The following is a 112,431-nucleotide window of genomic DNA, read 5'->3' as shown; positions in this document are numbered from 1 at the left end:
CGCGCAGCGAGATGATCCGCTCTTTGGCGCGTGCCTTGTCCTCGTCGCGCCGAGCCCCGCCGAAGACGGCATCGTGGCGTCCGGCCGCGATCGCGTCGAGCAGCGGCAGCGTCTGCAGGGGGTTGCGGGTGCCGTCGGCACGCTCGGCGAGGCGTCCGTCATCGATGTAGTCCTGCACGCGAGCCACTTCGAGGCGGATGCCGAGGCGCTCGACGGTCTCGTCGCGGAACGCGATGACCTCGGGGAAGTTGTGGCCGGTGTCGACGTGCAGCACCGGGAACGGCACGCGGCCCGGCCAGAACGCCTTCGCGGCGAGGTGGAGCACGACGACCGAGTCCTTGCCGCCGGAGAACAGCAGCACGGGCCGCTCGAACTCGGCGACGACCTCGCGGATGATGTGGATGGCCTCGGCCTCGAGGATGTCGAGGGTCGACAGGCGCGCTGAGCTGGTCGCTGAGCCTGTCGAAGCGCCGGACCCTTCGACAAGCTCAGGGACCGGCGTTGTCGCAGGGACCGGGCTGGTCGCGGTGATGTCGATGCTCATAGGTGCAGCCCGCATTCCGTCTTGGACAGGCCCGCCCAGCGGCCCGACCGGGGGTCGTCGCCTGGCGCGACCCGTGCCGTGCACGGCTCGCAGCCGATCGAGGGGTAGCCGTTCGAAACCAGGAGGTTCACCGGCACCTGGTGGGAGCCGGCGTAGTCGAGCAGATCATCGAAGCTCCATGCCGCCACCGGGTTGACCTTCACCAGGCCGTTGCGCTCGTCCCAGACCACGAGCGGCGTGTTTGCGCGGGTGGGCGCCTCGTCGCGGCGCACCCCGGTGAACCACACCTCGTAGCCGCCGAGCGCGTCCTGGAGGGGCGCCACCTTGCGACGGGCGCAGCAGAGGCCGGGATCGCGGTCGTGCAGCTTCGCGCCGAACTCGGCGTCCTGCTCGGCGACGGTCTGCTGCGGCAGCACGTCGACCACCCGGACGTCGAGCGAGGCGGCGACCTCGTCGCGGGTGACCCGGGTCTCGAAGAAGTGGTAGCCGGTGTCGAGGAAGAGCACGTCGACCCCGGGCAGGCGCTGCGCCACCAGGTGGGGCAGCGCGGCGTCGGCCATCGAGCAGGCGACGGCCGCGGCATCCGCCCCGAAGTTCTCGGCGACCCACGCGACGACGTCGGCGGGGGATGCCTCGTGGTCGGTGAGGCTGCCGAGTTCGAGGTTGCCCTGCGCGGCGAGGGCTTCGAGCTCCTCGGCGGAGCGCTTCGTCGCGAGACGGGGGGCGAGTGAGACGGTCACTGGAGGGCCTCCTCTTCGGCGCGGTGCGCCCACTGCGCGAAGGTCTCGTCGGACGCGGCATCCCGATCCGCGAGGAACCGCGTGACGATGCGCTCGGTGTAGTCGGCGATGCCATCGGCGGCGACCTTGAGGCCGCGGACAGTGCGACCGAGGCCGGCCTCGTCCCGGTCGGCGTTGACGAGCCCGCCGCCCAGGTGCACCTGGTAGCCCGGCACCTGCTCGCCGTCGATCGTGACGAGCTGGCCCTTGAGCCCGATGTCGGCGGTCTGGATGCGCGCACACGAGTTGGGGCAGCCGTTGACGTGGAGCGAGATCGGGTGCGGCAGGTCGAACTGCTCGAGGCGCTCCTCGAGGTCCAGCACGGCCGCGGTCGCGTAGGCCTTCGTCTCCACGATGGCGAGCTTGCAGAACTCGATGCCCGTGCACGCGATCGTGCCGCGGCGGATGAGGCTCGGCCGGGCCGACAGGCCGAGCTCGTCGAGGCCCGCGATGAGGGACTCCACGCGGTCTTCAGGGATGTCGAGGATGACGACCTTCTGGTACGGCGTCGTGCGCAGCCGCGTCGAGCCGTGCGCCTCGATGAGGTCGGCGAGCTTGCCGAGGTTCGGGCCCGAGACGCGACCGACGATCGGCGTGGCGCCGACGTACGAGCGGCCGTCCTTCTGCTTGTGCACGCCGACGTGATCGCCGTGCGCGAGCGGCTTCGGTGCGGCCGGTCCGTCGGGCAGCGCGTAGCCGAGGTATTCGTCCTGCAGCACCTGGCGGAACTTCTCGGTGCCCCACTCGGCGAGCAGGAACTTCAGCCGCGCCTTGTTGCGCAGCCTCCGGTAGCCGTAATCGCGGAAGATCTGGGCGACGCCGTGCCAGGCATCCGCCACCCGCTCCGGAGCGACGAACGTGCCGAGCCGCTCCGCGAGGCGGGGGGTGGTGGAGAGGCCGCCGCCGACCCACAGGTCGTAGCCGATGCCGAGTTCGGGGTGCTCGACGGCGACGAAGGCGACGTCGTTGATCTCGTGCACGACGTCCTGGCTGGGGTGACCGGTGATCGCGGTCTTGAACTTGCGGGGCAGGTTCGCGAGCGAGGGATCGCCGATGAAACGGGACGTGATCTCGTCGATCTGCGGGGTCGGGTCGATCAACTCATCGACCGAGATGCCGGCGACCGGCGATCCGAGCACGACGCGTGGCACGTCGCCGCACGCCTCGGTCGTGCCGAGTCCGACGGCCTCGAGGCGGCGCCAGATCTCCGGGACGTCCTCGACGCGGATCCAGTGCAGCTGGATGTTCTGCCGGTCGGTCAGGTCGGCGGTGCCGCGGCCGAACTCGGTCGAGATGCCCGCGATGACCCGCAGCTGCTCGGTCGTGAGCTGCCCGCCGTCGATGCGGACGCGCAGCATGAAGTACTCGTCTTCGAGTTCGTGCGGCTCGAGGGTCGCCGTGCGGCCGCCGTCGATGCCCGGCTTGCGCTGGGTGTACAGGCCCCAGACGCGGAAGCGCCCGTGCAGATCGGTCGGGTCGATCGACGCGAAACCGCCCTGGGCGTAGATGTTCTCGATGCGCTCGCGCACGGCGAGGCCGTTGTCGACCTGCTTCCACTCCTCGTTGCCGTTGAGCGGGGTCGTGCCGTCGATCTTCCACTGCCCGTTCGGGCGGGACGAGGGGCGCGGCGGACGCGCCGCAGGCAGCGTCTCAGCGTTGCCCGCATGCGGCGGGCGGGCCGCTGCCTGCTCGGTCTCACTGATGGTCACTGTCGCCTCCACGTCGTCCGGAGAATCCGGGCGCGGACACATAGCACCCGCGTTCACCCGAGGCTAGAAGCGGACCCTTTCTGGACCCAGTCCAGCGTCAGACTCTGCAACGTGAGGTCACACGGCGTCACATGCTGGACTTTGCGGCGGCGGCTGTGCGGTAGCGCTCCACGACGAGGTCGACGAGCGAGTCGGCGGGCGCATCCGCGTCGAGCAGCGGACGGGCGACCGTGGCGCTATCGGAGAGGCGCACCGCGAGGTCGTGGAAATACCCGGGCGCCAGCAGATAGTTCGCGACGATGACCCGCGGACGGATGCCGTCGCCCCGCGCTTCCCGCGCCCCGGCGACCGCGACACCGAGGCGAGGCTCGGCGGCCGCGAGGAATCCGACGGTCACGCCACGGGCGAGTCGCTCGGCGAGCATCGCACCGATGACCCGGCAGTCGTCGTTGGCGCGTTCGTCGCTCGAGCCGGCGACGGCGAGCACGACGGCGTCGGCATCCTCGAGTCCAGCGGCTTCGAGGCGCGCGACCAGCACGTCGACGAGGCGGGGGTCGGGGCCGAGCGCGGGGGCGATCGTGACGGCGCTGCGACCGGCCGACTGCTTCCGCAGGTCGACCCGCACGTGGTAGCCCGCCGAGAGCAGCAGAGGGACGATCACCACCGGGTCCGCAGCGGGAATGGAGGCGAGGGATGCCGCGACATCCGGCTGCTGCACGTCGACGTGCCCGAGTCGCACCGTGACGTCGGGCAGCCGCGCGGCGACCGCGTCGACGAGGTGGCGGATCGCGGCCTGGCCCTCCACGGAGGCGGTGCCATGCGAGATCGCGAGGAGCGCGGGGGTCGTCATCCCCCCATCTTCTCGCCCCGCCCGCACGCCGAAACCACCCCTTCTGCGCGAGACCACCTGTTGGAACAGGTGGTCTCGGCGAAAAGAGGTGGTCTCGGTGGTGGGGTCAGGCGTGCTGGCCCCGGCGGAACCCGGCGTCGAAGCCGCGCTCGTAGGCGTGCTCGGTGTGGCTGCCGCCCTGGTGTGACCGACCGCGGCCCCGACCGTGGTGCTCGTGGTGGCAGGACTCGTCGGCGTGGGTGCGACCATGGCCGTACCCGTGGCCGTGCGCGAACTCGGGGCCGTGGCCGTGGCCGAACTCGGGGCCGTGGCCGTGGCCGTGGCCGTGGTCGGAGTCGGCCGGGTGGCCTTCGCCGTGCCCGTGCCCGTGCCCGTAGCCATGGTGGTGCTCGTGGCCGGCCCGGAAGCCGGGCCCGAACTCGCGGCCGAACCCGGGCCGGAAGCCGGGTCCGAACCCGCGACCGAAGTCACGGCCGAAGCCCCGCCCATACCCGCGGCCGAAGCCGCCGCGCGTCGGTGCGGAGCTCTCGTCCCAGCCGAGCTCGCGGGCGATCGACTCGAGCGACGCCAGGGTGGTGGCGAAGTCCTCGGGGGCGACCGTGTCGGCGATGCGGCGGCGGATGCCGTCGACCACTCCGCCGAGGCGCTCGAGGGCGGCGCGGCCTTCGTCGGTGAGCACCCAGGTGCCGTCGCCGGTCTCGTCCGCCCAGCCGCGCTTCTCGAGGCCGCGCAGGTGCTTGCCCTTGCGGGCGAGCCACTGGCCGGACTCGGGAGCGTCGACCGTGCGGGCGAGTGCGTTCAGCAGCATCCAGTCGCGTCGGGTGACTCCCTCGTCGGCGAACGCGGTGTCGAATTCGCGCGAGATGAGGGCATCGACGGCACGCAGCCAGAACCCGAGCGGGCGCCGGTCGGTGGGGAGGCGCTCTTCGGCGCTGTCCGGGCTGCCGTCGGGCTCGGGGCTGATTTCAGGGTTGATGTCGTTCATGGGTAATCCTTTCGGGAGCCGGCTCAGGAGGCCGACCGATCAATACATGTCAGAGTGCATGTACATGCAGTGTGACATGCAATGTCAATCCATGTCAAGTCGCATGTAAATTTGGGGGATGACCGCCACTCCCGACCCTGCCGAAGCCATCGCCGCCGCCCTGGCGCGTCTGCGCGGACGAGGGATGCCTCGCCCGCCGTGGGACGGTCAGGGCCACCGCCACGGCTTCGAGCCCGGCGAAGGCTGGGGTCGAGGAGGTCCGCACGCCGGCCCCCACGGGGGTCCGCACGGCGCGGCTCATCACGGGGGAATGCACGGTCAGCCGCCGTGGATGGCGGGCGGCCGCTTCGGCGGCCCCGCACGCCTCCGGATGCTCGAGGCGCTGGCCGCGGCATCCGTCCCGCTCACGGTCAGCGAACTGGGCGACGCGGTCGGCGTCGATCAGCCGCGCGCGTCCCGGCTCGTGCAGCAGGGGGTCGAGCTCGGGCTCGTGCAGCGCGAGGCCGACCCCGACGACGCCCGGCGCACGCGCATCGCGCTGACCGATCAGGGACGCGCGATCGTCCGGGGGTTCCGCGGCGAGCGGCGCGAGGCGGTCGACTCCGCGCTCGCCGCCTTCACCGACGACGAGCGCGCCGAACTCGCCCGCCTGCTCGTCAAGCTCGCGGACGCCTGGCCCCGCTGACCTGCCGCTGCCTGCCGAGCCGGATCAGAAGCTCGTGACGAGGTCTCCGAGCACGGCGGTGAGCTTGGTCGGGTCGGTGGCGTCGTAGTAGTGCGCGCCGGTCGCACTCGAGATCGACTGCAGCGTGGCGACGTCGGCATCCGCTCCGTAGGCGAGGGTGAAGATGAGCACCGGGGTGTCGTGATGCATCGCCTGGAGATCAGCGAGCATCTGCTCGGCGCCGATCGTCGGACCGTTGGGCGTGTCGTTCTTGCCGTCGCTGAGCAGCACGATCGCGGTGATGCGGTCGGACGACCACGACCCCGCCTGCTGCGCCGCGAAGGTGTCGACGGCCTGGTAAAGCGGGGTGTCGCCCATCGACTGCAGGCCGCCGAGCGCCCCGAGGAGCGCGTCGTGGTTCGTCACGATCTCGGCCATCGGCGAGACGTTGCCCGGCACCATGGCGCCATCAGGGCTCTGCGCGAACGCGGCGAGTCCGACGCTGTCCCCGGCCGTGAAGTGGTCGAGCGCCTTCGCGATGGCGGACTTGGCCGCGGACAGCTTGGTGTCGCTGGCCGAGATCGGCTCGTCCATCGAGCCCGAGACGTCCATGAGGAAGAGCACCTGAGCGCGCTTGCGAACGTCGGGGAACGCGGTGTTGACCGCGGCCACGACATCCTGCTCCGGCAGCGGCAGGACGCCATGGGGATCTGCGGGGAGCTGGGCGACGTCTGCCACGCCGGCATCCGGCGTGCGGTTGAGGTCGCGATAACCGGACGCGCGGACGATCTCCTGGCCCTGCACGGTGCCCGCGTAGCGGATGAAGTCCGCTGCGGCGTCGGCTTCGTTCTCGTCGACCCAGTCACCGGTCAGCACGACGGCGGGGTTGTCGGCGCCGTAGAAGCCATCCGTGGGATAGATCGGAACGAGCTTCTCCTCCGGCGGCGCGCCCTCGACGCGGGTCACGCCGTCGCGGCTGGTGATCCCGCGGTTGTAGTCCCAGACGGACTTCTCGTCGACGATGACGGCCGAGAGGAAGTCCGCGACCGAGCCCTTGTCGTCGGCCTGACGTGCATGCCAGAGGAAGTGCTCAGGCGTGGCCATGTAGTGGCTGGTGGCGAGCTCGTGCTCGCGCACGGTGTCCTGCACCTTGGGGTCTTCGACAGCCTTGACGGTGAGGCCGGCGAGATCGCCCGAGGCCGTTCCGAAGGACGCGAACATCGCCGCTTCGCCGGATGTCGCGACCACCGGGCTCGTCTTGCCGAGCTTGAAGGCGCCCCACTCGGGATGGCCGAGGTCGCCCCACAGGTCTTTGTCCGCGGCGGCGTCGAACACGTCGCCCCACGTCGGGGGCTTGGCATCCCAGCCGATCGACTCGACGAGGGGAGCCGGCATCGCTAGCACGATGTTGGACGAGCCGACGCTGGTTCCCACCTCGAGCACGGCGGTCGCGCCGTCGGCTCGCGCCAGGGCCAGCCACGTGTAGGAGTCGGGCAGCCAGACGATCGGGCGCGCCTCGGGGGCGACATTCGGGAAGCCGGCGGCGGCGGCCTCGGCCGCGACGCCCGACTTGTCGCGCACGGCGGAGACGACCACGCACCGACCATCGATGTCGCGGGGCTGCGCGTTGTAGCCGGCGGCCAGGTTCCCGACCATCTCGGCGTTCTCGAACGACGACATCACGGTGACGGTGGTGCACGGCTCGGCGCCGTTCGCTGCGGCCGGCACATCGTCGGGGAACTCGATGAACGCAGGGGCGGGCTCGGAGCCCAGTGGCGTCCGGGCGGGCTCGTCGGCGCTCGCGAACGACGTGACGATGGCCGTGCCGACGGTGCCGATCGCGGCGACCAGGATCACGATGCTCGCGCCGCTCACCCAGATCACGAAGCGTCGCTGCTTCGCCTGGCGCAGGCGTCGGCGCTCTTCGATCGCGGACGGCTGCGGTTCGGTGATGCCGCGCTGCGGGCCGCTCATCGGCGTCGACCGATCAGGGCGGAGCGCTCGGCCGCGTGAAGCGGAACGGCGCGAATGTCGAGGGCGAGCTCAGGCATGTCAATAGTCCTCAGGGCGGGGGGCAACCTGAAGCGGGTCGGGTGGGCCCGCAAGCATACACGGGCTCGGGCGCCCGTCCGCCCCCAGACTAGACCGCGATCCTGAGTGCGCGCCAAGGGGGTTTTCGGTCAGGTGGCGGTGTTGAGCATCCCGATGATGACGGCCGTCCACCATGCCGCCTGCGACACGAGGGCGCTCCACACGCACCACAGCTGCACCCGCCGGGGGATGCGCCGGAACGGGATCGCACCGGGCAGGCGCGTGAGATCGGCCGTGAGCCGTGTCATCGCGACCCCGTTCATCGCCACCACGAGCACCGCGGTCATCTTCACCGCGGTGAGCGGCACGGCGAGGTCCGGCTCGAGGAACGCGCCGCTGAAGAACAGGCCCAGGATGCCGAACCAGGCCAGCGCCGAGACCGACTGCTCGGTGTGCCGCAGGTCGGCGAGCGAGCGCCGCCCGATCATCCAGAGCAGCCCGTTGAACTCGAGGAACACGGCGGCGCCGAGGCCCACGATGATCGACGCGAGGTGCACGAAGAGCATCGAGAAGTGCAGCCAGTCCGCGGGGACCACGGCCGCCCCCGCCCAGAGCGACAGGGAGAGCGACAGCATGACTCCCCAGTACGCCAGGGCGCGCCGGTGCCGGGCCGCCCGGCGGCGCTCGGTCAGGGGCATCGACACAGGGCGGACTCGGGCCTTTCACTCGCAGCGGCCGCGATCGGCCCTCGTGCGAGGGTAGTCGAATCCCTCGCGGGTCGCCGCCGCCCGCGGCCTGCCCGCCGTCACCGATCCGAAGTTCGGACAGCGTCGCGAAAATCGGGCCGGATGAGCCGAAGCATCCGATTTCGGCGCGCTTCTCCGAAGATCGGATGCCGCGACCGCAGCCGCGCGGAGGCGCGGGCTAGACGATCCTGGTGTGCTTCGGCAGCTTCACGAACAGCAGCAGGACGAGACCGACGACCAGCACGATCGTGATGCCGATGATGCCCCAGTAGGTGGCGCCGAACCACAGGATGAACAGCGACCACAGCAGCGGCGAGAGGAAGCTCATCACGCGGCCGGTCGTCGCGTAGAGCCCGAAGATCTCGCCCTGCATGCCCAGGGGAGTCACCCGGGCCAGCAGCGACCGGCTCGACGCCTGAGCGGGCCCGACAGCCGCGGAGAGGATGATTCCGCCGATCCAGAAGATCGTCTTGCCTTGCTCGCGGAAGAAGAAGACGAAGAGGCAGCTCACGATCAGGATCGTCAGGGCGGTCACGATCACCGCGCGGGCGCCGAAGCGGTCGTCCAGCCGCCCCGCGACGATCGTGGACACGCCCGCGACCAGGTTGAGGGCGATGCCGAAGGTGATCACCTCGGTGGGGCTGAAGCCGAAGGCGACCGCGGCGAGCACGCCGCCGAACGCGAAGACGCCGGCGAGGCCGTCGCGGTACACGGCGCTCGCGATCAGGAACCAGAAGGTCGGACGGTGGTTGCGGAACAGCGCCGCGATGTCGCGGACGAGCCTGCCGTAGCTCGCGAAGAAGCCGACCTTCGCGCGGTCCGTGCGGGCCGGTGCCTCGGGGACGTTCAGCACGAACGGGATCGCGAACACCACGGTCCACACCGCGCATCCCACGGCGATCAGGCGGTAGGCGAGCCCGTCGGACACATCGAGTCCGAACCAATCGAACTGGTTGAGCACGACGACCAGCACGAGCGCGAGGATGCCGCCGATGTAGCCGAGTCCCCAGCCGAGGCCGCTGACCCGGCCGACGGTGCGGGGAGTCGACACCTCCACGAGCATCGCGTTGTAGTTCACGCCGGCGATCTCGCTCGTCACCGCGCCGAGCGCCATGGCCACCGCGCCGAACCAGAAGAACATCGGATCGGAGGAGACGAAGAACAGCGAGAACTGGATGAGCGCCAGGACCGCCGTCGCCCCGACGACCCAGCGCTTCTTGTTGCCCGCGACATCGGCCCGCTGCCCGAGCACCGGCGCCAGCACCAGGATGAGGATGCCCGCGAGGAACGTCGCCCAGCCGTACCACTCCGACAGATCCGCCAGGCCGCCGCAGTACGCCGTTGCGGCATCGGCGCCGCCGGAGCAGACCAGCGAGTCGTCGGCGTTCTGCGCCGCGACATCCGCCGGCAGGAAGTTCGCCGACACGAGATAGAGCGGCACGAACACGAAGGTGAGCAGCACCGAGTTGAACGGCTGCGTCGCCCAGTCCCACATCGCCCACGACACGACCTGCTTGCGCGGGATGACGCGGTCGGGGTCGGGATCGGGGTTCACCGCCATCGCGGCGGTGGACAGATTGGGGGATGCCACGCGCGGGGCGGCGGGGTCGGGCTCGCTCATGTCGGTCACGCTAGGGCCCTTCCGTGAACGGCGAGTGGCGCCGCGCCCGTGCCGCGACTCAGCGGMGCGCTCAGGCTATGCGAGCCGGCCCGCTCCACGCCACAACGGCTCGGATGACCCGCGCCGCTCGAGGTGCATGATGGTCGCATGCCAGTCCACGTCGAACGTGTCGTGCTTCCGGGAATCGGCGTTCGCCACGACATCCTCACCGTCGACGGCCGCCGCCTCTCGGTCGTCAGCTTCCGCGATGGGGGGCGCGAACTCGCCCTGAGCGACGAAGACGACCCGGATCGCGCGGACGAGACCATCACGTTGACGGATGACGAGGCCACGGCGCTCTCGGAAGTGCTTGGCGGCACCCTCCTGCTGACTCAGCTCGCCGGGCTGCGCGGTCAGATCGCGGGACTGCACATGGAGCAGATTCCGGTGCGGGCGGACTCGCCGTACGTGGGTCGCACCCTCGGGGACACCAAGGCGCGCACCCTCACCCGCTGCTCCGTCGTCGCGATCATCCGGGATACCGGTGTGCTGCCTGCGCCGGTGCCGTCCGACCGGCTCGCCAGCGGCGACAGTCTCGTCGCTCTGGGCACCCGCGAAGGGCTCGACAAGCTCGTCCGCATCATCGCGGGCGGCTGAGCAGCCCGATGACCCACGACGCGCTCGTCCTCATCGAGATCGGCGCGCTCCTGTTGGGCATCGGCCTTCTTGGGCGACTCGCCGCGCGCATCGGCATCTCTCCCATCCCGCTCATCCTGCTGGGCGGTCTCGCCTTCGGTGAGGGCGGGTTCTTCCCGATCGCCGCGAGCGACGAGTTCATCGAGATCGGCGCTGAGATCGGCGTCATCCTGCTGATGGTGATGCTGGGTCTCGAGTACAGCGCCGTGGAGCTCGTGGGCACGCTCAAGACCTCGCGATTCGCGGGCGCCGTCGACATGGTGCTCAACGCGGCGCCGGGAGCGATCGTCGGCTTCCTGCTGGGCTGGGGCCCAATCGGAGCGGTCGCGCTCGCGGGTGTCACCTGGGTCTCATCGTCCGGTGTGATCGCGAAGGTGCTGCAGGAGCTCGGGCGTCTGACCAACCGCGAGACTCCCGTCGTGCTGTCGGTCCTCGTCATCGAAGACCTCGCGATGGCGTTCTACCTGCCGGTGCTCACCGCGCTGCTGATCGGCGCCGATCTGGGTGCCGGCATCGTCAGCGTGGCGCTCGCGCTCGCGTCGGTCCTCGTCATCCTCTACATCGCGCTGCGCCACGGCGCGATCGTCTCGAAGCTCGTGTGGTCCCGGAACGCCGAGGTGCTCCTCCTGTCGGTGCTCGGGCTGACGCTCCTCGTCGCCGGCCTCGCGGCGCAGGTGCAGGTTTCGGCCGCGGTCGGTGCGTTCCTCGTCGGCATCGCGATCTCGGGGCCGGCCGCCGAGCACTCGACACGCGTGCTGACACCGCTGCGCGACCTGTTCGCGTCCGTGTTCTTCCTGTTCTTCGGCCTCTCCACCGACCCGGGCGATCTCGTCCCGATGCTCGTCCCGGCGATCGTCCTCGCCGTCGTCACGATGGCGACGAAGGTGCTGACGGGCTACGTCGCGGCACGACGTGCCGGCATCGGCGAAGCCGGCCGATGGCGCGCCGGCTTCGTGCTGACGCCGCGCGGCGAGTTCTCGATCGTGATCGCCGGCCTCGCCGTCGGGTCGGGGGTCGACCGCTCGCTCGCGGCGCTCGCTACGGCATACGTCCTGATCACGATCGTGGTCGGTCCGATCCTCGCCCGCGTCCCCGAGACGCGCAGGTTCACGCGCTGGACCAAGCGCCGCCAGGCCGACCGCCGCGCCCGCCAGGCTGCCGCGAGCGGTCAGGTCTGACGGCAGGGCGACGGCTCAGGCGAGCAGGTCGGACTGCCGCCACTCGCGCTCGAGGATCGCGTAGACGCCGGTGTCGCTCCACTCGCCCTTGAGCCACATGTGCTCGAGGTGACGGGCCTCGTAGCGCATGCCCAGCCGCGTGCAGACGGCGACGGATGCCGCGTTCCGCGGGTCGAGCTCGGCGAAGACGCGATGCAGGCCGAGTTCGTCGAAGGCGAGGTCGAGCAGCAGCTCCGCGCTCTCCCGCGCGTAGCCCCTGCCCTGGAAGCGCGGTGCGACCAGCCACCCGATCTCTGCGGTGCGATCGTCGACCGAGGTGATGTTGAGGTACATCGTCCCGATCAGCGAGCCGGAGCCGTCCCGGGCCCGGATCGCCGGCTGGATGTAGTCGTCGACGTTCTCCAGCCGGTTCTTGGGCGCGTCGCGGGCGAGCACCTCGGCGACCTTCTCGGCGCTCCGCGGCTCGTAGAGGAGGTAGCGGGTCACCTCGGGGTCGGACTGGATCTCGTAGAGCGCGTCGAAGTCGTCGTCGCGCAGCAGGTCGAGGCGGACGTGGGATCCGTCGAGGGGGTGGAACTCCCAGGGGAGCGGCATGCCTCCATCATCCCGCGTCGGCGGGCGGATCGCTCGGCGAAAATCACTGCGGTCGCGCGGGTGCGCCGTCGGGAACCCGGCCGAGGGCTTCACGCGAGGGCCGGGTCGCCTCCTCGAGCAGCTCGAGGATGTGCCGGTACTCGCTGCCGGTCGCTCGGGTCATGCCGAGCTCGCAGGTGCGGTTGCACGAAGCATGCGCATCGGCCCCGAGCGCCCGAACCTCCGCGGCCTCCGCCGCCGTAGCCGACGCGGTGAGCTCGGGGTGCAGCATCCCGCGGTCGCCAGCGAAGCCGCAGCATCCCCACGCGTCCGGCACCGAGACCGTGCCCGCGACGGCGTCCGCGACGGTCTGCAGAGCGGGGTTGAGGCCCATCTGAGTCGAGGAGCAGGTGGGGTGCAGCACGAGCGAGCCGACCAGCGGCTCGATCGGGCCCAGCGCCGGCAGCACCTCGCGGGCGACGAAGGCGACGGCATCCTCCGTCCGCCATTCCAGTCCGCTGTCCTCGAAGATGTGCGCGAAGCCCTCGGTGCAGCTCGCTGCGTCACTCACGATCGGCAGCGCTCCCTCGCGCGACGCCTCGCGCACGGCCTTCACGACCCGTGCGGCCATCACGTCGCGGCCTCCCGTGAAACCCTTCGACGTCCAAGGCGTGCTGCAGCACATCGCCTCGATGCCCTCGGGCACGATGACGCGCACCCCGCCGCGCTCGAGGAGCCGCGTGAAAGCCTCGGTCGCGCCGACGCCGTCGCCTGCGGCGCCGAACATGCTGTTGACGCACGCCGGCAGGTAGACCGCGACGGGGTCGGCGGCGCCCGAGCCGAGACTTCCCGTTCGAGACCTGCGCGCCGCGCCCCCGCCCGGGAGATCGGCGGAGTAGTCGGGCACCGTGTCGTCGCCGAGCACTGCGCGTCCTACCGTCGTGGCGGCCTTCACGAGGCCGACGGGCACGCGGTCGGCGGCCGAGAGGGCGACCGACCCGGCGCGCGTGACCGGGCCCCACACCTTCGCCGCAGCTTTCCACCCGGTGGCGAGCAGCGGGTTCGCGTCCTCGCGGCGCAGCCGCTTGACGAGCTGTCCCGTGTTGATCAGCACCGGGCAGGCCGTCACGCACATGCCGTCGACCGCGCACGTGTCGACACCGGAGTAGTCGTAGTCGCTCTCGAGCTCCTTCGCGAGTGCGTGATCGCCGGATGCCTCGGCCCGCGCCATCGCGCGGCGCACGACGATGCGCTGCCGGGGCGTGAGGGTGAGGTCCTTCGAGGGACACACCGGCTCGCAGTAGCCGCATTCGACGCAGCGATCGGCCTCGATCTCGATGGGCTCGGCGTGCTTGAAGTCGCGCAGGTAAGCGGTGGGGTCGTCCTCGATGATGACCCCGGGGTTGAGGATGCCGGCCGGATCGCACAGCCGCTTGAGCTCGCGCATCACTTCGTACAGTTCGTCACCGTATTGGCGCCGCACGAAGGGCGCCATGACCCGACCCGTCCCGTGCTCCGCTTTGAGGTTGCCGCCCGCCGCCAGCACGAGGTCGACCAGCTGCTCGGTGAAGCCGGTGAACCGGCCCATCGACGCGTCGCCCTCGAAGCGGTCGGTGAGCATGAAGTGGATGTTGCCGTCCTTCGCATGCCCGAAGATGACGCTGTCGCGGTACGCGTACCGCTCGAAGAGTCCCTGCAGCGCCTCGCACGTCGGCGCGAGGGCGGGCAGCGGCACGACGATGTCCTCGAGCAGGGCGGTCGTGCCGGAGGGCCTGGCGCCCGCGACCGAGGTGTAGAGGCCCTTGCGCAGCTTCCACGCGAGCGCGCGCTCCTTCGCGTCGGTCGACAGGGCGGCTGGGCTCCGCAGCGGCAGCCCCGCGAGCGTCCGCGCGCCAAGGGCGGCCAGGTCCTCCAGCTCCTCGGGGCCGGCGGCCTGGTATTCGATCAGCAGGGCCGCTTGGCTCGTGACGTCGAAGCCGAGGATCTGCGGCGGGGCGTCGGCGAACGACTGGCCGACGCGCAGGCTGGTCGCGTCCATGAGCTCGAGGGTCGCAGCCCCGGTCGACACCAGCTCGGGCAGGGCGCGGGTCGCGGCGTCGAGCGTCGGGAACACGGCGAGCGCGGTGGTGACCTCGCGCATGATCGGAACCGTGCGGTAGGTCGCCTCGGCGACGAAGGCGAGCGTGCCCTCGCTGCCGATGATGAGGTGCACGAGCAGCTGCACGGGCGACTCGAAATCGAGGAACGCGTTGACGCCGTAGCCCATCGTGTTCTTCATCGCGAACTGCCGCTCGATGATCGCGACCGAGTCAGGGTTCTCTCGGACGCGCCGCGCGAGGCGCAGGAGTCCGTCGAACAGCTCAGGCTCGCGCTCTTTGAGGCGGGCGTCGGCGGTGGGATCGGCGCTGTCGACGATGGTTCCCGACGGCAGAACGAACACCATCGATTCGAGCGTGCGGTAGGTGTTCTCGATGATGCCGCACGCCATGCCGCTCGAGTTGTTCGCCACGACGCCGCCGATCGTGCAGGCCGCCTCGCTCGCAGGATCGGGGCCGAGACGGAAGCCGTGCCGCAGCAGGCGCAGATTGACCTGCCGCACCGTCGCCCCTGGCTGCACCCGCACGCGAGCGCCGCCGTCGAGCACCTCGATGCGCCGGAACGCCTGACGGGTGTCGACGAGGAGGTCGTCTCCCGACGACTGGCCGGACAGGCTCGTGCCGCCCGAGCGGAACGTGACGCGCGACCCGCTCGCCGAGGCGGCGCCCAGGATGGCGGCGACCTCCGCGGCGCTTTCGGCGACGATGACGGCGTTCGGCGTGCGCAGGAAGTGCGACGCGTCGCTCGCGTAGGCCACCCGATCGATCGCGCGCGTCTTGATGCGGGATGCCTCGGCCACCGCCGCGGCCACCGCGGCGGGCACGTGCCCTGGCCCGATCGTGCCGTCGTGCGAGTGCTCGCCCATGGTCGTGCCCGCCTTCGCGTTCACGGGGCGACCGGGACCATCCACCCGAGCACCGGCGTCGACTGCAGGTAGATGAGGCCGGTGAAGACGACGAGCAGTCCGAGGCTCCACCAGATGAGCTTGCGGAACAGGTCGCCCTCCTTGCCGGCCGAGAGGGATGCCGCTGCTGCCGCCACAGCGAGGTTCTGCGGTGACAGCATCTTGCCGAGCACGCCCGCCGATGAGTTCGCCGCCGCGGCGAGGATCGGGCTGATGCCCACCTGCTCGGCGGTCGTCGCCTGCAGCAGGCCGAACAGTGCGTTCGACGAGGTGTCGGAGCCCGTGATCGCGACTCCGAGCCAGCCGATCGCCGGCGAGAGGATGATGAAGAATGCGCCGGTGGCGGCGAGCGCCGCGCCGAGGCTCTGGGTCTGCCCGGACAGGTTCATGACGTAGGCGAGCGCGAGGACACCGGTCACCGTGACGATCGTGAACCGCAGCTGGTGGAGTGTCGCCGCGTAGGCGGCGAAAGCGCGGCTGAACCCGACGCGGTAGGCGATCGCCACGATGATCCCGGAGATGAGCAGCAGCGTGCCTCCGGTGCCGAGCAGGTTGAGCTTGTACTCGGTGCCGACCGGGTTGCCCGCGGCATCCGTGATCGACAGCTCCGGCCACGGGAAGTGGATCGTCGTCGTCTCGGCGATCCACTGCTTGACGACGGGGATCTGTGAGATCGAGAAGACGATGATGATGACGACGTACGGCATCACGGCGTTCCACGTGAGCCGCGCCTTCGTGTACAGCAGCTGGTCGATCTTGACGGCCTCGGCGACCTGGACGAGTGTCGTCGGCGATCCCGCGCCCGTCGGGGCGCTCGAGACGTGCGGCTCACCCTCATCCACACGGTCGAATGCGACAGTGTGGACGGGCTTCCAAACACGGAGCATGAGCAGCACCGCGATGACCGTGACGACCGAGGCGACGACATCCGTGATCTCCACGGCGATGAAGTTCGACGTGACGAACTGCGCGATTGCGAACGAGAGCCCTGCGACGACCGCGACGGGCCAGGTCTGACGGATGCCGCGCCGCCCGTCGACGATGAACACGAGGATGAGCGGCACGAACGCCGCGAGGAACGGCGTCTGGCGTCCGGCCATCTGGGAGAGCAGGTGGATGTCGATGCCCGTGACGCCGGAGAGGGCGATGATGGGCGCCGCCATCGCGCCGAACGCGACGGGGGCTGTGTTGGCCAGCAGCGAGACGACAGCCGCCTTGACCGGCTTCATGCCGGCGGCGATGAGCATCGCGATCGAGATCGCGACGGGAGCCCCGAAGCCGGCGAGCGACTCGAGAAGTGCGCCGAAGCAGAATGCGATGAGGATCGCGAGGATCCGCTGGTCGTCGCTGATCGCGCGAATCCGCTCGCCGAGCACCTCGAACCATCCGGTGATGACCGTGAGCCGGTAGACCCACAGCGCGTTCACGAGGATCCACAGGATCGGGATGATGCCGTACAGCGCGCCCTCGAGCGCCGCACTCGTGGTCTGCAGCGGAGGCATCTGCCACACGGCGATCGCGAGCAGAATCGACAGCGCGAGCCCGACCAGCGAAGCCTTCCACGCCTTGACGCGGAAGACCCCCAGGAGGATGAACAGCGTCACGAGGGGTATCACCGCTACCAGCGCGGACAGGAGCAGTGACCCGAACACCGGGTCGAGGATCTGCTGGAACATGGGACTCTCCTTCGAGTCGTACCTGTTATGGGCGTCGTTGTCGCATGGTGGTACCTGGCTTCTACATTGTTAGACAAGTAGACATGTATGTCAAGTGCTCGCGGCAGACAGGCGCAGTAGGATCGGGGGCGATCACAGGAGGACCCCATGCCCAAGGTCGCCGCCGTCTCGATCATCGACGCCGTCAGCGAGGACCTGCGCCGCCGCGTGCTCTCCGGCGAGCTCGAGCCTGAGACTCCGCTGGCCGAGATCGAGGTGGCCGACTCGTACCAGGTGGCTCGGCCGACCGCGAAGGCCGCCATCGAGAACCTCGTGCGCGAGCGGCTCCTCGAGCGCAGCGCGCACAAGACGGCGCGGGTCGTGCGCCTGACGCCCGAGGATGCGCGGGACATCTATCGCACCCGGGCGATCATCGAATCGGAGGTGCTTCGCCGCCTCGCCGCCGATCGACGGGTGCCGGATGCCGCCCGCGTCGCGAACGCCGAGATCGCCGCGCTCGCCGATGCATCGCCGCGGGGGATCGTCGAGCCCGACATGCGCTTCCACCGGAGCCTGGTGGATGCCCTCGCCAGCGTCCGGACGAGCATGGTGTACGACTCGCTCGCTTCGGAAGTCGTCTTCTGCATGTCTCAGGTGCAGGGGGCCTCGCTGCTGCCGACGAGCACCATCGTGGCCGAGCATGAACGCCTGCTCGAGCTCATCGCACAGGGTGAGGGCGATGCCGCCGCTACCCTCCTCGCCGTGCATCTCGGTCGTGCGCGGGAGCGCCTCGTCGAGCGACTCGGCGGGCGGCCCGGCCCCGAGGCCTCCGCCCCGATCGAGCTCTGAAGCGACGGCGGCACCGCGCGGTCGCCCGTGTCGACGGTGCTTTCGCCATCGACCTGACAGTGCGCCGTGAAGTTGAGTCGTCTCGGCTCAAGGTATTTGACGCCGCGCAGGCCCCTCGCTAAGGTTGAGTCATCGCGGCTCAACCCGCCCTACATACTCATCGGAACCCCCCGGGTCGAGGCATCCGCCCCTTCCCGTACTAAGGAGAGAACACATGGCCCGTGCTGTTGGAATCGACCTCGGTACGACGAACTCCGTCGTCAGCGTCCTCGAGGGCGGCGAGCCCAAGGTGATCGCGAACGCCGAAGGCTTCCGCACCACCCCCTCTGTCGTCGCGTTCACGAAGGATGGCGAGGTGCTCGTCGGCGAGACCGCGAAGCGCCAGGCCGTCACGAACGTCGACCGCACCGTCGCGAGCGTCAAGCGCCACATGGGCACCACGTGGTCCTTCGACGTCGACGGCAAGAAGTACACCCCGCAGGAGATCTCCGCCCGCATCCTCGGCAAGCTCAAGAACGACGCCGAGCAGTACCTGGGCGACACGGTGACGGATGCCGTCATCACGGTCCCCGCGTACTTCAACGACGCCGAGCGTCAGGCCACCAAGGAGGCCGGCGAGGTCGCGGGCCTGAACGTCCTGCGCATCATCAACGAGCCGACCGCCGCCGCCCTCGCGTACGGCCTCGACCGCGGCAAGGAGGACGAGCTCATCCTCGTCTTCGACCTCGGTGGCGGCACGTTCGACGTGTCCCTGCTCGAGGTGGGCAAGGACGACGACTTCTCGACCATCCAGGTGCGCTCGACCGCGGGCGACAACCGCCTCGGCGGCGACGACTGGGACCAGCGGGTCGTGGAGTACCTGATCAAGCAGTTCAAGGACACCACCGGCGTCGACGTCTCCAAGGACAAGATCGCGCTGCAGCGCCTCAAGGAGGCGTCCGAGCAGGCGAAGAAGGAGCTCTCGAGCTCCATGTCGGCGAGCATCAACCTGCCGTACCTCTCGCTCACCGAGAGCGGCCCCGTTTCGCTGTCTGAGACGCTGACGCGCGCGAAGTTCGAGGACCTCACCAAGGACCTCCTCGACCGCACCAAGAAGCCGTTCGAGGATGTCATCCGCGAGGCCGGCATCAAGGTCGCCGACATCGACCACGTCGTGCTGGTCGGCGGCTCGACCCGCATGCCCGCCGTGAGCGAGCTCGTCAAGAAGGAGACCGGCAAGGAGCCCAACAAGGGCGTCAACCCGGATGAGGTCGTCGCCGTCGGCGCCGCGCTCCAGGCCGGCGTCCTCAAGGGCGAGCGCAAGGACGTGCTGCTGATCGACGTCACCCCCCTGAGCCTCGGCATCGAGACCAAGGGCGGCATCATGACGAAGCTCATCGAGCGCAACACCGCGATCCCGACCAAGCGCAGCGAGACCTTCACGACCGCCGACGACAACCAGCCGTCGGTCGCGATCCAGGTCTTCCAGGGCGAGCGCGAGTTCACGCGTGACAACAAGCCCCTCGGCACGTTCGAGCTGACCGGCATCGCGCCGGCTCCGCGCGGCATCCCGCAGGTCGAGGTCACCTTCGACATCGACGCGAACGGCATCGTGCACGTGTCCGCCAAGGACAAGGGCACCGGCAAGGAGCAGTCGATGACGATCACCGGCGGCTCGTCGCTGCCGAAGGACGACATCGAGCGCATGGTGCGCGAGGCCGAGGAGCACGCCGCCGAAGACAAGAAGCGCCGTGAGTCCGCCGAGACCCGCAACCAGGCCGAGACGCTCTCCTACTCGATCGACAAGCTCCTCAAGGAGAACGACGACAAGCTGCCCGCCGAGGTCAAGACCGAGGTGCAGGGCGATGTCGACGCGCTCAAGTCGGCGCTCGCCGGCGAGGACGACGACGCGGTGAAGGCGGCCTTCGAGAAGCTCAACGCGAGCCAGGGCAAGATCGGCGAGGCCATCTACGCGTCCGCGCAGGCTTCGCAGGCTCAGCAGGAGCAGTCGGATGCCTCGGCCGAGGCGCCCGAGGGCGACGCCGGTGCGGCCTCCTCTGACGAGGACGTCGTCGACGCCGAGGTCGTGGACGACGAAGACGAGAAGAAGTAGGCGATGAGCAAGAAGGACTTCGAAGGGCCCGAGGAGCCGCCCGTCGGCGACGAGAGTCCCGCGGACGAGTCCGCTGAGCAGGGCGAGGAGGTGCCGGCGTCCGCCGGCGCCTCCGGCCCCGCCGCCGGGGATGACGCCGCCGCCGAGGACGAACTGACGATCGAGGACATCCTCGGCGCAGCGCAGTCGCCCGACGCTGCGGCTGCCGCCGCGGCGGAGGCCGCGGAGGCGGTAGCCTCCCCGCACGAGCTCTCCCTGGTGCACGATCTCAAGCGACTGCAGGCGGAGTATGCCAACTACCGCCGGCGCACCGAGGAGCAGCGGGAGATCGAGATCGAACGCGCCCAGGGTGCGGCCGCCAAGGGGCTCCTGCCCGTGCTCGATGACCTCGACCGCGCCGAGAAGCATGGCGACCTCGAAGAGGGCACTCCGTTCACCGCCATCGCCGAGAAAGTGCGCGGCCTGGCCGAGAAGATGGGCCTGTCGACCCATGGCGTGGCCGGCGAGGCCTTCGACCCGCAGCAGCACGAGGCGATCTACCAGGCTCCGACCCCCGGCGTGACCGTGCCCACGGTGCTCGAGGTCGTCGAGGTCGGCTACCGTCTCGGTGCGGTCGAACTGCGTCCGGCGAAGGTCGTCGTCGCGGTGCCCGCCGAGTGACGCTCGGGAGGAGCATCCATGGCCAGTCAGGACTGGTTCGATAAGGACTTCTACAGCGTGCTCGGCGTCTCCAAGGACGTCACCGAAGCTGATCTGAAGAAGACGTACCGCAAGCTCGCGCGTCAGTACCACCCGGATTCCACTCAGGGTGATGCCAAGGCCGAGGCGAAGTTCAAGGAGATCAGCGAGGCGTACTCGGTCCTCTCCGATGCCGGGCAGCGCAAGGAGTACGACCAGATCCGGGCCATGGGCTCCGGCGCCCGCTTCACCTCGGGCGGCGCGGGCACCGGCGGCTTCGAGGATGTCTTCAGCATGTTCGGCCAGGGACGCGGCGGGAGCCGCAACCCGAACCCTGAGGACTTCGAGGACATCTTCCGGATGTTCAACGAGCAGCAGGCCAATCGCGGGTTCGGCTCGGGCCGGTTCGGCCAGCCCAGCGGCGGCTTCCGCGGTGCGGGTGGGCCGACCAGAGGTGCGGACGTGACCGCTCGCACGACGATGGACTTCGTCACGGCGACCAAGGGCGAGACGATCACGCTGCAGGGCGACGATGGCAAGCCGTTCAAGGTAAAGATCCCGGCCGGCGTCGCCGATGGGCAGAAGATCCGCCTGCGCGGCCGCGGCCGCGCATCGATCGACGGCGGCGAGCACGGCGATGTCGTGGTCTCCGTCACCGTGCGTCCGCACCCGGTCTTCACCCGGGAGGGGCTGAATCTGCGTCTCACCGTGCCGATCACCTACACCGAGGCGGTCTTCGGCGCGACGATCGAGGTGCCCACGCTCGGCGGCGAGCCGGTGAAGCTCCGCGTCGCACCCGGCACGCCCTCCGGGCGCGTACTGCGGGTCAAGGGCCGCGGGGTGGAGAGCCCCAAAGGCACCGGAGACCTCCTCGCCGAGGTGCAGATCGCGGTGCCGTCGCACCTCGACGACGCCGCGCGGGAGGCGCTGGAGAGGTTCCGCGAGGTGGAGCCGAAGGAGAACCCCCGCGCCGATATCGTGGCCAAGGCGAAGGGCTGAGCGCTCCGGCCGAGTGCGACCGATGACAGGGAGGTGATGGCGGATGGGCATCGAAGACATCGACGAGGATTCCCCGATCCTCGCGATCGCCGTCGCCGCTGAACTCTCCGGCATGCACCCGCAGACGCTGCGGCAGTACGACCGGCTGGGACTCGTCGTGCCCGCCCGCACCCAGGGCGGGTCGCGGCGGTACTCGCTGCGCCACGTGCAGCAGCTCCGCGAGGTGGCCCAGATGTCCTCGGACGGCATGGGGCTGCCCGCCATCGCCCGGATCCTCGAGCTCGAAGACCGGGTGCGCGAGCTTCACCTCCGGGTGCGCGACCTCGAAGACCGGGTGCGCACCGAGCTCGATCGCCGGCCCGGCGCGCGCGTGTTCGCCGCCGGGGCCACCGGCTCGGTCGTCACGCTCCGCAACGGCATGCGGGTGCGCCGCGCGACCGAACTCGTGCTCTGGCGTCCGCGGGCACCGCTCGAGGCGGGCGAGTCCGAGGCTGCGGCACCCGGTGCCGAAGCAGGCGAGACGGACGACGGCGCCTGAGCGCGAAGGATGCCTCGGGCCGAGGCATCCCGTCAGCTCAGGACTTCGGCGGATTCGCCGCCACGAACGCGTCGTAGTCGGTGCGCGAGAGCGCCGCGTAGGCATATGCCCATTCCAGAATGGATTCGCCGACGACCCGGCCGTTGCCGATGTAGCCGGCGACCTCGGCGGCCGCAGGCGACTGCGCGTGCGCCCGCGCGAGCACCGCCGCGCATGATTCGGCGTAGCGCTGGAAGGCCGAGTCGTCGAGCGTCTCGATCTCGACGCCGCCCTTCATGTCGTGGAACTGCCGCACATAGAAGTCGCCGGCGTAGGCGCGCAGGTGCCCGAGGAACGGGTCGGACACGGCCTGCAGAATCCGCTGCATGCCGACCACCCGGCCGCCCTGCCCGTTCTCGGCGATGTAGTCGGCGACCGTGGGCGGCTGCTCGATCCCGCCGTACTGCTCCAGCACGCTGCGCTCGGCCTGCTTGCCCTGCAGCAGCAGGGCGTTGCCGATGCTGTCCTGCAGCACGATGAGCGTGCACAGCGTCCCAACGCTGCCGACACCGACGACGCGTCGGGCGATATCCGAGACGGTGTACTGGGTCAGGACGACCCTGATGTCGACGCTGGCGGATGCCGCGTACCGCCGGAAGTTCTCCGCGAGACGCGACTCGACCTCTGCATCGGTGTGGGTCAGGGTGGGGGGCTGCTCGACGAAGGTGAGCCGGCCGTCCGGGCCGGCCGTGGTGAGCTTGCGGGCGGCGCGATCACCGGTGCGCTTCTCCGCGTCCTTGATCGCCGCGCGCATCGTTCCCTTGGAGGCCTTGTCCATGGAGGCGATGCCGGCTTCGGCGTCGAAGTGCTCGAAGTAGCGCGACACCGGGCTGCGCTCCGCGTTCACGGCCATCGAGCGGGCGTACGTGTGGATCGCGGACAGTGCGGCGTCCTGCACGACGACGTGCGCGCGGTCGGTGGCCTGTCCGCCGATCACGACGCTGGCGATCAGGCGCTTGAGGTCCCACTCCCACGGCGCCCAGGCGGACTCGTCGAAGTCGTTCAGGTCGAACATCAGCGTCCTCTGCGGCGAGGCGTAGAAGCCGAAGTTGGACACGTGCGCATCCCCGCACGAGGCGACGAGGATCCCGCTGTGCGGCTCGCGCGCGAGGTCGGCCGCCTGGATCGCTGCAGTGCCCCGATAGAACGCGAACGGGCTCGCCGACATCCGCTCGATCCGCAGCGGGACCAGGTCGGGCTGGCGCAGGGCATTCTGCGCGTCGAGGATGCCGAGCGGATCACGGTCACCGGGCGTGAGCCGGGAGAGCGTGCTGCGCGCGACCCCCCGTCGCGCGTCTCGGCCTTTCGCCATGAGCTCCGGGATGGTGGCGGGGCGGGTCCAGGTCTCTGCGAGCGTTGCGTCCGACATGGTGCTCATCCTGCCACCGGCGGTTGCCGGCCGGGAGGGCTGTGTCCTCCCGCCATCCGGGCGAGCGGCGGCGATGCTCATCCCGCCGATGTGCCACCGGCTCTAGAGTTCAGCCATGGCGCGCGCACGCATGACGATCGGGCATTGGGAGGAGCTGACCCACTGGCCGCTGATCATCGCGTCGCTGCTGTGGCTCATCGCCTACTCCTGGAAGGTCATCACGGACGCGCACGGCACCGGGGCGGTCGCGCTGTGGGCCGTCATGGGCGTGACCTGGGCGATGTTCGTGATCGACTATCTCGTGCGGCTCCTCCTCGCCCGACCGCGTGCGAAGTGGTTCCGCGGGCACCTGCTCGACCTCGCGATCGTGGCGATCCCGATGCTTCGGGCGCTTCGCCTGCTGCGCGTGCTCACCGCGATGACCTTCGGCAAGCGCACCGCAGGGACGGCCCTCCGCAGCCGCATCGCCATCTACGGTGCCGGTGCGACGCTGCTCGTCATCTATCTGGTCGCGCTCGCCGTGCTCGATGTCGAGCGCCGCGCGCCCGGCGCGAACATCACGACCTTCGGCGAGTCCATCTGGTGGGCATTCGTGACGGCCACCACCGTCGGCTACGGCGACTACTACCCGGTGACGGCACTGGGCCGCGTGTGGKCCGTCGGGCTCATGGCGGGCGGCATTGCGATCGTCGGCACCGTCACGGCGACCGTGTCGTCGTGGGTCATCGAGAAGGCCGCGGCAGGACGCGACGACGACGAGGCGTCGACGCGCGGTCAGGTGCGTGCCCTCTCGCAGCAGATCGCCGCGCTCGGCGAAACCCTCACCGCACCCGCTGGTGGGACCAGCGCCTCGCCCGCCGGCGCAGCAAAGGAGAACTCGTGAACACCGGAGAACGAGCCCAGGGACCACGTGCGGCGGTCGCCGACGCCGCATCGAGCGAGCGGAACCTCGAGTCGATGTCGCTCGGCCTCGGCGTCGTCGCGTTCATCGTGACGGCGGTGGCCGCGATCATCGCCTTCCGGTTCCAGCCCGCTCCGATCTCGGGACCGGGCTCGGTCGGCCAGTTCGCCGCGATCGCGTCGGCCGTCATCGCGATCGTCGCCTTCGTCGCGGGCCGGGTCCTCGTCCACCTGCGCGCCGACGGCAAGCGGATCGGCATCCTCGATGTCGTCGACATCGCCGCGCTCGCCTTCGCGCACGCCGTCATCGCGCTGCTGAGCTGGACGCTGGTCTCGGTGATCTTCGAGCAGGCGTTCATCGACGCCGAGATCTTCGGAGTTGCGGCCATCGTGCTGTCGGGCGCGGTCGCGGCGGTGACCGCGTATGTCGCTTTCTTCTCGGCCACTCACATGGACCTGCAGCTGCTCGCGGTCGTGCTGGCCGCGTTCCTGGTCGAGGGGATCGTCGCCAGCATGCTCACCGCTGATGATCCGCACTGGTGGATGGAGCATCTCAGCGCACTCGGGATGACGAACGACATCTCCTCGCTCGCTTTCAACCTGACCCTGATCGTGGCCGGCCTCATCGTCACGACCCTCGCGCGCTACGCGACGACGGGCGTCCCGACCACCCACCCGCACGGCATGGCGCGGGTGCGCCTCACCCTGATTCTCGTGGGGGTGTTCCTCGGATTCGTCGGGGTGTTCCCCGTCGATGACTTCTTCTGGATCCACACCGCGTTCGCCTCCGGAATGGCGGTCGTCTTCGCCGTGCTCGTCATCCGTCTTCCCATCTGGATTCCGGGCATCGCCCGCACCTTCGTCTACCTCGGATGGCTGTTCCTGGCCGGAATCGTCGTCCTCGGGATCTTGTTCGGGATCGGCTACTACACGCTCACGGCGGTCGAACTCGTCGCGGGCACGCTGGTGTTCACCTGGATCATCTTGTTCCTCCGCAACGCCGCGGCTGTGCAGGAAGACGCCCGCGCGGGTGTCTGACGACCTGGCCGCGCGAAGTGCGCGGCCGCTTCTTCGGGCAGGATGAGCCCGAAGAGTGAGGAGCACGGATGACTGAGCCCGAGCGACTGCCGAGCATTCGCGTACTGCTGCTGATGGCGGTTCCCGCCCTGCTGATCGGCATCGGCTCGGCCGTCGTGCTGCGGCTGATCGACCTCGTGTCCGAGGGGCTGATGCACTTCCTGTGGACCACACTGCCCGCGAACTTCGGCGCGACGGAAGAGACCCCGTGGTGGATCTTCCTCGTGCTGACCCTCACCGGTGCGGCCATCGGGGCGATCGCCTGGCTCGTGCCGGGGCACGCCGGTCCCGACTCGGCCACCACCGAACTCGGCGGCACGCCACCCCGGCTCGGGATGGTCCCCACGATCCTCCTCGTCTCGATCCTGGGCCTCGCGGGCGGCGTGAGTCTCGGGCCCGAGAACCCGACGATCGCGGTCAACTCCGCGCTCGCCGTAGCGGTGTTCGGCCGCTTCTCGAAGAAGATCCCTCCCGCGATGCTGGTGATGCTGGCTGTCTCCGGCACGCTCGGCGCGCTGTTCGGCACGCCGGTCGCGGCGGCGCTCGTGTTCACCGGCATGGTCGGCGCGATGGCGCTGCCTGGTTCGCTCTGGGACAAGCTCTTCCTGCCGCTCGCGGCGGCGGGAGCCGGTGCGGTCACGATGCTGCTGCTGGGCGGCGAGGCGATCGCCTTCACGCTCGAGCCGATCGGCGCCCTCCAGCCCTCGTACCTGCTGACCGGCTTCCTCGTCGCCGCGGCGTCGGCGCTGCTCGGCGTCCTCGCCGCCTTCGTGTTCCCGTACCTGCACCGCGCCTTCCACATGCTGCGCAACCCCATCATCTTCACGACCCTCGGCGGCATGGTCCTCGGGGTGCTCGGCATCATCGGCGGACCGATCACCCTCTTCAAGGGACTCGAGCAGACCGCCGCGCTGCTGGAGCACCCGGGCGACTACACGTCGCAGGAGCTCGCCCTGTTCACTGCCGTGAAGATCGTCGCGCTGCTCGTGGCGGCGAGCGCAGGCTTCCGCGGCGGCCGCATCTTCCCGGCGGTCTTTGTGGGGACGGCCTTCGGGCTGCTCGCCTACTCGCTGTTCCCCGGCATCCCGATCTCGCTCGCGGTCGCGTGCGGCGCCATGGGCATCGTCCTGGCGGCCACCCGCGACGGGTGGATCGCGATCTTCGTCGGCATCGCGCTGTGCGGTGACATGACGGTGCTGCCGCTGCTCTGCCTGATCATCCTGCCGGTGTGGCTCATCGTCACGAAGGCGCCCGAACTCGTCGTGCACCCGCGAACGGAACCGGCTGAGGCGAAGCCCGTCTAGAGTTCGTCGCTCGGGACGAGCGGCGCCACCCCGGGATCGCTCGTCACGGTGGCCGGGATGCCCGCGCCCTGCAGGTCGGTCGCGAGGGTGCGGACGACGTCCGCCGTCACCCCGAGCCCGTCCGCCGGCGCGTGCCAGAACAGCACCCGGGCGACGAGCCGGTCGGGACTCACCGCGACGGCATAGGCCCGTGCGGGCGGGTCGGCGTCAACGCCGGGGACGGATGCCGCGGACTCGGCGAGCCGCGTGAGCTCGACATCCAGCGCTCCCTCTGATCGTGCCGTCCGCACCTGCACCTCGCTGCGGCGCTGGCCCCGGCGGGAGTGGTTGACGATGGGTTCGGCGATCATGCGGCCGTTCGGCACGTGCACGGTGCGTCCGTCGTAGGTCTCCAGCACGACGGTGCGGGAGGTCAGCTCTCGGACCACCCCCGTCAGCGCCTTGCCGTCGACGCCCTCGACCTGCACCTCGTCCCCGACCTCGACGGGGCGGGTGGCCTGGATGACGACTCCCGAGGCGAAGTTGTCGGCGACGCCGCGCAGCACCAGCACCGCGATCACGACGAGCACGACCGCGAGAGCGAGAAGGGGCTGCAGGTTCACTCCGAGCACGGCCAGGGCGATGCCCACCGCGAGGAGGACCACCGCGCCGCCGACGAACCGGGCGACGAAGGTCGCGACCGCCTCGGTCAGGCTCGGCGCGAACTTCAGCAGGCGCAGCGTCGCGGTGCGCGCGAAGCGGGAGAGGATCCAGCCGGCGATGATGACGACGATCGCGATGAGCACCTGCCACCACTCGAGGCTCGTGGGCAGCAGCGCGCTCAGGTCCATGCCCGTCACGTTAGCCGGGCGGTGCGCGCGCCCCCGTCGCCTCGCCGCGCGCGGCCGCTAGCCTGGCGCCGTGAAGCGCACCCAACCGCCCGTCGAACCGACTCCGGTCTCAGCCCCCGTCCTGTCGCCGATGCTCCGGGTGCTGATCGGCCTGGCCGCCGCCGTCATCACGCTCGCCGGCGTCTCGTACGCACGCGAACTGGTCGGGCCGCTCGTCCTTGGCGCCGTCATGGTGATCATCTGCCATCCGGTCCGCTTCCCGCTCGAGCGCCGCGGCTGGCCCAAGTGGGCCGCGACGACCGCCGTCATCGTGGTGGCCTACCTGATCCTCGGCTTCCTCGCGTTCCTGCTCGGCTTCGCGGGCGTGCAGTTCGCTCATCTGGTCGGCGATTACGCCGATCAGCTGAAGGGGGCAGCCCAAGGCTTCCTCACCGGCCTGCAGTCGCTGGGGCTGGATAAGGAGGCATCGGATGCCACGGCATCCGTTCTGAAGCCCGCGAACGTGCTCTCTTTCGCCTCGTCGCTCGGCGGCACCCTGCTCGGGGTGCTCACGGCGTTCTTCTTCGTGCTCACCTACGTGATCTTCATGGCAGCGGATGGTGCGCGGTACGCGCGGGCTGAGACGGACTTCGGTCGGTCGGCCCGCACGACGATCCGCCGGGCGGTGCAGTTCAACTCGAACGTGCGTCGGTACTACGTGGTGAACGCCTCGTTCGGCGCGATCGTGGCGATCATCGACGGCCTCGCCCTATGGGCGCTCGGTGTGCCGGCGCCGGCGGTGTGGGCGATCCTCGCGTTCGTGACGAACTTCATCCCGAACATCGGGTTCGTGCTGGGGCTGATTCCACCGGCCGTGCTCGCGCTCGTGGTCGGCGGCTGGCCGCTCATGCTGGCGGTCGTCGCGCTGTACTGCGTCGTCAACGTCGTGCTGCAGGTGCTCGTCCAGCCGAAGTTCGTCAGCGACGCGGTGAGCCTCAGCCTGACGCTGAGCTTCTTCTCGGTGATCTTCTGGACGTTCATCATCGGCCCCCTCGGGGCGATCCTCTCGATCCCGCTGACCCTGCTCGTGCGCACGCTCGTGCTCGAGCCCGACCCGGGGGCGCGCTGGCTGCGCTGGCTCTCCGGTGAGCCCGCCGACACGACGGCGGGCGGCGGAGGCTGAGGGCGCCGTTCTTGGGCCGCGTGGAGCGCCTCGGGTAGGGTGGAGTTCGCGCCTGTCCACCCAGCGGGCGCGCCGCAGAGATAGGCAGCCACCAATCCCGTGACTCCCCCCGCGACACCCGAATCCCCCGCGGACGACCGCGCCCGCCGCCTCACCGTGGTGATCGGCGCCGACACGTTCGCCCCCAACGTCAACGGCGCCGCGCGCTTCGCCGAGCGCCTCGCCGCGGGCCTCGCCGCGCGCGGCCACGACGTGCACGTCGTCGCGCCCAGCCGCAAGCACTCCGAGCATGGGGTGTTCCGCGAGGTGATCGAGGGCCAGGAGATGACGCTGCACCGGTGGCCATCGTGGCGCTGGTACCCACACGACTGGCTCCGCTTCGTCATGCCGTTCATGATCAAGCACTACTCGCGCCGGCTGCTCAGCGAGGTGCAGCCCGATGTGGTGCACATCCAGTCGCACATCATCATCGGTCGCGGCCTCACCCGCATCGCGCGGCAGCGCGGCATCCCGGTGGTCGCCACCAACCACGTGATGCCCGAGAACCTCGTCGACTTCACGATCTTCCCTGACACGATCACGAAGTTCATCGTCAGGCTCGCGTGGGAAGACGCCCAACGCACCTTCGACATGACCCGTGCGGTGACGACCCCGACGCGCAAGGCCGCGGAGTTCCTCGAGCAGACGATCCCGATCCAGAACGTCATCCCGGTCAGCTGCGGCATCGACAAGGCGAACTACACCGCCGACCTCACGCCCCGTGACGCGAACCGGATCCTCTTCGTCGGTCGCCTCACGACCGAGAAGCGCATCGACCAGGTGCTCCGCGCGATCAAGACGCTCGACCCCGCACTCGACGTGCACTTCGACATCGTCGGCGGCGGGGATCAGCGTCGCAACCTCGAGGCGCTCACCCGCGAGCTCGGCCTCGATCAGCGCGTCACGTTCCACGGCTACACCTCCGACGAGGACCTTCGTGCGCTCTACACGCGGGCGAGTGTCTTCGCGATCGCGTCGGTCGCCGAACTGCAGTCGATCGCGACGATGGAGGCGATGGCCTCGGGGCTGCCGATCGTCGCGGCCAACGCCGTGGCGCTGCCGCATCTCGTGCATGACGGTGAGAACGGCTACCTGTTCGAGCCCGGCGACATCCCAGCCCTCGCGGCGCGGCTCACGGACGTCTTCACCGCTGCACCCGAAGAGCGACTCCGGATGCAGCAGGCATCGCTCGACGGCGTGACGGTGCACGACATCCACCGCACCCTCGACACGTTCGAGGCGCTGTACCGCGACGAACCGCTGCCCGAGTAGGCGACCGTGCATGTCGTGATGTTCGGCGACCAGCACGTCGAGTCCCTCGGCGGGGCGCAGGTCTCGATGCGACTGCAGCGCCGGTTCCTCGAGAAGGCCGGGCACACCGTGACCATCGTCGCGCCCGCCATGCATGGGGCGCGGGCCCGTCGGCAGGCGGTCGCTGAGCCTGTCGCGGTCGCTGAGCCTGTCGAAGCGTCCTCGTACCTCGACATGCCCTCGATCCCGATCACCGTCGACCGCGAGTATTCGTTCACGTGGCCGGGTCGACGAGCGGATCGCTGGGTGGATGCCGCGCTGGCGACGCGTCCGCCGGTCGACGTCGTGCACGTCCAGGCGGACTTCTGGGGCGCCTTCATCGGACACCGCTTCGCCGCGCGGCACGGGCTGCCGGTCGTCCACACGATGCACAACCGGGTCGACGTGGGGATCGAGGCCACCGCGCCCTTCCCGGGGCTCGTGCTGCGGGTGCTGAACGCGTGGCAGCGCCGGGCGCTCGGCTCGGCTGCGGTGGGCCGGGACGGCTGGTCGTATCTGCGGCGGTTCGCCGGGGGATCGGATGCGGTCACCGCCCCGTCCTCGCACTTCGCGCGGCGGCTCGAATCCCACGGGGTCGTGCCGGCTGGGCCGCGGGGTGCCCTCGTTTCCGAGCCGCACGTAGACGTCATCTGGAACGGCATCGACGACGAGGCGCTGGAAGCGGCGCTCGCTTCGACAGGCTCAGCGACCGGGGGGGTCGGCTCAGCGACCGGGGGGGTCGGCTCACGCACACCCGGGCTGCCGCGATTCGTCTGGATCGGACGCATGAGTCCGGAGAAGCGGCTGCTGCCGTTCCTCGAGGCGCTCGCGGAGTCGGGGGTGCGCGCAGAGGTCGAGGTGATCGGCGGTGGCGGACAGCTGCGCGCGGCGCACCGGATCGTCGAGAAGCGGCGGCCCGCGGCATCCGTCGTGTTCTCGGGTCCGCTTCCGTACGCGGAGGTGGTGCGCCGCATCCAGGCGGCCGACGCGGTCGTGCAGACCTCGATCGGCTTCGAGACGCAGGGCATGACGCTGTTCGAGGCCGCGTCGCTCGGCACGCCGTCGGTCGTGAGCGACCCCGATATCGCCGCCGAGCTGGGCTCGGGCTTCTGGCCGGTCAGCGCGGATGGAGTGGCGGATGCCTCGACCGCCGCGCTCGCGGCCGCATTGCGCCGCGCCGCGGCCGACATCGAGGCCGGCACCGCGCCGGTGCCCGATCCGTCGATCCGCGAGCGCTTCCGCCAGTCGTCGCGCACCGCCGCGATGATCGAGGTCTACCGCCGCGTCACCGGCTAGGACCTGCCTCAGATCAGGGGAGGCGCGACCAATCGGTCGGCGTGCGACGGTAGCCGTCGTTGCGAAGGGCGGCGATCGTCGAGGCGATGCCGACCGTGGACAGTCCTGCAAGAAGAATCACCATGAACATGGCAGTAAAGCTACGCTTGCGTCTAAACGGCCACGAGTGGCAGAATGGCCACACATCGCACGAAAACTGCCACGCAAGGAGCGAAGATGAAGACCGTCGCCGTGATCGTCCAGGACGGCTTCGCGCCCTTCGAATTCGGGGTCGCCTGCGAGGCCTTCGGTCTCGACCGGTCGGATGACGGCATCCCGAACTTCGACTTCCGCGTCGTGGCGCCGAATCCGGGTGTCGTGAAGTCCAAGCTCGGGTTCTCCCTCAACGTCGAGAACGACCTTTCGTTCGCGTACGAGGCCGACCTGGTGGTGGTCTCGCCGACGCCCCGCGAGTACTGGGGGCACACCGACGAGCGCGTGCTCGACGTCGTGCGCGACGCGGTCGCGCGGGGCGCCTGGGTGCTGAGCGTGTGCAGCGGGTCGTTCATCCTCGGTGCGGCGGGCGTGCTCGATGGTCGCAAGGCGACGACCCACTGGATGTACGCCGACGTCATGGCCCGGATGTACCCCAAGGTGGACGTCGATCCCGACGTGCTCTACGTGCAGGACGGCCGGATAATCACCAGCGCGGGGACCGCCGCAGGCCTGGATGCCTGCCTGCACCTGCTGCGCCAGGAGCTCGGTGCCGAGATGACCAACCGCATCGCACGTCGAATGGTCGTGCCGCCCCAGCGCGACGGCGGCCAGGCACAGTTCATCGACCACCCGCTCCCGCAGGTCGCCTCACTGTCGCTGAACTCGGTGACCGACTGGATGCTCGACAACATCGGCCAGGAGCTCACCGTCGACCAGCTCGCGGCCAAGGCGCACATGTCGCCGCGCACCTTCGCGCGCCGGTTCAAGGCCGACTTCGGTGCCACGCCGGCATCCTGGCTCGCCCGGCAGCGGATCATCCACGCCCAGCGCCTGCTCGAGAAGACCGATCTCGGCCTCGATCGCATCGCGTACGAGAGCGGCTTCGGGTCGGCCGCCGTGCTGCGCCAGAACTTCGCGCGCGTGCTCGGCACCACGCCCACCGCCTACCGGGCGCGCTTCGCCTGCACGCTCGACGAGATGGCGGAAGCCGTCGCCTGACAGGTCAGGAGCGAGCCGCGGCTCGACCGCTAGACGAGGGTCTGCCCCAGGATGCAGGCCTTCTCCAGGTCGGTGAAAGTGTTGCACGACCCGCCTACGATCGGCGGCACGGTCCCGACGCTCTTGGTCACCGTCACAGTTCCGACGGGCGCGCCGGTCACTTTGTAGGTGACGGTGAGGGTTCCCGCCTGGCTGCTGACGTTGTCTCTGGTCAGCAGGACAAGGCTGTCATACGCGCTGAGCCCATTGATGATGATCGAGTTGGCGCCGAGTTTCACGCACCCGTTGAGGTTGACGATCTCGGTGTTGCCGAGATTCTCGTTGTTCAGAATGACGTCGATGATCGTCACGACGATCGGGTCGTTGTAGGGATTCAGAGCGGCGAAGCCCAGGGCGTAGCCCTTGAACAGACCCCCGGAGTTGCCCGGCAGCTTGCACGCCGCCCCACTGGCCACGAGGATGGGCGCTGAGGCCGCATAGGCAGGGACCGAGGCGCTGACGGCAATCACAGGCACCGCCCACGCCATCGCCTTCGTCACGGTGCGGCGCGTGATCGGGCGCGGCACCTCACCGTCGGACTCATCGGGCATGACCCCTCCATCTGTGCGCCACTGGCGCCAGACTAACGGCTGGGCGCAGAAAGTGGCTCATGACCTCAGCCGACGCGGCATTGCCGACAGCATCCGTCGCTTGCTAAACTTGAGCCCGGAAGACTCAAGTTTTCAGGAGAAGCATGAATGCCACGCAGACGCCCGGGCAGGAGGACGCGCAGAGCGCCCTCGAGCAGTTCGGGATCAACCTCACCGACCGCGCCCGCCAGGGCAAGCTCGATCCCGTCATCGGGCGGGATGCCGAGATCCGGCGGGTCAGCCAGGTGCTCACCCGCCGCACCAAGAACAACCCCGTCCTGATCGGTGAACCAGGCGTCGGCAAGACCGCCGTCGTCGAGGGGCTCGCCCAGCGGATCGTCGCGGGCGACGTCGCCGAGTCGCTGAAAGACAAGGAGCTCGTCACCCTCGACATCTCGGCCCTCGTGGCCGGCGCGATGTACCGCGGGCAGTTCGAGGAGCGCCTCAAGAGCGTCCTCAAGGAGATCGCGGACTCTGACGGCCGCGTCATCACCTTCATCGACGAACTGCATGTGCTCATGGGCGCAGGCGGCGGCGAAGGATCGGTGGCGGCATCCAACATGCTCAAGCCCATGCTCGCGCGCGGCGAGCTGCGCCTCATCGGCGCGACCACTCTCAACGAGTACCGCGAATTCATCGAGAAGGATGCCGCGCTCGAGCGCCGCTTCCAGCAGGTCTATGTCGGCGAGCCCAGCGTCGAAGACACCGTCGCGATCCTGCGCGGACTCAAGGAGCGGTACGAGGCTCACCACAAGGTAGCCATCGCCGACGGCGCCCTGGTGGCCGCGGCATCCCTCTCCCACCGGTACATCCCGTCGCGACAGCTGCCGGACAAGGCCATCGACCTCATCGACGAGGCCGCGTCGCGCCTGCGCATGGAGATCGACTCGGCACCCCTCGAGATCGACGAGCTGCGCCGGCATGTCGACCGGCTCAAGCTCGAAGAGCTGGCGCTCAAGAAGGAGAAGGATGCCGCATCCAAGGAGCGGCTCGAGAAGCTGCGCGCCGATCTCGCCGTGGACGAGGTCAAGCTCGGACAGCTGCAGGCCCGCTGGGAGCGGGAGCGCGCGTCGCTGAACCGCGTCGGCGAGCTCAAGACGAAGCTCGACGCGGCCCGCATGGAGGCCGAGCGCGCCCAGCGCGAGGGCAACCTCGAGCGTGCGTCCCGGCTGCTGTACGCGGATATCCCGGCACTGGAGCGCGAGCTCGTCGCCGCCGAGCGGGACGACCCTTCGACAGGCTCAGGGGCCGATTACAAGCGAATGGTCAACGACCAGGTGACCGACGAGGACATCGCGGCGGTGATCGCGGCCTGGACGGGGATCCCGGTCGGCAGGCTTCTTCAGGGTGAGACCGAGAAGCTGCTGCACCTCGAGACCGAGCTGGGCCGGCGGCTGATCGGGCAGAAGGAGGCCGTCAAGGCGGTGTCGGATGCCGTGCGCCGCTCGCGGGCGGGCATCAGCGACCCCGACCGGCCGACCGGGTCGTTCCTGTTCCTCGGACCGACCGGCGTCGGCAAGACCGAGCTCGCCAAGGCACTCGCCGCGTTCCTCTTCGACGACGAGCACGCCATGGTGCGCATCGACATGTCGGAGTACGGCGAGAAGCACTCGGTGTCTCGGCTCGTCGGTGCCCCTCCCGGGTACATCGGCTACGAGCAGGGTGGGCAGCTCACCGAGGCGGTGCGCCGGCGGCCATACTCCGTGGTGCTGCTCGACGAGGTCGAGAAGGCGCACCCGGAGGTGTTCGACGTGCTGCTGCAGGTGATGGATGACGGGCGTCTCACCGATGGCCAGGGGCGGACGGTCGACTTCAAGAACGTCATCCTGATCCTCACGTCGAACCTGGGCTCGCCGATCCTCATCGACCCGACGCTTTCGACGGCGCAGAAGCGCGAGCAGGTGCAGGTGCTCGTGCGGCAGGCGTTCAAGCCGGAGTTCATCAACCGGCTCGACGACATCGTGATCTTCGAGGCGCTCACCGAGGACGACCTCGCCCAGATCGTCGAGCTGGCTGTGGACGCGCTGCAGCAGCGGCTCAAGGACCGCCGGCTCGCGCTCGCCGTCACGCCGGACGCCCGGGCCTGGCTCGCGGAGCGGGGCTACGACCCGATCTTCGGCGCGCGCCCCCTTCGACGGCTCATCCAGTCCGAGATCCAGAACCGTCTCGCGATGGCCCTGCTCTCCGGCGGCGTGCGCGACGGCGACACCGTGCGGGTGGACGTCGACGCGGCCGGGTCCGGACTCGTGCTCACGAGCGAGGGCCAGGCCGTGGCATCCGACTCGTCCGACGATGACGACGTGATCGAGGCGATCCTCGAGGACTGAGTCGCGGGCGCGTACTCAGCTGCGGGGATCGTGCGCGAAACGCCGGGGACGGATGCCTCGTCCCCGGCGTTTCAGCGAACTCGCCCGCATGTGGGCCCGGCCTCGGACCGTCCGGTCGCGGCCCGGCGGCCCGATCGGGTCGGACTACGCGTTGACGAGGAGCGACTCGGCGATCGGACGACGCGCGCGCGGCGCGTTCTCGCGCTCGACGAGGGTCTCGTGCGCGGCGGCGGAGTCGCCCAGGGCACCAACGGCCATGATCGTGATCGGGGTGAAGTTCTCGTCGAGGCCGAAGGCCTCCGAGACCGCGGCGCCGTCGAAGCCACCCATCTGGTGCGTGTAGAGACCGTCGGCGTGCGCCTGCACGGTGAAGTGCGCGGCGACCTGGCCGGTGTCGTAGAGGGCCCACGTCATCGGCTTGCCGTCGCGGGTGGTCTCGGCGACGAAGACGATCAGCACCGCGGCGTCGCCTGCCCAGGCGGAGTTGAAGCCGGCGAGGGTCGCCATGATCTGGGCGTGCGCCTCGGTGCCACGGCGGGCGACGATGAGCCGCCACGGCTGCGTGTTCGCACCGGTGGGCGTCCAGCGCGCGGCTTCGAGGGCGCTCGCGAACGCGACTTCGTCAAGCGAGGCCTGCGCGTCGAAGATGCGCGTGCTCCAGCGTTCGGCGAGGACGTCGAGGATCGGAGCGTGGGTGGGGGCGGTGCGGGTGATGACGTCGGACATGACGACTCCTTGATCGAGCGGATGGATCAGGGACGCCGTCGGCCCAATCCCATGCAACCGCATGCACCTGGGAGGCATTCCCAGGTGCAGGAATGTGACGCGCTACTGTCGCACCATGCAGCTGAGCGCGCGGCGGATGTCGCTCCTCTCGACGGCAAGGGCGCTCTGGGGCTCGACGCACCCGGGGCCGACTCTCGTCGTCTCGATCCTCGCCCTGGTGCTCGGGGTCGCCGTGGGACTGGAACCGTGGCGGCTCACTCTCCTGACTCTCGCCGTCTTCTGCGGCCAGCTGTCGATCGGACTCTCGAACGATGCGATCGACGCGCCCCGCGACCGCGCGGTCGGCCGCACCGACAAGCCCATCGCCCGGGGGGACATCAGCGAGCGCCTCGCGTGGGGCTGGGCGATCGGCGCGCTCGTCGTGGCGCTCGCGTTCTCGTCAGCCCTCGGACCCGGGATGCTGGCAGCCCACGCCATCTTCCTCGCGTCCGCGTGGGCCTACAACGCGGCCCTGAAGTCGACAGTGCTCTCGATCGCGCCCTTCCTCATCAGCTTCGGGATCTTCCCCTCTCTGGTCACCCTTGCCGCGGCCCAGCCGCGGGTGGCCGCCCCGTGGGCGTGGGTCGCGGGTGCCGCGCTCGGCGCGGCTGTGCATCTGACGAACGTCCTGCCCGACCTCGACGACGACGAGCGCACCGGTGTTCGCGGCCTGCCCCACCGCATCGGACCGCGCGCCTCGGCGGTCGTCGCGGCGGTCGGGATCATCCTCGGTGCGGTCGCGGTACTGCTCGGGTCCGCCGGCGGCGACGTCGCGGCAGTGTCGACCGTGTCGTGGATCTTCTTCGGAGCTGTCGTCATCGTCGCAGTTGGCACGGCGGTGCTGGCAGTCGTTCGGCAGCCCAGCCGCACGCTGTTCCGGCTCGTCATGCTCGCCGCCCTGCTGCTCGCCGCCCAGCTCGCCGCAACCGGCGGCGCCGTGGCCGCGTGAGTCATGCGTCGCGGTCGAACCCCATCGCGTAGGCATGCGCGAGCAGTCGCGCCCCGGGGGGCAGCAGGGCGAGCCGCAGCCCCGCCCGCCGCGCCGCGTGCGCCAGGGGCGGGAGGGGGCGACCGAGTGACGTGTTGAGCGTCGCTATCGCGGCGGCCGTGCGCGCCGAGGATAGGCGTCGCGCCTCCCAGCGCGCCAGGGCGGCGTCCGGCGACTCCGCGGTGTGGACCCACCGTGCGAGCAGGGGCGCGAGGGTCACGGCATCCAGCAGTCCCAGGTTCATGCCCTGTCCGCCGATGGGGCTCACCTCGTGTGCCGTGTCGCCGATCACGAACAGGCCGGCGCGGCGCAGTGAGGGTGCCACCGCGCGGCGCACCTCGAACGGCGTCGCAGCCGTGACCCGCGCGGCGGCCTCCTGATCGCCGCGCGCGATCAGTGCGGAGCGCAGCCGCTCGGTCCGCGCGCCGTCGTCGCTGTCGGCCGGAGAGGAATCCCATGCGACGAACCTCCGCCGCCCGCCTGGCAGCGGGAATGACTCCAGCACGCCCGACCGGTCTATGTTGACGACGGCGAGCGCGCCGTCGCGACCCGTCGCGACATCCGCCATGAGATAGCGGTCGGCGTACGGGCGGACGCGGATGCCGCGTGGTCGGTAGACCAACGCGCGGGCTCTCCAGCCCCCCGCGATCACGACGATCGGTGCGCGCGCTGTTTCGCCATCGCCGAAGGAAACGCGGATGCCGTCGGCCCCCGGGGCCACTTCGGTCACGGTCGCCCCGCGCCGAGGCTCGGGTGCGCCGACGGCCAGGGCCGCCTCGGTCGCGGCTTGCGGGAGCGCGGCGACGAACGGAAACCGCCGTCCCAGTCGGTCGAACCGCACGGTTCCGAGCGTTCGGCCGTCCGACCGCGCCTCACCGCGTGAGACCCGGATCGCCGAGGCCAGGAGCCGCTCGGTCGTGCCGGACGCCTCGAGCGCTGCGAGCACCGGCGCGTGGACTCCGATCGCGCGGGTACCGTCACCAGCCGTCGCTCGACGCTCGAGGACGAGGACATCGACTCGCCTGCGGGCGAGCTCCGCGGCGAGCAGCGTCCCCACGGGGCCCGCGCCCACGACGATCACCTCAGCCACGCACGCCTACAGCCAGGACTCGGAAGGGCGACGCGGCGGCCACCCGCCAAGGGTTGCCCAGTGCCTTTTCGAGTTCGTCCGCACGGTAGCTGCGCCGGATAGACCGCAATCCATCGGTCCGAAGGAATGTGCCCGGCGCGAACGGGGTGACCGCGACCGCGTACAAGCCGTATGCCAGGCGGCTCCGGCGAATGTCGGAGTGCACCACGATCCCGTCCGACAACGCCAACGACTGATCGGCGAACTTCCGCAGATCGCTGTCCGCAAGATGGTGCAGCACGTGATTGGACACCACCGCGTCGAACCGCTCACCCTCGCGAGACAGGGCAGCGGCATCCGTGCACCGGAAGCTGACGCCGGGCACCCTGCGTTCCTGCGCGACCGCGATCGCGCGGCGGTCGGGGTCTGCGCCGACCCAGTCCACCTCGAGTCCGTCGCGAGTCGCGAGTCGCGAGAGCCGCACGAGCAGGTCGCCACCTCCGCATCCGAGGTCGAGCACGCGCGCGGGGCGTCCGAGTGACGCAAGATGGGGGCGCAGCCGCGATCGATAGACGTCGCCCCATCCGCTGACGAGTCGGTTGACGGTGTCGAACCTGCGGAGCGTTGCCGCGAGTCGCTGCGGATCGCAGGCGGGGTCGTCCATGAGTTCGGCGACGTCAGCGTCGCGGACGGCCAGGTTCACACCGGTCCTGTGGTGGTGCGGGTGAGCAGGGCCGATTCGACCGTGAGTCCTGGCCCGAAGGCGAGAGCCGCGACGCGGGCGTCGTCCGGAAGGTTCTCGTCGTGCAGCAGGTCCCGCAGGATGAACAGGATCGTCGCGCTCGACATGTTGCCCTGGCGGCGAAGGACCGATCGGGATGCCTCGAGCGCACTCGGGTCGAGGTTCAGGCCGCTTTCGACCCGATCGAGCACGCTGCGGCCGCCGGGATGGACGGCCCACAGGTGGGGAACGTCCGCACCGAGGAAGGACTCGACGGCGTCGCGGATCTCACGCCCGATGATGCGCGGCACCTCGGCGGTGAGGATCATGTTGAAGCCCTCGTCGCCGATGGTCCACACCATGTCGGATTCGCCTTCGCTCGTGAGGACGGTGCCAAATCGCTCGAATTCGAGTCGGGGCCCTGCCCTCCGCGGCCGCTGCGCTACAACGGCGGCTGCGGCGCCGTCCGCGAAGACAGAGGCCGCGACGATCTGCTGCGGATCTTCGGACGATCGGATGTGCAGCGTGCACAGTTCTGCGGCTGCCACCAGCACGACGGCATCCGGCTGGGCAGCGCAGATCCGGGATGCCGCCCGCAGGCCCGGCAGCGCCGCCGCGCAGCCCATGAAGCCGATGTGATACCGCTCGACGTCCCTCCGAAGGCCGAGGTCCTTGACCAGCCGGAAGTCGGGACCCGGGGCGAACATTCCGGTGCACGAGACGGTGACGACGTGGGTGACCTCGTCGGGTGCGACACCGGCCTCGGCGAGTGCCTGGGCAGCGGCCGCCGCGAACAGGGCCGGGGCGAGCAGGATGTAAGCGTCGTTTCGAGCGCCCGTGGACGCGGCGAGGATCGTCCCATCAGGCCCGGCGAGGGATACGCCGAGCGCGGGGTCCGGATTCTCGACACCCGTCGCGGAGGCGACGAGGTCGGCGAGGACGGTGTTGCGGTGGTCGATCGCAGAAGCATCGAAAGCTGCGCGAATGAGGCGCTGAGCGATGCGACTGAGGCCTGGCTGGCTCGCGAACACGTCGCGCGCGACCGTCTGCGACGCACGGGCCGGTGGTACCGCGGTGCCGATCGACAGGATGCTCGCGGCCATGGTCAACCTTAGGCGCGGCGGAGGGCCTCGGGGGCGGTGGCTGGCGTCTAGCGGGACTCTTCGTCCGCCTGCGTGTGCTCGGCGTGCGCCTCGGGCAGCTCGCGCATGCTCCAGAACGGGCCGGTGATGACGAAGAGGCCGGCGAGGAGCTCGCCGACAGCGGCGATCCAGAGGGTCGGGACGACGCCGATCCAGGTGCCGAGTGCGCCGGCGAGCAGCGCCGCGATCGGCATCACGCCCCAGACGACGAACCGCACCGATGCGTTCATGCGGCCGAGCAGCCGAGGCGGGGTGATCCGCTGGCGGAACGTCACCTGGGTGATGTTGTAGAGCAGCACCGTGAAGCTCGCGAAGAAGAACTGGATCACCAGGAACGGGAAGGCGAGCTCCGGCACGAGCGAGATCGCCGGGAGGAAAAACGGCACGAGACAGAAGCCGATCGCGCTGAGCGGGATGGCGCGCGCCTCGCCGATGCGGGCGACGATCCGCGGGGTCGCGATGGCGCCGAGCAGGCCGCCGATCGCGGAGATCGAGAAGACAAGGCCGAACATCGCCGGCGTCAGTCCGAGCTCGCGCAGCACGAAGATCGGCAGCAGCGTCTGCGAGATCGTGCCGAAGAAGTTCGCGACACCGGTGGTGCCCACGATGCGCCGCAGCAGCGGGTTTCCGAACACCCAGCGCAGGCCCTCGCCGATCTCCTTCAGCAGTGGAGCGTGATCCTCGGGGGAGCGCAGCTTCTCGTGGTCCTTCGTGAACAGCAGGGTGAAGAACGACGCGACGTAGGTGCCCGCGTCGATGATGATCGCGATCGGTGCGGTGAACACACCGATCAGCCAGCCGCCCGCGGCCGGACCCGCCAGATGGGCGAGCTGCTCGGTGGCCTGGAGCTTGCCGTTGGCCTCAGCGATCTGATCGCTGCGCACGAGTGACGGGATGAAGCTCTGATTCGAGACGTCGAAGAAGACGGTCGCCACGCCCATGATCAGTGCGACGAGATACATGTGCCAGATCTCCAGGGCTCCGAACGCAGCGAGGATGGGCAGCGCACCGAGCGCCACGGCGCGCACGGCATCCGCCCAGATCATGACGTGCCGCTTGCGCATCCGGTCGATCCACGCGCCGGCAGGCAACCCCACGACGAGGAAGGCGGCGAACTCAGAAGCCCCGAGGACCCCGATCTCCCATTCGTTCGCGTCGAGGATCAGCACGGCCAGCACGGGGAGGGCGAGTCCGGTGATCTGCGAGCCGAATTGGCTCARCGCCTGGCCGCTCCACAGCGTCAGGAAGTTGCGGTCGCGCCAGAGCGATCCTTTCGGCTTCCGCGCCGCGGTGGCTGCGGCCTCCGCGTCGGCCTCGACGTCGGTCGCCTCATCTGGTTGGGACATGCCAACCAGTCTGAGCCACTGATTGAGAACTGTCAATCAGTCAGGTAGCGTGAGGCCCATGAGCGAGCAGACCGAAGAGCGGATCGAGCTGCAGAGCGGCGATCCCGACGCCGAAGCGCGCATGCGCGCCCTCAGTTCGCCACTTCGCCTGCGCGTCCTGCGCCTCTGCGCCTTCGAGTCCCGCACCAACAAGGAGCTCGCGGGGCTGCTCGGGGTGAACCCGGGCACGATGCTGCATCACGTCCGCACTCTCGTGCAGACCGGCTACCTCGCCGCCGAGCCCGAGCGGGTCGGCGCCCAGGGCAGCCGAGAGGTCCCGTACCGGGCGACCGGGCTCTCTTGGCGCACGTCCCTGCCCGGCGGCAGCTACGTACTCGTCGAAACCTTCCTGCAGCAGATCGAAGGCCTCCACGACGACGAACTCCAAGCGACCTGGCTCGGCCTCAAGCTCAACGACGAGCACAAGGCCGAGCTGGAGACGCGCCTGTACGCGCTTGCGAACGAGTTCAAGGAACGCGGACCGGATGCCGATGGCAAGCCGTACTCGCTGTTCACGGCCTTCCACCCCGACCTGAATCCGCCCGCGCCCTGACCGCGGCGGCGGGGCGCGGCATCCGTCAGCCTTTCAGCGCCTCACGGAGCTTGACCCGTCCGCCCATCCGCAGCAGCGAGTTCTCGTAGATCCGCGCGCCGACGAGGATAGCGCCGACGCAGGTCGCGATGAGGATCGCGAGCGACAGCAGGGGCTCCCACCACTGCGCCTCGCCGAGGAACAGCCGCATCGGCATCCCGACCGGGGCGGAGAACGGCACGTACGACATGATCGCGAGCACCGTGGGGTTGTCGTTGAAGAAGATCACGAGGAAGTACGGCGCCATGATCAGCATGGTGAGCGGCATCGTCGTGGAGCCGATGTCCTCCTGACGCGACACCATCGCCGCCGCCGCCGCGAACAGCGACGCCAGCAGGATGAAGCCGAAGAGGAAGAAGACCGCGAACCACGCGATCGGGCCGCCGAGCCCCTGCAGGATCGCGCCCTGCCCGGTCAGCGTGAGTCCGACGATCGCGATTCCGGCGAGGACGAGGATCTGGCCCATCGCGAGCACGGTGTTGCCGATGACCTTCCCGGCCAGCAGCGCCCGCACCGGAATGGCCGAGATGAGCAGCTCGACCACGCGCGTCTGCTTCTCTTCGACGACGCTCTGCGCGATCGTGCCGCCGAACAGCGACGCAGCGAGCAGGAACACCACGCCGAAGCCGATCGCGACGAGGTACCGCAGCGCCTCGTCCGTGGCCGAGGGGTTCAGCAGCTGCACCGTCGGAAGCTCGGCGAGCGAGAGGATCAGCTGTGTCGGCGCGCTCGAGTCCGCGATGACCGCGAAGCCCGTCGGCGACGCGGAGTCGCCGACGATCGCCGCATCGACATCGCCCGACTGGACCAGGGCCTCCGCCTCGGCGCGGTCCGCGGCATCCGTCACCTCGAGACCGGGGACATCCTGCACGTACTGCTGCGCGTCTGCGGTCACGGCGACGGGGGTGCCGCTGGTCGAACCGGCCTGGATGCCGCCCCAGACCACGAGGGCAAGTGCCCCGAGGAAGAGGATGATCGTCGAGATCAGGAAGGCCTTGCTGCGGATCTTCGAGGCGATCTCGCGCTCGGCGACGAGCCACACGCTCTGCGGCGTGCTGGGCGCTCGGGTGGATGCAGTGCTCACTGGATGACCTCTCTGAAGATCTGGGCGAGTGTCGGATGCTGCGGCGCGAAGCTCGCGACATCCCCCTGTGCGATGGCCCGGCGCAGCACCCGCTGCGCGGTCTCATCGCTGTCGACGTCGAACACGGCGTAGCCGCCGTCGAAGCCCTGGACCTCGACGCCCGGCTCGCCGCGGAGCCACCCGGCATCACCCGCCGAGATCAGCTCGAAGCGGCGCGTGGAGTGCTCCGCGCGCAGCGAGTCGCGTGCGCCGGCTGCGCGGATCGTGCCGCCGGCGATGATCACGAGGTCGTCGCACAGTCGCTCGACCACGTCGAGCTGGTGCGACGAGAAGAGCACGGCCACGCCGTCCGYGGCTCGTCCCTGGAGCACGCCGGCGACGATGTCGACGGCGAGCGGGTCAAGTCCCGAGAACGGCTCGTCGAGGATGAGCACCTCGGGGTCGTGCACCAGCGCCGCGGCGATCTGGGCGCGCTGCTGGTTGCCGAGTGAGAGCGTCTCGACGTTGTCGGCGAGGCGCTCGCCGAGTCCGAGCTGCTCGAGCAGCGCGGTGGCTCGGATCGCGGCATCCGCTCGGGAGAAGCCGTGCAGCCGGGCGAGGTACACGATCTGCTCGAGCACCTTCATCTTCGGGTACAGGCCGCGTTCCTCGGGCATGTAGCCGAAGCGCCGGCGATCGGATGCCGTCACCTCGACGCCGTCGAGCGTCACAGTGCCGGCATCCTTCGACAGCACGCCGAGGATGATCCGCATGGTCGTGGTCTTGCCGGCGCCGTTGCCGCCGACGAATCCGGTGAGGCGTCCTGGGCGCACCTCGAACGACACGTCGTCGAGCGCGGGTCTCGACCCGTAGCTCTTGTCGATCCCAGCCAGCTGCAGCATCGTGTCTCCTTCGGATGGCGTCACGGCTCACGCTACGCAAGCCCGGACGGAGCGGGCATCCCCCGTCAGACGGGTTTCACACCCCGCCGTGCGGGGGACAGGCGTTCGCAGACGTCACGACGGCGTCGTCAGCCCATGGCGGTGGGCGTAGACCACCGCCGCCACGCGGTCGCGGGCGCCGAGCTTCTGCAGCACGTTCGACACGTGCGTCTTGACCGTCGCCTCGCCGATGTACAGCCGCTGGGCGATCTCGGCGTTGCTGAGCGCCTCGGCGACGAGCCCCAGCACCTCCGCTTCGCGATCGGTGAGCTCGATGTGCGCCGCGGGAGCGTCGGGTGGCTGCGTCCAGGTCGGGCCGGTCCCCGTGGGGAGCTCCGCGAACCGGGCGATCACGCGCCGCGTCACCTCTGGAGCGAGCAGCGCATCGCCCGCCGCCGCGACGCGCACCGCCGAGATGAGCTCCTCGGGGCCGGCATTCTTCAGCAGGAACCCGCTCGCACCGGCCGCCAGTGCCTGGAACAGGTAGTCATCGCGGTCGAACGTCGTCACGATCACGACAGCCGCGTGCAGTGCGGCGTCGGCGACGATGCGTCGCGTGGCCTCGAGTCCGTCCATCTCGGGCATCTGGATGTCCATGCAGATGACGTCCGGATCCAGAGCGCATGCCGCTGCCACGGCAGCGGCGCCGTCCGCCGCCTCTCCGACCACGGTGATGTCGTCCGCGGTCTCGAGGATCATGCGGAAGCCCGCCCGCATCACGGCGTGGTCGTCGACGAGCAGCACGCGGATGCGGCGCCGGGTCATGCGGTGACCCGTGACGGCAGCGGGACGCGCATCCGCACCAGGAAGCCGCCCCGCGCACGGGGACCGACCTCGATCGTTCCGCCGGAGGCGGCGGCGCGCTCGCGCATCCCCACGATCCCGAGCCCTGGTTTGATCGCCGGCGTCACCCGGCCCTCGTTCGCGATCTCGAGCTCGAGGTCATCAGGCGCGAAGCGCAGCCGCACGTCGGCGGCGGCATCCGGACCACCGTGACGCCTCGCGTTGGTGAGTGCCTCCTGCGTGACGCGGTAGATGTTGACCTGCACCAGGTCGGGCAGCTCGATCGGTTCTCCGACGATCGTCAGGGTGGTGGGCATGCCGCTGTCGCGGGCGTGCGCGACCAGGTCGGCGAGCCCCGACAGCCGCACCGTCGACGCGTCGGGAGCATCGCCCCCGGGCGTCCGGAGGGTCTCGAGGAGGTGGTGCAGTTCATCGAGCGCGGAGCGCGCCTCGGTCTCGATGGCGATCAGCGCGGTGCGGGCGGACTCCGGATCTCGGACCATCACCGCGCGCGCCGCACCCGCCTGCACACCCATCGCCGACACGTGGTGCGCGACGACGTCGTGCAGCTCGCGGGCGATGCGAACCCGGTCCAGGGCGACGGCCTGCGCCGCCGTCACCTCGCGCTCGCGCTCCAGCTCGAGCGTCCGCTGACGCAGGGCCTCGCCGGCGAGCGCCGACGCGTACGCCCGCTCGCCCATGTAGTAGGCGCCGCCGAAGAAGGCCGCGTTGACGAGGAACTGCATGAGCATCCAGGCCACGAAGGGTGAGAACAGGCCCGCGCGGGAGAGGCCGTCGTCGGTGTCGGCGGTCGCCGATTGGAAGGTCGTGACGAGCAGCCACGTGAACATCCCCACGATGATCGCGATGCGCACGATGGCGGCCCGCCGGCGATCGTTCACCCACGCGCCGACGGTGTACATGCTGATGAACAGGACGATGTTGCCGACGTACATCTCGGGGATCTGGAAGCTCATGGCGACGAAGAAGGCCACCGCCGTCGCGACGGCGACGGCCTCGGGGAAGCGCCGGCGCACGGCGAGGGGCGCGGTGAGTGCGACCGCGTAGAGCAGCGCCCACTCCATGCCCGGCGTCTCGTCGGCGTAGATCCCGGCGACGGAGCCGAGGGCCGCGCTGAGGATCGCGGCGAGCATCAGAGCGGCGGCGAGCCACACGTCCGCGCGCAGCTCGGCGGCCGAGGGCGGCCGGCGCAGGGGCCTCGGCGGGACGGATTCGGACATCTCTCCACGGTACGGGGGAGGCCGCGCCGCGGCATCCCCCCTGCGACGGAGAGTGCACCCGGTTCACGCGAACTTGCTATTGACAAGCTTGCTTGCTTTTTGCAAGTATCGGTCTGCGGGCACACCGCACAGCGATTGGAGCAGGAAATGACCAGCATCTTCGTGAACATCCCCACGTCCGACCTGGAGCGCTCTAAGGCGTTCTATCTCGCGCTGGGTGCCGAGCTGAGCCCGCAGTTCACCGATGAGAACGCGGCCTGCATCGTGTGGGACGAGAACGTGTACTTCATGGTGCTCACCAGGGAGTATTTCGCGACGTTCACCGACAAGCCGATCATCGACCCCGCCACGAGCGCGCAGGTGTCGATCGCCCTCAGCCGCGACAGCCGCGAGGACGTGGACGCGGTGCTCGCCGCCGGGCTCGCGAACGGCGGCAGCGAGCCGCGCCCGGCGCAGGACTACGGGTTCATGTACTCGCGCGACCTCGATGACCCGGACGGCAACAACCTCGGGTTCCTCTACATGGACCCGGTGGCGGCCGAGAAGGGCCCGGAGGCCTATCTGGCGGAGCAGGCTCAGGTCTGACCCCTTGGCATCTCGCAGCTACGGGCAGTACTGCGGGGTCACCACTGCCGTCGAGCTGGTCGGGGAGCGCTGGGCGATGCTCATCGTCCGCGACCTGCTCGTCGGCCCCCGCCGGTACACCGACCTCAAGCAGGGGCTGCCCCGCATCCCCACGAACATCCTCTCCACGAGGCTCAAGGAGCTGCAGGAGGGCGGTGTGGTGCGCCGCGTGCCGCTCAAGAACTGCGGGCTCGTCTATGAGCTCACCGACTACGGGCGTGAGCTCGAGCCGATCGTGCTCGCCCTCGGGCGCTGGGGATTCGCGCAGATGGGCGAGCCGGGCATCGACGACGTCGTGACGGCGGACTCGCTCACGATGGCGCTGCGGACGGCTTTTCAACCGGATGCCGCGGCCTCGCTGCCGCCCGCAGACTACGAGGTGCACGTGGGCGATGTGGTGCTGCGGGTGCAGGTCGACGGCGACGCGCTGCGGATCGCGCAGCTCGCGCCGCCGTCGCCGCCGGTCGGCGGGCGCATCCCTCCTGGCGACCCGGAGCTCGTCTTCGCGGCCGGGCCCGGCATCCGGCGCATCATTTCGGGGGAGCTGACCCCCAGCGAGGCGATCGATCAGGAGGTGATCGCCGCGGTCCATGGCGACCCGACGCTCCTGGAGCGATTCGCCGCAACCTTCGCGATTCGATCTCTCGAAAGGACACGGCAATGACCGGACGCATCACGATCGATCTGTTCACCACCCTCGACCTGGTCGCGCAGGCCCCGGGTGGACCAGAGGAGGACATCTCCGGCGGCTTCCCGTACGGCGGATGGCAGGCGCCGCTGCCGGACGATCTCGTCGGCAGGGAAGTGATGGCGGGCATCGAGAAGCTCGACGCGCTCGTCCTCGGGCGCAGGACCTACGACATCTTCGCTGCGTACTGGCCGCACCACGACGGGGGCGGGATCGGGCCGAAGTTCGATCGCATCCCGAAGTACGTGGCATCGCGCGGCACTCCCACGCTCGACTGGGCCGGCACCACCCAGCTGGGACCGGATGCCGCGGCCGACGTCGCCGCGCTGCGTGAGCGCCACGAGAACATCCACATCATCGGCAGCATCGACTTCGTGCAGACCCTGCTCGCGGAGCGGGCGTTCGACGAGCTCGTGCTGTGGGTGTACCCGATCGTGCTCGGGCAGGGGAAGAAGGTCTTCCCGGACGGTGCCGCGCCCGCGAACCTCAGGCTCCTGGCCCCGCCCGCCGCAGGGTCATCGGGCGCCGTTTCGCTTCGCTACGGTCCCGCTGAAGGCACGCCGCAGACCGGGGACATGACCACCGAGGACTGACTCAGAAGATCATCGGGCGATCGTCGTCGTCGTCGCCCGTGAGGTCGAGGTCGACGACGACCGGCACGTGATCGCTCGGGGCCTCGCCCTTGCGCTCGTTGCGATGGATCTGCGCACCGGCCACCGCGTCGGCGAACGTGTGCGAGCCGAGGATGAAGTCGATCCGCATGCCCTCATTGCGGGGGAAGCGCAGCTGCTTGTAGTCCCAGTAGGTGAACCCGGTGGGGATGAGCGGCCGCACCACGTCGGCGAGGCCGGCGGCCTCGAGTGCGGCGAAGGCCTCGCGCTCGGGCGGCGAGACGTGGGTCGCGAACCCCTGGACCACCGTCGGATCGCCGTTGTCGGCATCCGTCGGGGCGATGTTGAAGTCGCCCACGAGCGCGAGCGCGAGGTCGGGGTCAGCCTTCAGCGACTCGCGGGTGTACTGCTCGAGGGCGCTGAGCCAGTCGAGCTTGTAGTAGTAGTGCGGATCGCCGAGGGAGCGCCCGTTCGGTACGTACAGGCTCCACACCCGCACCCCGCCGACCGTCGCGCCGATGGCACGGGCCTCCTGCGGGGCATCCGCTCCCTCATGCCCCTTCGCGAACCCGGGCATGCCGGGGAAAGCGGTCTCGACGTCGGTGAGCGGCTCGCGGCTCGCGATCGCGACGCCGTTCCACTGCGAGAAGCCGTGCGCCTCCACGTGGAAGCCGGCCTCTTCGAACTTCTCGAACGGGAACTGCTCGGCCTTGCACTTGATCTCCTGCATGGCCAGCACGTCGATGCTCTCGCGGACCGCGAAGTCGACGATGCGGTCGACGCGAGCACGGACGGAGTTGACGTTCCAGGTGGCGAGACGCATGGTGTCCAGCCTAAAGCCGGGCTGCGACGCTCACCGTTCCGGCCGAAAGCGGGTCGGGTACAGTGTGCGTGTGGCGCGTCACACGTCTCCGCCTGGCTCGCAGAGCTCGCTCCGCGAGGCCAATCGCGCGCGCCTCGTCGAATCGCTCAAGCGCCACGGACGTCTGACGCAGGTCGAGCTCGCCGGCAGCACCGGGCTGTCACCCGCGACGGTGTCGAACATCGTCAAAGAGCTCACCGCAGCGGGCCTCCTGCACACGTCCGTCACGTCCCGCAGCGGACGGCGTGCCACGCTCGTCTCACTCGCCCGCCAGCTGGGCCTCGTGGCCGGCGTGCACTACACGTCGCGGCAGCTGCACATCGCGATCGCCGATGTCACCCGCACCGTCGTGAGCCAGACCTCGCTCCCGCTTCCGCTCGACCACCGCCACGATGCGCAGCTCGACCGGCTGGCGATCCTCCTCAGCGAGCTCATGGAGTCGCTCGGCGGCACGGTCGCCGACCTCCTCGCCGTCGGGCTCGCCCTGCCCGCTCCCATCGATCCGCGCACCGGGATGATCTCCACGCCCGTGCTGCTGCCCGGCTGGGCGGGCATCGACGTCGCCGAGAGCCTTTCCGAGCGGATCGGCCGTCCGGTGCACGTCGACAGCGAGGCGAATCTGGGCGGCCTCGCTGAGGCCCGCGAGGGCAGCGGACGCTCGGCCTCGGCATCCGTCTTCATCCGTGTCGGCCACACCATCAGCGCCGGGCTCATCGTCGGCGGCGACCTCTTCCGCGGCGTGAACGGCAAGGCCGGCCAGATCGGCCATGTCACGATCGACGAGAACGGCCCGGTCTGCCGCTGCAGCAACCGCGGATGCCTCGAGACCTACGCCGGCGGCCCCGCCCTGCTGTCGCTGTTCCCGCCGAGCGCGGGCATGCACCGGATCAGCGACCTCCTGCAGGCGGCCGAGGACGGCGACGGCAGTTCGCGCCGGGTCATCGCCGACGCGGGCCGGCACATCGGCGTCGCTGCCGCGAGCCTGTGCAATCTCTTCGACCCGGAGCTCATCGTGGTCGGCGGCGAGCTCGCGCAGGCGGGCGAGATCCTGATGGCGCCCATGCGCCACTCGCTCGAGCGGACGGCCCTCCCGTCCGCCGACGGGCTGCCCGAGATCGTCGGAGCCACGTTCGGCGAGTGGTCCGAGACGCGCGGGGCGATCGCGATCGCGCTGGACCACGTGACGGTCGACGCCGACATCATCGCCGTCTCAGCGTGAATCGGCACGACCCGATGCCGCGGTCACGGCGACTCGGATCGAAGCTGTCCGCAGCCGCGGCGGCATTCGGTGTCCTCGTGCTCGCGATGACCGCACTCACGGCGTGCATGCCGCAGGCGCCGGGTGGGGAAGAGGGAAAGATCGCGCTGCTGCTGCCCGACGCGAAGACGGCCCGCTACGAGACCTTCGACCGGCCGTTCTTCGAGGCACGGGTCGCCGAACTCGGCGACTTCCAGGTGCTGTACTCCAACGCGGATCAGGATGCCGCCAAGCAGCAGCAGCAGGCGGAATCGGCGCTTGCCGCCGGCGCCGGAGTCCTCGTCCTCGATCCCGTCGACGGGAAGGCCGCCGCGAGCATCGTCGCGCAGGCGAAGGCCCAGGGCGTCCCGGTCGTGTCATACGACCGGCTGATCGCCGGCGGCGACCTGGCCTACTACGTGTCCTTCGACGGCGAGAAGGTGGGCGAGCTGCAGGCGACCGCGCTCGTCGACGCCCTTGACGCCGCTGGTTCATCGGGCGGCGGCATCCTGATGATCAACGGATCCCCGACCGACAGCAACTCCGCCCTCTTCCGCGACGGCGCGGAGGAGGTCTTGGCCCAGAGCGGGCTGCACGTGCTCGCGGCCTACGACACGCCCGACTGGAGCCCCGACAAGGCGCAGGAGTGGGTCGCCGGGCAGATCTCCCAGTTCGGCGACGACATCGCGGGGGTGTACGCCGCCAACGACGGGACGGCCAGCGGCGCCGTCTCGGCGCTGAAGGCGGCCGCCGTGGATCCGCTGCCGATCGTGACGGGACAGGATGCCGAGCTCTCGGCGCTGCAGCGGATCGTCACGGGGGACCAGTACATGACCGTGTACAAAGCGATCAAGCCGCAGGCCGAGCTGGCCGCCAACGTCGCGGTGACCCTGCTGCGCGGCGGAACGGTGACGGCGCCGATGGAGACCGACGGAACGCCCACGACCCTCCTTCAGCCGGTCGCGGTGACGATCGACAACATCGTCGAGACGGTGGTCGAGGACGGGTTCTGGACGATCGACGACATCTGCACCCCCGAATACGCCGCGGCATGCGCTGCGGCTGGCATCCTGTAGCACGATGTCCACCCCGATCACCTCTCCCCCCGCGCGGTCGCGGGTGCTCACGATGCGCGGGATCGGCAAGCACTTCGGCGCCGTCAAGGCGCTCACCGACGTCGACTTCTGGGTCAACGAGGGCGAGGTCGTCGCCCTGATCGGCGACAACGGCGCCGGCAAGTCGACGCTCGTGAAGATCCTCGCCGGGGTTCATCCCCCGGACGACGGCACGATCGAGTTCGACGGCGAGGTCGTCGACATCTCGAGCCCGGCCGATTCCCAGGAGCTCGGAATCGAGACGATCTTCCAAGACCTCGCACTCTGCGACAACCTCGACGTCGTCGGCAACCTGTGGCTCGGCCGCGAGCTGACGACCAGCGGCGGCCTCGACGAGGTCGAGATGGAGCAGCGCACGTGGACGCTGCTGCGGGAGCTCTCCGCGAAGATCCCCTCGGTGCGCATTCCCGTGGCGGCGCTGTCCGGCGGGCAGCGGCAGACTGTCGCGATCGCGCGATCGCTCATCGGCGAGCCGCGCATCGTGATCCTCGACGAGCCCACCGCCGCCCTCGGGGTGGCCCAGACGGCCGAGGTGCTGAACCTCATCGTGCGGCTGCGCGAGCGGGGGCACGGCGTGGTGCTGATCAGCCACAGCATGGCCGACGTCCTGGCCGTGGCCGACCGAGTGGTCGTGCTGCGCCTCGGTCGCAACAACGGCGAGTTCAACGCCGTCGAGGTGACGAGCGAGACGCTGGTCTCGGCGATCACCGGGGCGAGCGGCGCGAGGGTGTCACCGAAGGTGCCCGGCGCACCCAAGACGGGCGAGGGCAAGATCATCCGGATGCCCTCGAACGGAACCCCCCGCCGGCCGGGACGCGTGCAGGGGAGCGAGCAGTGAGCGGGGTGCGCGACGATCGCGCGGCGCCCGCCCACGAGCATCCCGCCGACGAGGAGCGGATGCTGTCACCCGGCGCCGTCCGTCGCGCCATCGCCGCTCTGATCGAACGGATCCGAGGAGGCGACCTCGGATCCCTGCCGGTCATCGCCGGTCTCCTCGTGATCTGGACCGTCTTCCAGGTGCTCAACCCGGTGTTCCTCTCCAGCACGAACCTGTGGAACCTCACGATGCAGTGCGCCGCGATCGGCACGATCGCGCTCGGGATCGTGGTCGTGCTGCTGGTCGGCGAGATAGATCTGTCGGTCGGGTCCGTCTCCGGGCTGGCCGCGGCGATCCTCGCCGTGACGTTCGTGCAGCTGCAGTGGAACGCGATCCTCGCCCTCGTGGCGGCGATCGTCGCGGGCATGCTCGTGGGGGTCGTCTACGGATTCCTCTACACGCGATTCGGGCTCCCCAGCTTCATCGTCACGCTCGCCGGACTGCTCGGATTCCTCGGCCTGCAGCTGTGGGTCCTGGGCGGCACGGGCTCGATCAACATCCCCTTCGACTCGTGGTTCGTGCAGTTCGCCCAGCAGATGGTGCTGCCGGCCTGGGCCTCCTACGTCGTCGCGGTGCTCGCCGTCGGCGCCTATGCCCTGTCGCTCACCCGACGGGCGCGCCGGCGGATGGCCGCCAATCTGGTGAGCCAGACCTACCTCGAGATCGGGCTGCGCAGTGCCGGGCTCCTGGTGTTCCTCGTCGCCTCCGCGTGGTACCTCAACCTCTCGCGCGGCGTGGGGCTGATGTTCGTGCTCTTCCTCTGCCTCGTCGTGGTCATGCATCTCGTCCTCACCCGCACCCGGTGGGGTCGGGCGGTGTACGCGGTCGGCGGCTCGGTCGAGGCCGCCCGGCGCGCCGGCATCCGCGTCGACCGCATCTACCTCTCGGTGTTCATGCTGTGCTCGAGTCTCGCGGCCGTCGGCGGCATCCTCGCGGCGTCGCGCCTCGCCGCCGCGAACCAGAGTTCGGGCGGCGGGGACACGAATCTGAACGCGATCGCGGCGGCGGTGATCGGCGGTGCCAGCCTGTTCGGCGGCCGCGGCACCGCCTTCTCCGCACTCCTCGGGATCATCGTCATCCAGTCCATCTCCTCCGGGCTGACGCTGCTCAGCCTCGACTCGTCGGTGCGGTTCATGATCACCGGAGTGGTGCTCGTCCTCGCGGTCATCGTCGACTCCATCTCGCGACGCACGCGGGCCGCAACCGGTCGCGCCTGAGCGGTCGCACGCCTCGGGCGCGGTCGAGCGCCCCGACCGGTGCATTCACTGGGCGAACCCAGTGACGCCGTTGCCAAAGCGTTACGTTCATGTCTTGACGCCAAGACGTGAAGGTGAGGATGATCGCTTCAGGCCCGAAAGCCCGTGAGGCGGCGCCTCGCGAAATTCAATGACGAATGACGAAAGGCGAATGATGAGGAAGTCATCACTTCTCGCCACTGCCGCACTTGCGAGTGCTGCAGTGGTTCTGCTGGCTGGATGTTCCAGCTCCGGCGGTGGCACGCCCAGCGAAAGCGGTGCCGCTGACGCGGGTCGCGCATGCGTGATCCTGCCCGACTCGGCGTCCTCCAACCGCTGGGAAGACCTCGACCGCAAGTACCTCCAGGAGGGGCTGGAGGCCGCCGGCTTCGAGGCGGACGTCCAGAACGCCCAGGGCGACAAGGACAAGTACGCGACGATCGCCGACCAGCAGCTCACCAAGGGCTGCGGCGTCATGCTGCTCGTCGACTATAAGGGCGCTGCTCTCGGCGTCGTCGACAAGGCCAAGGCCGAGGGCATCCCCGTCATCGCCTATGACCGCCCGCTCGCGGGTGCCGACTACTACGTGTCGTTCGACAACGTGAAGGTGGGCGAGCTCGAGGGCCAGACCGTCGTCGACGGCCTCAAGGCCGCCGGCAAGGACCCGGCCACCGCTGCGGTGTTCTACATGGGCGGCGACCCGACCGACGGCAATGCCGCGATGTTCAAGGAGGGTGCCGTCTCGGCCATGGAGGCCGCCGGTATCGTCAAGCCGGCCCAGGAGCCCCCGGGGATCTGGGACCAGGAGAAGTCCGCAACCAACTTCGAGCAGGCCCTCACGGCCAACGGCGGCAAGGTGGACGCGGTCTGGTCGGCCAACGACGCGAACGCAGCCGGTGTCATCTCGATCCTGCAGAAGAACAAGCTGACCGGTGTGCCGATCTCGGGTCAGGACGCCCAGCTCGCCGCGCTGCAGTTCATCCTCACCGGATGGCAGACCGCCACGGTCTACAAGCCGGTCAAGGACGAGGCTGACGCCGCTGTCGAGACCGCGGTCGCTCTGCTGAAGGGCGACAAGCCCACGGCCGGCGCCAAGCTGGAGGACGGCACGCCGTACATCCAGGTCACCCCGATCCTCGTCGGACCGGACCAGGTCAAGGACGTCGTCGCCGCAGGCGACGCCGACGTGGCCACGCTCTGCACCGGCACGATCGAAGGCGTGAACGTCGCCGACAAGTGCACGGAGTACGGCGTACAGTAAGCGCCAATCGCATCGGGGGCGTCGCGTCGACTGAGGCGCGGCGCCCCCGTGTGCGACCCGCATCGAATTCGCAAGGAAGCGAGCATGCCAGAACCCATCATCGAACTCGTGGGCGTGAAGAAGTCGTTCGGCCCCGTCAGCGTCCTCAAAGGAATCGACCTCAAGGTCTACCCCGGCCGGGTGACCGCCCTGGTGGGTGACAACGGCGCGGGGAAGTCCACCCTCATCAAGGGCCTCGCTGGAGTGCAGCCCTACGACTCAGGCGAAGTGCTGGTCGACGGCACCCACCGCGACCTCCACTCGCCCCGGGAGGCCGGCTCCCTCGGCATCGAGGTCGTCTACCAGGACCTGGCGCTCTGCGACAACCTCGACATCGTCCAGAACATGTTCCTCGGCCGCGAAGAGACCTCGACCGGCACGTTCGACGAAGGGCGCATGGAGAAGGAGGCATCCGACACCCTCCGTTCGCTCTCCGTGCGCACCGTGAAGTCGGTGCGGCAGAAGGTGTCGAGCCTGTCCGGCGGTCAGCGCCAGACCGTCGCGATCGCCCGCGCGGTGCTGAAGAAGGCGCGCGTCGTCATCCTCGACGAGCCCACCGCCGCACTCGGCGTCGCCCAGACCGAGCAGGTGCTCAACCTCGTCCGGCGGCTCAGCGAGCAGGGCGTGGCCGTGGTGCTGATCAGCCACAACCTCGTCGACGTGTTCGAGGTCGCCGACGACATCGCCGTGCTCTACCTCGGGCAGCTGGTCGCCCAGCTCGAGACCAAGGACACCAACCGCGACGACATCGTGGGGTACATCACAGGTACGAAGACCCAGGGCGGCATCACGCTGCTGGAGACATCCACGATCGGCACCGAAGGAGAGATCGTATGAGCGCCCCGACCAGCACCCAGACGCCCCCTGAGCCGGCGCCGGCATCGAGCGACCTGATCGGCAGCGGACACGAGGGCGGACTCGGCGACCAGGTCAAGGCGTGGTGGCAGGGCGTGCGCGGCGGCGAGATGGGCGCGCTGCCGGCGGTCGGCGGACTCGTCGTGCTCTGCCTGCTGTTCGGTCTGCTCAGCGGCTTCTTCTTCACCGAGCGCAACTTCGCCAACCTGTTCAATCAGGCGGCGCCGCTCGTCATGCTCGGCATGGCTCTCGTCTTCGTGCTGCTGCTCGGCGAGATCGACCTGTCGGCCGGCGTCACAGGCGGCAATGCGATGGCGATCTTCGTGGTCCTCAACGCCAACGGCGTACCGTGGCCGCTCGCGCTGCTGGCCGGCTTTCTCTTCGGCATCGCGATCGGCGGCCTCATCGGGTTCTTCGTCGCCCGAGTGGGCATCCCCTCGTTCGTCGTGACCCTGGGGCTGTTCCTCGGTCTGCAGGGCCTGGCGCTGCTCATCATCGGAGAAGGCGGCCTGTACCGGCTCGACGTGCCCGAGCTGCGGGCGCTGCAGAACGGCAACCTGCCGGTATGGGGCGGCTGGGTGATGCTGGCGATCATGCTCGCGATCTCGGCAGGCACGTCGTTCTGGGACCGGGCCCGCCGCACGCGCGCGGGTGTTCCGAACCGTCCGCTGTCGCTGGTGTGGATCAAACTGGGCGTCATCGCCGTGCTGGGCGGCGTGGTGGTCTACTTCCTGAACCTCGATCGCGGACAGTCGATCAACGTGGTCCAGGGTGTGCCCAACATCATCCCGGTGACGCTCATCATCCTCTGGATCGGCACCTTCGTGCTGGACCGCACGAAGTTCGGCCGCTACATCTACGCCATCGGCGGCAACGCCGAGGCCGCGCGCCGCGCCGGCATCAAGGTGCGGTGGATCAAGTGGTGGGCGTTCGTCATCTGCTCCTCGCTCGCGGTGGTGGCGGCGCTGTTCAGCATCACGCGCGTCGGCTCGGTGGACGCGAGCGTCGGGCGCGACATCGTCCTGAGCGGTGTGGCCGCGGCGGTCGTCGGCGGTGTCAGCCTCTTCGGCGGGCGCGGACGTCTGATCCACGCGGCGATCGGCGCGCTGGTGATCGCCGTCATCACGAACGGCCTCGGCCTGCTCGGGCTGACGTCCGGCATCAACCTGATGGTCACCGGCGGCGTGCTGATCCTCGCCGCGACAGTTGATGCCGTATCGCGCGTGCGGTCCGGCGGCGGCGCCCGAACCTGATCGCGCCGGACCCCGGCCGAAGATCGGCCGGGGCACCCGTCGCCTAGCTGAGGAAGCCCGCCCGGATCGCGGGAAGCCGGTCGAGGAAACCCTCGACCCGCTCCTGGGTCCGTGCGGGCTCTCCGTGTGCCTGGAGCGAGATCATGCCAGGGTCGCCGCGCTCGATGCCCGCCGCGATGCGCTCCGATGCCCTGGTCATGCGGTCGGCCACGGCGTCGAGCAGAGAGGATGCCGCGACCCCGCCATAGGCGCGGGCGACGATCGCCACGCGGTGCGCGGCATCCTTCGCCGCAATGGGGCGGAAGAGCGGAATCGCGGTCCAGCAGAGGAAGGCGAGATCGTCGAGTGGATCTCCGGGCCCGGCCTGATCCCAGTCGATGAGTCCGACGAACGTGTCGCCGTCGACGACCCAGTTGTAGGTGCCCGGATCGTTGTGGCAGATGATCTGACCCGGCGCGAGGTTCGAGGAGCTCTGGCGCCACACCCGCGGACCGTCCGGATGGAACCCGGACGCGGCGTCGTGGAAGTGGCGAAGCCAGGTCGCGGCGCCTTCGAGCAGCGCCGCCGACGGCTCCTCATCGTCGGGTGCCAGCGTGCGCCCCGCCACGAACGCCACCATCTCATCGCCGCGGGAGTCGATGCCGATGACCTCCGGCACGCCCGCCACCGAAGCCTGATGGAGGAACCGGAGGTACTCGTGCACCGCGCTCGTCCACGGACCGGTCGGCCGATGCACGATGCGCCCGAACACGGCGTCCTTCTCGTACCAGACTCCCCCGGAGCCGCCGGGGAGGTACGTGCGGGAGGTCATGCCTCCGACCGTACCGACTCGGTGTTGCGCGCGTGTGTCAGAGCTCGCGCAGGATGTCCTCGACCCGATCCTTGGCGTCGCCGAACAGCATCTGGGTGTTCTCGCGGAAGAACAGCGGGTTCGCGACGCCGGCGTAGCCCGACGCCATCGACCGCTTGAACACGACGACCGAGTCGGCGTCCCACACCCGCAGCACCGGCATCCCGGCGATCGGGCTCGAGGGGTCGTCCATCGCGGCCGGGTTCACGGTGTCGTTCGCGCCGATCACGAGCACGACGTCCGTGCGTGCGAAGTCGTCGTTGATCTCGTCGAGCTCGAGGACGATGTCGTAGGGCACCTTCGCCTCGGCGAGGAGCACGTTCATGTGGCCGGGCAAGCGGCCTGCGACCGGATGGATGCCGAACCGCACGTCGACGCCGCGCTCGCGCAGCCGGTGGGTGAGCTCGGCGACCGGGTACTGCGCCTGCGCGACGGCCATGCCGTAGCCGGGGGTGATGATGACGCGGGATGCCGCAGCCAGCAGCTCCGCGACGCCCTGCGGGTCGATCTCGCGGTGCTCGCCCTGCTCGGCGTCATCGGCGCGGGGCGCCTCGATGCCGAAGCCGCCGGCGATCACCGACAGGAACGACCGGTTCATGGCCTTGCACATGATGTAGCTCAGGTACGCACCCGATGAGCCGACGAGCGCGCCGGTCACGATGAGCAGGTCGTTGTTCAGCAGGAAGCCCGCCGCGGCGGCCGCCMAGCCCGAGTAGCTGTTGAGCATCGAGACCACGACCGGCATGTCCCCGCCGCCGATCGAGGCGACGAGGTGCCAGCCGAGCGCGAGCGCGAGCAGCGTCACCGCGATCAGCAGCCACAGGTCGGGGGTGATCACGTACCAGACCGTGAGCGCCACGAATGCGACGAGGGCGCCGATGTTGAGGATGTTCTTGCCCGGCAGCATGAGGGGCTTCGACGACGCGCGCCCGGAGAGCTTCAGGTACGCGACGATCGACCCGGTGAACGTGACCGCGCCGATGAAGACCCCGATGAAGACCTCGGCGTGGTGGATGCCGACGAGATCGGGCGCGACCTCGGCGATCGAGAAGGCGCCGTTCCACCCGACCAGCACAGCCGCGAGGCCCACGAAGCTGTGGAAGAGGGCGATGAGCTGCGGCATCCCGGTCATCTCGACGCGCCGTGCGCGCCACAGTCCGATCGCGCCGCCGACGACGACCGCCACCACGAGCAGCAGCAGCCCGGTCGTCGCCTGCGGCTGCCCCCACAGGTCCTCGACCGTGAGCCACGCCGTGGCGAGCAGTGCGATCGTCATGCCTGCGATGCCGTAGCTCACGCCGCGGCGCGAGGTGTCGTGCTTGCTCAGGCCCGCGAGCGCGAGGATGAACAGCAGCGCCGCGACGATGTACGCGGCGCCCGCGACGGATGCCGCGATCGTCGGAACCGCGACGTACTCGGCGGAAGCGCCTGCCGCGATCATCGGCTGCCGTCCTTCTGGAACATCGCGAGCATTCGCCGGGTGACCGCGAAGCCGCCGAAGACGTTGATGCTCGCCAGCAGCACCGCGATCGCGGCGAGCACCTGCACGACGAGGAGCGGCGAGGCGAGCTGCAGCATCGCGCCGACGACGATGATGCCCGAGATCGCGTTCGTGACGCTCATCAGCGGGGTGTGCAGGGCGTGGTGCACCTTGCCGATGACGTAGAACCCGACGACGACGGACAGCATCAGCACGAGGAAGTGCTGCGGCAGCGGCGGGGGTGCGAAGGCGCACACCGCGAACAGCGCGGCGATGCCGGCGACGACGAGTCCGCTCCGTCGCGCGGGCGACATGGTCCGCTTCGCCGGCGGAGGAGCGGATGCCGCGGCAGCGGCCGGCTGCACCGGCGCCGCCGACACCTGCACCGGGGGCGGCGGCCAGGTCGATTCGCCGTCCCGGACGACCGTGATGGAGCGCTGCACGACGTCGTCGAAGTCGAGGACGAGCCGGCCGTCCTTGCCGGGGGTGAGGAGCTTCACGAGGTTGACGAGGTTCGTGCCGTAGAGCTGCGACGCCTGAGTCGGGAGGCGCCCGGCGAGGTCCGTGTAGCCGAGGATGACGACGCCGTTCTCGGTCACGACGCGCTGGCCCGCCACCGAGCCGTCGACGTTCCCGCCCTGGCCCGCGGCCATGTCGACGATGACGCTGCCGGGCTTCATGGCCGCGACATCCTCCGCCGTGATCAGGCGGGGCGCCGCCCGCCCGGGGATCAGGGCCGTCGTGATGATGATGTCGACGTCTCGGGCCTGCTCGGAGTAGAGCTCCGCGGCCCGCCGGTCGTAGGCCGCGCTCGTGGCTTTCGCATAGCCGTCGGAGGACTCCATCGCCTCGGCGACCTCGACCGGGAGGTACTCGCCCCCGATCGAGCGCACCTGGTCGGCGACTTCGGGGCGCGGATCGGTCGCGCGCACGATCGCGCCGAGGCTCGAGGCCGCCCCGATCGCAGCGAGGCCGGCGACGCCGGCGCCGGCGACGAGCACTTTGGCCGGGGGCACCTTGCCCGCGGCGGTGACCTGCCCGGTGAAGAAGCGGCCGAACTCGTGCGCCGCCTCGATGACCGCCCGGTAGCCGGAGATGTTCGCCATGGAGCTGAGCACGTCCATCGACTGAGCGCGCGAGATGCGCGGCACCGCATCGAGGGCGAGCGCGGTGAGGCCGCGGCCGGCGAGCGACTCCCGCACGTCGGGGCGGAGCGCGGGGCTCAGCAGCGCGATCAGGGTGGCGCCATCGGCGAGGAGCGCGACCTCGCCCGGTGTCGGGGGATCGACCTTCAGCACGACGTCGGCGCGCCACGCCTCGGCGCGGGCGACGACGAGCGCGCCCGCCTCGGCGAACGCGGAGTCGGGGAAGGCGGATGCCGTACCCGCGCCCGTCTCGACCACGATCTCGTAGCCGAGCGCGCGGAGCTTCGCGACCGTGGCCGGCGTACCCGCGACCCGCGCCTCACCTGGCCGCTCCGCGACGATTCCGATGCGCGTCATGCTCCGCTCCCTGCTCAGTGCCGGATCGGAGCGAGTTCGCCGGCGACCGCCGCCACTGGATGTGCCGTGTCGACTCTATTTGCTCAGCGGGGCCGTCGGCGGATGCCGGTGTCGATCGGGAGGTCGGCGCCGCCGGGTGGGCCCTCATAGACTCGTGCGCATGACCGCTGCCTCGACATCCGCCATCGAATCCGACCGGCTGGCCCTCATCGACCTGATCAAGGCCGAGGCCGTGTTCCACGGCGACTTCACGCTCTCGAGCGGCAAGAAGGCCACCTACTACGTCGACATGCGCAAGCTCACGCTCGACCACCGCGCCGCCCCGGCGATCGGCCGGATCATGCTCGACCTGATCCGCGAGGTCGACGGCATCGTCGCCGTCGGCGGTCTCACCCTCGGCGCCGACCCGATCGCGAACGCGGTCATGCACGAGTCCGCACGCACCGACACCCCCCTCGACGCGTTCGTCGTGCGCAAGGAGCCGAAGGACCACGGCCGCGGTCGTCAGGTGGAAGGGGCGGATGTCGCGGGCAAGCGCGTCATCGTCCTCGAGGACACCTCGACCACCGGTCAGTCCGCGCTCAAGGCCGTCGAGGCGCTGCGGCGCGAAGGCGCCGAACCCGTCGCGGTCGCCGTGATCGTGGACCGCAAAACCGGAGCCCAGGCCGCCGTGGAGGCCGCCGGGCTGCAGTGGCTGTTCGCGATCGACCTGGACGACCTGGGCCTCGCGCCGCAGTAGCAGTGCGGCCGGGTGAGGATCCCGGCTGCCCGGACCTTCTCTGAAACCTCATTGAACTTCAGGGTCACACGGCGTTCTACGGCTCGTGTGAACCCGAAGTTCAATGGCGTTTGAGGACACATCTGGCGTCCAGAGCCGCGTCAGCGCGCGGGCTCGCCGCGGTCGCTAGGCCCGGAAGAACGTCTGCGACGCGAGCGCGAGCAGCACTCCGACGACCGTCAGCACGACGATCGCGATGCGGGTGCCGCGCTGATGGATGCCGTCGTCGCCGAACTTCTTGCTGCGCTGCCAGAGGTAGGCCGCGGCGATGAGGCAGCCGAGGGCGAGGATGACGATGGCGAGGGCCATGCGGGGCTGCTCCGATCAGTGGTCGCGCTGGTCCGGGTCGTCCAGGTCTGTCGGGGGGTCGCCGGTGTCGCGCGTCTTCCGACCGTACATGCGGCGGTACTGGGCGACCCACACGATCAGCGTGCCGACGAGGATCAGGATCGTCACGCCGTAGAGGAGCATCAGCTCGCCGGTCACGTCGGGCGCTTCCCCGCGGCGGCGTCGGCGACGACCTTCGCGATCCGGGCGGCCCTCGTTTCCGGGCGGCGGGCGGAGTCGACGGCGGCGATGCCGAACTTGCGACTCGACGGCGGGAAGGCGCTCCAGTTGGCGCGGGCCGCGGCATCCGCATCCAGCGCAGACGCGAGGTCGGCCGGCTCGATCATCGCCTCGGCGTTGTCGAGGATCGTCCAGGAGCCGTTCGCCTTCGCCTGCGCGACCGCGCGGACGCCGGCGGGGGTCATGAGGCCGGCCGCCTCGAGCTCGATGAGCCGTGCCTTGTTGGTGGCAGCCCAGCCGCTCGACGGCCGCCGCGGCGAGAACCACAGGCCGCCGATCTGCTCATCGAACGAGCGCACCGGGCCGTCGATCCAGCCGAAGCAGAGCGCGTGGCGGATCGCGTCCTCGTAGTCGACGAGCGCGAGACCCGACCCCGGTCGGGGCCGGACGAGCCACGCGCCCTTGGAGCGGGCGTGGTTCGCCTCGAGCCAGGCGCGCCAGGTCGCGGCATCCGCCGCCACGACCCGTTCGCCCTCTTCGAGTGCTCCCACTAGAGACCCTCGGGCAGATCCGGCAGGTCGGTCTCGACAGGCTCCGGCGCGAGCAGGTCGGCGACGGAGTCCAGGATCTCGTCGGGGCGGAACGGGTAGCGCTCCATCTCGGCACGGTCGCTGATGCCGGTGAGCACGAGGATCGTGTGCAGCCCGGCCTCGATGCCCGCGACCACGTCGGTGTCCATCCGGTCGCCGATCATGCCGGTCGTCTCGGAGTGCGCGCCGATGCGGTTGAGCGCCGAGCGGAACATCATCGGGTTCGGCTTGCCGACGACATAGGGGTCCTTGCCGGTCGCCTTCGTGATGAGGGCCGCGAACGACCCGGTCGCCGGCACGATGCCGTGCGGGGTCGGACCGGTCGCGTCGGGATTGGTGACGATGAAGCGCGCACCGGCGTTGATGAAGCGGATCGCCTTGGTGATCGCCTCGAACGAGTACTGCCGGGTCTCGCCCACCACGACGTAGTCGGGCTGCGACTCGGTCATGATGTAGCCGGCCTCGTGCAGCGCGGTCGTGAGACCGGCCTCGCCGATCACGAACGCCGTGCCCCCGGGCAGCTGAGACCGCAGGAAGTCGGCGGTCGCGAGGGCCGAGGTCCAGATCCGCTCCTCGGGCACGTCGAGCCCGGAATGCCGCAGCCGGGCGCTCAGATCCCGCGGCGTGGAGATCGGGTTGTTGGTCAGCACGAGGAAGGGGGTGCCCTCGTCGCGCCACTGCGCGAGCAGCTCCGCGGCGCCCGGAATGGGCCGATTCTCGTGGACGAGAACGCCGTCCATGTCGGTGAGCCAGCACTCGATCTCGGCGCGTGTCCGCATGGGGCCAGCCTATCCGGGCGCCGTGGCCTAGCCTCGAATCGTGGCCCGCCCCGACTGGGATCCCCAGCACCTCCCCGACCTGCACGAACGGCGATTCCTCATCACCGGGTCGAACGCGGGCCTGGGCTATTTCTCCGCAGAGCAGCTCGCCGCCGCGGGCGCGACCGTGATCATGACGGGCCGCAACCCCAACCGGCTGGCCGCCGCTCGCGCCGCCGTCAATCGACGGGTTCCCGATACCGCGGCCGATGGCCGCGTCCAGACCCTGCTGCTCGACACCAGCAACTTCGGCTCGGTGCGGGCCGCCGCCGCGACCGCCCGGACCATGGGGGGCCTGGACGGCCTCCTCCTCAACGCCGGCATCGTCCACCCACCGAAGGAGCGCGAGACCACCGCCGACGGTCACGAGATCGTCTTCGCCACGAACGCCCTCGGCCACTACGCGCTTGCCGGAGAGCTGCTGACAACCCTGGCGGCGGCATCCGGTCGCATCGTGTGGCTCGGCAGCATGTCGACCTCGCTGTCGCCCTACGACCCGATCGACCCGCAGCTAATTGACAACTACTCGGGGTGGCGGGCGTACGTGCAGTCGAAGGTCGCCACGAGCGTGCTGGGGTTCGAGGCAGACCGGCGCCTGCGAGCCGCCGACGTGCCGGTCTCCAGCGTCGTGGCGCACCCCGGCTACGCCATCAGCGGGCGCACGGCCGGGATCGTCGGCGTGAACGAGCCGACGAAGGTCACGCGGTTCGCCGACAACCTGCAGGCCCTGATCGCGCAGTCGAAGGAGCGCGGCGCGTGGCCGCTCGTCCGGGCGCTGGCCGACCCCGAGGTCGAGGGCGGCGCGTTCATCGGGCCGCGCTTCGTGGCCCGGGGAACACCCAAGGTCGCGAGGCCGTCCAAGATCGTGCGCAGCGAGGAGATCGCGACCCGCCTCTGGCGGGTGTGCGAGGACGCGACCGGGGTGCGCTGGCCCTTCGCTGCGGCAGCCCGGCGCTGAGCGGGACTCTCCTCGCCCCGCGCGGGTTCGCGCTGTCGAAACCGGTATCCGCTGCCTGTTCGCTCGGGCGCGTGTGGCGGTTCGGGCAGCGTGAGGGAAGCGGACCGGATGCGGCAGCTCGGTCAGGCCGTGAGCCACACGGCGGTCGCCGCTTCCGGAGGCAGTGACACCGCTACCTCGCCGACGCGGAGGGTCTCGGCATCCGTCACGGTCACAGCGGCGCCGACGGTCACCCCGGCGGCCTCCACGGCCCGCAGCAGCTCCGGATCGCGGTCGCTCACCCGCAGCACCCGACCGGCATGGCCCGCCGCGGCGGCGCCGAGCAGCACGAACGGCTCGCGGTGCACGTGGCCCGCGGCATCCGGAATCGCATCGCCGTGCGGATCATGCGTCGGGCGGCCCAGCCGCTCGTCGATGCGCTCGAGCAGCCGGTCGCTCAGAGCGTGCTCGAGCACCTCGGCCTCGTCGTGCACTTCGTCCCAGCCGTAGCCGAACTCGCGCACCAGCCAGGTCTCGACGAGGCGATGCCGGCGGATGATCGCGGCGGCGCGGCGTTCACCCTCGGGGCTCAGCTCGATCGGGCCGTACGGCCGGTGCGTGACGAGACCCTGCGCGGCGAGCTTCTGCACCATCTCGGTGACGCTCGACGGCGCGAGCCCGAGCTCGAGCGCCAGCCGTGACGGCGTGATGCGATCGTCCTGCCACTCGGTGTGGTGGTAGATCGTCTTGAGGTAGTCGTCGATGGCGGGGGACGGCACGCTGACAGGCTACCCGCCGCTGAGGATCAGCCAGAGGAGGGTGCCGTTGAGCGCGATCAGGAAGACGGATGCCGCGATCCCGGCCGCCGTCGTTACCTTGCGGTTGCGGAACGGCCCGAGCACCTCGGCTTTCGCGGTGAGCGCGACGAGCGGGATGAGGGCGAAGGGGATGCCGAAGGAGAGCACCACTTGGCTGAGGACCAGGGCGAGCGTGGGGTCGACGCCGATCGCCAGGATGATGAGCGCGGGGATCAGTGTGACGAGGCGCCGTGCGAGCAGCGGCACCCGGATGTGCAGCAGGCCGTGCATGATCTCGGCACCCGCGTAGGCGCCGACCGACGTCGAGGCGAGGCCGCTCGCGAGCAGGCCGACGGCGAAGAGGGTGGCCACCAGCGGCCCGATGCCGTCGCGGAGCGCCGCGTACGCGCCCTCGAGCGAGTCGGTGCCCGGCACGCCCGCGAGGTTCGCGGCGGCGAGCAGCAGGATGCAGAGGTTCACGGTGCCGGCGATGATCATCGCGATCGAGACGTCCCACCGGGTGGCGCGCAGGAGCCGCTTCGTGCTGATTCCGCGCAGCTGCGCGAGGTCGGGCCGGGGCGCGGCATCCGAATCGTGCGGGTGGAGTTTCGGGGCGGCGGCGGGGGCGGTCGCGACTTCGGCTGTCGCGGTCGGGGCGAATGCCGCGGCCATCCGGCTGGGGGCGAACCGGTCGCGCGCCAGCGCGGAGTGCGCGTAGATGGCGTGCGGCATGATCGTGGCGCCGAGGATGGATGCCGCGAGCAGCACCGAACCCGCACCGTCGAAGCGCGGCACCAGGCCGCCGACGACCGAGCCGGCCTCCGGCGGCGCGATGATGACGCCGAACGTGAAGCCGACCGAGATGATCACGAGCAGTCCGATGATCACGAACTCGAAGGTGCGCGGGCCGCGTCTGGACTGCAGGAGCAGCAGCGCGAGCGAGACCGTTCCGGTGATCACTCCACCCCACAGCAGGGGCAGCTGGAACAGCAGGTTGAGCGCGACCGCTCCGCCGATCACCTCGGCGATATCGGTCGCCATCGCGACGAGCTCGGCCTGCAGCCAGAACGCGCGTCGGCCCCACCGACTGCGGATGCGGTCGCCCAGGGTCTCGGGGAGGCTGCGCCCGGTGACGATCCCGAGCTTGGCGGAGAGGTACTGGATGAGCCAGGCCATCACGTTGCCGAGCACGACGACCCAGACCAGGAGGTAGCCGTACACGGCGCCCGCGGTCATGTTGCTGGCGACGTTGCCCGGGTCGAGATACGCGACGCCGGCGACCAGGGCGGGACCGATCAGCCATGCGAGGCGCGGGAACGACAGCCGCCGGGTCGCGCGGCGCGCGCGCGCTTCATCGCGCCCCTCAGGCGGTGCAGATCGGGGCGCCGTCGCCTCGAGACTTTTCGGCATACCGAAAACCTAGCGCATAGTCGGGGGTGCGGGAAGCTTCTACACACATCCCGGTGCCCTAACCTGGCCCGATGACCGAGGAGCACCCCCACGTCGAGCCGGAGCTCCCGTACGGCGTCGGTCCGTGGCCGGGCGGCCCGGCGGCGTGGCCCGACGACCCCCGGTACGACCCCGAGCTGCTGGCGAACGGCGACGCGCGCAATGTCGTCGATCCGTACCGGTACTGGTCGATGGACGCGATCGTGGCCGATCTCGATGAGCGACGGCATCCGTTCCATGTCGCGATCGAGAACTGGCAGCACGACTCCAACATCGGGTCGATCGTCCGCAGCGCCAACGCCTTCCTCGCCGCCGAGGTGCACATCATCGGGCGGCGGCGCTGGAACCGGCGCGGCGCGATGGTGACCGACCGCTACCAGCACGTGCGTCACCACGATGACGTGGCCGCCTTCGCCGCGTGGGCGGATGCCGCGTCCCTCCCGATCCTCGCGATCGACAACGTGCCCGGATCGGTGCCGGTCGACCGCGCCGAGCTGCCCGAGCGGTGCGTGCTGCTGTTCGGGCAGGAGGGTCCTGGGCTCTCGGCAGAGGCGCTGACCGCGGCATCCGGAGTCGTCGAGATCACGCAGTACGGGTCGACGCGCTCGATGAACGCGAGCGCCGCCGCGGCCGTCGTGATGTACGAGTGGTGCCGCCGCTGGGCGTGAGCCAGCTCACGCCTGTCGCGGGGCGAGCGTGGCTGCCGCAGGGCTGCTGCTCCGGGTGATGGGGTCGGTGCGCTGGTCGAGCGGCGTCAGCACGAAGCGCGCGAGGTCGGCGACGACTCCCGCCGCGCGGCGCCGGGATGGCATGAAGCGCAGGAAGAACACGAGCCGCAGCAGCCAGGCGGAGGCGCCGGTGAACGGGATGCCGTAGAGCTCGGCGATCCCCTTTCCGAAGCCGAGTGACGCGGCTCGGCCGAGTCCGCGGTAGCCGAACCGGGCTGCTCGGCGGCCGCGCAGCTCCTGTGCGATCGCACGCCCGATGTGATCACCGCCCTTGATGGCCCACAGCGCATTGGCCGGCACGGCCTGCGCCGTCACCGGGTGCCGGACGCGAGCTGCGTCTCCGGCGGCCCACACGCCCGCCGTGACGGCGAGCGTGCGCTGCGTGCGCAGTCGGCCGCGGTCGTCGCGCCAGCGATCGAGACCGGGGATCTGCACCGGGCGCTGGCCTGTCGTCGCCACGACGGTGCCGCACTCCAGCACGCTGCCGTCGGACACGCGGGCGGTGGTCGGCGTGACCTCCACCAGCCGGCGATCGTTGAGCACGGTGACGCCCGACCGGGCGAGCTCGGCCTGCGCCCGTGCCACCAGTCTGGGCTGGTCGTCCCACTCGCTCGCGACGTGTCTGGCGGCGTGCACCAGGGTGACCGGATGGCCGCGATCGGCGATCGCGGCGGCGAGCTCCACGCCCGCGACGCCGCCTCCGGCGACGACGACGGGCGAGCCGGGCGCGGATACCAGGTGGTCGGCGAGCGTGCCGATCTGGCCGGGTCCGCGCAGCGTGTACCCGTAGCGGCTGAGGCCCGCGACATCCGTCGTCGGCTCTTTGGCGCCCGTCCCGATGACCAGCTGGTCGTAGCGCAGGGTTGTCACGGTGGCGTCGTCGCCGGCGCGGTAGGACACGCGACGTCGGTCGGCATCGATGTCGACGGCACGGCCGACGATGATGCGCGCGAGCGGCATCACCTCGGCGAGCGGGGTGGCGAGGCGGTCTCGGCCGATCATGCCCGCGATGAGCTCGCCGGTGAAGCCGTGGAACCGATGTGCGTGATCGGCGGAGATCACGACGATCTCGACGTTCCCGCGCCGCACGTCGCGGCCCAGACGACGAACGAGGTTCGCGTAGACGTGGAGCGTGACATAGCCGCCGCCCAGCAGCACGATGCGGTTCATGCGATCACCGCCGTGCGCGGCTCGAGGGCGACCGCGCGGCCGAAGCTCGTCGGCTCGGCGGCGCGGAACCCCAGGTGGCGGAGGGTGTGCGCTCGCTCGCGGATCGCGTCGATCTGCGCGAGCGTGGGATTTCCCAGCGAGAAGTGACCCTGGTGGCCGGTCAGGGCGAGGATCGCGGTCTCGGCGAAGCAGGCGTACGAGCGGCCGTCGGGCAGTCCGATCTCGCCGCCCGTGATTCGCAGGCTCGGGATCGAGACGATGCCGCCATCCACCACGAGCACGTCCGGTCGCTCTGCGGCAAGGCTCGGGGACGTGTTCCGTGGCTGTGTGGCGTCGAGCACCACGGCTCCGGGGGCCAGGTGCTCGGCGCCGAGAAGGGCGTCGGCGGATGCCGTCAGAAGCACGATCAGGTCGGCGTCGCGGACCGCGTCCATCGTGTGGGCGACCGACACGTCGATCTTGTCGGCGATGTCAGCCGCGAGTGCCTTGAGGCGAGGCGCGGTGCGCGCGATGAGCGTGAGGCGCGCGCCCGCAGGATCCCGTGCGAGGAGCCTCGTGACCGCCGAGCCGACGCTGCCGCTCGCGCCGACCACGGCGATGTGCGGCTGCGTCGCGCGCTCGAACACGCGGGGGAGCAGCATCCGGATCTGGTCCTCCACGATCGCCGCGGTGAAGGCGTTGCCGTTGGTCACGGCGATGTCGGTGCGCTCACGGAGTGTGGCGCCGCCCGCGGTGACGGTCGCGGTGAGGGCGCCGAGGCCGACGACGTCTGCTCCGAGAGCGACGGCGCGGTCCACCGCCTGGTGCACGCGACGCCTTCCGCCCGTGACATCCGCGAGCAGGTGCCGAGCGCCGAACGGCACGAGGATCACGTGACCGACCCGCTCGCCGCCGATCTGCACGCGCGCCATCGTCACCGGCGGGAGTGGCAGTCGCCGCAGAGCCGTCTCGTACACGGCCTCGGGCACGATCCCCAGAGGACGCCACGCACGGGCCAGATCCTCGCGAAGTCGTGCTCGTGGGTGAACGGTGAAGGCGAAGGCTCCGGACACGACATGCTCTCTCTCCAGCGTCGCGGAGTGCGCGCCATATGAGCGAGGAGCAGCAAGGAGCCGTCGTGATACCGACACGCTCGATCGGGTCAGACCTCGACGGCCATCCAGGCGGCGCCGCGGACGCGCCAGCCGAGGGTCGCGAGGCGGGCGAGCATGTACACCCCGAAGAATGCGAGCGCGAGCCACGCGAGCCCGGCGGCGCCGGTCGGGTGCAGCGCCGCGATCAGCACGAGGCACGGCAGGTACGGCACGAGATTGAGACCGCCCGCCACCGCGAGGTAGCGGCCGTCGCCCGCGCCGATCAGCACGCCGTCGAGCACGAACACCGCGCCGCAGAGCGGCTGGGCGACGGCGAGCACGATGAGCGCGGGCTGCACGAGGGCGGCGATCTCGGCATCCCCGGTGAACAGCAGTCCGATGACGCCGGACAGGGCCCCGATCACGAGCCCGACCGCGATGCCGAACCACGCCCCCCAGGCAAGCGTGCGGCCCAGCACATGGCGCACCAGGGCTCGATCATCAGCACCGAGGCCCTTGCCGATCAGCGCCTGCGCGGCGATCGCGAGGGCGTCGAGCGCGAAGGCCGCGGTCGAGAAGATCGTGAAGGCCACCTGCCAGCCGGCGAGCTCCTCCGTGCCGAGCCCGGTCGCCACGACGACGGTCGCGAGCAGCGCGACCCGCAGCGACACCGTGCGCAGGAACAGCCATCCGCCTGACCGGGCCGAGCCGCGCACGCCTTCGCGATGAGGACGGACGGATGCCTCGTGCCGGCGTGCCAGCCGGCCCACGACGACCGCGAACGCGGCCACCATCCCCCACTGGGCGACGACGGTGCCGGCGGCGGACCCCGCGATCCCCCAGCCGAGGCCGTAGATGAACATCAGGTTGAGCAGCGCATTGGCCCCGAACCCCACCCCCGCGATCCACAGCGGGGTCACGGTGTCCTGGAGCCCGCGCAGGAGCCCGGTCGCGGCGAAGACGACGAGCATCGCGGGGAGGCCCCACACCGAGATCTGCAGGTAGACGATCGCCTCGCTGGCGACCTCGGGCGTCGCCCCGAAGAGGCCCACGAGCAGCGGGGTCGCGAAGAAGCCGGCCAGCGCCAGCCCGGCGCCGAGTCCGAGCGCGAGCCACATCCCGTCGATGCCGACCGAGACCGCCTTGGTGAGGTCGCCGCCGCCGAAGCGCCGCGCGACCGCGGGGGTCGTCGAGTAGGCGAGGAACACCATGAGCCCGACGATGGTCTGCAGCACCGCCGAGGCGATCCCGAGCGCGGCGAGCTGCGTCACGCCGAGGTGGCCGACCATCGCCGCATCGACGATGAGGAAGAGGGGCTCGGCGATCAGCGCCCCGAGCGCGGGTACGGCGAGCCGCAGGATGTCGCGGTTGAGGGTCTGGCCCGGGCTCGTCACCCTCAGAGCCTACGAGGATCCGCGGGCGCGGCATCCGTTCGGATCACGATGCGGTCACGGCTTGCGATCCGTCCCCGTTCGGGTGGTGCGGTGCGCCCGGGGACATATCCTTGAGCAATGACCGAGGCCCCCCGATCCGGTCTCATGCTCGATGATCTGAGCGCTGAGATCCGCCCCCAGGACGACCTGTTCCGCCACGTCAACGGCGCGTGGCTGGAACGCACCGAGATTCCCGACGACAAAGCGCGCTGGGGCTCGTTCCACCTCATCGCCGAGCAGGCGGAGAAGGACGTCCGCGCGATCGTCGAAGAGTCGCAGGATGCCGAGCCGGGCACCGAGTCGCGCAAGATCGGCGACCTCTACACGAGCTTCATGGACACCGACCGCATCGCCGCGGCCGGCGCCGCACCGCTCGCCGAGCAGCTCGCCGCCGTCGACGCGATCGACTCGATCCCGGCGCTGCTGCGCACGGTGGGCGCGCTCGAGCGCGATGGGGTCGGCGGCATCGCCCTGCTCTACGTCGAGCCCGACCCGGGCGACCCGACCCGCTACGTCCCGTTCCTCATCCAGGGCGGACTGTCGCTGCCCGACGAGTCGTACTACCGGCTGGAGAACTTCGCTGAGACGCGGATCGTCTTYCGGGGGCACGTGGAGCGGATGCTGGAGCTCGCGGGCGTCGCAGAGCCCGCGGCCGCGGCCGATCGCATCACGACCCTCGAGACGGAGCTCGCCACCCACCACTGGGACAACGTGCGCAGCCGCGATGCCGTCGCCACCTACAACCTGAAGACCTGGGACGAGGTGCAGGCGCTCGCCGGCATCGACCTCGGACCGTGGCTCGAGGGCCTCGCGCCCGACCACGCCGAGGCATTCGCCGAGGTCGTCGTGAGCCAGCCGAGCTTCGTCGAAGGGCTCGGCACCCTCCTCGTCGAGGAGCGTCTCGAAGAATGGAAGGACTGGCTGCGCTTCTCGATCGTGCACGGCGCGGCCACGTTCCTGTCGGACGACTTCGTCGATGAGAACTTCGCGTTCTACGGCACGCAGCTTTCCGGCGTGCCGGTGATCCGCGAGCGCTGGAAGCGTGCGGTGGGTCTCGCCGAAGCGGCGATGGGCGAGGCGATCGGCCGCGTCTACGTCGAGCGGCACTTCCCGCCGGCCGCGAAGGAGGCGATGGACGTGCTCGTCGCGAACCTCATCGAGGCCTACCGGCAGTCGATCGCCGAGCTCGAGTGGATGAGTCCAGAAACCCGCGAGCGCGCGCTGGCGAAGCTCGACGCGTTCACGCCCAAGATCGGCTACCCGGTCAAGTGGAAGGACTACTCGGCGCTCGAGATCGACCCCACCGACGTCGTCGGCAACATCCGCCGGTCGCACGTGGTGGAGCACGACCGCCAGCTCGACAAGATCGGCAAGCCGATCGACCGCGACGAGTGGTACATGACGCCGCAGACCGTCAATGCGTACTACAACCCGCTCATGAACGAGATCGTCTTCCCCGCAGCGATCCTGCAGTACCCGTTCTTCGACGCCGACCGCGATGCCGCAGCCAATTACGGCGGCATCGGCGCGGTCATCGGACACGAGATCGGCCACGGCTTCGACGACCAGGGCAGCCGCTTCGACGGCGACGGGTCGCTGCGCGACTGGTGGACCGATGCCGACCGCGAAGCCTTCGAGAAGCGCACCTCGGCGCTCATCGCGCAGTACAACGCGCTCGTTCCGCAGGGCCTGGCCGAAGAGAACAAGGTCAACGGCGCGCTCACGATCGGCGAGAACATCGGCGACCTCGGCGGCCTGGGCATCGCGCTGAAGGCGTACGAGCTGAGCCTCGGGAAAGAGTCGGTCCCTGAGCTTGTCGAAGGGTCGGACGGGGACGCTTCGACAGGCTCAGCGACCCGAGCGACCGGACCCGAGATCGAGGGGTACACCGGCATCCAGCGCCTCCTGCTGAGTTGGGCGCAGATCTGGCAGCAGAAGGGTCGGGATGCCGAGACCATCCGCCTGCTGACCATCGACCCGCATTCGCCCAACGAGTTCCGCTGCAACCAGATCGTCCGCAACATCGACGCGTTCTACGATGCTTTCGGCGTCACCGACGCGGACGCCCTCTGGCTGCCGGAGGATCAGCGCGTCACCATCTGGTGACCTTCACGCCTCCCCCGGACCCCCGGCCGGGTGGAGAATCCGCTTCATCGCGACGCATCGCAGCGTCGGATCACCCGCACGAAAGGAAGCATCTTCGTGGGCACGCCCCCTGAGTCATTCGATGCCCCTGCGTCGTCCACTCAGGAACCCCGAGGACTGCGCCGAGGTGCGCGACGTCTGCCTCGTCGGGCCGCCGTCGGCCGCCGATCCTTCACCTCGACGCTGAAGGCGCTCGACGAGCTCGCCTCGTCCGGAGCTCGTGTCTCGGTGCGGGTGAACGACCTCGACCGCGGCACGACAGTGCTCCAAGGCGACGATTTCGTGACCCTGCCCGTCGCCGGCCTCGGCATCGTGCCGCTGCTCATCGAGGTCGCGGCGGGGTTCGAGGCGGGCACGCTCGAGCCGCTCGAGATCATCGAGCGCACCTCGGTCAAGCCGGTCGCGGTCGGGGGTGTCTGGCAGCACCTCAAGGCGCCGGCGCTCCCGCTGCAGGACCTCGCCGTGCTGGCGGCCGCGACGGGCGACGCGACTGCGGCGAACGCCCTGCTGGCGCGCGTCGGCCTCGAAGCGGTCCGGGCGCGCATCGACCAGCTCGGCCTGACGCGGTCGGCCCTGCTCGATCGCTTCCGCGACGAGCGCGGACCCGACGACGCTCCGCATTTCGCGCTCGGCTCGGCGCGGGAGCTCGCGGACGTGTTCGCCTCGCTGGTGAACGGGCACGCCGTTTCGCCCGGCGTGAGCGCTCAGGTCGCCGAATGGCTCAGCCTCAACCACGACCTGTCGCTCGTCGCGTCCGCGACCGGCCTCGACCCGTTCTCGCACGAGAACGACGAGCACGGGCTGCTCTTCATCAACAAGACGGGTCGGGATGCCGGCATCCGCGTCGAGGCGGGCGTGCTGGCCGGGCCCCGGGCCGGGGTGTCGTATGCGCTGATCGTGTGCTTCGACGACCTGTCCATCGCGCATCGCCTGCGCGCGCACGAGGTCTTCCGCACGCTCGGGGTCGAGCTGATGGAGTACGTCTTCTAGGTTCAGAAGACGATCGTGTGGTTGCCGTGTCGGATGACGCGGTCCTCGGCATGCCACTGCACCGCGCGCGACAGCACGGCGCGTTCGACGTAGGCGCCGTGCGCCTGCAGGTCGGACGCGGTCATCGCGTGGGTGACCCGCGCGACGTCCTGCTCGATGATCGGGCCTTCGTCGAGGTCCTTCGTGACGTAATGGCTGGTCGCGCCGATGAGCTTCACGCCGCGGTCCTTCGCCTTGCGATACGGGGCGGCCCCCACGAAGGCGGGCAGGAACGAGTGGTGGATGTTGATCACCGGCACCGCCACGTCCTCGAGGAACGTGTCCGACAGGATCTGCATGTATCGGGCGAGCACGACGAAGTCGACGTTGCCCTTGAGCAGCTCGACGATCTTCGCCTCCGCGGCCGACTTGTCCGGCCCCTGCGAGGGCACGTGGAAGAACGGGATGCCGAAGGACCGGACGTCCTCGGCGGTGTTCGTGTGGTTCGAGATGACCATCGGGATCGTCACGGGCAGTTCGCCACGGCGGTGCCGCCACAGCAGTTCGAGCAGGCAGTGGTCGCTCGTCGACGCGAGGATCGCCATCCGCTTCGGAACCGACTGATCGGTGAGCTTCCACTCCATCCCGTACGGGGTCAGGGTCGTGGCGAGGTCTGCCTCGATCTCGGGCAGTGCCGCCGTCAGGTTCGGCCGGTTGAAGACGACCCGCTGGAAGAACGCTCCGCCCTGCGGATTGTCGGAGTACTGGTCCAGGGTGACGATGTTCCCCTGATTGCGGGTGATCAGGGCGGTGACCGCGGCGACGAGTCCGGCCTTGTCGGGGCCGTGGACGATCAGGCACGCGTGATCGCGCAGGGATTCGTGGTGCAGTGTCATCGGGAGCTCCTCCAGCCGAGTATCAGCCTCGCTCAAGTCTGGCCCGTGCCGAACCCGTGCGCGCAATCGGGGGCGGTCAGACCTCCAGCGGCCAGCCGGTGTAGGCCTCGGCCAGATAGGTGCGGCCCGCCTCGGATTCCACGACCGAGCGCAGCTCGCCGAGCTGGCGGCGGCGGTCGAAGTCCGAGGCATCCGGTGCCACGTGGAGCATGCTCGTCATCCACCAGGAGAAGTGCTGCGCCTTCCAGATGCGGTGCAGCGCCTTCTCGGGGAAGGCGTCGAGCAGCCGCTCGTCACCGTCGAGGAGCAGCGCCCGCAATGCCCGCTCGAGGATGATCACGTCGGCGACCGCGAGGTTCATCCCCTTCGCGCCCGTCGGCGGGACGGTGTGGGCGGCATCCCCGACGATCGCCACGCGGCCCCGGCGCAGCTCGTGTGCCACGAAGCTGCGGAAGCGGAGGACGTCGCGCTGGAAGATCGGACCCTCGGTGAGCGTCGTGCCGGGCACGCGGGCCTGCAGCATGTCCCAGATCTCGGCATCCGACAGCGCATTCGGGTCGGCTTCGGGGTCGCACTGGAAGTACATCCGCTGCACCGTGGGGCTGCGCTGGCTGATCAGGGCGAACCCGTCGGGGGAGTTGCTGTAGATCAGCTCGTGAGCGCTCGGGGGTGCTTCGGTGAGGATGCCGAACCACGCGAACGGGTATTCGCGGAAGTAGCCGCCCGTCGACGAGCCGGCCACCGCCGGGCGGACGACGCTGCGCGAGCCGTCGGCGCCGACGACGAAGTCGGCCTCGATCACGTAGTGCTGGCCGTCCGCGTCGGTGGCCACGACGCGGGGCAGGGTGCTCTCGGCATCCTCGACCCGCTCCACCGTCACACCGAAGCGCAGGTCCTGGCCTCCGGCGAGACGCGCGGCGATGAGGTCCTTCAGGGCTTCGTGCTGCGGGTACAGCCACACGCTGCGTCCCACCAGACCCTGAAAGTCGATGCGGTGACCGTGGCCGGCGAAGCGCAGCTCGATGCCGTCGTGCCGGGTGCCGACGGTGCGCGCACGACTGAACTCGCCGAGCGTGTCGAGCAGTTCTACGGTGCCCTGCTCGAGGATGCCCGCGCGGATCGTGCTCTCGATCTGCTCCCGCGACCGCTGGTCGACCACGATCGACGCGATCCCGGACTGGGCGAGCAGGTGCGAGAGCAGCAGGCCGGCTGGGCCGGCGCCGACGATGGCGACCCGGGTGCGGATGGTGGCGGTCAAGGCGTCTCCTTCGACGGATGGCAGCGGATGCCGCAACCCCAGTGTGCGATCACAGCCGGCTCGATCCGCCCTGCGATCCCATTGAACGGGAAAGTGCTCTCACCCGCGGAAGCCGAGAGACCGCTCGATCTCGCGCTTGCCGGCGTGCAGTTCGACCAGGGCGGGTTCGACCGGGTCGTCTCGCCGCAGGACGACCGACAGCGCGGCGGCGACCGCGCCGGTCTCGTCGCGCACCGGGACGGCCACGCCCGTCGATACCGATTCGATGAAGCCCCGGGCGACGGCGTGCCCGAGCGCACGCACCTCCGCGAGTTTGCGGCGCAGCGCCGTCGGGTCGGTGATCGTCTCGCGGGTGAGTGGCACGAGCGGCGCCGCGAGGACGCGCTCCTGCAGGTCGCGGTCGCCGAACGCGAGCAGCACCAGCCCCGAGGACGACGCGTGCAGCGGCAGTCGCCCGGCGATCCGGGTGACGTTCGAACCCGAGCCCGGCCCGCTCAGCCGCTCGAGGAAGAGCGCCTCGTCCTGCTCGAGGATCGCCAGCTGCGTGTGCTCCCGCACCCGTGCCTGCACCCGCTCCATCGCCGGCATCGCGGCCTGGCGGAGCCGCAGCGCCTGCGACGAGCGGGTGGCCAGCTCCCACAGCCGCATGCCGATGCGGATGCGGCGGTCGTCGTCGCGCTCGAGCAGCCCGGCGTCGACCAGCTCGCCCACGATCCGGTGCGCGCTCGAGCCGGGCAGCCCCGCGCGGCGCCCGATCTCGGCGGCGGTCTGCACGGTCCGCGTCGGGGTGAAGGTCTCGAGCACGCGCACGAGCCGGTCGGTGACGGAGTCGCCGGAGGTCGAATTGGCCATGAGCAAGGATGACACGACTCCCATTGGATGGGAATCGCGGTGCGGGCGGCCTCGCTCCCGGGGGACCATAGGTGGCCCCTGGCAATCGTGCCGGTGCGCGATCGACCTCGAAGGAGACGCCGATGACCCCAGCCGCTGCGCCGGAGAGCCTGCTCGCCTCGCCTGACCAGCTCTCCCAGGCCGAGATCACTCAGGAGATCATCGACTGCCACGCCGCCGCGGACGCCCGTGAGGCGGCCGGTGAGCGGGTGGCGCCGACCCTCCACGACTTCCCGCCGTATCGCTCCAGCATCCTGCGGCACCCCACGAAGAACCCGAAGCTGGTCGACCCCGAGACGATCGAGCTGTGGTCTCCGGCGTTCGGGCAGCGGGATGTCGCCGCGATCGAGTCCGACCTGACCCTGCAGCACACCGGCGAGCCGCAGGGCGAGCGGATGACGGTGCAGGGCCGCCTGCTGGATTCGTGGGGGCGGCCGCTGGCGAACCAGCTGATCGAGCTGTGGCAGGCCAACGCCGCGGGGCGCTACATCCATCAGCGCGACCAGCACCCCGCTCCGCTCGACCCGAACTTCACCGGCGCGGGCCGCGTGGTCACGAACGACAACGGCGAATACAAGTTCACGACGATCAAGCCCGGGGCGTACCCGTGGAAGAACCACGTGAACGCGTGGCGGCCCGCGCACATCCACTTCTCGGTGTTCGGGTCGAGCTTCACGCAGCGCATCGTCACGCAGATGTACTTCGAGGGCGACCCGCTCTTTCCCCTGGACCCGATCTACAACACGATCCGCCGGCAGGCCGACCGCGACCGGCTCATCGGGCACTACGACCACGACCTCACGGTTCCGGAGTTCTCGATGGGCTACCGCTGGGACATCGTGGTCGACGGCCCGGATGCCACCTGGTTCGAGCCCGAGGAAGGAGACCACTGATGGCCGAGAACACGGTTCCCGAGAAGACCCACCTGCCGAGCCCAGGGCAGACGGTCGGACCCTTCTTCGCTTTCGGCCTCGACTATGCGAAGAAGCACGAGGTCGCCTTCCCGCACAGCCCCGGTGCGATCGTGGTCGGCGGCACGGTCTTCGACGGCGCCGGCGCGCCGATCCCGGATGCCGTCATCGAGATCTTCGGCGCCGACTCCGATGGCACCGTCCCGCGGTCGCGCGGCGCGTTCCGCCGCGACGACCACAGCTTCACCGGCTTCGGCCGCGCGGCGACCACCGACGAGGGCCGCTACGAGTTCTGGACCCGCAATCCCGGCTCGATCGGCGGCGGCGCACCGTTCTTCGCGGTGATCGTCTTCGCCCGAGGCCTGCCGGACAAGCTGCACACCCGCATCTACCTGCCCGAGGACGAAGCCCGCCTCGCCGCCGACCCGCTCCTCGCCTCCCTCGGGCCGGACGAGCGCGCTACGCTCATCGCGACCCGCACCGCTGAGGGTCACCTGCACCACGACATCCGGCTGCAGGGCGACGAAGAGACCGTCTTCCTCACGTTCTGACCCGCCCACGCCGCTGAGCGATCACGCGGACACCCTGGAGGCACGAGTGGGACTGCTGTCACCGATCACTGTCGGGTACGACGACGAAGTGACGGATGCCGCGATCCTCGACGCGCTCGTCACCGTCGAGGTCGCCCTGGTGCGCGCGTACGGAGCCGTCGGCGTCGCGCCGCCCGCGGTCGTCGCAGCCGTGGACGAGGCCTTCGCCGACGGACATGGGATCGACCCGGCCGCGCTGGCCGCGGCATCCGTCGCCGGAGGCAATCCGGTGATCCCGCTCGTCGGGCAGCTGCTGGACCGCGTGCCCGCCGAGGCGCGCCTCTGGGTGCACCGAGGGGCGACGAGCCAGGACATCCTCGACTCCGCCCTGATGCTGGTCGGCCGCGCGGCTGTCGAGCAGATCCTGTCCTCCCTGGGCGACCTCGAAGGCGCCCTGACGTCGTTCGCCGCAGCGCATCGCGACGACGTCGCGGCAGCCCGAACGCTGACCCAGCACGCCGTGCCGACCACCGTCGGGCTGCGCGCGACGACCTGGCTGCGCGGCATCCGCCGGGCGAGCGAGCGACTTGATGCATCGGCCCAGGCGCTCCCGGCGCAGCTCGGCGGCGCGGCCGGCACGCTCGCATCGTTCGTCGAGATCGCCGGAGCCGAGGCCGCCGCGGCCCTTCCTGCGGCGTTCGCGCACGAACTCGGCCTCGCCGCCCCGGACGCTCCCTGGCACACGACACGCTGGCCGATCACCGAACTCGGCGACGCGCTCGTCCAGGTCATCGACGCCGTGGCCGTCATCGCCGCGGATGTCGCAACCCTGTCGCGCACCGAGATCGGCGAACTCGCGGAGGGCTCAGGGGGCGGATCGTCGGCGATGCCGCAGAAGCGCAACCCCGCGGCATCCGTCCTCATCCGCTCCGCCGCGCTGCGCGCCCCGCAGCTCGGCGCGACCCTGCACCTGGCGTCCGCAGTCGCGGTCGACGAGCGGCCGGACGGCGCGTGGCACGCGGAGTGGCCGACGCTCACCGAGCTGCTGAGCCTCGCCCGCGGCGTGGCCGCGCACGGCGCGGCCCTGGGCCGGGGGCTGCGGGTCGACGACGCCGCCGTGGCACACAACCTCGCGCTCACCCGCGGGCTCATCGTCGCCGAACGGCTCTCGATCGTGCTCGGTCCGGTGATCGGCAAGGATGCCGTGGCCGGGCTGGTCGCGGCGGCCGCACAGGACGAGGACCTCGGCGCGCTCGTCACGGCCGCACTCGAAGGCGCGGGCGCCGCGCCCATCGACGTCGCTGCGCTGCTCGATCCCGCCCAGTACGTCGGGCTCGCCGCGCGGCTCGTCGACCAGACCACCGGGCGTGGGCCCACACCGAAAGAGGCTCCGTGACCGTTCCACCGATCGCCCTCACCGCGCCCCAGGGTCCGGCCGGGGCACCGCTCCTTGTGCTCGGCTGCTCGCTCGGCACCTCGGCCGTCCTGTGGGAGAAGGTCGTGCCGCTCCTCGGCGACGGGTACCGGGTGGCGATCCTCGACCTGCCTGGGCACGGCCGGGCGCCCGCCGCGACGTCGCCGTTCACGATCGGCGAGATCGCCGACGCCGTCGCCCAGGCGCTCGACGTGCTCGGCGAGACCGACGTGCGGTACGCGGGCGTCTCGCTCGGCGGCGCCGTGGGGCTCGAACTGCTGCTCCGGCATCCCGGACTCGTGAGCTCCGCCGCGATCATCGCCTCCGCCGCGAAGATCGGCGAGCCGGACGGCTGGCACCAGCGGGCGGCCCAGGTGCGGGTGCAGGGCACCGCGTCGCTCGTCATCGGCTCGGCCCAGCGCTGGTTCGCGCCGGGTTCGATCGAGCGCAATCCCGACATCTCCGGCCGGCTGCTGCACGCTCTCCGCGACACCGACGACGAGAGCTACGCCCTCTGCTGCGAGGCGCTCGCCGCCTACGACGTGCGGCACCTCCTCGGCGACATCGCCGTGCCGGTGCTCGCGGTCTGGGGCGCTCACGACGAGGTGACGACCGAAGCGGACCTGCGGCGCATCGCCGAGGACGTGCAGCACGGGCGGCCGATCGGTCTCGCGGATGCCGCACACCTGCCGCCCGCCGACGACGCCGAGGGCACCGCCGCGGTGCTGCGGGAGTTCTTCGACGGCATCGCCGAAGCGGCGGGCTACGACGTGGAAGGAGCGGTACATGACCAGACCTGAGGGTGAAGGGCTGACCGACGAGGCGCGCTACGACCAGGGCATGGCGGTGCGCCGTGCCGTGCTGTCGGACGCGCATGTCGACCGGGCGGTCGCAAACACGACCGAGCTCACCGCCGACTTCCAGGACTTCATCACGCGCGTGGCGTGGGGCGATGTCTGGTCGCGGCCGGGCCTCGACCGGCGGTCGCGATCTGTCGCGGTGCTCTCGTCGCTCATCGCGCACGGCCACCACGAAGAGCTCGCGATGCACCTGCGCGCGGCCCTCCGCAATGGGCTGACCGTGGACGAGATCCGCGAGGTGATCCTGCAGTCCGCGATCTACTCCGGCGTCCCCGCCGCGAACACCGCCTTCCGGATTGCGAACGAAGTATTCGCGGGCGAGCACTGACGAGCGGATGCCGCGCCCCTAGGCTGGCGCCGTGAGCACGCCGACACCCCTTCGCACGGCCGGTCGCGACGACCGGATCACGCTGCGTTTCATGACGACGCCCGCCGACACGGCTGCCGGAGGACGGTCCATCGCCGCCGGCAGCGTCATGGAGTGGATCGACAAGGCCGGCTACGCGTGCGCCGTCGGCTGGTCGGGCGCGTACTGCGTGACTGCCTACGTAGGCAACGTCACGCACCGCCGCCCGATCCGGCCGGGCAGCCTGGTCGAGGTCCAGGCACGGATCGTCCTCACCGGCCGCACCAGCATGCACGTGGTGGTCACGGTCTCGGCGGCGGAGGTCAGCACCCGGTCGTACCGCCCTGCGACGACCTGCGTCCTCGTGTTCGTCGCGAAGGATGCCGACGGACGTGCGACCGAGGTGCCGGTCTGGGAGCCGGCATCCCGCTCCGATCACAAGCTCGAGAGCGCGGCGAAGGATCGCATGGCCGCGCGGGCCGAGATCAAGCGGCTCATGCTCGACGAGGAGTACACCGACGCCGGCCGGGGCCCGCGTGTGACGCTGCGCTTCCTGGTGCCGCCGGGCGTCGTCAACTGGGGCGGCAAGGCGCACGGCGGCACCGTGATGCGGTGGATCGATGAGGCCGCCTACGCTTGCGCGGCCTCCTGGGCGCGGGACGGCGACCGCGAGAGCGAGGCGGTCGCGGTCTATTCCGGCGGCATCCACTTCTTCGCGCCGGTGCGGATCGGCGACCTCGCCGAGGTCGAGGCCCGGCTCATCTACACCAGCCCGCACAGCATGCACCTCAGCATCCGCGTCTCGACCGCCGACCCTCGGGCTCCGCACGAGCTGACCCTCACGACCCAGTGCATGAGCGTTTTCGTCGTGCCGGGCGACGACGGGGTCGCGCAGCCGGTGCCGCGGTGGGATCCCACCACCGCGGAGGACGTGCGCCTGCACGACCACGCCCGCGAGGTCATCGTGCTGCGGCAGGGGATCGTGCCGATCCCGGCCTCGCTCGCGCTCGAGCCGTAGCGCGCGGCGACCGGTCGTCGGCTCCCCTCAGTCGTCGGCGAGGAGGCGCCAGCCCAGGCGCTCCGCGGCATCCCGATCGAAAGTGACGGTCTCTTCGGCGCCGAAGAGCTCCATGTTGCCCTGGATGAGCGCATCGGCGAAGTCGGCGCCTTCCTCGGCGAGGGTGAGGGCGCGCACGACTGTCTCGCCGTCGTCGAACTCGAGCACCTCGGTCTCGACCAGGCTCCGGATGACGGCGAGGCAGGTGTCGCGCGACAGGCGTTTGGCGCGTGCCATGACCCAATACGTCTCGGCAAGCGTGACCTGCGTGAGGAAGCCGCGACGGCTGGGCGTGAGTTCGCGGAACAGGCGTGCAGCGATGGCCGACTGCTGTGGGTCATCGCGAAGCACTGCCCGCAGGACGACGTTCGTGTCGATGCCGATCATCGTTTCTATGGGCATCAGCGCTCGTCCTCGAGTCCGCGCATTCCACTGGCTGCGCCGCCTTCAGCGATGGCGTCGTTGATCTCTTCGATGGTGAGCGCGGGCTGGTCGGGGTCGTAGAGCATCCCGATGAAGTCGTCGACGCTGCCGGTGCGGGCGATCAGGCGGTACTGGCCACCGCGCAGCTTCACGAACATGACCTTGGAGCCCGTCACCAGCTTGAGGTCGTCGCGCACCTCCTTGGGCACGGTGATCTGGCCCTTGCTCGTCATCGTCGCGGTCGCCATGGTGATTCCTTTCTCCTATAACTGCACCTTACTTCGGACACCAGGTAAGGACTAGGGGAATTCGCGCGTTCACGCTATTCTGTATCGACAGACGAACACACGTTCGCACAGCGAACGGATTGGACGCGCATGATCGACAAGACGGTTCCGGATGCCGCTGCCGCAGTCGCCGGCATCCCCGACGGCTCCACCGTCATGATCGGCGGGTTCGGGCGGGCAGGGCAACCGGTCGAGCTCATCGACGCCCTCATCGAGCAGGGGGCGGGCGACCTCACGATCGTCAGCAACAACGCGGGMAACGGCGATGTCGGGCTCGCCGCGCTGCTCGCCCGCAAGCGTGTGCGCCGGATCATCTGCTCGTTTCCTCGGCAGCACGACTCGTGGGTGTTCGACGGCCTCTACCGGGCCGGTGAGATCCAGCTCGAGATCGTCCCGCAGGGCAATCTCGCCGAGCGGATCCGCGCGGCAGGCGCCGGCATCGGCGGCTTCTTCTCGCCGACGGGCGTGGGCACGCTCCTGGCCGAGGGCAAGGAGCTCCGCCAGATCGAGGGCCGCGACTACGTGCTCGAGTACCCGATCAAGGCGGACTACGCGCTCGTGAGCGGGCTGCGGGCCGACCGGTGGGGCAACGTCGTCTACCGCAAGACCGCGCGCAACTTCGGCCCGATCATGGCGTCCGCCGCGACGACCACGATCGTCCAGGTCGATGAGATCGTGCCGCTCGGCGAGCTCGATCCGGAGGCGATCGTCACCCCGGGCATCTTCGTGGAACGCGTCGTCGCGGTGGGCGAACGCCCGTGGCTGCACGACGGCGCCTTCGTCGGCGGGGTCGATCTCGAGGGTCTCCCGCTCGATCAGCCGTCCAAGAAGGAGTCGCACCGATGACCACCCGCATCAGCCGCGACGAGCTCGCCGCGCGCATCGCCGCCGACATTCCGGAGGGCTCGTACGTCAACCTCGGCATCGGCGCACCGACCCTCGTGGCGAACTTCCTGCCCGACGACCTCGAGATCGTCCTGCACACCGAGAACGGGATGCTGGGGATGGGCCAGGCGCCCGAGCGCGACGCCGTCGACCCCGATCTCATCAACGCGGGCAAGCAGGCGGTCACCGAGCTGCCCGGCGCCGCGTTCTTCCACCACGGCGACTCGTTCGGCATGATGCGCGGCGGGCACCTCGACGTGTGCGTGCTGGGTGCGTTCCAGGTGTCCGAGAACGGCGACCTCGCGAACTGGTCGACGGGCGCACCCGGTGCGATCCCCGCCGTCGGCGGCGCGATGGACCTCGCGATCGGCGCCAAGTCGGTCTACGTCATGACCGACCTCCTCACCAAGGACGGCGCGTCCAAGCTCGTCGCGGAGTGCACCTACCCGCTCACCGGCGTCGCCTGCGTCACCCGCGTCTACACCGACCATGCCGTCTTCGACGTCACGGCAGACGGACTCGTGGTCCGCGAGGCGTTCGGCGACAACACGGTCGCCTCACTCGCCGAGCTCACCGGACTCCGATTGACGGATGCCGTGACCGGCATCGCAGAAGGGTACTGACATGACGCCAACCCCGGTCGTTGAGCGAGCAAAGCGAGACGAAACGCCAGAGGAGCACTGACATGACCGCGACCTACATCTACGACGCTGTGCGCACCCCCTTCGGGCGCGGCGGCGGCGCGTTGTCCGGCATCCGTCCCGACGATCTCGCCGCCGTCGCGATGCGCGCGGCCGTCGAGCGCACCGGAATCGACCCTGCGCGCATCGACGACGTCATCTTCGGCGACGCCAACCAGGCCGGGGAAGACAACCGCAACGTCGCCCGCATGGGCGCGCTGCTGGCGGGGTTCCCCTCGAGCGTGTCCGGCGTCACGGTGAACCGCCTGTGCGGGTCGGCGGTCGAGGCCGTGATCCAGGGGTCGCGGGCGATCGAGTCCGGCGACGCCGACCTCATCCTCGCCGGCGGGGTCGAGTCGATGAGCCGGGCGCCGTTCGTCGTCGAGAAGTCGCCGAAGCCGTGGCCCGCCGTCGGCAACCAGACGCTCTGGAACACCTCGATCGGGTGGCGGATGACGAACCCGGCGCTGCGCAAGGACTGGACGATCTCCAACGGAGAGTCCGCCGAGAAGCTCGCGCAGCTCTACGGCATCTCGAGGGAGGCGCAGGACGAGTTCGCGCTGCGGAGCCATCGCCTCGCCGCCGAGGCCTGGGCAGCCGGCGTGTACGACGCCGAGATCGTGCAGGTGCCCGGTGCTGAGCTCGCGCGGGACGAAGGCATCCGTGCCGACACGACGCTGGAGAAGCTCGGCGGGCTGAAGGCGCTGTTCGCCGCGGACGGCACCGTGACGGCGGGCAACGCGTCCTCGATCAACGACGGCGCCTCGGCCGTGCTGCTCGGGCGGGAGGGCGCGCTGGATGCCGAGCCGCTCGCCCGGATCACCGGCCGCGGGGTCTTCGGCAACGACCCGGATGTCTTCGGAGTCGCCCCGGTCGAGGCGGCCAACCGTGCGCTCGCGCGCGCCGGGCGCACCTGGGCGGACGTCGACCTCGTCGAGCTCAACGAGGCCTTCGCCTCGCAGAGCCTCGCGTGCGTGCAGCTGTGGCCCGAGCTCGACCCCGAGCGGGTCAACATCCACGGCGGCGCGATCGCGATCGGACATCCGCTCGGCGCGTCCGGCGGACGGATCATCGGCCACGCGGCGCACGAGCTCGCCCGGCGCGGCGGGGGAGTCGCGGTCGCCGCGATCTGCATCGGCGTCGGCCAGGGCCTCGCCGTCGTCCTCGAGCGGTGAAGCCTCAGGTTGCGGCATGACTGACGCTGAGGCATCCGTCGACTTCGTGCAGTCGTTCGCGCGGGGGCTCTCGGTCATCCGTGCGTTCGACGCCGCGCACGCCGAACTGAGCCTCAGCGAGGCCGCCCGCCGCGCCGACATGCCCCGGGCCGCGGCCCGGCGGTTCCTCCGGACCCTCGAGACGCTCGGCTACGTGCGCGGGTCGGGCGAGTGCACGAGCCGCACCTACGCGCTGACCCCGCGGGTACTCGAGCTCGGCTTCAGCTACCTCTCCGCCCTCTCGCTCCCCGAGATCGTGCAGCCGCACCTCGAACGGCTGTCACGGGATGTCGACGAGAGCGTGTCGGCGGCCGTGCTCGACGGCCCCGATATCGTCTACGTCGCGCGCGTGCCCACGCGGCGGATCATGAGCGTCCGCATCACGATCGGCACGCGCTTCCCCGCCTACGCGACCAGCATGGGGCGGGTGCTGCTGGCCGGTTTGCCGGAGGCGGAATCGGATGCCGCGGCCGCGGCATCCCCTCTCCTCCCGCTGACCGACCGCACGGTGACCGACGTGTCGGCACTGCACGAGGAGTTGGTGCGGGTGCGCGAGCAGGGCTGGTCGCTCGTGGACGGCGAGCTCGAGCCTGGACTCCGTTCGATCGCGGTGCCCCTGCGGGACCGCACCGGCGCGGTCGCTGCGGCGCTCAACGTCTCGACGAGTGCGACGCGCGACACGGTCGACCGGGTGGTGGAGGTCTACCTGCCCGCCCTGCGGTCCGCCGCGCACGCGATCGAGGCCGAGCTTCGTATGGTCTGAGGCGCGACCGCGACCGCTCGGTCGTTGAGCGAGCGAAGCGAGACGAAACGCAGCGACCCCCGCGCCGCGCGGGGCGATCTGCTTGGCTCCTGAGAGCCGCAGACCACGGCATCCTCTCCTCCCCAGCCGCCTTCGAATCTGGCGTATCCACAGGCGCGGATTCATAACCTGATCTGGTGGTTTTCGGGGCGCGAATGTCGGTGGCCCTCACCAGAATGGGGGTATGAACCCACCCGCAGTCGACGTTCTCGCGTCGCTCGCTGAGCACGTCGACCAGGTGGTTGACGAGCTTTTCGGGGGCGGGTCGGTGCGGTTCGGCAACGACGCCGAGTTGGTCGATGCTCTGACTCTGGCGGGCCGGATCATGCGCAGGTTCGAGAGCGTCGTGATCGAGACCGTGGGTGCGGTGGCAGAGCGCTCCGAGACCGCCGTTCTCGACGAGCGGCTCACGTCCCGGTTCGGGTGCCACAACGTGAGCGAGCTGGTGCAGCGCACCACTTTGGCCGGCCCGCAGACCGCGGCCCGATGGCAGCGCGCAGCCCGATCGGTGCGGCAGGAGACCTCTCTAGTCACCGGAGAGCCCCTGGGTGCCCCGTTCCCCGCGATGCGCGTCGCGCTGCTGCGCGGTCATGTCGGAGTCGACGGGCTGCTCGCCGTGGCCACACCGCTGGCCGAGATCGAACGGCGCGTGGGCCGAGAGGTCGTGCTGCTCGCTGAGGGCGGGCTGGCAGCGTCGGCGCGCGGGGAAGGGGTGGATGCCGCGCCCCCGGCGTGCGCGGACCTGCTGCGGGTGCAGGCCATGGTGTGGGCGACGGTGCTCGACCCGGATGGCAGCGAGCCCCGGGAGCGTGAGGCGCTGCACGGTCGCGGCTTCACCCTCGGCACGCCGCGGCGTGGAGTGGTGCCGTGCCACGGAAACCTGCTCCCCGAAGTCGCCGGCCAACTGCAGCGGATCATCGACGCCGTCGACTCCCCTCGCGGCCGCGACGACACCGGAGGCGTGCGATTCCGCCCCGAGTGCGACCCTGAAGGCGATGGTGACCGCGACTCCGAGGCCGACCGCGACGACGATGAGAGGATTCCGCTCGACGACCGGACTCCTCCGCAGCGCCGCCATGACGCGCTCGCCACCGCGTTGTTCGCCGCGGCGGCTTCCGGCACGCTGCCGACGATCGGTGGGGCGGCACCGGTGCTGGTCATCTCGGCCCGCGAGTCAGATGTGCTCGAAGGGAAAGGCTGGGCGCACGCCGAGGGTTGCGAGGAGCCGCTGCCGATCGGCGCCGCGCACCGGGCGGGGTGCGCCGGGATCGTGCAGAGGATCCTGCTGAGCAGTACGGGCCGGATCCTGCGGATCGGCACAGAGGAGCGCGTCTTCAACCGGCATCAACGCCGCGCCATCGCGCTCCGCGACGGCGGCTGCATCATCCCCGGCTGCAATGTCCCCGCCGCCTGGTGTGAGATCCATCATGTCGTCGAACACCACAACGGCGGCCCGACGCATACCGATAACGGGGTGCCGCTCTGCTGGTATCACCATCGCTTCATCGACTGGCACGGCTGGAAGATCCGGATGAACCACGGCGTCCCCGAAGTCCAAGCGCCGCTGTGGAACGACGCCTCCGGTCGATGGCGACCCATCACAAAGTCCAAGATCCGCCTCACCGACCTCCTCGTAGGGCGCACGTGACGCGATGCGGCTGTCCTGTCGCACCGCCTTGTCGAGCCGCCTTGTCGAGCGGTGACTGTATGGTCGCCGTATGTTCCCCGGCCGCTCTGAGGTCGTGCGATGACCGCACTGTCGCCGGAGCGGCGCGGGCGACTGCATCGACGCGTCCGATTCATCGTCGCCTTCACGATCAGCTACAACGTGTTCGAAGCGATCATCGCCATCACCGCGGGCGCGCTCGCGTCCTCCACAGCGCTGATCGGGTTCGGCCTGGACTCCGTGGTTGAAGTCCTCTCCGCCGTCGCGGTGGCGTGGCAGTTCACGCGCAAAGATCCGGCGCGGTGGGAGAGGGTCACGCTCCGAGCGATCGCGGTTGCGTTCTTCGCCCTGGCCGCCTATGTGAGCGTCGACGCGATCATCAGCCTCGTCTCGCGGGAAGGGCCAGATCACAGCCCCCTCGGTATCGGGATCACCGCCCTCAGCCTGCTCGTGATGCCGCTGCTCGCCTGGTACGAGACCAGGACAGGCCGCGAGCTCGGATCCAAGAGTGTGCTGGCGGACGCGAAGCAGCTGGTCCTCTGCGTCTATCTGTCCGGAACCGTCTTCCTGGGGCTGATCCTCAACAGCCTGCTGGGCTGGTGGTGGGCAGACTCCGTTGCCGCCCTGGTCGTCGCCGGACTTGCCATCCGCGAGGGTGTGGAAGCCTGGCGCGGCGACGTCGAGTCACCCTTCGATGCATTGACCGATGACGACCACGCGGACTAGGCGCGACGGTGTCTTCGAGGTCTGCCGACCTCGAAGCCACCGAGTCAGAGCCCCCGCGCCTCGCGCACCAGGCCGGCGTAGACGCTCGCGCTCGGCTTAGCGGTCCGCTCGAACGTCTCGCGGTCGACGCTGTGCAGCCCGAGCTTCGGGCCGTAGCCGAAGATCCACTCGAAGTTGTCCATGAGCGTCCAGTGGCAGTAGCCGAGCACCGGCACGCCGTCGGCGATCGCCTGCGCGAGGCCAACGAGCGAAGGCTCGATGAAAGCGGAACGGATGCTGTCATCCTCGGTCCCGATGCCGTGCTCGCTGACCAGCACGGGCACCTGTGCAACCGAGTACACGTATTCCACGGCACCGCGGAGCGAGTCGGGCTCGACCGCAGTCCCCATCCCGTTGACCTCGGCACCCTCGGGAGCTGCGACCATGCCGTCGGCCCCATAGATGATGCGCTCGTAGTTCTGAACGCCGATGAAGTCATCCTCACGCGCAAGCACGAGCCAGTGCTCGTAGACCTCGGCGCGCTTGCGATCGCGCAGGTCTTCACCGCCGGGGGCGGCCACGTCGTCGACGATCGCGAGCGAGAGTCCGACCGGCAGGTCGGACCGTCGTGCCTTGATCGCGGCCTTGGCCGCCCGGTGGGCGGCGGTCATGCCCGCACGCATCGCGGCGAAGTCCTCGCGCAGCATGACGTTCCCGGCGCGGTAGCGCTCCACGCCGGCCTCGCGCGATGCGGCCTCGAGGGTCGCGCGCTCGAGCTCGACGATGAACTCCGGCAGGTGCGCCCACGTCAGCATCTCGGGCAGGTCGGGCTCGTTGAAGGTGACCGCGAGCTGGATGCGATCGCCGAACCGGTCCATCACGACGCCGCAGTACCGCGCGAACAGAGCGGATGCCTCGGCATCGAGCCACGCACCACGCTTCGCGAACCAGTGCGGCGACGTGAAGTGGTTGAACGTCACGATCGGGGCGAGGCCGCGGGCGAGGCATCCGTCCACCATCGCCTCGTAGTGCGCGAGCGCCTCGTCCGAGAACTCGCCCTCGACGGGCTCGATGCGGGCCCACTCGACCGAGAAGCGGTACGCGTTCAAGCCCATGCCGGCGACGAGGGCGAGGTCGGACTCCCACAGCTCCCAGCCGTTCGCCGCCTTGCCGGAGCGGTCCTTGAAGATCGTCGGCGTCACATTCTCGAGGAACCAGGTGTCGCTCGTGATGTTGTCGCCTTCGTTCTGGTGTCCGGCGGTGGCGACGCCCCAGAGGAAGTCGGCGGGGAAGGTGGGCAGGGTCATGGCGTGCCTTTCGGGGCTGCGAGTCGGGCGCTGAGGAATTCGACGGCCCGTCTGATGGGAGGAAGCGGGTCGGCGCCCAGGAAGACGTGATCGCCGCCTTCGACGATCAGCAGCTCCGCGGGCACACCGGCGGCCTCGAGCACCTCGAGGAGCTGATCGCTCTGCGAGAGCGGAACGACGCCGTCGGCGTCCCCGTGCACGAGCAGGAACGGCGGGCCGCCGGCGCGGGCGTGATGGACGGGCGAGAGCAGCCGCCGCGCATTCGCGGGGTCCAGCGGCGTCCGGGCCAGGATCACACTCGTGGGATCGGCTTCGGATGCCGGACCCTGGGCGAGGATCTGCGCCACCCACTCCGGCGGCAGAGTGTCGAGGAACGGCGGGAGTGTGTCGACGTCGGAGACGCCGTAGAAGTCGACGACCGCGGCGACGGCGCTGCTCTCGCCGAGTACGCCGTCCGTGCCCTCGAGTGCGGGGTCGTCCACGAGGCCGAGCAGCGCGGCGAGGTGTCCGCCTGCGGATTCTCCCCACGCGCCGATGCGGCTCCCGTCGATGCCGAGGTCATCGGCGAACCGGCGCAGGTAGCGCACCGCTGCCTTCGCGTCGTGGAGCTGGGCGGGAAACGAGGCCTCGCGCGAGTGCCGGTAGTCGATGGACGCCACGGCCAGTCCGGCATCGATCGCCGTCTGGAAGAGTGCGCCGTCGGGCCAGTAGTCGGGAGGTGTCTGGCGACTGCCGAACAGCCATGCGCCCCCGTGGATCCAGACGACGCAGGCGGCAGGCGTCTGTAGTCCCGCGGGCACATAGACATCCATGTGCAGCGGCCGATACCCATCCGGCGTGGAGTACGTCAACGACGGGTGAATGACCGCGCCGATCGGATGCTGTCGCTCTGCCGTCCCGGGAGCCGAGAACGCGGGAGGTCCGATCCGCACCGTCGATTCCTCTGCGATCACCGTGCGATCGTCGACCATTTCGCCTCCTCGCGGCACGGGTCAGGGAGCTCTTCTCCTCGATCACCGGTTGTTCATTCAATGAAAGCATGTTTCACTAGAGAGAAGCAACCAAAGACGCATGTTAGGCATCCGCTAACGGCATGGCTTGCGAATCCGAATGGCCAAATGTGCATGGCGCGGTCACTCTGGTCGAGGGAAGCCGGTCTTGCAGCGGCCCTCCCCTGACACCGAAGTCCTCAGCAGCAACCGATCACAGGAGATCAGATGTCCCGAATCATCACAGCGCGAGCAGGCGGCGTGATCGCCGCCGTCGCGGTCGCAGCGCTCGCCCTCACCTCATGCTCGGGCGGGGGTGGCGGTGACAGCGCGAGCGGCGGCGCGGCCGACACGGCGAAGCTCATCATCGCCACCGATTCCGACCAGGCCGCGTTCGGCTACGACCCGATCCGCTATGGCAGCGGCCAGCGGATGTTCTTCGAGGGCATCTACGACTCGCTGTTCGTGCTCGACCAGGACGGCAAGATCGTCCCGCAGCTCGTCACGAACTTCGAGTACAGCGAGGACAAGACGCAGCTCACGCTGGACCTCGACACGAGCGCGACATTCAGTGACGGCACCGCGCTCAGCGCCGAGCTCGTGAAGGAGAACCTCGATGCCCGGGGCAACCCCGACCTGAGCGGCTACTCCTCGTTCGCGACGGGTGGTCAGAACGAGATCAAGGATGTCGCGGTCGTCGACGACGACACCGTCACCCTCACGTTCGCAGCTCCCAAGCCCGGCTTCGAGTCGAATCTCGTTTCGCCGACCGGCATGATCGTCGGCCCTGCCGGCGTCGCCGATCGGTCCAGCCTCGATGCCACTCCCGATGGATCCGGCCCCCTGACGGTGGATGCCGACGCCACGGTGAAGGGCAACTCCTATCTGCTCGTCAAGAAGGAGGATGACGCGGACGCCGATGCGTACCCGTTCGACTCCTACGAGTTCAAGCCGATCCTCGACCCGCAGGCACGCGCGAACGCCGCGATCTCAGGCGAAGTCGACCTCGCCCTCCTCGCGGCGGAGACGCAGGATCAGGTCGAGTCGGCCGGAGTCGGCCTCGTCGCCAACGGCGGGACCATCCAGAACATCATCGCCTTCGACAAGGTGGGCGCCCTCGGCCCCCAGTGGGCGGAGCCGCTGGTCTACCAGGCGCTCTCCACCGCGATCGACCGCGACGCCTTCGTCAAGGCTATCCACCCGGGTGAGGTCCCGACGGCGAACGCGCTGCCCGCCGACAACCCGGGCTACCTTCCGGAGCTCGACGAGCAGTACGCGTATGACCCGGATGCCGCCAAGAAGCTGCTGGCGCAGGCCGGCTACCCCGACGGCTTCGAGTTCGACTTCACGATCAGCCAGGGAAGCCAGCGCGACCTGGAGGCGCTCCAGCCCTACTGGGAGGCCATCGGCGTGAAGATGAACCTGAAGAACGCGGCATCCACGGAAGAGATCTTCAAGACCGTCCAGACCGAGCCGCTCGGCGGACCGATCCCGTTCCAGTGGACCAACCCGCTCGGCCCGGTCTACGGCGCGCTCTTCGGATTCGCCAACTTCCACGGTGCGACGAACGACGAGATCCAGGCCGCAGCCGGCGCCGTGGGCGCCGCTCAGGGTGCGGGCGACGCCGACGCGGAGGCCGCAGCCCTCAAGGACCTGAACCGCGCGATCGTGGACTCCGKGTGGCTGATCCCGCTCTTCGAGCAGCTGGCGCCCTGGGCGTACGACACGGCCAAGCTCGCCGAGCCGACCTTCCCCGGCGCCGAGGCGTTCCCGCTCCTCGCGTCGCTCCAGCCCGCGTCCTAACCTGATGCCGGTGCCGGCGGCTGCGGTCGCCGGCACCGGCTTCGCAAGGGAGTGATGATGCTCATCTTCGTCTTGAAGCGAGTCGCCTGGGCGATCTTGACGCTGCTCGTCGCGTCGTGGATCGCCTTCGTGCTCGTTCACCTCTCCGGCTCGACGCCCGGCGGCGTCGCCCTCGGGCAGTCCGCAACGCCGGAGCAGGTCGCGGCCTACAACGAGTCGATCGGCTGGTACGACCCCTGGCTCCAGCAGTACTTCGCCTGGGTGGCGCAGGTGCTGCAGGGCAACCTCGGCGTATCGCTGATCGACGGGCGTCCGATCGGGCCCGACATCGCCAAGCGACTGCCCGTGACCGCGGCCCTCGCGGTGGGCGGCACGATGGTGAGTGCCATCATCGGCATCTCGCTCGGAGTGGTCGCGGCCGTCCGTCGTGGTTCCGTCGACCGCTTCATCACGGTGCTGACGGGCATCCTGCTCTCCCTACCCGCCTTCTGGGTCGGCATCCTGCTCGTCTATGTCTTCGCCGTGCAGCTGCGACTGCTGCCCGCCACCGGGTTCGTGCCCTTCGAAGTGAGCCCCGACAAGTGGTTCAAATCGCTGGTCCTCCCCGTCCTCACGATCGCGCTCACCTCGGCGGGCTTCATCGCCCGGCAGACCCGCGCGTCGATGTCGGAAGCCCTGGCTCAGGAGCACATGCGCAGCCTCCGCGCCGTCGGCACTCCGACGTGGCGGATCATCTACGTGCACGCGCTCCGCGGCGCCAGCCTCCCGATCCTCGCCACCATCGCCGTGCAGTTCATCGTCCTCTTCGGCGGCTCGGCGGTGATCGAGGTGCTCTTCGCGCTCCCCGGCATCGGCCAGGCGATGCAGTCGGCTGTCGGATCGGCTGACCTGCCCTTCGTCCAGGCCCTCGTCCTGATCGCGACGCTCGTCGTCGTGGTCGTGAACGTCGTGCTCGAGACGCTCAACCGCACCCTCGACCCGAAACTGCGCACATCATGACCGTCTCGACGACAGCGATCCTCACGATCCGCCGCGCGGACCGCAAGCGCGCGAATCGGCTCTTCCGCTCCCCGACCGCCGTGCTGTCACTCGTCTGGCTCATCGGCCTCACGCTCGCCTCGCTCACCTCGCCGCTGTGGCTGCGCTACGGGCCCCTCGAGCAGGACCTCTCGGCGGTGCTGCAGGGGCCGTCGGCGGCGCACATCCTCGGAACGGATGAGCTCGGCCGCGACCTGCTCTCGCGCATTGTGACCGCTGCCGCCTCCACCATGGCGATCGGCTTGATCCCGCCCATCGTCGCCGTCGCGATCACCGTTCCGGTCACGCTGTGGGCCGTGCGCAGCCGTCGCGCCGAGGGCACGATGAACCGCATCAGCGAGATCGTGATGTCGCTCCCGGGCACCGTGATCATCCTCGCCTTCATCGCCGCCGTCGGAACCAACATGCCCCTGGTCATGGCTCTGTTCGGCGTGCTGCTCTTCGGCGCCCTGTACCGGGTGCTGTTCGGTCAGGCGAAGAACCTGCAGAAGCAGCTGTTCGTCGAGGCGGCCGCGATCGACGGGGTCCGTCCGACCGCCTCGAGCTTCCGCCATGTCCTCCCCAACATGTCGACCACGGTGATCGTGCAGTTCGTGCTCTTCTTCGGCGTCGGCATCATGATGCAGGCCGGTCTCGCCTTCATCGGCCTCGGCCCGCAGCCGCCCGAGCCCACCTGGGGTGGCATGATCCAGAGCGCTTCGCGCTTCATCTTCCAGCAGCCGTGGATGATGGTGCCGACCGGCGTCGTCCTCGCGCTCACGATCATCGCCGCCAACGCGCTCGCCGACGTGATCTCCGGCGGCGCCGCCACTCCGCCACCGCTCATCGCGATCCGCCGACGGAAGAAGAAGACGACGGCTCCGGATGCCGAGTATGTCGTCGCCCTCGCGCCCGCGCCGGTTGCGGCATCCGACGGTCCCGCGGAAGCCACCGTGCTGTTTCCTGTGGAGCCGACCCTTCCGGAGGCCGTCGCCACGCTGCCCGCCCAGAACATCGAGACGAGCGCCCCCGACCTGACCACCCACACCCCGGCGGGAGCCGCGGCGGACGGCGAGCTCATCATCGAGAACCTCGTTCTCGGCGTCGAGGGAGGCCCCGCGCTCGTCACCGGAGTCTCGCTGCACGTCAGGCCGGGCCGGGTCATGGGGCTCGTCGGCGAGTCCGGCTGCGGCAAGAGCGTGACCTCCTACGCGATCCTCGGCCTCCTGTCGCCGGGTCTCTCTGTGCGCTCGGGACGCATCCAATGGGGCGCCACCGACCTCGCTCAGGCCGACGAGAAGACCCTCGCAAAGGTGCGCGGCCACGACATCGCGTTCATCTCCCAGGAGCCCAGCCGTGCGCTCGATCCGATGTTCACGGTCKGGTGGCAGCTCGGCGGCGCCATCAAGCGCCTGCGCGGGGTCGGCTCCCGCACCGCCAAGGGCATCGCGGCTCAGCTGCTCGAGGACGTCGGCATCGTCGATGTGCCGCGTGTGCTCGGGAGCTACCCCCACCAGATCTCGGGCGGGATGGCCCAGCGTGTGGCGATCGCCCTGGCCCTGGCCGGCTCGCCCCGCCTGCTCGTCGCGGACGAGCCCACGACCGCGCTCGACGTCACCATCCAGGCTGAGATCCTGGCGCTGCTGCGCGAGCTGGTGGCGTCCCGAGGCATGTCGATCATCCTGGTCACGCACGATCTGGGGGTCGTCGCGGACATCTGCGACGACGTCTCGGTCATGTACGCGGGCCAGATCGTCGAGACCGGAACCGTGCGCGACGTGCTGGTCCGTCCCGAGCACCCGTACACGATGGCCCTGCTCGCCGCAGACCCGCACGCGATCCTCGACTTCGCGGGCACGACGCGCCTGGCGTCGATTCCCGGCCAGGTGCCGCTGCCCGGCTCGTGGACGACGGGATGCCGGTTCGCCCAGCGCTGCCGGTTCGCGCGCGACGAGTGCATGACGGGCATCCCGCTCATGGAGCGTGCGGAGGGCGAGGGTGGCGTCCGCTGCATCAGGCGCGACGAGGTGCGCGGACGTCAGGAAGAGTGGCGACAGCCCGTCGCGATCGGAGGAGGAGACCTGTGAGCACCGCGAGTACTGTGCCGTCCGCAGCGGAGCGCACCGATTCCGCGCCTCTCCTCGAGGTTCGCAATCTCGTCGTCCGCTTCAACAAGAATGGCGCGCCCGCCGTCGACGACGTGTCGTTCTCGATCGGTCGGGGCGAGACCCTGGGGCTCGTCGGGGAGTCCGGTTCGGGCAAAACCACGATCGGCCGCGCCATCCTCGGGTTGCAGCCGGTCACCAGCGGCCAGATCCTCTTCGAGGGTCGTGACATCACGCGTCTCAGCGCCTCCCGCCGGCGCGCTCTGCAGGGCGATCTGCGAGCGGTCTTCCAAGACCCGTTCTCGTCGCTCAATCCTCGCCGGCCCATCGGCGACGCGATCACCGAGCCGATGCGCGTCGCGGGGGTTGCGCGCCCGGAGCGCGATCGGCGCGTCAAAGAGGTGCTGGATGCCGTCGGGCTCGCCCCGGGGTCCGAAGCGCGATACCCTCGGCAGTTCTCCGGGGGCCAGCGTCAGCGCATCGCGATCGCGCGCGCCCTCGTGACGGATCCGCGGCTCGTGGTCTGCGACGAGGCGGTCAGCGCGCTCGACCTCTCGACGCAGGCCCAGGTGCTGAATCTGCTCTCGGACCTCCGCGCCGGGAAGGACCTCGGCTACCTCTTCATCGCCCACGACATGGCGGTCGTCGAGTTCCTCGCCCAGCGCGTCATCGTCCTCAATCGTGGCCGGCTCGTGGAGGAGGGGATCACCGCCGAAGTGATGCGCAACCCTCAGCAGCACTACACGCGAGTGCTGATGGCGGCCTCGCCGGTGCCCGATCCCGACGAGCAGGCCCGACGTCGCGAGGCCTGGCAGGCGCTGAAGGCGGCCGCGCCGGCGGCGTAGAGACGTCGGTCAGTGGAGCGTGGCATCGACCAGCGGAGACAGGGCTTGCGCGGTCTCGCGGAAGGTGGCGACCATCGGGTTGGGCGAGTCGCTGAGGCTGCAGAGCACGATCATGGCGGGATCGATGTCGGTGATCGGAATGAACCCCAGTTCGTCGCGCCGGTACTGGCGCGACGCCGACTGACCGGCGATGTTCACGCCCGCACCGGCGGCGACGAGCTCGAACAGCCCATCGACGCTGTCGGCGGTGGGGCCGCGCTTGACCCGCGAGCCATCCGGGCGCGGGTCGACGATCCACCAGTCGACCACCTCCGGTGTGCCGCCGGCGACGGACACGAAGACCTCGTCGTTCGTCTCTGCGATCGCGACCGACTCGCGATCGGCGAGCGGATGACCGGCCGGCACGACGAGCACCCGCGGCTCGACCCAGAGCGGCTCGACCCTGATGCGCGGGGGGAGTCGCATGGGCGAGGGCGCGAAGACGACGTCGACGTTGCCGGACTCGAGTTCGGAGGCGACGTCGAAGAAGCCGAGCCGGCGCATCTCGATGCGCGCCTGCGGAATGGCCTGCATCGTCGAGGCGATGGCGGCCGTCGTGAGCGCGCCCGCTCCCGCCGCGACGACCCCCACCCGCAGCAGAGGCGTCTTCTGCTCGCGCTGGAGTGAACGGCCCCAGGCGAGCAGCTGGTCATGATCGTCCTGCACGCGCCGCGCCAAGGGCAGCAGCTCGCGGCCGTGGCGGGTCAGTTCGACCTTGCGCGGACTCCGATCGAAGAGCTTGACGTCGAGCTGCTGCTCCAGGCGGCTGATCTGCTGGCTCAGCGATGGCGGGGTGATGCTCAGCCGCTCAGCGGCGCGACCGAAGTGGAGCTCCTCGGCGAGCACGCAGAAATAGCGGATGACGTGAATCGGCACATCCATGCTCGGATCTTAGTCCGAGGCTAACGCCGGGTAGGGATGTCGAACTTCCTTGCCCCGCGGATCCTGGTGAGACTTGAGGCACTAAGAGCGATTCGCGGGCACCGTCCGCCGAGTTCTCCGCCTAACGGCACCCACTGCTTTCACAAGGAGGTAAAGCATGACCACTTTCCCCGCAGACGACCCGGACAAGGTGCCCTTCGCGGGCATCCTCCCGGCGGCCCCGAAGCCGTTCGTCCTCGGCAACGGCGAGGGGGAGAAGTCCCTCGTCTTCGACCAGCTCTTCTCGATCCTGCTCTCGGCCGACGAGACCGACGACCAGTACGGCGCGTTCACGATGGTCGGACCCAAGGGCGACCGCATCCCCGCGCACAAGCACTTCAAGACGCACGAGATCTTCTACGTCGTCGACGGCGAGATCAGCATCTGGATGGATGACGAGGCCGATTACCACACCAAGACCACGCTGACGACGGGCGACTTCGCGTTCATCCCGGCGAACGTCGTGCACGCGTTCCAGATCCACAACACCACCAAGGTGTTCGGCGTCGGCACGGCCGGCTTCGAGCGCTTCTTCCACGCGATGGGGCAGCAGACCGATCTCACCGAGCCGCGGGGGGTCTACGTTCCCGACTACCCGACCATGCGCGCCGCGGGCGAGAAGTACTGGACGCAGTTCATGCCCGAGTTCCAGTTCCGCGACTGAGGTCGTGATGACTTCGATCCTCGAGATCGACTTCGCTCAGCCCGCGGGATTCCGGCCGCTGTCGCTGGACCTGCGGACCCCGGACGCCGCATCTTTCGGCAACGCAGCCGCCCCCCTCGTCGTGTTCCTGCACGGCGGGGGGTGGCTGCGCGGAAGCCGCAAGGTGTTCACGCCTGGCATCAGCGACACGGAGTCGTTCGAGCGCATCGTGGCCGCCGGGTTCGCCATCGCCTCGTGCGAGTACCGCCTGAGCGGCGAGGCGCGCTTTCCCGCTCAGCTCGATGACGTGGACGCGGCAATCGCCTGGCTTCGCGAACACGCGCCGGAATACGGAGTGGATGCTTCGCGCATCGCGCTGTGGGGAGTCTCGGCCGGTGCGACCCTTGCGGCGCTGACCGCGTTCCGGCGCGACGATGTGCGCGCGGTCGTCGACTGGTTCGGCCCGGCCGACCTCTTCACGATGGCTGACCACGACCTCGGCGAAGCCCCCGCCGACACGCGCGAAGCCCGGTGGATCGGCGGTCCTGCGGCTCAGCATCCCGAAGCCGCCCGTCTGGCGAGCCCCGTGCATAGTGTGCGGGCGGGCGCCCCGCCCTTCCACATCGCGCACGGCACAGCCGACGAGCACGTGCCCTTCTCGCAGAGCGTCGCCCTCGCAGAGGCGCTTCGCGGTGCCGGCGCCGAGGTGGACTTCCACCCCGTCCAGGGTGGCAGGCACTTCTGGCAGGGCTGCGCGGACACCCGCCCGCTCTTCGACCGGGCTATCGACTTCATCTCGCGCCACACGGCGCGCTGACCCAGAGGATCACCATGACCGATACGCACGAAATCGCGCTCGAGGCCGGGGGCTACGACTTCCGGGTGCGCGTCTACCCGGCTTCGGAGCCCGGCGGAGCCGCCCTGGTGTGGCTCCATGGTGGAGCGTTCATGTTCGGCACCCTCGAGATGCCCGAGGCCGATCAGGTCGGCCGGAGGCTGAGCGAAGCCGGCATCACGGTGGTCTCGGTGGATTACACGCTGGCACCGCTCGATGGGCTGGCCGCACTCGCACCGCCCGACCCCGATGCCGCCTTCCCGTCCCCCGAGCAGCTGCGGGCTGAAGCCGAAGCAGCCGGTCCGCGGGCTCGCTTCCCGGTCGCCGGCCTGCAGACCGTGGCCGCCTTCGACTGGGCGGTGCAGAACGCCGGCACGTATGGCGCCGACCCCGATCGAGTGGCCCTGGGTGGCGCGAGTGCCGGCGCCAACCTCTCGGCGGGGGCGGCGATGCGACTGCGCGACCGGGAGGCGGCCATCCCGAGCCTGCTGGCGCTGGTCTACCCCTCGCTGCATGACGGCATCCTGGAGCCCAATGAAGAGCTGGCGCGCCTGCTTCAGACCGTCCCTCCCGCCCGCATCTTCACGTCGGAGGCCCGTGACGCCATCAATCGCAACTACCTGCCCGATCCCGCGGGCGACCCGGACGGGTACGCCTTCGCGGGAGGTCACCATCTCGCGGGGCTTCCTCCGGTGCTCATGGTGAACGCCGAGCTCGACAGCCTACGTGCGTCGGGGGAGGCCTTCGCCGGCGAGCTCGCCACAGCCAGCGTCGATCTGCACGTCGTACGGGCGCGGGGTGCCATGCACGGGTATCTCAACGAGGTCGGCCATCCCGCCGCGGAGCAGACTCTGAGGCTCCTTCAGGATGCGATCGCGGCGCGCTGAGACCCGCCCAGCGAGCGGGTCAGGTCCGCGACACCGGGATGCCGCGCACCGACCTCGGGTTGTGTCAGGTCGCGCGCAGCAGCCGCGAGATGTCCTCGGCCGTCGCGCGCAGCCGCTGCAGAATCGGCCCCCGGAGGGAGGCGAGATCGTGGCGCTGCGTCGACACGGCGATGTTGATGGCGGCGGCCGGCTTCGCGGCATTCCGCCCGAAAACCGGCACCGAGACCGACCGCAGACCGGCGGCGACCTCCTGGTCCTGCAGCGAGTAGCCCTGCTCGCGGATGGCGGCGAGGCGCTCGCGCAGTACGTCGAGCGACCCCGCGGCGTTGGGGCCGGCATCCCTCGAGAAATCGTGGTTCGCGAGCGCCGCCTTCAGCTCCGCGTCACTGAGGTAGGCGAGCAGCAGCTTGCCCATCGAGGTGTACGCAGCGGGGAGCGTCGAGCCGACCTGGATGTTCGCGGTCACGAGATCGGAGTTGCGCAGCCGCGCGAGGTACAGCACCTGGTCTCCGACCAGCACGCCGAGGTTGACCGTCTCGCCCGACTGCTCGGCGAGGTGCCGCAGGGGCTGCTCGCTCAGCTGCACGAGGCTCGATCCGCGAAGTGCGGCCGAGCCCAGCAGCAGGACGGCGACACCGGGACGGATGCTGCCATCCGGAAGTCGCTCGAGATATCCGCCCTCTTCGAGTGTTGCGACGACGCGGAAGGCGGTCGGCATCGGGATGCCGGTGCGGTCGCTGATCTCGCGCAGTTTCAGCGAGGTCACCGACTCGTCGAAGAGCCTCAGGACATCCAGGCCCTTGGCGAGCGCCTCGATCCGGTAGCGGCTGGGCGTCTTCTCGGCCGCATCGGCCGGCTCATCAGTTTTCATTGTGTGAAACCGTATCTGCGGATGCGAGCCGGTGCAACGTCAGGCCTCCACCCGGAATACCCGCAGCTGCAGCGCGAGGGTCGCGTAGTAACCCACGAGCACCGTGAGCTCGAAGACCACCTCCGCACCGAGGGCCGTGGATGCCTCGTCCCACAGGTTGTCGTCGAGGTCGCCGTCGAGCAGCGCCGCCGTCACCCGCGCCACCAGGCCCTCGTCACCAGAACAGCCGGACGTATCGGCGTCGCGCAAGGCGGCGAGCTCGGCATCGGTCAGCCCCGCGGCGGCACCCACCGCTTCATGCGCCTCGCGCTCGAAGGCACTGTCCCAGTGGGCGGCGACCAGCAGGATCGCGATCTCGCGCGAGCGGTCGCTGAGCGCGCCGCGATAGCGGATCGCGGCTCCCACATCCTGGAGCGCGGCGCCCAGCCGCGGTGCGAGAAGCAGCGCGTTGAAGGGCCCGCGGAGAGACCCGTCGCGGCGGGTGAGGGCGAAGTGCTGGGGCCCCTGCGACCGCGGGCCGCCGGCGATCGCGTCGTACAGGTCGCGCTGCGCGCCCGTGAGCGATTCGGGGGTGAAGGGGTGCACGCGTCCGGCCATCGAGGTCCTCCATTTGACGAATCGCTGAGATCAGCATACATTCAATCTACGAAAACAACTTTCATTGAATGAATCAATCGAGGAAACGTCATGACAGACACCGCCCTGAGCACGGGGGCCGACTGGCTCGGACTCGACGGCTCGCGGGTCCTGGTCGCGGGTGCCGGCGGAATCGGGGGAGCCTGCGCGCTCGCGTATGCGAACGCGGGGGCGTCGGTCGCCGTCGTCGACCGCGACCAGCGTGCGCTGGAGGCCATCGGGGATGCACTGGCCGCTCTCGGCACACGGCACGAGCTGATCCAGGCCGACCTCATCGAGCACGGATCGGGCGACCGCGTCGTCTCGGAGGTCGTGGAGCGGCTCGGCGGACTCGACGTGATGCTGCACGCCGTGGGCATCAACGACCGGCGTCCAATCCTCGATTTCACCGAGGACGAGTGGGACCACATCCTCCGCGTCAACCTCTCGTCCCTGTTCGGCCTGGCGCAGGCCGCCGGCCGCCACATGGTCGCCCAGGGGCATGGACGGGTGCTCGCACTCTCGAGCGTCTCGGGGCTGCTCGCCCACCACTCGCACGGTCCGTACGCGGCGTCCAAKGGTGGCATCAACCAGCTTCTGCGGGTCATGGCACGCGAATGGGCCTCATCGGGCGTGACCGTGAACGCCCTCGCCCCCGGCTACATCGAGACGCCGCTCACCGCCGGCGAGCTCGCGAAGCCGGGCAAGCGCGCAGACCTCGAGAGCCTGGTGCCCGCCGGGCGCCTCGGCACCCCCGACGAACTGACCGGTCCAGCGCTGTTCCTGTCGTCACGCCATGCCGGCTTCATCACCGGCCACGTGATGTACATCGACGGCGGCCGGACTCTGGTCTGAGACTCGAACGACGATAGGAGAGACACATGTCGCAGATCTTCCCCCGCTTCGCGGGCAAGACCGTGCTCGTCACGGGCGCCGGCACCGGCTTCGGCGCCGAGATCGCGGTTCGCGCCGCGCAGGAGGGCGCCAAGGTCGCCGTCCACTACCGCTCGTCCAAGGCCGGCGCCGAGGCGACGCTCGAGCGCATCCGCGAAGCGGGCAGCGACGGCATCCTCGTGCAGGCCGACATCGGCTCGTGGGCCGAGATCAAGCGCATGGCCGACGAAGTGTGGGCAGCGTTCGGCGTGCTCGACGTGCTCGTCAACAATGTCGGCGACGTCTCGAGCGAGCAGATGAACTGGGACGAGCTCACGCAGGAGGCGCTCGATGCGGTCATCGACATCGACGTCAAGGGCACGCTGCTGATGACCCATGAGTTCGGCGAGCGGATGCTGGCGCAGGGTCACGGCAGCATCGTGCAGGTCGGCTCCACCGTCATCGTGCGGGGGTCGGCGCGCGCGCCCCAGTACGCCGCCGCCAAGTACGCGATCCTCGGCATCACCAAGTCCTACGCCAAGGCCTTCGCCCCCGCCGTGCGGGTCAACACGTTCGCACCCGGCTTCATGGAGACCGAGCGTCTGCTGAACCGCGAGGACTGGAAGAGCGGCCGCCGCGAGGTGCTGCTCTCGCAGACCCCGATGGGCATCATCCCGCCGCCCGAGTTCGTCGCCGGCACCTGCCTGTGGCTCGCGACCGACGAGGCCGCGCACCTGACCGGCGGCTACATGCTCGCCGACGGCGGCTTCAACATGGTCGGCGCCTAGGCGCTCACCCCACGACGTAGAACCAAGGAGAAAACCAATGAAGCTCATCACTTTCGACGACGGTCGCGTCGGCCGGCTCGAACTCGAGGAGAACCTCGTCATCGAACTCGACGTGCCCTCGACCCGCACCTACTTCGAGCTCGAGGGCAAGGTCGGCGAGACCGGCGAGCGCCTCGCCTACAGCGACGTGCGCCTGCGCGCCCCCATCGTTCCCAAGAAGTTCTTCCACACGGCCGGCAACTTCGCGGCCCACCACGAAGAGCTCGAGAAGGTCAACTGGTCGCACCCCGTTCACAAGGGCATCGTGTTCTTCCAGAACGTCGACGCGATCATCGGCCCCGACGACGAGATCGTCTACCCCGATCACCTCACTCGCGAGATGGACTACGAACTCGAGATGCTCGCCGTCATCGGCAAGCCGGGCAAGTTCTTCAGCCCTGAGGATGCCGTGGAGCACATCGCCGGTTTCACGATCTTCAACGACATCTCGGCGCGCGACATTCAGCGCAAGGAGATGGAGTCCGGCGTCTTCTCGTTCTCGAAGGCCATCGACACGTTCTGCCCGATCGGCCCGTACATCGTCACGATCGATGAGGTGCCGGACTATCAGAACCTCGCGATGGAGCTGCGGGTCAACGGAGACGTCCGGCAGAAGGGCAACACGAACGAGATGGTCGTGACGCTGCCGCACCTCATCTCGTACCACTCGCCGCAGATCTTCAGTGCGGGCGACCTCATCTCGACCGGCACCATCCGCGGCGTCGCGGCGATCCAGGAGAACCCCTTCGACTTCTACCTCAAGCCCGGTGACGTGGTCGAGGCCGAGATCCAGGGCCTGGGCATCCTCCGCAACAAGGTCATCAGCTGGGAAGAGCGCTACGGCGAGCCCGCTCCGAAGCGGGTCGACTGGTGAGAATCGCCAACCTCGCCGGCCGTGCCGTCCTCGTCTCCGAGGGCGGCGCGGTCGACGTCGCCACGGCGTCGGACGGTCGTTTCGGCCCCGATCCCCAGGCGCTGTTCGACGACTGGGCCGCCTTCGCGGAGTGGGCATCGACGGTTCCGGATGCCGCGGCTGCGGCATCCGTCACCTTCGACGCCACTGACCTGGGCGCCCCCGTGCCGCGCCCCCGCCAGGTGTTCGCGATCGGCCTGAACTACGCCGAGCACGCCGCCGAGGCCGGCTACCCGCCGGACGCGATGCCGGTGACGTTCACGAAGTTCCCCTCGTCGATCGTGGGCCCCGATCACGTCGTCGAACTGCCCGAAGGGCACGTCGACTGGGAGGTCGAGCTGGTCGTCGTGATCGGTCGCGAGGCGCACAAGGTCGATCGCGAGATGGCGTGGGAACACGTCGCCGGACTCACGATCGGTCAGGACCTCTCCGAGCGCATCACTCAACTGCAGGGCTCGGCTCCCCAGTTCAGCCTCGGCAAGTCGTTCCCGGGCTTCGGCCCGACCGGCCCGTGGCTGGTGACCACCGACGAGTTCGCGGATCGCGACGACCTCGGGATCTCGTGCAGTCTGTCGGGCGAGGGGATGCAGTCCTCGCGCACGTCGATGATGCTCTACGACGTCCCCGAGCTGATCGTGCGCCTGTCGGCCGTGTGCCCGCTGCTGCCCGGCGACATCATCTTCTCGGGGACGCCCTCCGGCATCGGCAACCGCCGCACTCCGCCGCGCTTCATCGGCCCGGACGACGTGCTGGTGAGCGAGATCGAGGGCATCGGCACTCTGACGACCAGGTTCACCGCCGGCGGATGACCGTCGGACCGTCGCTATCCCCTGGAGCACACATGGTCACCCCGCGATGGCGCGTGATCGTCGACAACGACTTCGCCGGCGACCCCGACGGGCTCGTCTCGCTCGCGCACGTGCTGCTGACCGATGATGTGCAGGTCGAGCTGATCACCTGCACCCCGGTCGATCCGGTGCTCGCCCATCTCGCGGGGGTGGATGCCTCGGCGACCGCATCCCTCGGGGCGCGGGCCGCGCACGCTCTGCTCGAGGTGCTGGGCTCGACCGATCACGACGTCGTGGGCGGTGCGGAGGACTTCGCCCCGAGGGATGAGCCTTCACCGGCTGCACGGGCGATCGTGGAGGTGTGCCTGGCGGAGTCCGACGTGCCGCTCGCGATCCTCTGCGGTGGGCCGCTGACCAATGTGGCGGCGGCGCTCGCTCTCGAGCCGGCGCTCCGCGAACGCGTAACCCTCGTGTGGATCGGCGGGAGCCTGAATGATGCTCCGGAGTACAACAGGGACACCGCCCCCTCCGCTGCGGCATCCGTCCTCGCCTCGGGCATTCCGGTGGTGCAGATTCCGCTCGAGACCTATGAGCGCATGCGCGTCTCGGTCGCAGAGGTCCGTTCGGGGCTCGCCCACTCGTCGTACCCCGGCGGCTGGCTCGCCGAGCGCCTGCTCGACCTTCCGGCGTTCGTCACGCTGCATGGCGTCATCACCCTCGGAGACGGCGCGCTCGCCGCGGTAGCGGGGCTCGACCCCGGCTTCCGGCCGGGTACCAGCCGCATCGTCACTGAGATCGACATGCGCCTGCTCTGGGGAGACCTGCTCGCCAAGCTGAGTCTCCATCACCAGGATGAAGACGGACGAGCTCCGTGAAGCCCATCCTGCCCGGCATCCGTCCCGAGCCTCGCGATCTCCGGGTCGAGTACCTGCGCGCGCCGATCGGCATCGGCAGCCGCGCGCCGCGGTTCTCGTGGATCGTCGACCACGCACAGGAAGCGTACGAACTCTCGGTGCACACCGGAGCCGGCGCTGTGTGGACGAGCGGGCCCGTCGAGAGCCGCGAGACCTCGCTCGTCGAGTACGCCGGAGAACGGCTCACCTCGAACACCCGGTACACCTGGCGTGTGCGCAGCCGCTCGGGTGACCGGTGGACCCCGTGGGCGGAATCGACCTTCGAGACGGCACTCCTGGATGCCGGCGACTGGGTGGCCGCCTGGGTCGAGCCGGCGCAGCAGGACGCCGTCGTCGAGCGCTGGAGCATCGTCGACTGGATCCGCGGCCTCGGCCCCGACACCGCGCCCGAGGACCGGCTGCGTCCCCCGCAGCTGCTGCGGCAGTCCTTCGCGGTGCGCGGCGGCCTCGCTCGCGCCCGCCTGTACGCGACCGCCCGGGGAGGGTACTCCGCGTTCGTGAACGGCGAGCGTGCTGACGACCAGGCGCTCGCGCCCGGCTCCGACGCCTACGGGCACCGCATCTCGGTGCAGTCGTACGACGTCACCGCCTTGCTGTCCGAGGGCGAGAACGTGCTGGGCGTCGCGCTCGCCGACGGCTGGTGGGCGGGCCGCCTCGGCCTCACGGGGTCCAGCGCGCAGTTCGGCACGCGCACCTCGGCGATCTGGCAGCTGCACCTCGACTATGCCGACGGGGTGACGGAGGTCGTGGCATCCGGAGCCGGCGTCCGCAGCGCGACCGGCCCGTGGACGTATGCCGACCTGTTCGTGGGCGAGCAGTTCGACCGTCGGGCAGTGCCCGCCGGCTGGGACCGGCCAGGGTTCGATGACAGTGACTGGATGCCGGTCGCCGAGGTCGGATGCGACCATGCGGTCCTCCGGCCCTTCGCCGGGGAGCCGATCCGACGGGTGCAGGAACTGCCGGCGGTCTCGGTGCTCGCCACGGCCGAGGGCGCGATCGTCGACTTCGGCCAGGTGCTCGTCGGCCGCGTGCGCCTCCGCCTCCGCGGGACGACGCCCGGCCAGCGGATCGTCCTGGAGCACACCGAGACGCTCGCCGCCGACGGCTCGTGGTTTGCGAACATCGTCGGCATCAACAAGGAGCAGACGGACGTCTTCGTCTCAGCGGGTGGCGACGATGAATGGGAGCCGGAGTTCACCTTCCACGGCCTCCGGTACGCCCGGGTCAGCGGGCTCTCGGGTTCCCTTCGCCCCGAGGACATCACCGGAGTGGTCATGGCGAGCGACCTCGAGCAGACCGGGTCGTTCCGCTCGTCCGATCCTCGGCTGAACCGCCTGCACGACAACGTCGTCTGGAGTCAGCGGGGCAACTTCCTCTCGATTCCGACCGACTGCCCGCAGCGCGAGCGGGCTGGCTGGACCGGCGACCTCCAGGCCTTCGTGGGCGCCGCGGCCAACAACGCCCAGGTGGTGCCTTTCCTCTCCCGCTGGCTGGAGAACCTCCGTGCCGATCAGCTGCCCGATGGGCGCATCCCGATCTTCTCCCCGCGCTCGCCGTTCGACGCCGAAGCCGCTGCGACCGCCCAGGGCATCGGGTCGATCGTCGCGGCCGCGGGCTGGAGCGACGCGATCGCCATCGTGCCGTGGACCCTCTACGAGCGCACCGGCGACCGCCGGGTGCTCGAGGAGAACTACGACGCGATGCTGCGCTGGGTCGAGTACCAGCGATCGACCGCGGCAGCCGAACTGCCCCCTGAGCTCGCCGACGACCTGCCGCCCGAGCGCCGCGCGGCCCAGGCGCTGCTCTTCAACACCGGCGAGCACTTCGGCGACTGGCTCACTCCGTCCACCATGGAGGGCCGTCCGATCCACGAGGCACTCGCTATCGCGCCGGCGCTGACAAGCGAGTACCTGGCGCCGATGTTCCAGGCACACACGCTCACGCTCGCGTCGCGCATCGCCGCACTACTGGGAAGAGAGACCGATGCCGCGGCCCTCACCGACCGGGCCTCAGCCGTCCGCGCCGCTTTCGCCGCGGAGTACGTCGATGAGCGCGGCGACCTCCCGGTGCGGCTCCAGGGCCTCTACGTCCTTGCGCTGGCGTTCGACATGGTGCCCGACGGCCTTCGCGGGCAGGCCGCGGGTAGGCTCGTCGAGCTCATCCATGCACGGGGAGACCGCCTCGACACCGGGTTCCTCTCGACCCCGTACCTGCTCGACGTGCTGTGCGACCACGGCTATCCGGAGGTCGCCAGGACGCTGCTCTGGCAGTCCGAGATGCCGTCCTGGCTCTACGAGGTGGACCGGGGCGCGACGACCATCTGGGAGGCGTGGGACGCAATCTCGCCGGAGGGCGAGATTCGTGCCATGTCCTTCAATCACTACGCGCCGGGCAGCGTCGACGACTGGCTCTACCGCAGGGTCGCCGGCATCCGCTCGACCTCTCCCGGCTTCCGGACCGCGGTGATCGAGCCCGACTTCGAGGCAGGCGTCGACCACGTGAAGGCGCACGTCGGCACACCCTACGGCGAGCTTGCTGTCGATTGGCGGCGCGCCGAGGCGACAGCATCCGTCATCGTCACCGTGCCTTTCGGAGTCGCAGCGGAGCTCGTCGCGGGCGAGCGCGTGGCACTGCCCGCTGGCACCTCCACCCACGAGGTGCGGGTCAGCGCACGCCCTTCATGAGCTTGAGCACCGGCTTCACGCAGAACAGCAGCGCGATGCCGAGGATGATCGCGATGAAGCCGAGGATCGTGAAGTAGGGCACCTCGTTGGTCGGGTCGTAGAACTGCGCGAGCCAGCCGGCGATGCTCGTGCCGAGTGACACCGAAAGGAAGTACAGCGCGACCATCTGCGTGTGGAAGCGCGCGGGCGCGAGCTTGGTCGTCACCGACAGACCAGGAGGCGAGATGAACATCTCCGCGATCGTGAACACGAAGAGGATGAAGATGATCGCGATGAGCGGCGTCGAGTTCGGCGCACCGTTCGCCCAGGGCAGGAAGAGCAGGAACGCGACGCCCATGACGATCGCGCCGAGGGCGAACTTGACCGGCGCCGACGGCTGCCGGGTGCCGAGCTTCGTCCAGATCGCGGCGAACACGCCCGAGAGGATGATGACGAAGATCGGGTTGATCGAGTTGATCCACGAGACCGGCATCTCCCAGCCGAGGATCGTGCGGTCGAGGCGCTGGTCCGAGTAGATCGTCAGCACCGTGAACTGCTGCTGGTAGAGCGACCAGAAGCCGACGTTCACGATGAACAGCGGGATGAAGCCGAACACCCGCGACCGGTCGGTCCCGTCGATGTGCTTCGACGAGATGATCACCCCGAAGTACGCGACCGCCGCGATGAGCGTGAAGATGATGACGACACCGGCCAGGTTGTTCGCGCGGATGACCTCGAGCAGCACCAGTACGACGATGACCGCGATGCCCGCGATCCCGATGCCCGCGACGGCGAGATACAGGCGCCGGGGGAGCGGGTTGGAGACGATCCGCGATGATTCGGGGAGGTTCTTGCGGCCGAACGAGTACTGCGTGAGGCCGATGCCCATGCCGACCGCGGCGATGCCGAAGCCCCAGTGGAACCCGTAGTTGCTCTGCAGGAATCCGGTGATGAGCGGGCCGAGGAACGCGCCGACGTTGATGCCGAGATAGAAGATCGAGAACCCGGCGTCTCGGCGGGTGTCCTTGGGGGTGTACAGCGTTCCGACGACCGAGGTCGCGTTCGCCTTCAGACCGCCTGAGCCGACGGCGACGAGGATGAGGCCGATGCCGAGGCCCCACAGGCTGGGCAGCACGGCCAGCACGATGTGCCCCAGCATGATGACGATGGCGCTGTAGAACAGCACGCGCTCCGACCCGAGGAGCCGGTCGGCGACCCACGCCCCGAGGATCGTCGACAGGTAGACGGTGCCGCCGTACGCGCCGACGATGCCGGTCGCGGTGGCCTGGTCGATGCCGAGGCCCCCCTCGGCCACCGAGTAGTACATGTAGATGAGCAGGATGCCCTGCATGCCGTAGAAGCTGAACCGCTCCCACAGCTCCACACCGAAGACCGTGGCAAGCGCTCGCGGCTGGCCGAAGAAGCGGGTGTCCTGGTCACCACCGCTCTCTGGATCGACGGCCGTCGCACCTCCGTGCGGCGGGACGTCGGGCGGGCCGACGGGAACCTCTTCTGGTGTGCCGCTCTGGTCGCTCATGGCGTCAGAGTAGTGGGCACTTCGGGCTGTGCGACAGACCCCGTCCCCGCGCCGCTCACTCGCGGAGGGACGGATGCCGCTCCTGCGGTGCGCGATGCGGCGGGATGAACAGGGCCACCGCGAAGGCGACGATCGCCGCGAACCCGCCGAGGATGAACGACACGTGGAACGCGGTCGGAGAGGGCACCTGAGTGTCGCCCTGGGCGATCGTGAAGGTCGCCAGCACCGCGCCGATGACGGCCGCCGCCGAGCTCGTGCCGAGCGAGCGGAACAGCGCGTTGAGGCCGTTCGAGGCGCCGGTCTCGGACTGCGGCACCGAGCGCATGATGAGCATCGGCATCGCCGCGTAGCCGAGCCCGATGCCGATGCCGATGATGAAGTTCGCCACCAGGATCTGCCACACCTCGGTGGAGAAGAGCAGCGTGAAGCTGTACGCGACGATCAGCGCGACCGCGCCGCCGACGAGCAGCACCTTGGGACCGATCGTGCGGGCGAGCCGACCGGAGAACGGCGAGAGCACCATCATCACGATCCCGGCGGGCATGATCACCAGGCTCGCGGCCAGGAGCGACAGCCCGAACCCGCCGACGGCGACCGGCAGCTCGAGCATCTGCGGGTAGGCGACGTTCGACGCGAACAGCGAGAACCCCATCGCGATCGAGGCGATGTTGGTCAGCAGCACCGGCCGCCGCGCGGCGACGCGCAGGTCGAGCAGCGGCTCAGCGATCCGCAGCTCGTACCAGCCCCACACGAGCAGCACCGCGAGGCCGCCGAGCCCGCAGAGGAGCACGGGCGCCGAGGTCCAGCCCCAGACATTCCCGCGCGAGATCGCGAGGAGGATGCCGACGAGACCGATCGCGAGACCGGTCGCGCCGATGAAGTCGAACTTTCCCGCCGTGCGCAGCACGCTCTCCGGCACGATCCACACCACGAGCAGGAACACCACGACACCCAGTCCTGCGGCGACCCAGAACAGCACGTGCCAGTCGGCGTACTGCGTGATGAGGGCGCTGATCGGCAGGCCCAGCGCGCCCCCGACGCCGAGCGTCGCGCTGATCAGGGCGATCGCCGAGTCGACGCGGTCTTCGTGCAGGACGTCCCGAAGGATCGAGATGCCGAGCGGGATGACGCCGGTCACGGCGCCTTGGAAGGTGCGACCGATGACGACGCCGACGATCCCGGGCGAGATCGCGGCGATGACCGAGCCGAACACCATGAGTGCGAGCAGCGCCAGCACGACGCGCCGCTTGCCGTACATATCGCCGAGGCGCCCCGAGATCGGGGTGATGACCGCGGCCGCCAGCAGGGTCGAGGTGACGACCCACGCGGTGTCCTCACGACTCGCGTTCAGCAGTTCGGGGAGCCGCGCTTGGATCGGCACGACGAGCGTGAACATGAACGACGAGGCCAGCCCTGCAACGGCCAGGACCGCGACGATGGCGCCCTGCCGAGGCATCCGGGTGAGTCGCCTGCGTGCGTTCTCGTCCCCTGGAGCCATCGCTCCAGGCTATCGGCGCGCTGGAGGGGCACGGGTCGCACGGGCGCGGCAGGGGTCGCGGGGGCCCCAGTTGTAGGGTGGGCGCATGCCCGACCCGCACGTCGACACGCCCCCCGGCATCCGGATCCGCACGCTCGACACGGTCGACGAGGCATTCGCCGCCGCGGCGGTGCTGCGCGACGTGTGGGGCGGTGACCGCGGCGGGATGCCGCCGAATCTGGTCGCCGCGCTCGCCTATTCGGGCAACTACGTCGTCGGCCTCTACGACGGCGACCGGATCATCGGAGCCTCGGTCGGGTTCTTCGGCCCTCCGGCCACCCGGTCGATGCACTCGCACATCACCGGCGTCCTGCCCGAGTACCAGCGTCATGGCCTGGGCCGTCTGCTCAAGCAGCACCAGCGCGAGTGGGCCTTCGCGCGCGAAGTCGGCCACATCACGTGGACCTTCGACCCACTCGTGGCACGCAACGCCCACTTCAACCTGCGGGTGCTCGGCACGCGCTTCACGGACTACTTCGTC

107 protein-coding genes (2 of these 107 only partly in view) are annotated in these 112,431 nt (G+C 69.9%); 59 read left to right on the top strand and 48 right to left on the bottom strand.

Going from position 1 to position 112,431, the window contains the following annotated elements; all coding sequences use genetic code 11:
* The 5 genes from cysD to ACXJ3V_RS07270 all read right to left on the bottom strand — a co-directional run.
* Positions 1-544 carry the 5' portion of a sulfate adenylyltransferase subunit CysD gene (cysD, locus tag ACXJ3V_RS07290; protein WP_457099616.1) on the bottom strand. Its footprint begins 452 nt before the window's first position, so only the first 544 of its 996 coding nucleotides appear in the window; its start codon is at positions 542-544; its stop codon lies beyond the left edge, outside the window.
* Positions 541-1,284 carry a phosphoadenylyl-sulfate reductase gene (locus ACXJ3V_RS07285; protein ID WP_457099615.1) on the bottom strand — a complete coding sequence of 248 codons (744 nt, stop codon included), beginning with the start codon at positions 1,282-1,284 and terminating at the stop codon, positions 541-543. Before ACXJ3V_RS07285 ends, cysD begins: the two co-directional genes overlap by 4 nt.
* Positions 1,281-3,032 carry a nitrite/sulfite reductase gene (locus ACXJ3V_RS07280; protein WP_457099614.1) on the bottom strand — a complete coding sequence of 584 codons (1,752 nt, stop codon included), beginning with the start codon at positions 3,030-3,032 and terminating at the stop codon, positions 1,281-1,283. Before ACXJ3V_RS07280 ends, ACXJ3V_RS07285 begins: the two co-directional genes overlap by 4 nt.
* A 127-nt stretch (positions 3,033-3,159) precedes the next feature.
* Positions 3,160-3,882 (bottom strand): sirohydrochlorin chelatase, encoded by a 723-nt coding sequence (locus tag ACXJ3V_RS07275; protein ID WP_457099613.1) that lies wholly within the window; start codon positions 3,880-3,882, stop codon positions 3,160-3,162.
* Positions 3,883-3,988: 106 nt separating this feature from the next.
* On the bottom strand, positions 3,989-4,867 hold the full coding sequence (locus ACXJ3V_RS07270; RefSeq protein WP_457099612.1) for a MarR family winged helix-turn-helix transcriptional regulator: 879 nt from the start codon (positions 4,865-4,867) through the stop codon (positions 3,989-3,991).
* A 118-nt stretch (positions 4,868-4,985) separates the two neighbouring features.
* Here ACXJ3V_RS07270 and ACXJ3V_RS07265 point away from each other — a divergent pair, with 118 nt between their 5' ends.
* Positions 4,986-5,552 (top strand): MarR family winged helix-turn-helix transcriptional regulator, encoded by a 567-nt coding sequence (locus ACXJ3V_RS07265; RefSeq protein WP_457099611.1) that lies wholly within the window; start codon positions 4,986-4,988, stop codon positions 5,550-5,552.
* A gap of 24 nt (positions 5,553-5,576) precedes the next feature.
* Here ACXJ3V_RS07265 and ACXJ3V_RS07260 read toward each other — a convergent pair whose 3' ends face one another.
* The 3 genes from ACXJ3V_RS07260 to ACXJ3V_RS07250 form a co-directional block, all read right to left on the bottom strand.
* Entirely contained in the window at positions 5,577-7,505 is a 1,929-nt protein-coding gene (locus ACXJ3V_RS07260) for a VWA domain-containing protein (RefSeq protein ID WP_457099610.1), read from the bottom strand.
* 206 nt (positions 7,506-7,711) lie between these two features.
* Complete coding sequence (locus tag ACXJ3V_RS07255) at positions 7,712-8,260, bottom strand: hypothetical protein (RefSeq protein ID WP_457099609.1); 549 nt, start codon at positions 8,258-8,260, stop codon at positions 7,712-7,714.
* Between the two features lie 226 nt (positions 8,261-8,486).
* The gene (locus ACXJ3V_RS07250; RefSeq protein WP_457099608.1) at positions 8,487-9,929 is read right to left on the bottom strand and encodes an MFS transporter; all 1,443 of its coding nucleotides are present in this window, start codon (positions 9,927-9,929) and stop codon (positions 8,487-8,489) included.
* A 147-nt stretch (positions 9,930-10,076) separates the two neighbouring features.
* Here ACXJ3V_RS07250 and ACXJ3V_RS07245 point away from each other — a divergent pair, with 147 nt between their 5' ends.
* Together ACXJ3V_RS07245 and ACXJ3V_RS07240 are read left to right on the top strand one after the other, a co-directional pair.
* Positions 10,077-10,565, top strand: coding sequence for a cation:proton antiporter regulatory subunit (locus tag ACXJ3V_RS07245; protein WP_457099607.1), 489 nt, complete (start codon positions 10,077-10,079; stop codon positions 10,563-10,565).
* Between the two features lie 8 nt (positions 10,566-10,573).
* Positions 10,574-11,782, top strand: a complete 1,209-nt coding sequence (locus tag ACXJ3V_RS07240; RefSeq protein WP_457099606.1) for a cation:proton antiporter — start codon at positions 10,574-10,576, stop codon at positions 11,780-11,782.
* Between the two features lie 15 nt (positions 11,783-11,797).
* On the opposite strand, the gene ACXJ3V_RS07235 is transcribed toward ACXJ3V_RS07240, so the two are convergent.
* The 3 genes from ACXJ3V_RS07235 to ACXJ3V_RS07225 are packed head-to-tail and all read right to left on the bottom strand — an operon-like array spanning position 11,798 to position 17,032.
* On the bottom strand, positions 11,798-12,376 hold the full coding sequence (locus ACXJ3V_RS07235; RefSeq protein ID WP_457099605.1) for a GNAT family N-acetyltransferase: 579 nt from the start codon (positions 12,374-12,376) through the stop codon (positions 11,798-11,800).
* Positions 12,377-12,419: 43 nt separating this feature from the next.
* Positions 12,420-15,317, bottom strand: coding sequence for an FAD-binding and (Fe-S)-binding domain-containing protein (locus ACXJ3V_RS07230; protein ID WP_457099743.1), 2,898 nt, complete (start codon positions 15,315-15,317; stop codon positions 12,420-12,422).
* Between the two features lie 20 nt (positions 15,318-15,337).
* Positions 15,338-17,032: an L-lactate permease gene (locus ACXJ3V_RS07225; protein WP_457099604.1), complete on the bottom strand. Its 1,695-nt coding sequence runs from the start codon at positions 17,030-17,032 to the stop codon at positions 15,338-15,340.
* 147 nt (positions 17,033-17,179) lie between these two features.
* Between ACXJ3V_RS07225 and ACXJ3V_RS07220 the strand changes: the two genes are divergently transcribed.
* The 5 genes from ACXJ3V_RS07220 (at position 17,180) to ACXJ3V_RS07200 (ending at position 22,167) form a co-directional block, all read left to right on the top strand.
* Complete coding sequence (locus ACXJ3V_RS07220) at positions 17,180-17,860, top strand: GntR family transcriptional regulator (RefSeq protein ID WP_457099603.1); 681 nt, start codon at positions 17,180-17,182, stop codon at positions 17,858-17,860.
* Positions 17,861-18,074: 214 nt separating this feature from the next.
* A complete protein-coding gene (gene dnaK / locus ACXJ3V_RS07215; protein ID WP_457099602.1) occupies positions 18,075-19,952 on the top strand; it encodes a molecular chaperone DnaK in 1,878 nt (625 codons plus the stop codon).
* A gap of 3 nt (positions 19,953-19,955) precedes the next feature.
* Positions 19,956-20,612: a nucleotide exchange factor GrpE gene (locus ACXJ3V_RS07210; protein ID WP_457099601.1), complete on the top strand. Its 657-nt coding sequence runs from the start codon at positions 19,956-19,958 to the stop codon at positions 20,610-20,612.
* 18 nt (positions 20,613-20,630) lie between these two features.
* The gene (locus ACXJ3V_RS07205; RefSeq protein ID WP_457099600.1) at positions 20,631-21,629 is read left to right on the top strand and encodes a DnaJ C-terminal domain-containing protein; all 999 of its coding nucleotides are present in this window, start codon (positions 20,631-20,633) and stop codon (positions 21,627-21,629) included.
* Positions 21,630-21,672: 43 nt separating this feature from the next.
* Positions 21,673-22,167, top strand: a complete 495-nt coding sequence (locus ACXJ3V_RS07200) for a heat shock protein transcriptional repressor HspR (protein WP_457099599.1) — start codon at positions 21,673-21,675, stop codon at positions 22,165-22,167.
* A 37-nt stretch (positions 22,168-22,204) separates the two neighbouring features.
* On the opposite strand, the gene ACXJ3V_RS07195 is transcribed toward ACXJ3V_RS07200, so the two are convergent.
* The gene (locus ACXJ3V_RS07195; RefSeq protein WP_457099598.1) at positions 22,205-23,575 is read right to left on the bottom strand and encodes a DUF2252 domain-containing protein; all 1,371 of its coding nucleotides are present in this window, start codon (positions 23,573-23,575) and stop codon (positions 22,205-22,207) included.
* Between the two features lie 115 nt (positions 23,576-23,690).
* Between ACXJ3V_RS07195 and ACXJ3V_RS07190 the strand changes: the two genes are divergently transcribed.
* The 3 genes from ACXJ3V_RS07190 (at position 23,691) to ACXJ3V_RS07180 (ending at position 26,856) form a co-directional block, all read left to right on the top strand.
* Entirely contained in the window at positions 23,691-24,458 is a 768-nt protein-coding gene (locus ACXJ3V_RS07190) for a potassium channel family protein (protein ID WP_457099597.1), read from the top strand.
* Positions 24,455-25,513 (top strand): hypothetical protein, encoded by a 1,059-nt coding sequence (locus ACXJ3V_RS07185; RefSeq protein WP_457099596.1) that lies wholly within the window; start codon positions 24,455-24,457, stop codon positions 25,511-25,513. Before ACXJ3V_RS07190 ends, ACXJ3V_RS07185 begins: the two co-directional genes overlap by 4 nt.
* Positions 25,514-25,581: 68 nt before the next feature.
* Positions 25,582-26,856, top strand: a complete 1,275-nt coding sequence (locus tag ACXJ3V_RS07180; RefSeq protein ID WP_457099595.1) for an ion channel protein — start codon at positions 25,582-25,584, stop codon at positions 26,854-26,856.
* Here the strand turns inward: ACXJ3V_RS07180 and ACXJ3V_RS07175 are convergent.
* Complete coding sequence (locus tag ACXJ3V_RS07175) at positions 26,853-27,686, bottom strand: mechanosensitive ion channel family protein (RefSeq protein ID WP_457099594.1); 834 nt, start codon at positions 27,684-27,686, stop codon at positions 26,853-26,855. The genes ACXJ3V_RS07180 and ACXJ3V_RS07175 overlap by 4 nt on opposite strands.
* 70 nt (positions 27,687-27,756) lie before the next feature.
* Between ACXJ3V_RS07175 and ACXJ3V_RS07170 the strand changes: the two genes are divergently transcribed.
* The 4 genes from ACXJ3V_RS07170 to ACXJ3V_RS07155 all read left to right on the top strand — a co-directional run bounded on the left by ACXJ3V_RS07170 (position 27,757) and on the right by ACXJ3V_RS07155 (position 32,667).
* On the top strand, positions 27,757-28,848 hold the full coding sequence (locus tag ACXJ3V_RS07170) for an AI-2E family transporter (RefSeq protein WP_457099593.1): 1,092 nt from the start codon (positions 27,757-27,759) through the stop codon (positions 28,846-28,848).
* A gap of 99 nt (positions 28,849-28,947) precedes the next feature.
* Entirely contained in the window at positions 28,948-30,159 is a 1,212-nt protein-coding gene (locus ACXJ3V_RS07165; protein ID WP_457099592.1) for a glycosyltransferase, read from the top strand.
* Between the two features lie 18 nt (positions 30,160-30,177).
* Positions 30,178-31,473 (top strand): glycosyltransferase, encoded by a 1,296-nt coding sequence (locus ACXJ3V_RS07160; RefSeq protein ID WP_457099742.1) that lies wholly within the window; start codon positions 30,178-30,180, stop codon positions 31,471-31,473.
* 216 nt (positions 31,474-31,689) lie between these two features.
* Entirely contained in the window at positions 31,690-32,667 is a 978-nt protein-coding gene (locus ACXJ3V_RS07155; protein WP_457099591.1) for a GlxA family transcriptional regulator, read from the top strand.
* A 29-nt stretch (positions 32,668-32,696) separates the two neighbouring features.
* Here ACXJ3V_RS07155 and ACXJ3V_RS07150 read toward each other — a convergent pair whose 3' ends face one another.
* Positions 32,697-33,257: a hypothetical protein gene (locus ACXJ3V_RS07150; RefSeq protein ID WP_457099590.1), complete on the bottom strand. Its 561-nt coding sequence runs from the start codon at positions 33,255-33,257 to the stop codon at positions 32,697-32,699.
* Between the two features lie 143 nt (positions 33,258-33,400).
* Between ACXJ3V_RS07150 and ACXJ3V_RS07145 the strand changes: the two genes are divergently transcribed.
* Complete coding sequence (locus tag ACXJ3V_RS07145; RefSeq protein ID WP_457099589.1) at positions 33,401-35,623, top strand: ATP-dependent Clp protease ATP-binding subunit; 2,223 nt, start codon at positions 33,401-33,403, stop codon at positions 35,621-35,623.
* Between the two features lie 144 nt (positions 35,624-35,767).
* On the opposite strand, the gene ACXJ3V_RS07140 is transcribed toward ACXJ3V_RS07145, so the two are convergent.
* Entirely contained in the window at positions 35,768-36,349 is a 582-nt protein-coding gene (locus ACXJ3V_RS07140) for a nitroreductase family protein (RefSeq protein ID WP_457099588.1), read from the bottom strand.
* Positions 36,350-36,464: 115 nt separating this feature from the next.
* On the opposite strand from ACXJ3V_RS07140, the gene ACXJ3V_RS07135 reads away from it, so the two are divergent.
* A complete protein-coding gene (locus ACXJ3V_RS07135) occupies positions 36,465-37,337 on the top strand; it encodes a UbiA family prenyltransferase (RefSeq protein ID WP_457099587.1) in 873 nt (290 codons plus the stop codon).
* Position 37,338: 1 nt separating this feature from the next.
* Here ACXJ3V_RS07135 and ACXJ3V_RS07130 read toward each other — a convergent pair whose 3' ends face one another.
* From ACXJ3V_RS07130 to ACXJ3V_RS07115, 4 genes are read right to left on the bottom strand one after another with little or no spacing between them, the layout of a single operon-like run.
* On the bottom strand, positions 37,339-38,466 hold the full coding sequence (locus ACXJ3V_RS07130) for an FAD-dependent oxidoreductase (protein ID WP_457099586.1): 1,128 nt from the start codon (positions 38,464-38,466) through the stop codon (positions 37,339-37,341).
* Positions 38,459-39,148: a methyltransferase domain-containing protein gene (locus ACXJ3V_RS07125; protein WP_457099585.1), complete on the bottom strand. Its 690-nt coding sequence runs from the start codon at positions 39,146-39,148 to the stop codon at positions 38,459-38,461. Before ACXJ3V_RS07125 ends, ACXJ3V_RS07130 begins: the two co-directional genes overlap by 8 nt.
* Complete coding sequence (locus tag ACXJ3V_RS07120; protein WP_457099584.1) at positions 39,145-40,269, bottom strand: type III polyketide synthase; 1,125 nt, start codon at positions 40,267-40,269, stop codon at positions 39,145-39,147. Before ACXJ3V_RS07120 ends, ACXJ3V_RS07125 begins: the two co-directional genes overlap by 4 nt.
* Before the next feature lie 47 nt (positions 40,270-40,316).
* Positions 40,317-41,654: an MFS transporter gene (locus tag ACXJ3V_RS07115; protein ID WP_457099583.1), complete on the bottom strand. Its 1,338-nt coding sequence runs from the start codon at positions 41,652-41,654 to the stop codon at positions 40,317-40,319.
* A gap of 58 nt (positions 41,655-41,712) precedes the next feature.
* Between ACXJ3V_RS07115 and ACXJ3V_RS07110 the strand changes: the two genes are divergently transcribed.
* Entirely contained in the window at positions 41,713-42,246 is a 534-nt protein-coding gene (locus ACXJ3V_RS07110) for an ArsR/SmtB family transcription factor (protein ID WP_457099582.1), read from the top strand.
* A gap of 25 nt (positions 42,247-42,271) precedes the next feature.
* Here ACXJ3V_RS07110 and ACXJ3V_RS07105 read toward each other — a convergent pair whose 3' ends face one another.
* From ACXJ3V_RS07105 to ACXJ3V_RS07090, 4 genes are all read right to left on the bottom strand, one after another.
* On the bottom strand, positions 42,272-43,369 hold the full coding sequence (locus ACXJ3V_RS07105; RefSeq protein ID WP_457099581.1) for an ABC transporter permease: 1,098 nt from the start codon (positions 43,367-43,369) through the stop codon (positions 42,272-42,274).
* Complete coding sequence (locus ACXJ3V_RS07100; RefSeq protein WP_457099580.1) at positions 43,366-44,250, bottom strand: ABC transporter ATP-binding protein; 885 nt, start codon at positions 44,248-44,250, stop codon at positions 43,366-43,368. Before ACXJ3V_RS07100 ends, ACXJ3V_RS07105 begins: the two co-directional genes overlap by 4 nt.
* Before the next feature lie 114 nt (positions 44,251-44,364).
* Complete coding sequence (locus tag ACXJ3V_RS07095) at positions 44,365-45,054, bottom strand: response regulator (RefSeq protein WP_457099579.1); 690 nt, start codon at positions 45,052-45,054, stop codon at positions 44,365-44,367.
* A complete protein-coding gene (locus ACXJ3V_RS07090) occupies positions 45,051-46,313 on the bottom strand; it encodes a sensor histidine kinase (protein WP_457099578.1) in 1,263 nt (420 codons plus the stop codon). The genes ACXJ3V_RS07095 and ACXJ3V_RS07090 overlap by 4 nt, the downstream gene beginning before the upstream one ends.
* 147 nt (positions 46,314-46,460) lie before the next feature.
* On the opposite strand from ACXJ3V_RS07090, the gene ACXJ3V_RS07085 reads away from it, so the two are divergent.
* Genes ACXJ3V_RS07085 through ACXJ3V_RS07075 form a run of 3 tightly spaced genes read left to right on the top strand, consistent with a single transcriptional unit; the run spans position 46,461 to position 48,218 of the window.
* Complete coding sequence (locus ACXJ3V_RS07085) at positions 46,461-46,898, top strand: VOC family protein (protein WP_457099577.1); 438 nt, start codon at positions 46,461-46,463, stop codon at positions 46,896-46,898.
* Positions 46,899-46,902: 4 nt separating this feature from the next.
* On the top strand, positions 46,903-47,601 hold the full coding sequence (locus tag ACXJ3V_RS07080; protein WP_457099576.1) for a winged helix-turn-helix transcriptional regulator: 699 nt from the start codon (positions 46,903-46,905) through the stop codon (positions 47,599-47,601).
* Positions 47,598-48,218 (top strand): dihydrofolate reductase family protein, encoded by a 621-nt coding sequence (locus ACXJ3V_RS07075; RefSeq protein WP_457099575.1) that lies wholly within the window; start codon positions 47,598-47,600, stop codon positions 48,216-48,218. The genes ACXJ3V_RS07080 and ACXJ3V_RS07075 overlap by 4 nt, the downstream gene beginning before the upstream one ends.
* Before the next feature lies 1 nt (position 48,219).
* Here the strand turns inward: ACXJ3V_RS07075 and ACXJ3V_RS07070 are convergent, their stop codons facing one another.
* Positions 48,220-49,059: an exodeoxyribonuclease III gene (locus ACXJ3V_RS07070; RefSeq protein WP_457099574.1), complete on the bottom strand. Its 840-nt coding sequence runs from the start codon at positions 49,057-49,059 to the stop codon at positions 48,220-48,222.
* A gap of 70 nt (positions 49,060-49,129) precedes the next feature.
* Here ACXJ3V_RS07070 and ACXJ3V_RS07065 point away from each other — a divergent pair, with 70 nt between their 5' ends.
* The 7 genes from ACXJ3V_RS07065 (at position 49,130) to ACXJ3V_RS07035 (ending at position 56,970) form a co-directional block, all read left to right on the top strand.
* Positions 49,130-50,317, top strand: a complete 1,188-nt coding sequence (locus ACXJ3V_RS07065; RefSeq protein ID WP_457099573.1) for an ROK family transcriptional regulator — start codon at positions 49,130-49,132, stop codon at positions 50,315-50,317.
* Positions 50,314-51,411, top strand: coding sequence for a sugar ABC transporter substrate-binding protein (locus ACXJ3V_RS07060; RefSeq protein WP_457099572.1), 1,098 nt, complete (start codon positions 50,314-50,316; stop codon positions 51,409-51,411). Before ACXJ3V_RS07065 ends, ACXJ3V_RS07060 begins: the two co-directional genes overlap by 4 nt.
* A 4-nt stretch (positions 51,412-51,415) precedes the next feature.
* The gene (locus ACXJ3V_RS07055; RefSeq protein ID WP_457099571.1) at positions 51,416-52,288 is read left to right on the top strand and encodes an ATP-binding cassette domain-containing protein; all 873 of its coding nucleotides are present in this window, start codon (positions 51,416-51,418) and stop codon (positions 52,286-52,288) included.
* A gap of 59 nt (positions 52,289-52,347) precedes the next feature.
* A complete protein-coding gene (locus tag ACXJ3V_RS07050; RefSeq protein ID WP_457099741.1) occupies positions 52,348-53,544 on the top strand; it encodes a sugar ABC transporter permease in 1,197 nt (398 codons plus the stop codon).
* Positions 53,545-53,866: 322 nt separating this feature from the next.
* Positions 53,867-54,823, top strand: a complete 957-nt coding sequence (locus ACXJ3V_RS07045) for a sugar ABC transporter substrate-binding protein (protein ID WP_457099570.1) — start codon at positions 53,867-53,869, stop codon at positions 54,821-54,823.
* An 84-nt stretch (positions 54,824-54,907) separates the two neighbouring features.
* Positions 54,908-55,699, top strand: coding sequence for an ATP-binding cassette domain-containing protein (locus ACXJ3V_RS07040; RefSeq protein WP_457099569.1), 792 nt, complete (start codon positions 54,908-54,910; stop codon positions 55,697-55,699).
* Positions 55,696-56,970, top strand: coding sequence for a sugar ABC transporter permease (locus tag ACXJ3V_RS07035; RefSeq protein WP_457099568.1), 1,275 nt, complete (start codon positions 55,696-55,698; stop codon positions 56,968-56,970). The genes ACXJ3V_RS07040 and ACXJ3V_RS07035 overlap by 4 nt, the downstream gene beginning before the upstream one ends.
* A 43-nt stretch (positions 56,971-57,013) precedes the next feature.
* Here ACXJ3V_RS07035 and ACXJ3V_RS07030 read toward each other — a convergent pair whose 3' ends face one another.
* From ACXJ3V_RS07030 to ACXJ3V_RS07020, 3 genes are read right to left on the bottom strand one after another with little or no spacing between them, the layout of a single operon-like run.
* The gene (locus ACXJ3V_RS07030) at positions 57,014-57,781 is read right to left on the bottom strand and encodes a phosphotransferase (protein WP_457099567.1); all 768 of its coding nucleotides are present in this window, start codon (positions 57,779-57,781) and stop codon (positions 57,014-57,016) included.
* A gap of 37 nt (positions 57,782-57,818) precedes the next feature.
* The gene (pntB, locus tag ACXJ3V_RS07025; RefSeq protein WP_457099566.1) at positions 57,819-59,261 is read right to left on the bottom strand and encodes a Re/Si-specific NAD(P)(+) transhydrogenase subunit beta; all 1,443 of its coding nucleotides are present in this window, start codon (positions 59,259-59,261) and stop codon (positions 57,819-57,821) included.
* The gene (locus ACXJ3V_RS07020) at positions 59,258-60,802 is read right to left on the bottom strand and encodes a Re/Si-specific NAD(P)(+) transhydrogenase subunit alpha (RefSeq protein ID WP_457099565.1); all 1,545 of its coding nucleotides are present in this window, start codon (positions 60,800-60,802) and stop codon (positions 59,258-59,260) included. Before ACXJ3V_RS07020 ends, pntB begins: the two co-directional genes overlap by 4 nt.
* Before the next feature lie 160 nt (positions 60,803-60,962).
* Here ACXJ3V_RS07020 and pyrE point away from each other — a divergent pair, with 160 nt between their 5' ends.
* Entirely contained in the window at positions 60,963-61,541 is a 579-nt protein-coding gene (gene pyrE / locus ACXJ3V_RS07015) for an orotate phosphoribosyltransferase (protein ID WP_457099564.1), read from the top strand.
* A 165-nt stretch (positions 61,542-61,706) separates the two neighbouring features.
* Here the strand turns inward: pyrE and ACXJ3V_RS07010 are convergent, their stop codons facing one another.
* From ACXJ3V_RS07010 to ACXJ3V_RS06995, 4 genes are read right to left on the bottom strand one after another with little or no spacing between them, the layout of a single operon-like run.
* Positions 61,707-61,889: a hypothetical protein gene (locus tag ACXJ3V_RS07010; protein ID WP_457099563.1), complete on the bottom strand. Its 183-nt coding sequence runs from the start codon at positions 61,887-61,889 to the stop codon at positions 61,707-61,709.
* A 15-nt stretch (positions 61,890-61,904) separates the two neighbouring features.
* Complete coding sequence (locus tag ACXJ3V_RS07005) at positions 61,905-62,066, bottom strand: hypothetical protein (protein WP_457099562.1); 162 nt, start codon at positions 62,064-62,066, stop codon at positions 61,905-61,907.
* Entirely contained in the window at positions 62,063-62,638 is a 576-nt protein-coding gene (locus ACXJ3V_RS07000; RefSeq protein WP_457099561.1) for a YdeI/OmpD-associated family protein, read from the bottom strand. The genes ACXJ3V_RS07005 and ACXJ3V_RS07000 overlap by 4 nt, the downstream gene beginning before the upstream one ends.
* Positions 62,638-63,456 (bottom strand): HAD-IIA family hydrolase, encoded by an 819-nt coding sequence (locus ACXJ3V_RS06995; protein ID WP_457099560.1) that lies wholly within the window; start codon positions 63,454-63,456, stop codon positions 62,638-62,640. The genes ACXJ3V_RS07000 and ACXJ3V_RS06995 overlap by 1 nt, the downstream gene beginning before the upstream one ends.
* A 40-nt stretch (positions 63,457-63,496) precedes the next feature.
* On the opposite strand from ACXJ3V_RS06995, the gene ACXJ3V_RS06990 reads away from it, so the two are divergent.
* Positions 63,497-64,453, top strand: a complete 957-nt coding sequence (locus tag ACXJ3V_RS06990) for an SDR family NAD(P)-dependent oxidoreductase (protein WP_457099559.1) — start codon at positions 63,497-63,499, stop codon at positions 64,451-64,453.
* Positions 64,454-64,575: 122 nt separating this feature from the next.
* Here the strand turns inward: ACXJ3V_RS06990 and ACXJ3V_RS06985 are convergent, their stop codons facing one another.
* Both ACXJ3V_RS06985 and ACXJ3V_RS06980 read right to left on the bottom strand, forming a co-directional pair.
* A complete protein-coding gene (locus tag ACXJ3V_RS06985; RefSeq protein WP_457099558.1) occupies positions 64,576-65,211 on the bottom strand; it encodes a metal-dependent transcriptional regulator in 636 nt (211 codons plus the stop codon).
* 9 nt (positions 65,212-65,220) lie between these two features.
* Positions 65,221-66,639, bottom strand: coding sequence for an Nramp family divalent metal transporter (locus ACXJ3V_RS06980; RefSeq protein ID WP_457099557.1), 1,419 nt, complete (start codon positions 66,637-66,639; stop codon positions 65,221-65,223).
* Positions 66,640-66,710: 71 nt separating this feature from the next.
* On the opposite strand from ACXJ3V_RS06980, the gene ACXJ3V_RS06975 reads away from it, so the two are divergent.
* Positions 66,711-67,346, top strand: coding sequence for a TrmH family RNA methyltransferase (locus ACXJ3V_RS06975; protein WP_457099556.1), 636 nt, complete (start codon positions 66,711-66,713; stop codon positions 67,344-67,346).
* Between the two features lie 6 nt (positions 67,347-67,352).
* Here ACXJ3V_RS06975 and ACXJ3V_RS06970 read toward each other — a convergent pair whose 3' ends face one another.
* From ACXJ3V_RS06970 to ACXJ3V_RS06960, 3 genes are all read right to left on the bottom strand, one after another.
* The gene (locus ACXJ3V_RS06970) at positions 67,353-68,576 is read right to left on the bottom strand and encodes an NAD(P)/FAD-dependent oxidoreductase (RefSeq protein ID WP_457099555.1); all 1,224 of its coding nucleotides are present in this window, start codon (positions 68,574-68,576) and stop codon (positions 67,353-67,355) included.
* Positions 68,573-69,628 (bottom strand): semialdehyde dehydrogenase, encoded by a 1,056-nt coding sequence (locus ACXJ3V_RS06965; protein WP_457099554.1) that lies wholly within the window; start codon positions 69,626-69,628, stop codon positions 68,573-68,575. Before ACXJ3V_RS06965 ends, ACXJ3V_RS06970 begins: the two co-directional genes overlap by 4 nt.
* Positions 69,629-69,717: 89 nt before the next feature.
* Positions 69,718-71,043 carry an MATE family efflux transporter gene (locus ACXJ3V_RS06960; RefSeq protein WP_457099553.1) on the bottom strand — a complete coding sequence of 442 codons (1,326 nt, stop codon included), beginning with the start codon at positions 71,041-71,043 and terminating at the stop codon, positions 69,718-69,720.
* 117 nt (positions 71,044-71,160) lie between these two features.
* Here ACXJ3V_RS06960 and ACXJ3V_RS06955 point away from each other — a divergent pair, with 117 nt between their 5' ends.
* Positions 71,161-73,188: a M13 family metallopeptidase gene (locus ACXJ3V_RS06955; RefSeq protein WP_457099552.1), complete on the top strand. Its 2,028-nt coding sequence runs from the start codon at positions 71,161-71,163 to the stop codon at positions 73,186-73,188.
* A gap of 96 nt (positions 73,189-73,284) precedes the next feature.
* Positions 73,285-74,217, top strand: coding sequence for a serine hydrolase (locus tag ACXJ3V_RS06950; RefSeq protein WP_457099551.1), 933 nt, complete (start codon positions 73,285-73,287; stop codon positions 74,215-74,217).
* 2 nt (positions 74,218-74,219) lie between these two features.
* Here the strand turns inward: ACXJ3V_RS06950 and purU are convergent, their stop codons facing one another.
* From purU to ACXJ3V_RS06935, 3 genes are all read right to left on the bottom strand, one after another.
* A complete protein-coding gene (gene purU, locus ACXJ3V_RS06945; RefSeq protein WP_457099550.1) occupies positions 74,220-75,092 on the bottom strand; it encodes a formyltetrahydrofolate deformylase in 873 nt (290 codons plus the stop codon).
* Positions 75,093-75,168: 76 nt separating this feature from the next.
* A complete protein-coding gene (locus ACXJ3V_RS06940; protein WP_457099549.1) occupies positions 75,169-76,350 on the bottom strand; it encodes a 4-hydroxybenzoate 3-monooxygenase in 1,182 nt (393 codons plus the stop codon).
* A 99-nt stretch (positions 76,351-76,449) separates the two neighbouring features.
* Positions 76,450-77,202, bottom strand: coding sequence for an IclR family transcriptional regulator (locus ACXJ3V_RS06935; protein WP_457099548.1), 753 nt, complete (start codon positions 77,200-77,202; stop codon positions 76,450-76,452).
* Positions 77,203-77,324: 122 nt separating this feature from the next.
* Here ACXJ3V_RS06935 and pcaH point away from each other — a divergent pair, with 122 nt between their 5' ends.
* The 6 genes from pcaH to ACXJ3V_RS06905 are packed head-to-tail and all read left to right on the top strand — an operon-like array spanning position 77,325 to position 82,320.
* On the top strand, positions 77,325-78,134 hold the full coding sequence (gene pcaH / locus ACXJ3V_RS06930; protein WP_457099547.1) for a protocatechuate 3,4-dioxygenase subunit beta: 810 nt from the start codon (positions 77,325-77,327) through the stop codon (positions 78,132-78,134).
* Positions 78,134-78,703, top strand: coding sequence for a protocatechuate 3,4-dioxygenase subunit alpha (gene pcaG / locus ACXJ3V_RS06925; protein WP_457099546.1), 570 nt, complete (start codon positions 78,134-78,136; stop codon positions 78,701-78,703). Before pcaH ends, pcaG begins: the two co-directional genes overlap by 1 nt.
* Before the next feature lie 46 nt (positions 78,704-78,749).
* The gene (locus ACXJ3V_RS06920; protein ID WP_457099545.1) at positions 78,750-80,078 is read left to right on the top strand and encodes a lyase family protein; all 1,329 of its coding nucleotides are present in this window, start codon (positions 78,750-78,752) and stop codon (positions 80,076-80,078) included.
* Complete coding sequence (locus tag ACXJ3V_RS06915) at positions 80,075-80,896, top strand: alpha/beta fold hydrolase (protein ID WP_457099544.1); 822 nt, start codon at positions 80,075-80,077, stop codon at positions 80,894-80,896. Before ACXJ3V_RS06920 ends, ACXJ3V_RS06915 begins: the two co-directional genes overlap by 4 nt.
* Entirely contained in the window at positions 80,883-81,284 is a 402-nt protein-coding gene (gene pcaC, locus ACXJ3V_RS06910) for a 4-carboxymuconolactone decarboxylase (protein WP_457099543.1), read from the top strand. The genes ACXJ3V_RS06915 and pcaC overlap by 14 nt, the downstream gene beginning before the upstream one ends.
* Positions 81,285-81,315: 31 nt before the next feature.
* Positions 81,316-82,320 (top strand): acyl-CoA thioesterase, encoded by a 1,005-nt coding sequence (locus tag ACXJ3V_RS06905; protein WP_457099542.1) that lies wholly within the window; start codon positions 81,316-81,318, stop codon positions 82,318-82,320.
* 27 nt (positions 82,321-82,347) lie between these two features.
* Here ACXJ3V_RS06905 and ACXJ3V_RS06900 read toward each other — a convergent pair whose 3' ends face one another.
* Both ACXJ3V_RS06900 and ACXJ3V_RS06895 read right to left on the bottom strand, forming a co-directional pair.
* A complete protein-coding gene (locus ACXJ3V_RS06900; protein WP_457099541.1) occupies positions 82,348-82,761 on the bottom strand; it encodes a PIN domain-containing protein in 414 nt (137 codons plus the stop codon).
* Positions 82,761-83,030 carry an AbrB/MazE/SpoVT family DNA-binding domain-containing protein gene (locus tag ACXJ3V_RS06895; protein ID WP_457099540.1) on the bottom strand — a complete coding sequence of 90 codons (270 nt, stop codon included), beginning with the start codon at positions 83,028-83,030 and terminating at the stop codon, positions 82,761-82,763. Before ACXJ3V_RS06895 ends, ACXJ3V_RS06900 begins: the two co-directional genes overlap by 1 nt.
* Positions 83,031-83,159: 129 nt before the next feature.
* On the opposite strand from ACXJ3V_RS06895, the gene ACXJ3V_RS06890 reads away from it, so the two are divergent.
* The 6 genes from ACXJ3V_RS06890 to ACXJ3V_RS06865 all read left to right on the top strand — a co-directional run bounded on the left by ACXJ3V_RS06890 (position 83,160) and on the right by ACXJ3V_RS06865 (position 89,042).
* Complete coding sequence (locus ACXJ3V_RS06890; RefSeq protein WP_457099539.1) at positions 83,160-83,915, top strand: 3-oxoacid CoA-transferase subunit A; 756 nt, start codon at positions 83,160-83,162, stop codon at positions 83,913-83,915.
* Positions 83,912-84,577 (top strand): 3-oxoacid CoA-transferase subunit B, encoded by a 666-nt coding sequence (locus ACXJ3V_RS06885; protein ID WP_457099538.1) that lies wholly within the window; start codon positions 83,912-83,914, stop codon positions 84,575-84,577. Before ACXJ3V_RS06890 ends, ACXJ3V_RS06885 begins: the two co-directional genes overlap by 4 nt.
* A 62-nt stretch (positions 84,578-84,639) precedes the next feature.
* The gene (locus ACXJ3V_RS06880; RefSeq protein ID WP_457099537.1) at positions 84,640-85,809 is read left to right on the top strand and encodes a thiolase family protein; all 1,170 of its coding nucleotides are present in this window, start codon (positions 84,640-84,642) and stop codon (positions 85,807-85,809) included.
* A gap of 16 nt (positions 85,810-85,825) precedes the next feature.
* Complete coding sequence (locus ACXJ3V_RS06875; protein ID WP_457099536.1) at positions 85,826-86,611, top strand: IclR family transcriptional regulator domain-containing protein; 786 nt, start codon at positions 85,826-85,828, stop codon at positions 86,609-86,611.
* 223 nt (positions 86,612-86,834) lie between these two features.
* Positions 86,835-88,298 carry a DUF222 domain-containing protein gene (locus ACXJ3V_RS06870; RefSeq protein WP_457099535.1) on the top strand — a complete coding sequence of 488 codons (1,464 nt, stop codon included), beginning with the start codon at positions 86,835-86,837 and terminating at the stop codon, positions 88,296-88,298.
* Between the two features lie 99 nt (positions 88,299-88,397).
* A complete protein-coding gene (locus ACXJ3V_RS06865) occupies positions 88,398-89,042 on the top strand; it encodes a cation diffusion facilitator family transporter (RefSeq protein WP_457099534.1) in 645 nt (214 codons plus the stop codon).
* 44 nt (positions 89,043-89,086) lie between these two features.
* Here ACXJ3V_RS06865 and ACXJ3V_RS06860 read toward each other — a convergent pair whose 3' ends face one another.
* On the bottom strand, positions 89,087-90,328 hold the full coding sequence (locus tag ACXJ3V_RS06860; protein WP_457099533.1) for a glycoside hydrolase family 1 protein: 1,242 nt from the start codon (positions 90,326-90,328) through the stop codon (positions 89,087-89,089).
* Positions 90,325-91,299, bottom strand: coding sequence for an alpha/beta hydrolase fold domain-containing protein (locus tag ACXJ3V_RS06855; RefSeq protein ID WP_457099532.1), 975 nt, complete (start codon positions 91,297-91,299; stop codon positions 90,325-90,327). Before ACXJ3V_RS06855 ends, ACXJ3V_RS06860 begins: the two co-directional genes overlap by 4 nt.
* 246 nt (positions 91,300-91,545) lie before the next feature.
* On the opposite strand from ACXJ3V_RS06855, the gene ACXJ3V_RS06850 reads away from it, so the two are divergent.
* The 4 genes from ACXJ3V_RS06850 to ACXJ3V_RS06835 are packed head-to-tail and all read left to right on the top strand — an operon-like array spanning position 91,546 to position 97,087.
* Positions 91,546-93,120: an ABC transporter substrate-binding protein gene (locus ACXJ3V_RS06850; protein WP_457099531.1), complete on the top strand. Its 1,575-nt coding sequence runs from the start codon at positions 91,546-91,548 to the stop codon at positions 93,118-93,120.
* 57 nt (positions 93,121-93,177) lie between these two features.
* On the top strand, positions 93,178-94,119 hold the full coding sequence (locus ACXJ3V_RS06845) for an ABC transporter permease (RefSeq protein ID WP_457099530.1): 942 nt from the start codon (positions 93,178-93,180) through the stop codon (positions 94,117-94,119).
* Positions 94,116-96,224: a dipeptide/oligopeptide/nickel ABC transporter permease/ATP-binding protein gene (locus tag ACXJ3V_RS06840; protein ID WP_457099529.1), complete on the top strand. Its 2,109-nt coding sequence runs from the start codon at positions 94,116-94,118 to the stop codon at positions 96,222-96,224. The genes ACXJ3V_RS06845 and ACXJ3V_RS06840 overlap by 4 nt, the downstream gene beginning before the upstream one ends.
* Complete coding sequence (locus ACXJ3V_RS06835) at positions 96,221-97,087, top strand: ATP-binding cassette domain-containing protein (protein ID WP_457099528.1); 867 nt, start codon at positions 96,221-96,223, stop codon at positions 97,085-97,087. Before ACXJ3V_RS06840 ends, ACXJ3V_RS06835 begins: the two co-directional genes overlap by 4 nt.
* A 9-nt stretch (positions 97,088-97,096) precedes the next feature.
* On the opposite strand, the gene ACXJ3V_RS06830 is transcribed toward ACXJ3V_RS06835, so the two are convergent.
* Positions 97,097-98,008, bottom strand: coding sequence for a LysR substrate-binding domain-containing protein (locus tag ACXJ3V_RS06830; RefSeq protein WP_457099527.1), 912 nt, complete (start codon positions 98,006-98,008; stop codon positions 97,097-97,099).
* Positions 98,009-98,165: 157 nt separating this feature from the next.
* Between ACXJ3V_RS06830 and ACXJ3V_RS06825 the strand changes: the two genes are divergently transcribed.
* Genes ACXJ3V_RS06825 through ACXJ3V_RS06815 form a run of 3 tightly spaced genes read left to right on the top strand, consistent with a single transcriptional unit; the run spans position 98,166 to position 100,412 of the window.
* Positions 98,166-98,711: a quercetin 2,3-dioxygenase gene (locus tag ACXJ3V_RS06825; RefSeq protein ID WP_457099526.1), complete on the top strand. Its 546-nt coding sequence runs from the start codon at positions 98,166-98,168 to the stop codon at positions 98,709-98,711.
* A 7-nt stretch (positions 98,712-98,718) separates the two neighbouring features.
* Complete coding sequence (locus ACXJ3V_RS06820; RefSeq protein WP_457099525.1) at positions 98,719-99,507, top strand: alpha/beta hydrolase fold domain-containing protein; 789 nt, start codon at positions 98,719-98,721, stop codon at positions 99,505-99,507.
* Positions 99,508-99,521: 14 nt separating this feature from the next.
* Complete coding sequence (locus ACXJ3V_RS06815; RefSeq protein ID WP_457099524.1) at positions 99,522-100,412, top strand: alpha/beta hydrolase fold domain-containing protein; 891 nt, start codon at positions 99,522-99,524, stop codon at positions 100,410-100,412.
* A 64-nt stretch (positions 100,413-100,476) separates the two neighbouring features.
* On the opposite strand, the gene ACXJ3V_RS06810 is transcribed toward ACXJ3V_RS06815, so the two are convergent.
* Together ACXJ3V_RS06810 and ACXJ3V_RS06805 are read right to left on the bottom strand one after the other, a co-directional pair.
* Positions 100,477-101,283, bottom strand: a complete 807-nt coding sequence (locus ACXJ3V_RS06810; RefSeq protein ID WP_457099523.1) for an IclR family transcriptional regulator — start codon at positions 101,281-101,283, stop codon at positions 100,477-100,479.
* 39 nt (positions 101,284-101,322) lie between these two features.
* On the bottom strand, positions 101,323-101,880 hold the full coding sequence (locus ACXJ3V_RS06805) for a carboxymuconolactone decarboxylase family protein (RefSeq protein ID WP_457099522.1): 558 nt from the start codon (positions 101,878-101,880) through the stop codon (positions 101,323-101,325).
* Positions 101,881-101,970: 90 nt separating this feature from the next.
* On the opposite strand from ACXJ3V_RS06805, the gene ACXJ3V_RS06800 reads away from it, so the two are divergent.
* The 6 genes from ACXJ3V_RS06800 to ACXJ3V_RS06775 are packed head-to-tail and all read left to right on the top strand — an operon-like array spanning position 101,971 to position 108,897.
* Positions 101,971-102,753 carry an SDR family NAD(P)-dependent oxidoreductase gene (locus tag ACXJ3V_RS06800; RefSeq protein WP_457099521.1) on the top strand — a complete coding sequence of 261 codons (783 nt, stop codon included), beginning with the start codon at positions 101,971-101,973 and terminating at the stop codon, positions 102,751-102,753.
* Positions 102,754-102,779: 26 nt separating this feature from the next.
* Entirely contained in the window at positions 102,780-103,559 is a 780-nt protein-coding gene (locus ACXJ3V_RS06795) for an SDR family NAD(P)-dependent oxidoreductase (protein ID WP_457099520.1), read from the top strand.
* A 37-nt stretch (positions 103,560-103,596) separates the two neighbouring features.
* Positions 103,597-104,472, top strand: a complete 876-nt coding sequence (locus tag ACXJ3V_RS06790; RefSeq protein ID WP_457099519.1) for a fumarylacetoacetate hydrolase family protein — start codon at positions 103,597-103,599, stop codon at positions 104,470-104,472.
* Positions 104,469-105,320 carry a fumarylacetoacetate hydrolase family protein gene (locus ACXJ3V_RS06785; protein WP_457099518.1) on the top strand — a complete coding sequence of 284 codons (852 nt, stop codon included), beginning with the start codon at positions 104,469-104,471 and terminating at the stop codon, positions 105,318-105,320. Before ACXJ3V_RS06790 ends, ACXJ3V_RS06785 begins: the two co-directional genes overlap by 4 nt.
* Before the next feature lie 32 nt (positions 105,321-105,352).
* Positions 105,353-106,174, top strand: coding sequence for a nucleoside hydrolase (locus ACXJ3V_RS06780; RefSeq protein ID WP_457099517.1), 822 nt, complete (start codon positions 105,353-105,355; stop codon positions 106,172-106,174).
* Complete coding sequence (locus tag ACXJ3V_RS06775) at positions 106,171-108,897, top strand: family 78 glycoside hydrolase catalytic domain (protein ID WP_457099516.1); 2,727 nt, start codon at positions 106,171-106,173, stop codon at positions 108,895-108,897. The genes ACXJ3V_RS06780 and ACXJ3V_RS06775 overlap by 4 nt, the downstream gene beginning before the upstream one ends.
* On the opposite strand, the gene ACXJ3V_RS06770 is transcribed toward ACXJ3V_RS06775, so the two are convergent.
* Both ACXJ3V_RS06770 and ACXJ3V_RS06765 read right to left on the bottom strand, forming a co-directional pair.
* Positions 108,878-110,413 carry a peptide MFS transporter gene (locus tag ACXJ3V_RS06770; protein WP_457099515.1) on the bottom strand — a complete coding sequence of 512 codons (1,536 nt, stop codon included), beginning with the start codon at positions 110,411-110,413 and terminating at the stop codon, positions 108,878-108,880. The genes ACXJ3V_RS06775 and ACXJ3V_RS06770 overlap by 20 nt on opposite strands.
* Before the next feature lie 55 nt (positions 110,414-110,468).
* On the bottom strand, positions 110,469-111,869 hold the full coding sequence (locus tag ACXJ3V_RS06765; protein WP_457099740.1) for an MFS transporter: 1,401 nt from the start codon (positions 111,867-111,869) through the stop codon (positions 110,469-110,471).
* 127 nt (positions 111,870-111,996) lie between these two features.
* Between ACXJ3V_RS06765 and ACXJ3V_RS06760 the strand changes: the two genes are divergently transcribed.
* On the top strand, positions 111,997-112,431 hold the 5' portion of the coding sequence (locus tag ACXJ3V_RS06760; protein ID WP_457099514.1) for a GNAT family N-acetyltransferase. It continues 288 nt past the right edge of the window; 435 of the gene's 723 nt are visible here — the first part of the coding sequence; its start codon is at positions 111,997-111,999; its stop codon lies beyond the right edge, outside the window.

This window comes from Microbacterium sp. P5_E9, assembly GCF_054049175.1.
Note: the sequence above shows the minus strand (reverse complement) of the source record. Positions and strands in the feature narration are given on the sequence as shown.

What these genes read in the sequence shown, in the direction of transcription:
- ACXJ3V_RS07275 (WP_457099613.1), bottom strand. Translation starts at nt 3,882, where the DNA reads ATGACGACCCCCGCGCTCCTCGCGATCTCGCATGGCACCGCCTCCGTG.
- ACXJ3V_RS07270 (WP_457099612.1), bottom strand. Translation starts at nt 4,867, where the DNA reads ATGAACGACATCAACCCTGAAATCAGCCCCGAGCCCGACGGCAGCCCG.
- ACXJ3V_RS07265 (WP_457099611.1), top strand. Translation starts at nt 4,986, where the DNA reads ATGACCGCCACTCCCGACCCTGCCGAAGCCATCGCCGCCGCCCTGGCG.
- ACXJ3V_RS07260 (WP_457099610.1), bottom strand. Translation starts at nt 7,505, where the DNA reads ATGAGCGGCCCGCAGCGCGGCATCACCGAACCGCAGCCGTCCGCGATC.
- ACXJ3V_RS07255 (WP_457099609.1), bottom strand. Translation starts at nt 8,260, where the DNA reads ATGCCCCTGACCGAGCGCCGCCGGGCGGCCCGGCACCGGCGCGCCCTG.
- ACXJ3V_RS07250 (WP_457099608.1), bottom strand. Translation starts at nt 9,929, where the DNA reads ATGAGCGAGCCCGACCCCGCCGCCCCGCGCGTGGCATCCCCCAATCTG.
- ACXJ3V_RS07245 (WP_457099607.1), top strand. Translation starts at nt 10,077, where the DNA reads ATGCCAGTCCACGTCGAACGTGTCGTGCTTCCGGGAATCGGCGTTCGC.
- ACXJ3V_RS07240 (WP_457099606.1), top strand. Translation starts at nt 10,574, where the DNA reads ATGACCCACGACGCGCTCGTCCTCATCGAGATCGGCGCGCTCCTGTTG.
- ACXJ3V_RS07235 (WP_457099605.1), bottom strand. Translation starts at nt 12,376, where the DNA reads ATGCCGCTCCCCTGGGAGTTCCACCCCCTCGACGGATCCCACGTCCGC.
- ACXJ3V_RS07230 (WP_457099743.1), bottom strand. Translation starts at nt 15,317, where the DNA reads ATGGGCGAGCACTCGCACGACGGCACGATCGGGCCAGGGCACGTGCCC.
- ACXJ3V_RS07225 (WP_457099604.1), bottom strand. Translation starts at nt 17,032, where the DNA reads ATGTTCCAGCAGATCCTCGACCCGGTGTTCGGGTCACTGCTCCTGTCC.
- ACXJ3V_RS07220 (WP_457099603.1), top strand. Translation starts at nt 17,180, where the DNA reads ATGCCCAAGGTCGCCGCCGTCTCGATCATCGACGCCGTCAGCGAGGAC.
- dnaK (WP_457099602.1), top strand. Translation starts at nt 18,075, where the DNA reads ATGGCCCGTGCTGTTGGAATCGACCTCGGTACGACGAACTCCGTCGTC.
- ACXJ3V_RS07210 (WP_457099601.1), top strand. Translation starts at nt 19,956, where the DNA reads ATGAGCAAGAAGGACTTCGAAGGGCCCGAGGAGCCGCCCGTCGGCGAC.
- ACXJ3V_RS07205 (WP_457099600.1), top strand. Translation starts at nt 20,631, where the DNA reads ATGGCCAGTCAGGACTGGTTCGATAAGGACTTCTACAGCGTGCTCGGC.
- ACXJ3V_RS07200 (WP_457099599.1), top strand. Translation starts at nt 21,673, where the DNA reads ATGGGCATCGAAGACATCGACGAGGATTCCCCGATCCTCGCGATCGCC.
- ACXJ3V_RS07195 (WP_457099598.1), bottom strand. Translation starts at nt 23,575, where the DNA reads ATGTCGGACGCAACGCTCGCAGAGACCTGGACCCGCCCCGCCACCATC.
- ACXJ3V_RS07180 (WP_457099595.1), top strand. Translation starts at nt 25,582, where the DNA reads ATGACTGAGCCCGAGCGACTGCCGAGCATTCGCGTACTGCTGCTGATG.
- ACXJ3V_RS07175 (WP_457099594.1), bottom strand. Translation starts at nt 27,686, where the DNA reads ATGGACCTGAGCGCGCTGCTGCCCACGAGCCTCGAGTGGTGGCAGGTG.
- ACXJ3V_RS07160 (WP_457099742.1), top strand. Translation starts at nt 30,178, where the DNA reads ATGTTCGGCGACCAGCACGTCGAGTCCCTCGGCGGGGCGCAGGTCTCG.
- ACXJ3V_RS07155 (WP_457099591.1), top strand. Translation starts at nt 31,690, where the DNA reads ATGAAGACCGTCGCCGTGATCGTCCAGGACGGCTTCGCGCCCTTCGAA.
- ACXJ3V_RS07150 (WP_457099590.1), bottom strand. Translation starts at nt 33,257, where the DNA reads ATGCCCGATGAGTCCGACGGTGAGGTGCCGCGCCCGATCACGCGCCGC.
- ACXJ3V_RS07145 (WP_457099589.1), top strand. Translation starts at nt 33,401, where the DNA reads ATGAATGCCACGCAGACGCCCGGGCAGGAGGACGCGCAGAGCGCCCTC.
- ACXJ3V_RS07140 (WP_457099588.1), bottom strand. Translation starts at nt 36,349, where the DNA reads ATGTCCGACGTCATCACCCGCACCGCCCCCACCCACGCTCCGATCCTC.
- ACXJ3V_RS07135 (WP_457099587.1), top strand. Translation starts at nt 36,465, where the DNA reads ATGCAGCTGAGCGCGCGGCGGATGTCGCTCCTCTCGACGGCAAGGGCG.
- ACXJ3V_RS07120 (WP_457099584.1), bottom strand. Translation starts at nt 40,269, where the DNA reads ATGGCCGCGAGCATCCTGTCGATCGGCACCGCGGTACCACCGGCCCGT.
- ACXJ3V_RS07110 (WP_457099582.1), top strand. Translation starts at nt 41,713, where the DNA reads ATGAGCGAGCAGACCGAAGAGCGGATCGAGCTGCAGAGCGGCGATCCC.
- ACXJ3V_RS07095 (WP_457099579.1), bottom strand. Translation starts at nt 45,054, where the DNA reads ATGACCCGGCGCCGCATCCGCGTGCTGCTCGTCGACGACCACGCCGTG.
- ACXJ3V_RS07090 (WP_457099578.1), bottom strand. Translation starts at nt 46,313, where the DNA reads ATGTCCGAATCCGTCCCGCCGAGGCCCCTGCGCCGGCCGCCCTCGGCC.
- ACXJ3V_RS07085 (WP_457099577.1), top strand. Translation starts at nt 46,461, where the DNA reads ATGACCAGCATCTTCGTGAACATCCCCACGTCCGACCTGGAGCGCTCT.
- ACXJ3V_RS07075 (WP_457099575.1), top strand. Translation starts at nt 47,598, where the DNA reads ATGACCGGACGCATCACGATCGATCTGTTCACCACCCTCGACCTGGTC.
- ACXJ3V_RS07070 (WP_457099574.1), bottom strand. Translation starts at nt 49,059, where the DNA reads ATGCGTCTCGCCACCTGGAACGTCAACTCCGTCCGTGCTCGCGTCGAC.
- ACXJ3V_RS07055 (WP_457099571.1), top strand. Translation starts at nt 51,416, where the DNA reads ATGTCCACCCCGATCACCTCTCCCCCCGCGCGGTCGCGGGTGCTCACG.
- ACXJ3V_RS07050 (WP_457099741.1), top strand. Translation starts at nt 52,348, where the DNA reads ATGCTGTCACCCGGCGCCGTCCGTCGCGCCATCGCCGCTCTGATCGAA.
- ACXJ3V_RS07040 (WP_457099569.1), top strand. Translation starts at nt 54,908, where the DNA reads ATGCCAGAACCCATCATCGAACTCGTGGGCGTGAAGAAGTCGTTCGGC.
- ACXJ3V_RS07035 (WP_457099568.1), top strand. Translation starts at nt 55,696, where the DNA reads ATGAGCGCCCCGACCAGCACCCAGACGCCCCCTGAGCCGGCGCCGGCA.
- ACXJ3V_RS07030 (WP_457099567.1), bottom strand. Translation starts at nt 57,781, where the DNA reads ATGACCTCCCGCACGTACCTCCCCGGCGGCTCCGGGGGAGTCTGGTAC.
- ACXJ3V_RS07020 (WP_457099565.1), bottom strand. Translation starts at nt 60,802, where the DNA reads ATGACGCGCATCGGAATCGTCGCGGAGCGGCCAGGTGAGGCGCGGGTC.
- pyrE (WP_457099564.1), top strand. Translation starts at nt 60,963, where the DNA reads ATGACCGCTGCCTCGACATCCGCCATCGAATCCGACCGGCTGGCCCTC.
- ACXJ3V_RS07010 (WP_457099563.1), bottom strand. Translation starts at nt 61,889, where the DNA reads ATGGCCCTCGCCATCGTCATCCTCGCCCTCGGCTGCCTCATCGCCGCG.
- ACXJ3V_RS06995 (WP_457099560.1), bottom strand. Translation starts at nt 63,456, where the DNA reads ATGCGGACACGCGCCGAGATCGAGTGCTGGCTCACCGACATGGACGGC.
- ACXJ3V_RS06980 (WP_457099557.1), bottom strand. Translation starts at nt 66,639, where the DNA reads ATGCCGAAAAGTCTCGAGGCGACGGCGCCCCGATCTGCACCGCCTGAG.
- ACXJ3V_RS06975 (WP_457099556.1), top strand. Translation starts at nt 66,711, where the DNA reads ATGACCGAGGAGCACCCCCACGTCGAGCCGGAGCTCCCGTACGGCGTC.
- ACXJ3V_RS06970 (WP_457099555.1), bottom strand. Translation starts at nt 68,576, where the DNA reads ATGAACCGCATCGTGCTGCTGGGCGGCGGCTATGTCACGCTCCACGTC.
- purU (WP_457099550.1), bottom strand. Translation starts at nt 75,092, where the DNA reads ATGACACTGCACCACGAATCCCTGCGCGATCACGCGTGCCTGATCGTC.
- ACXJ3V_RS06935 (WP_457099548.1), bottom strand. Translation starts at nt 77,202, where the DNA reads ATGGCCAATTCGACCTCCGGCGACTCCGTCACCGACCGGCTCGTGCGC.
- pcaH (WP_457099547.1), top strand. Translation starts at nt 77,325, where the DNA reads ATGACCCCAGCCGCTGCGCCGGAGAGCCTGCTCGCCTCGCCTGACCAG.
- pcaG (WP_457099546.1), top strand. Translation starts at nt 78,134, where the DNA reads ATGGCCGAGAACACGGTTCCCGAGAAGACCCACCTGCCGAGCCCAGGG.
- pcaC (WP_457099543.1), top strand. Translation starts at nt 80,883, where the DNA reads ATGACCAGACCTGAGGGTGAAGGGCTGACCGACGAGGCGCGCTACGAC.
- ACXJ3V_RS06900 (WP_457099541.1), bottom strand. Translation starts at nt 82,761, where the DNA reads ATGCCCATAGAAACGATGATCGGCATCGACACGAACGTCGTCCTGCGG.
- ACXJ3V_RS06895 (WP_457099540.1), bottom strand. Translation starts at nt 83,030, where the DNA reads ATGGCGACCGCGACGATGACGAGCAAGGGCCAGATCACCGTGCCCAAG.
- ACXJ3V_RS06885 (WP_457099538.1), top strand. Translation starts at nt 83,912, where the DNA reads ATGACCACCCGCATCAGCCGCGACGAGCTCGCCGCGCGCATCGCCGCC.
- ACXJ3V_RS06880 (WP_457099537.1), top strand. Translation starts at nt 84,640, where the DNA reads ATGACCGCGACCTACATCTACGACGCTGTGCGCACCCCCTTCGGGCGC.
- ACXJ3V_RS06875 (WP_457099536.1), top strand. Translation starts at nt 85,826, where the DNA reads ATGACTGACGCTGAGGCATCCGTCGACTTCGTGCAGTCGTTCGCGCGG.
- ACXJ3V_RS06870 (WP_457099535.1), top strand. Translation starts at nt 86,835, where the DNA reads ATGAACCCACCCGCAGTCGACGTTCTCGCGTCGCTCGCTGAGCACGTC.
- ACXJ3V_RS06865 (WP_457099534.1), top strand. Translation starts at nt 88,398, where the DNA reads ATGACCGCACTGTCGCCGGAGCGGCGCGGGCGACTGCATCGACGCGTC.
- ACXJ3V_RS06860 (WP_457099533.1), bottom strand. Translation starts at nt 90,328, where the DNA reads ATGACCCTGCCCACCTTCCCCGCCGACTTCCTCTGGGGCGTCGCCACC.
- ACXJ3V_RS06855 (WP_457099532.1), bottom strand. Translation starts at nt 91,299, where the DNA reads ATGGTCGACGATCGCACGGTGATCGCAGAGGAATCGACGGTGCGGATC.
- ACXJ3V_RS06845 (WP_457099530.1), top strand. Translation starts at nt 93,178, where the DNA reads ATGCTCATCTTCGTCTTGAAGCGAGTCGCCTGGGCGATCTTGACGCTG.
- ACXJ3V_RS06830 (WP_457099527.1), bottom strand. Translation starts at nt 98,008, where the DNA reads ATGGATGTGCCGATTCACGTCATCCGCTATTTCTGCGTGCTCGCCGAG.
- ACXJ3V_RS06825 (WP_457099526.1), top strand. Translation starts at nt 98,166, where the DNA reads ATGACCACTTTCCCCGCAGACGACCCGGACAAGGTGCCCTTCGCGGGC.
- ACXJ3V_RS06820 (WP_457099525.1), top strand. Translation starts at nt 98,719, where the DNA reads ATGACTTCGATCCTCGAGATCGACTTCGCTCAGCCCGCGGGATTCCGG.
- ACXJ3V_RS06815 (WP_457099524.1), top strand. Translation starts at nt 99,522, where the DNA reads ATGACCGATACGCACGAAATCGCGCTCGAGGCCGGGGGCTACGACTTC.
- ACXJ3V_RS06810 (WP_457099523.1), bottom strand. Translation starts at nt 101,283, where the DNA reads ATGAAAACTGATGAGCCGGCCGATGCGGCCGAGAAGACGCCCAGCCGC.
- ACXJ3V_RS06805 (WP_457099522.1), bottom strand. Translation starts at nt 101,880, where the DNA reads ATGGCCGGACGCGTGCACCCCTTCACCCCCGAATCGCTCACGGGCGCG.
- ACXJ3V_RS06795 (WP_457099520.1), top strand. Translation starts at nt 102,780, where the DNA reads ATGTCGCAGATCTTCCCCCGCTTCGCGGGCAAGACCGTGCTCGTCACG.
- ACXJ3V_RS06790 (WP_457099519.1), top strand. Translation starts at nt 103,597, where the DNA reads ATGAAGCTCATCACTTTCGACGACGGTCGCGTCGGCCGGCTCGAACTC.
- ACXJ3V_RS06780 (WP_457099517.1), top strand. Translation starts at nt 105,353, where the DNA reads ATGGTCACCCCGCGATGGCGCGTGATCGTCGACAACGACTTCGCCGGC.
- ACXJ3V_RS06770 (WP_457099515.1), bottom strand. Translation starts at nt 110,413, where the DNA reads ATGAGCGACCAGAGCGGCACACCAGAAGAGGTTCCCGTCGGCCCGCCC.
- ACXJ3V_RS06765 (WP_457099740.1), bottom strand. Translation starts at nt 111,869, where the DNA reads ATGCCTCGGCAGGGCGCCATCGTCGCGGTCCTGGCCGTTGCAGGGCTG.